100 protein-coding genes and 24 pseudogenes (2 of these 124 running past the window's edge) are annotated in these 115343 nt (G+C 59.4%); 68 read left to right on the top strand and 56 right to left on the bottom strand.

All coding sequences use genetic code 11. The features are described 5' to 3' along the window. Positions 1-117: the 3' portion of a hypothetical protein gene (locus J3P73_RS37030; protein ID WP_080642907.1), read on the top strand. Its footprint begins 90 nt before the window's first position; 117 of the gene's 207 nt are visible here — the last part of the coding sequence; the start codon falls outside the window, past its left edge; its stop codon occupies positions 115-117. A 119-nt stretch (positions 118-236) separates the two neighbouring features. Here J3P73_RS37030 and J3P73_RS37025 read toward each other — a convergent pair. The 4 genes and pseudogenes from J3P73_RS37025 to J3P73_RS37010 all read right to left on the bottom strand — a co-directional run. Next, positions 237-389 (bottom strand): annotated as a pseudogene (locus tag J3P73_RS37025) (aminoglycoside phosphotransferase); the annotation flags it as partial. Positions 390-440: 51 nt separating this feature from the next. Continuing rightward, entirely contained in the window at positions 441-2402 is a 1962-nt protein-coding gene (locus J3P73_RS37020; protein WP_018483752.1) for an elongation factor G, read from the bottom strand. A 32-nt stretch (positions 2403-2434) separates the two neighbouring features. Beyond that, positions 2435-2605 carry a hypothetical protein gene (locus tag J3P73_RS37015; RefSeq protein WP_157633279.1) on the bottom strand — a complete coding sequence of 57 codons (171 nt, stop codon included), beginning with the start codon at positions 2603-2605 and terminating at the stop codon, positions 2435-2437. Positions 2606-3241: 636 nt separating this feature from the next. After that, positions 3242-3445: pseudogene (locus tag J3P73_RS37010) on the bottom strand (IS6 family transposase); the annotation flags it as partial. Positions 3446-3737: 292 nt separating this feature from the next. On the opposite strand from J3P73_RS37010, the gene J3P73_RS37005 reads away from it, so the two are divergent. Beyond that, a complete protein-coding gene (locus J3P73_RS37005; protein WP_245002790.1) occupies positions 3738-4208 on the top strand; it encodes an autoinducer binding domain-containing protein in 471 nt (156 codons plus the stop codon). 177 nt (positions 4209-4385) lie between these two features. On the opposite strand, the pseudogene J3P73_RS37000 reads toward J3P73_RS37005, so the two are convergent. From J3P73_RS37000 to tnpA (J3P73_RS36980), 5 genes and pseudogenes are all read right to left on the bottom strand, one after another. Next, a pseudogene (locus J3P73_RS37000) lies at positions 4386-4564 on the bottom strand (transposase domain-containing protein); the annotation flags it as partial. Positions 4565-4656: 92 nt separating this feature from the next. Further along, positions 4657-5010 (bottom strand): hypothetical protein, encoded by a 354-nt coding sequence (locus tag J3P73_RS36995; protein ID WP_207580326.1) that lies wholly within the window; start codon positions 5008-5010, stop codon positions 4657-4659. Between the two features lie 127 nt (positions 5011-5137). Continuing rightward, positions 5138-6721 (bottom strand): IS66 family transposase, encoded by a 1584-nt coding sequence (gene tnpC, locus J3P73_RS36990; protein ID WP_207580325.1) that lies wholly within the window; start codon positions 6719-6721, stop codon positions 5138-5140. Between the two features lie 53 nt (positions 6722-6774). Further along, positions 6775-7128: an IS66 family insertion sequence element accessory protein TnpB gene (gene tnpB, locus J3P73_RS36985; RefSeq protein WP_028743786.1), complete on the bottom strand. Its 354-nt coding sequence runs from the start codon at positions 7126-7128 to the stop codon at positions 6775-6777. Continuing rightward, positions 7109-7555 (bottom strand): IS66-like element accessory protein TnpA, encoded by a 447-nt coding sequence (gene tnpA / locus J3P73_RS36980; RefSeq protein WP_164563643.1) that lies wholly within the window; start codon positions 7553-7555, stop codon positions 7109-7111. The genes tnpB (J3P73_RS36985) and tnpA (J3P73_RS36980) overlap by 20 nt, the downstream gene beginning before the upstream one ends. A 113-nt stretch (positions 7556-7668) precedes the next feature. Between tnpA (J3P73_RS36980) and ltrA the strand changes: the two genes are divergently transcribed. Together ltrA and J3P73_RS36970 are read left to right on the top strand one after the other, a co-directional pair. After that, the gene (gene ltrA / locus J3P73_RS36975; protein ID WP_018482305.1) at positions 7669-9492 is read left to right on the top strand and encodes a group II intron reverse transcriptase/maturase; all 1824 of its coding nucleotides are present in this window, start codon (positions 7669-7671) and stop codon (positions 9490-9492) included. Between the two features lie 1021 nt (positions 9493-10513). Next, the gene (locus J3P73_RS36970; RefSeq protein ID WP_018483756.1) at positions 10514-10885 is read left to right on the top strand and encodes a hypothetical protein; all 372 of its coding nucleotides are present in this window, start codon (positions 10514-10516) and stop codon (positions 10883-10885) included. 95 nt (positions 10886-10980) lie between these two features. Here the strand turns inward: J3P73_RS36970 and J3P73_RS38425 are convergent. The 6 genes and pseudogenes from J3P73_RS38425 to J3P73_RS36950 form a co-directional block, all read right to left on the bottom strand. Next, positions 10981-11072: pseudogene (locus J3P73_RS38425) on the bottom strand (integrase); the annotation flags it as partial. A 33-nt stretch (positions 11073-11105) separates the two neighbouring features. Then, positions 11106-11361 (bottom strand): annotated as a pseudogene (locus J3P73_RS38030) (recombinase family protein); the annotation flags it as partial. Positions 11362-11553: 192 nt separating this feature from the next. Next, positions 11554-11880: a hypothetical protein gene (locus J3P73_RS36965; RefSeq protein ID WP_003551659.1), complete on the bottom strand. Its 327-nt coding sequence runs from the start codon at positions 11878-11880 to the stop codon at positions 11554-11556. Positions 11881-12072: 192 nt separating this feature from the next. Beyond that, positions 12073-13005, bottom strand: a pseudogene (locus J3P73_RS36960) (site-specific integrase); the annotation flags it as partial. A gap of 47 nt (positions 13006-13052) precedes the next feature. After that, positions 13053-13364: pseudogene (locus tag J3P73_RS36955) on the bottom strand (TSUP family transporter); the annotation flags it as partial. Positions 13365-13514: 150 nt separating this feature from the next. Continuing rightward, positions 13515-13799, bottom strand: a pseudogene (locus tag J3P73_RS36950) (tyrosine-type recombinase/integrase); the annotation flags it as partial. A 50-nt stretch (positions 13800-13849) separates the two neighbouring features. Between J3P73_RS36950 and J3P73_RS36945 the strand changes: the two are divergent. From J3P73_RS36945 to J3P73_RS36910, 8 genes and pseudogenes are all read left to right on the top strand, one after another. Next, the gene (locus J3P73_RS36945) at positions 13850-14584 is read left to right on the top strand and encodes an ABC transporter permease (RefSeq protein WP_425328912.1); all 735 of its coding nucleotides are present in this window, start codon (positions 13850-13852) and stop codon (positions 14582-14584) included. Positions 14585-14666: 82 nt separating this feature from the next. Further along, a complete protein-coding gene (locus tag J3P73_RS36940) occupies positions 14667-14918 on the top strand; it encodes a DUF1344 domain-containing protein (protein ID WP_164022105.1) in 252 nt (83 codons plus the stop codon). Positions 14919-15177: 259 nt separating this feature from the next. After that, positions 15178-15567, top strand: coding sequence for a hypothetical protein (locus J3P73_RS36935; RefSeq protein WP_207580324.1), 390 nt, complete (start codon positions 15178-15180; stop codon positions 15565-15567). Between the two features lie 75 nt (positions 15568-15642). Next, a complete protein-coding gene (locus tag J3P73_RS36930; protein WP_207580323.1) occupies positions 15643-16482 on the top strand; it encodes a COG4705 family protein in 840 nt (279 codons plus the stop codon). A gap of 230 nt (positions 16483-16712) precedes the next feature. Next, positions 16713-17021, top strand: coding sequence for a type II toxin-antitoxin system RelB/DinJ family antitoxin (locus J3P73_RS36925; protein WP_164022108.1), 309 nt, complete (start codon positions 16713-16715; stop codon positions 17019-17021). Positions 17022-17266: 245 nt separating this feature from the next. Further along, positions 17267-17929, top strand: a complete 663-nt coding sequence (locus J3P73_RS36920) for an XRE family transcriptional regulator (RefSeq protein WP_164022109.1) — start codon at positions 17267-17269, stop codon at positions 17927-17929. Next, entirely contained in the window at positions 17930-18547 is a 618-nt protein-coding gene (locus tag J3P73_RS36915; protein ID WP_207580322.1) for an RES family NAD+ phosphorylase, read from the top strand. 404 nt (positions 18548-18951) lie between these two features. Beyond that, a pseudogene (locus J3P73_RS36910) lies at positions 18952-19287 on the top strand (SOS response-associated peptidase family protein); the annotation flags it as partial. Between the two features lie 172 nt (positions 19288-19459). Here J3P73_RS36910 and J3P73_RS36905 read toward each other — a convergent pair. After that, positions 19460-20515, bottom strand: a complete 1056-nt coding sequence (locus J3P73_RS36905) for an alpha/beta fold hydrolase (protein ID WP_164022112.1) — start codon at positions 20513-20515, stop codon at positions 19460-19462. A 350-nt stretch (positions 20516-20865) separates the two neighbouring features. Continuing rightward, a complete protein-coding gene (locus tag J3P73_RS36900; RefSeq protein ID WP_164598100.1) occupies positions 20866-21630 on the bottom strand; it encodes an NAD(P)H-binding protein in 765 nt (254 codons plus the stop codon). A 486-nt stretch (positions 21631-22116) separates the two neighbouring features. Between J3P73_RS36900 and J3P73_RS36895 the strand changes: the two genes are divergently transcribed. The 8 genes and pseudogenes from J3P73_RS36895 to J3P73_RS36865 all read left to right on the top strand — a co-directional run bounded on the left by J3P73_RS36895 (position 22117) and on the right by J3P73_RS36865 (position 29253). Further along, positions 22117-23955, top strand: coding sequence for a choice-of-anchor Q domain-containing protein (locus tag J3P73_RS36895; protein ID WP_207580321.1), 1839 nt, complete (start codon positions 22117-22119; stop codon positions 23953-23955). A gap of 295 nt (positions 23956-24250) precedes the next feature. Further along, positions 24251-25132, top strand: a complete 882-nt coding sequence (locus J3P73_RS36890) for a LysR family transcriptional regulator (protein WP_245002812.1) — start codon at positions 24251-24253, stop codon at positions 25130-25132. Further along, a pseudogene (locus J3P73_RS36885) lies at positions 25113-26275 on the top strand (IS110 family RNA-guided transposase). The gene J3P73_RS36890 and the pseudogene J3P73_RS36885 overlap by 20 nt, the downstream one beginning before the upstream one ends. A gap of 298 nt (positions 26276-26573) precedes the next feature. After that, positions 26574-26645: pseudogene (locus J3P73_RS38420) on the top strand (LysR substrate-binding domain-containing protein); the annotation flags it as partial. 270 nt (positions 26646-26915) lie between these two features. Then, a complete protein-coding gene (locus J3P73_RS36880) occupies positions 26916-27839 on the top strand; it encodes an ArdC family protein (RefSeq protein ID WP_207580320.1) in 924 nt (307 codons plus the stop codon). 55 nt (positions 27840-27894) lie between these two features. Beyond that, on the top strand, positions 27895-28206 hold the full coding sequence (locus J3P73_RS36875; protein WP_245002788.1) for a hypothetical protein: 312 nt from the start codon (positions 27895-27897) through the stop codon (positions 28204-28206). Positions 28207-28434: 228 nt separating this feature from the next. Continuing rightward, entirely contained in the window at positions 28435-28737 is a 303-nt protein-coding gene (locus J3P73_RS36870) for a type II toxin-antitoxin system TacA family antitoxin (protein ID WP_018483765.1), read from the top strand. A gap of 3 nt (positions 28738-28740) precedes the next feature. Continuing rightward, on the top strand, positions 28741-29253 hold the full coding sequence (locus tag J3P73_RS36865) for a GNAT family N-acetyltransferase (RefSeq protein ID WP_207580319.1): 513 nt from the start codon (positions 28741-28743) through the stop codon (positions 29251-29253). 436 nt (positions 29254-29689) lie between these two features. Here the strand turns inward: J3P73_RS36865 and J3P73_RS36860 are convergent, their stop codons facing one another. From J3P73_RS36860 to J3P73_RS36835, 6 genes are all read right to left on the bottom strand, one after another. Next, positions 29690-30181 (bottom strand): MarR family winged helix-turn-helix transcriptional regulator, encoded by a 492-nt coding sequence (locus J3P73_RS36860; protein WP_131614758.1) that lies wholly within the window; start codon positions 30179-30181, stop codon positions 29690-29692. Between the two features lie 128 nt (positions 30182-30309). Then, on the bottom strand, positions 30310-31344 hold the full coding sequence (locus tag J3P73_RS36855) for a 2,5-dihydroxypyridine 5,6-dioxygenase NicX family protein (RefSeq protein ID WP_018068297.1): 1035 nt from the start codon (positions 31342-31344) through the stop codon (positions 30310-30312). A gap of 45 nt (positions 31345-31389) precedes the next feature. Next, positions 31390-32031 (bottom strand): N-carbamoylsarcosine amidohydrolase, encoded by a 642-nt coding sequence (locus tag J3P73_RS36850; protein ID WP_018068298.1) that lies wholly within the window; start codon positions 32029-32031, stop codon positions 31390-31392. 58 nt (positions 32032-32089) lie between these two features. Then, the gene (locus tag J3P73_RS36845; RefSeq protein ID WP_018483769.1) at positions 32090-32842 is read right to left on the bottom strand and encodes a maleate cis-trans isomerase family protein; all 753 of its coding nucleotides are present in this window, start codon (positions 32840-32842) and stop codon (positions 32090-32092) included. 90 nt (positions 32843-32932) lie between these two features. After that, on the bottom strand, positions 32933-33730 hold the full coding sequence (locus J3P73_RS36840; protein ID WP_207580318.1) for an alpha/beta fold hydrolase: 798 nt from the start codon (positions 33728-33730) through the stop codon (positions 32933-32935). Beyond that, on the bottom strand, positions 33727-34863 hold the full coding sequence (locus J3P73_RS36835) for an FAD-dependent monooxygenase (protein ID WP_018068300.1): 1137 nt from the start codon (positions 34861-34863) through the stop codon (positions 33727-33729). Before J3P73_RS36835 ends, J3P73_RS36840 begins: the two co-directional genes overlap by 4 nt. 350 nt (positions 34864-35213) lie before the next feature. Here J3P73_RS36835 and J3P73_RS36830 point away from each other — a divergent pair, with 350 nt between their 5' ends. The 14 genes from J3P73_RS36830 (at position 35214) to J3P73_RS36765 (ending at position 53760) form a co-directional block, all read left to right on the top strand. Next, complete coding sequence (locus tag J3P73_RS36830) at positions 35214-35738, top strand: (2Fe-2S)-binding protein (RefSeq protein WP_018483771.1); 525 nt, start codon at positions 35214-35216, stop codon at positions 35736-35738. Continuing rightward, positions 35735-39274 (top strand): molybdopterin cofactor-binding domain-containing protein, encoded by a 3540-nt coding sequence (locus tag J3P73_RS36825; protein ID WP_207580317.1) that lies wholly within the window; start codon positions 35735-35737, stop codon positions 39272-39274. The genes J3P73_RS36830 and J3P73_RS36825 overlap by 4 nt, the downstream gene beginning before the upstream one ends. Positions 39275-39285: 11 nt before the next feature. Beyond that, complete coding sequence (locus J3P73_RS36820; protein ID WP_207580316.1) at positions 39286-41970, top strand: carbohydrate-binding protein; 2685 nt, start codon at positions 39286-39288, stop codon at positions 41968-41970. Positions 41971-41987: 17 nt separating this feature from the next. Beyond that, positions 41988-44225 carry an amylo-alpha-1,6-glucosidase gene (locus J3P73_RS36815; RefSeq protein WP_131614754.1) on the top strand — a complete coding sequence of 746 codons (2238 nt, stop codon included), beginning with the start codon at positions 41988-41990 and terminating at the stop codon, positions 44223-44225. Between the two features lie 364 nt (positions 44226-44589). Then, positions 44590-45666 carry an ABC transporter substrate-binding protein gene (locus J3P73_RS36810; protein WP_018483775.1) on the top strand — a complete coding sequence of 359 codons (1077 nt, stop codon included), beginning with the start codon at positions 44590-44592 and terminating at the stop codon, positions 45664-45666. Beyond that, positions 45656-46570: an ABC transporter permease gene (locus J3P73_RS36805; protein ID WP_018068306.1), complete on the top strand. Its 915-nt coding sequence runs from the start codon at positions 45656-45658 to the stop codon at positions 46568-46570. Before J3P73_RS36810 ends, J3P73_RS36805 begins: the two co-directional genes overlap by 11 nt. 10 nt (positions 46571-46580) lie before the next feature. Then, entirely contained in the window at positions 46581-47360 is a 780-nt protein-coding gene (locus J3P73_RS36800; protein ID WP_003554934.1) for an ABC transporter permease, read from the top strand. Beyond that, a complete protein-coding gene (locus J3P73_RS36795) occupies positions 47347-48396 on the top strand; it encodes an ABC transporter ATP-binding protein (RefSeq protein WP_018068307.1) in 1050 nt (349 codons plus the stop codon). The genes J3P73_RS36800 and J3P73_RS36795 overlap by 14 nt, the downstream gene beginning before the upstream one ends. After that, positions 48396-48995 carry a cysteine hydrolase family protein gene (locus tag J3P73_RS36790; RefSeq protein WP_018068308.1) on the top strand — a complete coding sequence of 200 codons (600 nt, stop codon included), beginning with the start codon at positions 48396-48398 and terminating at the stop codon, positions 48993-48995. Before J3P73_RS36795 ends, J3P73_RS36790 begins: the two co-directional genes overlap by 1 nt. A 55-nt stretch (positions 48996-49050) precedes the next feature. Next, on the top strand, positions 49051-49530 hold the full coding sequence (locus tag J3P73_RS36785; protein WP_018068309.1) for a MarR family winged helix-turn-helix transcriptional regulator: 480 nt from the start codon (positions 49051-49053) through the stop codon (positions 49528-49530). A gap of 33 nt (positions 49531-49563) precedes the next feature. Next, complete coding sequence (locus tag J3P73_RS36780; RefSeq protein ID WP_018483777.1) at positions 49564-51906, top strand: glycoside hydrolase family 3 C-terminal domain-containing protein; 2343 nt, start codon at positions 49564-49566, stop codon at positions 51904-51906. A gap of 16 nt (positions 51907-51922) precedes the next feature. Further along, the gene (locus J3P73_RS36775) at positions 51923-52252 is read left to right on the top strand and encodes an XdhC family protein (protein ID WP_018068311.1); all 330 of its coding nucleotides are present in this window, start codon (positions 51923-51925) and stop codon (positions 52250-52252) included. After that, positions 52252-52947, top strand: a complete 696-nt coding sequence (locus tag J3P73_RS36770; RefSeq protein ID WP_018483778.1) for an XdhC family protein — start codon at positions 52252-52254, stop codon at positions 52945-52947. Before J3P73_RS36775 ends, J3P73_RS36770 begins: the two co-directional genes overlap by 1 nt. 189 nt (positions 52948-53136) lie before the next feature. Further along, positions 53137-53760, top strand: a complete 624-nt coding sequence (locus tag J3P73_RS36765) for a nucleotidyltransferase family protein (RefSeq protein ID WP_018483779.1) — start codon at positions 53137-53139, stop codon at positions 53758-53760. Positions 53761-54000: 240 nt separating this feature from the next. Here the strand turns inward: J3P73_RS36765 and J3P73_RS36760 are convergent, their stop codons facing one another. The 5 genes from J3P73_RS36760 to J3P73_RS36740 form a co-directional block, all read right to left on the bottom strand. Then, a complete protein-coding gene (locus J3P73_RS36760; protein ID WP_050566269.1) occupies positions 54001-54828 on the bottom strand; it encodes a carbohydrate ABC transporter permease in 828 nt (275 codons plus the stop codon). A 50-nt stretch (positions 54829-54878) separates the two neighbouring features. Then, complete coding sequence (locus J3P73_RS36755; protein ID WP_018483781.1) at positions 54879-55772, bottom strand: carbohydrate ABC transporter permease; 894 nt, start codon at positions 55770-55772, stop codon at positions 54879-54881. Between the two features lie 66 nt (positions 55773-55838). After that, a complete protein-coding gene (locus J3P73_RS36750; protein ID WP_018483782.1) occupies positions 55839-57098 on the bottom strand; it encodes an extracellular solute-binding protein in 1260 nt (419 codons plus the stop codon). A gap of 73 nt (positions 57099-57171) precedes the next feature. After that, positions 57172-58266, bottom strand: a complete 1095-nt coding sequence (locus tag J3P73_RS36745) for an ABC transporter ATP-binding protein (RefSeq protein ID WP_018068317.1) — start codon at positions 58264-58266, stop codon at positions 57172-57174. A 47-nt stretch (positions 58267-58313) separates the two neighbouring features. Continuing rightward, the gene (locus J3P73_RS36740) at positions 58314-61058 is read right to left on the bottom strand and encodes a glycoside hydrolase family 2 protein (RefSeq protein ID WP_207580315.1); all 2745 of its coding nucleotides are present in this window, start codon (positions 61056-61058) and stop codon (positions 58314-58316) included. A gap of 178 nt (positions 61059-61236) precedes the next feature. Here J3P73_RS36740 and J3P73_RS36735 point away from each other — a divergent pair, with 178 nt between their 5' ends. The 5 genes and pseudogenes from J3P73_RS36735 to J3P73_RS36715 form a co-directional block, all read left to right on the top strand. Further along, positions 61237-62253 (top strand): LacI family DNA-binding transcriptional regulator, encoded by a 1017-nt coding sequence (locus J3P73_RS36735; RefSeq protein WP_018483784.1) that lies wholly within the window; start codon positions 61237-61239, stop codon positions 62251-62253. 183 nt (positions 62254-62436) lie between these two features. After that, positions 62437-62748: a helix-turn-helix domain-containing protein gene (locus J3P73_RS36730; RefSeq protein ID WP_024323610.1), complete on the top strand. Its 312-nt coding sequence runs from the start codon at positions 62437-62439 to the stop codon at positions 62746-62748. Continuing rightward, a complete protein-coding gene (locus J3P73_RS36725) occupies positions 62741-63994 on the top strand; it encodes a type II toxin-antitoxin system HipA family toxin (RefSeq protein ID WP_020397306.1) in 1254 nt (417 codons plus the stop codon). The genes J3P73_RS36730 and J3P73_RS36725 overlap by 8 nt, the downstream gene beginning before the upstream one ends. A gap of 237 nt (positions 63995-64231) precedes the next feature. Beyond that, on the top strand, positions 64232-65143 hold the full coding sequence (locus J3P73_RS36720) for an HNH endonuclease (protein WP_018483787.1): 912 nt from the start codon (positions 64232-64234) through the stop codon (positions 65141-65143). Between the two features lie 63 nt (positions 65144-65206). Continuing rightward, positions 65207-65416 (top strand): annotated as a pseudogene (locus J3P73_RS36715) (WYL domain-containing protein); the annotation flags it as partial. 37 nt (positions 65417-65453) lie between these two features. Here the strand turns inward: J3P73_RS36715 and J3P73_RS36710 are convergent. The 3 genes from J3P73_RS36710 to J3P73_RS36700 form a co-directional block, all read right to left on the bottom strand. After that, entirely contained in the window at positions 65454-66395 is a 942-nt protein-coding gene (locus J3P73_RS36710) for an IS630 family transposase (protein WP_027689416.1), read from the bottom strand. 398 nt (positions 66396-66793) lie between these two features. Beyond that, positions 66794-67960 (bottom strand): IS91 family transposase, encoded by a 1167-nt coding sequence (locus tag J3P73_RS36705; RefSeq protein WP_130771603.1) that lies wholly within the window; start codon positions 67958-67960, stop codon positions 66794-66796. A 13-nt stretch (positions 67961-67973) separates the two neighbouring features. Then, entirely contained in the window at positions 67974-68834 is an 861-nt protein-coding gene (locus J3P73_RS36700) for a tyrosine-type recombinase/integrase (RefSeq protein WP_130658199.1), read from the bottom strand. A gap of 407 nt (positions 68835-69241) precedes the next feature. Between J3P73_RS36700 and tnpA (J3P73_RS36695) the strand changes: the two genes are divergently transcribed. From tnpA (J3P73_RS36695) to J3P73_RS36650, 10 genes and pseudogenes are all read left to right on the top strand, one after another. Beyond that, complete coding sequence (gene tnpA / locus J3P73_RS36695; RefSeq protein ID WP_018483788.1) at positions 69242-69610, top strand: IS66-like element accessory protein TnpA; 369 nt, start codon at positions 69242-69244, stop codon at positions 69608-69610. Then, positions 69607-69939: pseudogene (tnpB, locus tag J3P73_RS36690) on the top strand (IS66 family insertion sequence element accessory protein TnpB). The gene tnpA (J3P73_RS36695) and the pseudogene tnpB (J3P73_RS36690) overlap by 4 nt, the downstream one beginning before the upstream one ends. A 63-nt stretch (positions 69940-70002) precedes the next feature. Beyond that, positions 70003-70710 (top strand): annotated as a pseudogene (locus J3P73_RS36685) (transposase); the annotation flags it as partial. 514 nt (positions 70711-71224) lie between these two features. Beyond that, complete coding sequence (locus tag J3P73_RS36680; protein WP_018483790.1) at positions 71225-72355, top strand: DUF3734 domain-containing protein; 1131 nt, start codon at positions 71225-71227, stop codon at positions 72353-72355. Then, positions 72352-73092, top strand: a complete 741-nt coding sequence (locus tag J3P73_RS36675) for an acetoacetate decarboxylase (RefSeq protein ID WP_018068219.1) — start codon at positions 72352-72354, stop codon at positions 73090-73092. The genes J3P73_RS36680 and J3P73_RS36675 overlap by 4 nt, the downstream gene beginning before the upstream one ends. 12 nt (positions 73093-73104) lie before the next feature. After that, positions 73105-73887 (top strand): 3-hydroxybutyrate dehydrogenase, encoded by a 783-nt coding sequence (locus tag J3P73_RS36670; protein ID WP_018495023.1) that lies wholly within the window; start codon positions 73105-73107, stop codon positions 73885-73887. Between the two features lie 174 nt (positions 73888-74061). After that, a pseudogene (locus J3P73_RS36665) lies at positions 74062-74769 on the top strand (IS6 family transposase). A gap of 137 nt (positions 74770-74906) precedes the next feature. Next, positions 74907-75084, top strand: a pseudogene (locus J3P73_RS36660) (L,D-transpeptidase); the annotation flags it as partial. A gap of 135 nt (positions 75085-75219) precedes the next feature. Next, the gene (locus J3P73_RS36655) at positions 75220-75339 is read left to right on the top strand and encodes a hypothetical protein (protein WP_024324033.1); all 120 of its coding nucleotides are present in this window, start codon (positions 75220-75222) and stop codon (positions 75337-75339) included. A gap of 143 nt (positions 75340-75482) precedes the next feature. Beyond that, a complete protein-coding gene (locus J3P73_RS36650; protein WP_018068222.1) occupies positions 75483-76067 on the top strand; it encodes a hypothetical protein in 585 nt (194 codons plus the stop codon). A 459-nt stretch (positions 76068-76526) separates the two neighbouring features. Here the strand turns inward: J3P73_RS36650 and J3P73_RS38020 are convergent. After that, positions 76527-76765, bottom strand: a pseudogene (locus tag J3P73_RS38020) (glutathione S-transferase C-terminal domain-containing protein); the annotation flags it as partial. Between the two features lie 53 nt (positions 76766-76818). Continuing rightward, a pseudogene (locus J3P73_RS36645) lies at positions 76819-77598 on the bottom strand (IS5 family transposase); the annotation flags it as partial. A 296-nt stretch (positions 77599-77894) separates the two neighbouring features. On the opposite strand from J3P73_RS36645, the gene J3P73_RS36640 reads away from it, so the two are divergent. Beyond that, positions 77895-78203, top strand: a complete 309-nt coding sequence (locus J3P73_RS36640) for a type II toxin-antitoxin system RelB/DinJ family antitoxin (protein WP_018483794.1) — start codon at positions 77895-77897, stop codon at positions 78201-78203. 163 nt (positions 78204-78366) lie between these two features. Here J3P73_RS36640 and J3P73_RS36635 read toward each other — a convergent pair whose 3' ends face one another. The 6 genes and pseudogenes from J3P73_RS36635 to J3P73_RS36615 form a co-directional block, all read right to left on the bottom strand. Then, positions 78367-79575, bottom strand: coding sequence for an MFS transporter (locus J3P73_RS36635; protein ID WP_018483795.1), 1209 nt, complete (start codon positions 79573-79575; stop codon positions 78367-78369). A gap of 57 nt (positions 79576-79632) precedes the next feature. Then, entirely contained in the window at positions 79633-80622 is a 990-nt protein-coding gene (locus J3P73_RS36630; RefSeq protein ID WP_024323972.1) for an AraC family transcriptional regulator, read from the bottom strand. Positions 80623-80981: 359 nt separating this feature from the next. Then, positions 80982-81317: pseudogene (locus J3P73_RS36625) on the bottom strand (NADP-dependent oxidoreductase); the annotation flags it as partial. A 129-nt stretch (positions 81318-81446) separates the two neighbouring features. After that, positions 81447-81647 (bottom strand): hypothetical protein, encoded by a 201-nt coding sequence (locus J3P73_RS36620; protein ID WP_018068230.1) that lies wholly within the window; start codon positions 81645-81647, stop codon positions 81447-81449. A gap of 711 nt (positions 81648-82358) precedes the next feature. Continuing rightward, positions 82359-82563: pseudogene (locus J3P73_RS38005) on the bottom strand (SOS response-associated peptidase family protein); the annotation flags it as partial. Between the two features lie 233 nt (positions 82564-82796). Further along, positions 82797-83075 (bottom strand): HU family DNA-binding protein, encoded by a 279-nt coding sequence (locus J3P73_RS36615; RefSeq protein WP_018068233.1) that lies wholly within the window; start codon positions 83073-83075, stop codon positions 82797-82799. Positions 83076-83659: 584 nt separating this feature from the next. On the opposite strand from J3P73_RS36615, the gene htpG reads away from it, so the two are divergent. After that, complete coding sequence (gene htpG / locus J3P73_RS36610; protein WP_018483798.1) at positions 83660-85546, top strand: molecular chaperone HtpG; 1887 nt, start codon at positions 83660-83662, stop codon at positions 85544-85546. A gap of 599 nt (positions 85547-86145) precedes the next feature. On the opposite strand, the gene J3P73_RS36605 is transcribed toward htpG, so the two are convergent. Both J3P73_RS36605 and J3P73_RS38000 read right to left on the bottom strand, forming a co-directional pair. Further along, positions 86146-86601 carry a hypothetical protein gene (locus tag J3P73_RS36605; RefSeq protein ID WP_018483799.1) on the bottom strand — a complete coding sequence of 152 codons (456 nt, stop codon included), beginning with the start codon at positions 86599-86601 and terminating at the stop codon, positions 86146-86148. A gap of 55 nt (positions 86602-86656) precedes the next feature. Further along, positions 86657-86971 (bottom strand): YidB family protein, encoded by a 315-nt coding sequence (locus J3P73_RS38000; protein WP_245002811.1) that lies wholly within the window; start codon positions 86969-86971, stop codon positions 86657-86659. On the opposite strand from J3P73_RS38000, the gene J3P73_RS36600 reads away from it, so the two are divergent. Then, complete coding sequence (locus J3P73_RS36600) at positions 86864-87256, top strand: hypothetical protein (protein WP_024323971.1); 393 nt, start codon at positions 86864-86866, stop codon at positions 87254-87256. The two genes, J3P73_RS38000 and J3P73_RS36600, sit on opposite strands and share 108 nt — an antisense overlap. A gap of 146 nt (positions 87257-87402) precedes the next feature. On the opposite strand, the gene J3P73_RS36595 is transcribed toward J3P73_RS36600, so the two are convergent. Next, complete coding sequence (locus tag J3P73_RS36595; protein ID WP_075226169.1) at positions 87403-87915, bottom strand: hypothetical protein; 513 nt, start codon at positions 87913-87915, stop codon at positions 87403-87405. 465 nt (positions 87916-88380) lie between these two features. Here J3P73_RS36595 and J3P73_RS36590 point away from each other — a divergent pair, with 465 nt between their 5' ends. Further along, the gene (locus tag J3P73_RS36590) at positions 88381-89391 is read left to right on the top strand and encodes an Lnb N-terminal periplasmic domain-containing protein (protein ID WP_024323970.1); all 1011 of its coding nucleotides are present in this window, start codon (positions 88381-88383) and stop codon (positions 89389-89391) included. A gap of 448 nt (positions 89392-89839) precedes the next feature. Then, positions 89840-90184, top strand: coding sequence for a YkgJ family cysteine cluster protein (locus J3P73_RS36585; protein ID WP_018481345.1), 345 nt, complete (start codon positions 89840-89842; stop codon positions 90182-90184). A 334-nt stretch (positions 90185-90518) separates the two neighbouring features. Here J3P73_RS36585 and J3P73_RS36580 read toward each other — a convergent pair whose 3' ends face one another. Both J3P73_RS36580 and J3P73_RS36575 read right to left on the bottom strand, forming a co-directional pair. Then, complete coding sequence (locus J3P73_RS36580; protein WP_226307245.1) at positions 90519-91592, bottom strand: quinone oxidoreductase family protein; 1074 nt, start codon at positions 91590-91592, stop codon at positions 90519-90521. Positions 91593-91612: 20 nt separating this feature from the next. Further along, positions 91613-92299 carry a TetR/AcrR family transcriptional regulator gene (locus tag J3P73_RS36575; protein WP_018481347.1) on the bottom strand — a complete coding sequence of 229 codons (687 nt, stop codon included), beginning with the start codon at positions 92297-92299 and terminating at the stop codon, positions 91613-91615. A gap of 70 nt (positions 92300-92369) precedes the next feature. Between J3P73_RS36575 and J3P73_RS36570 the strand changes: the two genes are divergently transcribed. Both J3P73_RS36570 and J3P73_RS36565 read left to right on the top strand, forming a co-directional pair. After that, entirely contained in the window at positions 92370-93563 is a 1194-nt protein-coding gene (locus J3P73_RS36570) for an ImmA/IrrE family metallo-endopeptidase (RefSeq protein ID WP_207580314.1), read from the top strand. Positions 93564-93569: 6 nt separating this feature from the next. Next, positions 93570-94085 carry a DUF4411 family protein gene (locus tag J3P73_RS36565; protein ID WP_018481350.1) on the top strand — a complete coding sequence of 172 codons (516 nt, stop codon included), beginning with the start codon at positions 93570-93572 and terminating at the stop codon, positions 94083-94085. Positions 94086-94581: 496 nt separating this feature from the next. On the opposite strand, the gene J3P73_RS36560 is transcribed toward J3P73_RS36565, so the two are convergent. From J3P73_RS36560 to J3P73_RS36530, 7 genes and pseudogenes are all read right to left on the bottom strand, one after another. Beyond that, a complete protein-coding gene (locus tag J3P73_RS36560) occupies positions 94582-95613 on the bottom strand; it encodes an aldo/keto reductase (RefSeq protein ID WP_131589476.1) in 1032 nt (343 codons plus the stop codon). 90 nt (positions 95614-95703) lie between these two features. Next, positions 95704-96528, bottom strand: coding sequence for an aldo/keto reductase (locus J3P73_RS36555; protein ID WP_018068024.1), 825 nt, complete (start codon positions 96526-96528; stop codon positions 95704-95706). A gap of 73 nt (positions 96529-96601) precedes the next feature. Next, positions 96602-97570 (bottom strand): aldo/keto reductase, encoded by a 969-nt coding sequence (locus J3P73_RS36550; RefSeq protein WP_024323956.1) that lies wholly within the window; start codon positions 97568-97570, stop codon positions 96602-96604. Between the two features lie 52 nt (positions 97571-97622). Next, positions 97623-98313, bottom strand: a pseudogene (locus J3P73_RS36545) (NAD-dependent epimerase/dehydratase family protein). Between the two features lie 120 nt (positions 98314-98433). After that, positions 98434-99336, bottom strand: a complete 903-nt coding sequence (locus J3P73_RS36540) for a LysR family transcriptional regulator (protein WP_018068021.1) — start codon at positions 99334-99336, stop codon at positions 98434-98436. A 775-nt stretch (positions 99337-100111) separates the two neighbouring features. Next, positions 100112-100414, bottom strand: a complete 303-nt coding sequence (locus J3P73_RS36535) for a hypothetical protein (protein WP_018068020.1) — start codon at positions 100412-100414, stop codon at positions 100112-100114. Positions 100415-100427: 13 nt separating this feature from the next. Next, positions 100428-100754: a hypothetical protein gene (locus J3P73_RS36530; RefSeq protein WP_075225945.1), complete on the bottom strand. Its 327-nt coding sequence runs from the start codon at positions 100752-100754 to the stop codon at positions 100428-100430. A gap of 243 nt (positions 100755-100997) precedes the next feature. Here J3P73_RS36530 and J3P73_RS36525 point away from each other — a divergent pair, with 243 nt between their 5' ends. Further along, the gene (locus J3P73_RS36525) at positions 100998-101468 is read left to right on the top strand and encodes an Hsp20 family protein (protein WP_018068018.1); all 471 of its coding nucleotides are present in this window, start codon (positions 100998-101000) and stop codon (positions 101466-101468) included. A 379-nt stretch (positions 101469-101847) separates the two neighbouring features. Here J3P73_RS36525 and J3P73_RS37995 read toward each other — a convergent pair whose 3' ends face one another. Next, the gene (locus J3P73_RS37995) at positions 101848-102075 is read right to left on the bottom strand and encodes an EamA family transporter (RefSeq protein ID WP_245002787.1); all 228 of its coding nucleotides are present in this window, start codon (positions 102073-102075) and stop codon (positions 101848-101850) included. Positions 102076-102140: 65 nt separating this feature from the next. Here J3P73_RS37995 and J3P73_RS37990 point away from each other — a divergent pair. Next, positions 102141-102265: pseudogene (locus J3P73_RS37990) on the top strand (blue-light-activated histidine kinase); the annotation flags it as partial. A 78-nt stretch (positions 102266-102343) separates the two neighbouring features. Here J3P73_RS37990 and J3P73_RS36515 read toward each other — a convergent pair. Next, a pseudogene (locus tag J3P73_RS36515) lies at positions 102344-102621 on the bottom strand (YciE/YciF ferroxidase family protein); the annotation flags it as partial. Between the two features lie 35 nt (positions 102622-102656). Here J3P73_RS36515 and J3P73_RS36510 point away from each other — a divergent pair. The 4 genes from J3P73_RS36510 (at position 102657) to J3P73_RS36495 (ending at position 105360) form a co-directional block, all read left to right on the top strand. Then, positions 102657-103232, top strand: a complete 576-nt coding sequence (locus tag J3P73_RS36510; RefSeq protein ID WP_024323960.1) for a cysteine hydrolase family protein — start codon at positions 102657-102659, stop codon at positions 103230-103232. Between the two features lie 51 nt (positions 103233-103283). Continuing rightward, positions 103284-103652 carry a low affinity iron permease family protein gene (locus tag J3P73_RS36505; RefSeq protein WP_207580415.1) on the top strand — a complete coding sequence of 123 codons (369 nt, stop codon included), beginning with the start codon at positions 103284-103286 and terminating at the stop codon, positions 103650-103652. A gap of 362 nt (positions 103653-104014) precedes the next feature. Further along, complete coding sequence (locus J3P73_RS36500; RefSeq protein ID WP_164580004.1) at positions 104015-105094, top strand: IS630 family transposase; 1080 nt, start codon at positions 104015-104017, stop codon at positions 105092-105094. Between the two features lie 26 nt (positions 105095-105120). Next, entirely contained in the window at positions 105121-105360 is a 240-nt protein-coding gene (locus J3P73_RS36495; RefSeq protein ID WP_018068013.1) for a hypothetical protein, read from the top strand. A 256-nt stretch (positions 105361-105616) separates the two neighbouring features. Here J3P73_RS36495 and J3P73_RS36490 read toward each other — a convergent pair whose 3' ends face one another. Together J3P73_RS36490 and J3P73_RS36485 are read right to left on the bottom strand one after the other, a co-directional pair. Next, positions 105617-105850, bottom strand: a complete 234-nt coding sequence (locus tag J3P73_RS36490) for a hypothetical protein (RefSeq protein WP_018068012.1) — start codon at positions 105848-105850, stop codon at positions 105617-105619. A gap of 328 nt (positions 105851-106178) precedes the next feature. Then, complete coding sequence (locus tag J3P73_RS36485) at positions 106179-107204, bottom strand: sensor histidine kinase (protein ID WP_018485837.1); 1026 nt, start codon at positions 107202-107204, stop codon at positions 106179-106181. Positions 107205-107414: 210 nt separating this feature from the next. Here J3P73_RS36485 and lov point away from each other — a divergent pair, with 210 nt between their 5' ends. After that, the gene (lov, locus tag J3P73_RS36480) at positions 107415-108452 is read left to right on the top strand and encodes a blue-light-activated histidine kinase (RefSeq protein WP_018485836.1); all 1038 of its coding nucleotides are present in this window, start codon (positions 107415-107417) and stop codon (positions 108450-108452) included. Between the two features lie 27 nt (positions 108453-108479). On the opposite strand, the pseudogene J3P73_RS36475 reads toward lov, so the two are convergent. Next, a pseudogene (locus tag J3P73_RS36475) lies at positions 108480-109019 on the bottom strand (DUF1206 domain-containing protein); the annotation flags it as partial. A gap of 111 nt (positions 109020-109130) precedes the next feature. Between J3P73_RS36475 and J3P73_RS36470 the strand changes: the two are divergent. The 5 genes from J3P73_RS36470 to J3P73_RS36450 all read left to right on the top strand — a co-directional run. Then, a complete protein-coding gene (locus J3P73_RS36470; RefSeq protein ID WP_018485835.1) occupies positions 109131-110438 on the top strand; it encodes an extracellular solute-binding protein in 1308 nt (435 codons plus the stop codon). Then, complete coding sequence (locus J3P73_RS36465) at positions 110438-111397, top strand: carbohydrate ABC transporter permease (RefSeq protein ID WP_018485834.1); 960 nt, start codon at positions 110438-110440, stop codon at positions 111395-111397. Before J3P73_RS36470 ends, J3P73_RS36465 begins: the two co-directional genes overlap by 1 nt. Next, a complete protein-coding gene (locus tag J3P73_RS36460) occupies positions 111394-112215 on the top strand; it encodes a carbohydrate ABC transporter permease (RefSeq protein WP_018485833.1) in 822 nt (273 codons plus the stop codon). Before J3P73_RS36465 ends, J3P73_RS36460 begins: the two co-directional genes overlap by 4 nt. A 4-nt stretch (positions 112216-112219) precedes the next feature. Next, positions 112220-114271: an alpha-amylase family protein gene (locus J3P73_RS36455; RefSeq protein ID WP_207580313.1), complete on the top strand. Its 2052-nt coding sequence runs from the start codon at positions 112220-112222 to the stop codon at positions 114269-114271. A 140-nt stretch (positions 114272-114411) separates the two neighbouring features. Further along, positions 114412-115343, top strand: partial view of a LacI family DNA-binding transcriptional regulator gene (locus tag J3P73_RS36450; RefSeq protein ID WP_207580312.1) — the 5' portion only. It continues 103 nt past the right edge of the window; the window shows 932 of its 1035 coding nt (coding positions 1-932); its start codon is at positions 114412-114414; the stop codon falls past the right edge of the window.

Here is a 115343-nt window from a genome sequence, read left to right as displayed (position 1 = left end):
CCACTGAGCGACGTCCTTGATGAGGGCGGCCCACTGGCGAATGCGCCGAAAACGTGGAGCTTCATCAAAGCCAGAGATTTTCTGGCACGGCATCTGCTGGCGAATGACTCCATTTAGAGTTTTCGGACAGACTCCGGGACCGGAAGAAAGCAAACGCTTGGCGTCGGCTAGCCAACGGGCAATAGCTGGCAGGCAATTTCCGATGTTTCGTGCGGCCGCCTCGTTGGTGCCGTTGCCTAGACCGCTCGAACTTCGGCAATCCGCTTGATCGCGTATTCGTCCTCCCAGCAGACAGCGGCTTCCCATGCGGCCGATGCTTGCGCGGCGATGTCATATGCGCCGCCTTCCAGACCGGCGGGATTGTAGGGCAGGATGAGGTCAAGGTCGGGACGTCGACATGAGCGCGGCTCTGTGAACGAGCATGAAGTTGCGCGAACGTTTCAGTGTGCGGTGCCTGGTTTCTCGTTTGCCCTCACGATGGCGTCCGCTTCCTTGCCGTATAGCTCCTCGAAGTGATCGAAGGTCTTGGAAAAATAACCAATGCCCTGCGTCGCCGAACGCAGAGCCCGCGCCAGATCGTTAAGTGCGCCACCCGGAACGAGCGCCCGGAAGATGTCCCATCCCTTGGTGGTTTCATCACGGTCGAAGCCGAGAACCTGACCGTTGAGAGCGGCGACGATCTGGACAAGGCTGCCTGAATAGACCGACGGGATGTGGAACTCGCTGCGGAAGACCGGCTGCATCAAGACCGTCGATCCTTCGGAAAGCGCCTGTCGCACCCCCATTTTCGACGCAGTCCGGAAGGCGTGTTCCGAACTGTCGACGGTATGGTGCTGACCATCTAACAGCGTTACGCCGACATCGATGACTTCGAAGCCTAGCGGTCCTTTCTCCATCGCTTCGCGCGCGCCCGCTTCGACGGCAGGGATGTAATTGCGCGGAACGGCGCCGCCCTTGATGGTTTCGCCAAAGGTGAAGCCCTGGCCGCGCTCGTTGGGGTGAATGCTCAACTTCACATCCGCGAATTGCCCGGCACCGCCGGTCTGTTTGCGATGGCGGTAATGAACCTCCGATGGTTTCGTGATCGTCTCGCGGTAGATTGGGCTGGGCGTTCGGTCGGTCACGGAGATGTGAAAGACATCGGACAGCGTTCGGCAGAGATCACGCAGATGCACCGGCCCCTGGGCGCGGACGAGTTGAGCGCCCGTGCCTTCCTCCTGCAAGACTTCCAGACCGCGATCCGTCTCGGAAAGTTTCGCCAGCGTTTCGGAAAGTTTGTTTTCATCGCGCTCGCTGCCCGGAATTAGGATTCTTTCAAGCATCGGCGTGGGTGGTTCCGTCCACTCAGGCGGGGCGACCACCGCGCCGGAGGTCAACAGCGAAGGGACGGGCAGGTGGTCGGACTTGACCGTCGCGAAGACATCCCCCGGCGCAGGCAGAACCGCCAAATTGGACCGCCCGTTTGCGAGATTTTGTACGGCGCCGAGGCTGGAGCCGCCCAGTGATGCGCCTTGCCGTAGTCCCTCGCCAAGTGCGCGCACGAGCACCGTCTTGCCGACATTCTGGCGATGATAGGCATGGAAGCTCACGGCCACCAGCTTGCCTTCATCGACAATTCCCGTAGGAGCGAGACGCTGCCGAAGAACCCCTACCGGCGGCGCCTCGTGGCGCAGCGCCTTCATCAGCCTCATCATGCCGTTGCCGTGACTTGCGGCACCGATCAGGACTGGAATAATCCTGTTTTCCCTGAGAACCCGTGATGAAATGGCATAGAGGGCATCACTGGATGGCTCGCGGTCCTCGATCAGTTCCTCGAGAAGCCAGTCATCAAATTCGGACAGGTGTTCCAGGAGCTCGGTGCGCGCTTCGTGCTCGCGTTCGGCAGTGCTTTCGGGGATTGCGATCAGCGCCGAAGGCTGGCCTTCCCGGTATCGCCACGCCCGTTCCGAAATCAGATCGCAACTGCCAATGACCCTATCCCCCTCGCGGATCGGGATCTGGCGAAGCAAAAGGGTGTGGTTGGTGTAGTCTTGAAGCGCGGCGATCACGTCCCTCAACCGCCCTCGCGGTTCGTCCATCCGGTTGACGTAGAGGATGCAAGGCGTCCCCGAGGCTTCGACTATCCGCAGATAGGGCGCGGCGAGCACAGCCTCCGCGGGTGCCGATGAAACGCACAGTATGCAGGCGTCGCTGGCAAGAAGCGCGTGCTGCGCATGCGCCAACGCTTCGTTGGGTCCTGGCGCATCCAGTGCACACCACGCCTCGTTTCCGAAGGTGAATTCTGTGAGGTTCAATCCATAAGGGGAGCTGGATTTTCTCGGCGTCCCCTCCAGGGAGCCGAGCTTTTCCACGACTGTCGATTTTCCGGTCTGCGAGGGTCCAAGCACGGTAAAGCAGCGCATCGGCCTTCCTCCAACTGCCATAAATACAATTTTCAGCCATCATAGGATGCCCTGAACCGCTGCAAGACGCCAGAGGTGTTCAGTGTCACAACGCTTGACCTGGACTTGCAATTGAGGCTGATCCCATTCTCGTAGAACTCGAACCATCGCCGGACAGCCTCGGAAACCACTGCCACCATCGGCTCGACCTGCCGTTCATCCATGTCGAACTCGCTCTCAGCGATGAGATCTAGGAGCGTGCTGAAATCCTTCAACGGGAAACGTTGGCTACACGTCGGACACGCCAGCAACGTGACGTGCGAAGCCGAATGTCCCCCGCGTCGATGTGAACCGTTTGCAGTTCAAAGCCATCGGAGGCCATTCGATCACCTTAGATTTGGGTGCGCGACGTCACCTTCCCGTGATTTCCCGAAAAAAGCCCCGCCGAGACGGGGCAAGTTCATGGATCGCAGGGGAGGAACAAACACCCGTGCTTTCCTGCAGGTACAACAAAAAAGGGACCGGTTAGGTTCCCGTCAGCGCTCGCCACGGATCAAAAAAGAAGCCGCCGAAACGGAGCAAATTTGTGGAAAGGACGGACCGCACAGGAAGGAAGGGAAGCGGACAACCCCAGTATGGGGCGCCTGTGCGATCCTTGTGGCCTAACTGAAGATAGTCGGAAAAGTTCCCAATGTTCCACTTCATCGAGAAGTCGCAGCACTGCGACATCGGCTGAAGATCAACTGCGACGGCCGCGTCGAAGGGGAACCCTTCCGCATCAAGCAGGTTAGACGTGCGCGGAGACGCAGGGGCGATGTCACGTTGTTTCATCAACGCCCGGACAAGGCTTTTGTCTGACCTCAGACTGTTGCGCCGGCCACAGCATTCCACTGCGCCATCGCGCGGATCCGATGAATGTGGATGGCGAGGGCTGACCGTTTCTGGTGCGGCGGGACGAAGAGATTTCGGACTGCTGAAAAGACTGAGATGAAACGTTGCAAGCCGCCGGCAGATCGAAATCCCTGTCTCATTTGTTCTCGTTTTCGAAGTGGCACGTGAGAATTCACAAAGGACGGTGCTGTACGCGGGCGCCGCAAGCTCGTCGCAGCCTGCTTGGCGCGCGAGACAGCGACATTATTAAGTTTTGTTGCTCGGGGCGCCAACAGGTTGCAGGACATTTGTGACACATCTAAACCGATCAGCGCAGTCGTCACGCAAACGCGTCCAGTTTGAGTTTGAAAATCACCAAGGAACATCCTCATTGCTGAACGGCCATCGCCGATGCCTCGCCCGGGCCGCCAGTCAGATTTCCAGGGAGCACGTGATCCCATGCATGGAAGTTCGCTTTTCGACAGATTGATCGACGCGACGGTCGCCGCCGCCAACGAACATTCCCTCAAGACGGCATTGAGCGACGTTGCTCGTGCGCATGGATTTGAGCGGTTTGCCTACCTTAATCTCCATACAGCAAAGAGCTTTGCCGTCTCCACCTACCAGAAGGAATGGCAATCGCTCTATTTCTCCCGTTCGTATATGGCCATCGATCCTGTGGTGACGGCAGCCAAGCGACTGAGGCGAGCGTTCAGGTGGTCAGTCGATGTTGAACGCCGGCGCGCGGACAACAGCATCAAGGAATTCTACGATGCCGCGGCTGAATTCGGGATCCGATCAGGTCTGTCGATTCCCATCTGGACGGGGTTTGGCCAGTTTGCCATCTTGACGCTGGCGTCAGCCAGGCATCTGGAGATGTTGATGCCTAGAGGGACCGAACTTCAGTCGGGGTGTGCGGCACCCGCCAAACAGAAGAGGTCCCAGGAAGGCCGGTAATGGCGCTTGCGGGTGTGGGTGCTGTAGGCCGTCTCGCCGGGGAGAGATGGACGGGTGGGGGTGCCTATCGTCGCCTCGTTTTGCCTCCTCTATCCGTAAGCGCGATTTTCCATGCGCATTGACGGCTGCGGCACCGCTGAAGCGCACTCGTACCGGGAGAGATACGCGGCTCTGTCGGGCCGCAGAGGTTTTGGAGAAGTTGAACGGTAGCAAGTCGCCGACGTCGGCCTCTTCGCCTCGCTGTGGCAACCCGGTGAGCACATGGCGCAGCCAAGTGAGTGGATCGACGCCACAGGCGCGGCAAGTCGGCATCAAACTATAGATCACTGGCTCGCCTTGGCTCCGTCAGCGGTGTCGGGCACACATATTACTGACCGGCGAATATCTCTGGCTGAAGGGAGCAAAGGCTTAGAGTGTCATTTCCGCCCCCAGCCGGAACCAACCCCTTTTATCGGATCGACATGCGGTAGCAGTGCTCTATCATCCGTCCCCTAAGGTTAAGATCGGTCATGCCAAATCTATCGACGTAGCCCAGCCCCAGGGCGAGTATTCCCTGCCCGGCGACGTTGCCCGGGTTATGGCTGTAGTGAGCTACGGCCATTTCCACTTCCTTCGTATAAGTGGCAGGGCCTTGCAGCAGAGAGACAATCGACTGGCCTCGGGCATTCAGCAATCCGGCTTCGCTTGCCAATCCGAGTTCAACCAATTTGGCTTTTGTCTCTTTGAAGGTTGACGGCGTCGTCTTTTGAAAATGTTCAAGCACGGCCTTAACTTCTTCGTCGGTGAAATTGGCATGCTCCATGGAATGATCCTCTCAAAACAGGAAATCCGTAAAACCCTGTATAGAACCAGCGATATACCCGCGTCTCCTCCGAAAGCCAGACCCTGGCTACCCAGCTCGAGGCACTCCAACAACGTGACCTGTTGGCTTAGGCCGCAGAGGTTTTGAGGTTGAACGGCAGCAGGTCGCCGATGTCGGCCGCTTCTTCGCGCTGCGGCAACTCAGTGAGCACGTGGCGCAGCCAGGTGAGCGGGTCGACGCCACAGGCGCGGCAGGTCAGCATCAAACTGTAGATCACGGCGCTGGCCTTGGCTCCGTCAACGGTATCACTGAACAGCCAACTTTTTCTGCCGGTAGCAAAGACCCTGATGTCGCGCTCCAGAATGTTGTTATCGATCGGCATCCTGCCATCCGTGATATAGTGCGTCAGATAATCCCATTGGTTTAGAGTGTAGGACACGGCATCGCCGAGCTTGGTATCCGGCACGACCATCGGCGCGATGTTGTCGAGCCACGACTTGAGCGCGTTCAGGACAGGCAAGCTGTGCTGTTGGCGAAAGCCGCGAATGCAGTCGGCCTTCGTCTCTCCGGCGTCTGGGGTTTTGTCTCTGGCCTGCTTTTCGATCCGGTAGAGCTGTTCGAAGAACCGGAGCGCCTGTTCCGGCGGTCCGCCCCCGCTCTTCCTCGTTTTGAGGGCCTCGACAAAGCGCCGCCGGGAATGGGCCATGCATCCGACATGGGTGGCACCATCCAATGTGCGCCAGGCTGTGTAACCGTCACTCATCAGTATGCCGCGGTAGTCACCGAGAAAGGTCTGGGGGTGAATCTGACCTTGGCCGGGCTGATAATCAAGCAGTACGATCGGCTCGCTACTGTCCTCGCCACTCCGGTATGCCCACATATACGATGTGCTTGTGGCTTCCTTGTCCTTTTCCTTTAGGACCTGAACGGTCGTCTCATCACCATGAATGAGAGGCTGCGACCGAAGCCGTAATCTCAGCGCATCATAGATGCGGTGAAGATGCCTCTCACTCGAGCCGATCACCCAGTGAGCGAGAGCGCCACGGCTGACCGGAACGCCGGCACGCTCGAATGTCTGAGCCACGCGGTAGAGCGGCGTGCCATCGACGTATTTGTGGACGAGCGCGAAGGCCACCGTCGAGGCGGTGGCGATGCTGCCCGGCAAGGGCTGCGTCGGCATCGGTGCAATCACGACGGGCGTATTGATCCCGGTGCGGTCGCAATGGCGGCAGGCATACTTGAACCGCACGTTCTGCAGGACCTTTGCCTTGACCTCGATATGGAGCTGCTCGGTAACCGCCTCGCCCATGCGATGCATTTGGCCGTGGCAGCACGGGCAGGCCTTCTGATCGTCGGGAAGGTCATATTCGACACGCTCGCGCGGCAAATCTTCCGGCAAAGGTCTGCGGCCGCGCTTCTTTCCCGCCGCGCTCTCGAAAGGCGGCAGGCCTGTTTCTGGAAGATCGACGACGTCGCCGTCGTCACTATCATCTTCACCCGCCGCCTCTTCGGCTTCGTTGAAGATGCGATCGATGTGCTTTTCGCTACGTGGGGCAAAACGATGGAGCCTTGCGAGCGCCAGTTCTTCTTCCAGCTTGACGACCCGCTGCGAGGGGGCTTCCTTCTCGGCTTTGAGCGCAGCGATTTCGGCGGCGTTGGCCGCCAACTGCGCCATCAGCTCTGCAACGCTCGGTTCGCCGGTTCGATTCATCGTAGTTTTGAATCTGAACCGCCCCTTTGCGTCAACAGCTCAATTCGCCACCTTCAACCGGCGATCTGATACTGCCGCACGGGATGGCGGATCATCGCATCGATATCGATCCCGTCGAGAATCCAGTGCAGTTGCTCGGTCGTCAGCGTGACCACCGGCACCTCTCGGCGCGGCCATCGGAACTTGTCTTCAGTCAACCGCTTCAGGATCAGCACAAAGCCCGAGCGATCGAAGAATAACAGCTTCACGCGGTCACGCCTGCGATTACAAAAGGCAAAAACTGCCGGGGCAAACGGATCGATCGCCATCGTCTCCTGGACCAGAACCGCAAGGCTGTTGATGCCGGCTCTGAAGTCGATCGGTTCGCGATGCAGATAGACTTGAAGATCAGCGCCCAGCTTGAACATGACCCAAGGCTCCGATTACGGCCGTCAATGCGTCCAGATCGCCGCATTCCAGCGTCAATCTCACACCATTCGGCAATGACGCGCTCATCTTCGCTGGAGGAGACAGCGGGCCGTTCCTCTCCACTTTTGGCGGCAGCTCCTCACGATCCGTCGCAAGCATCTCAATGTCAAACTTGCTGCTCGCGGCGGCGACCTGAACCGGAATAAAGACTGATGGCGAAGACGGCGGCAATGGATGGGCCTGGGTGTGTTTCCTGATCCATTTCCAAACGAGGTTCGCGTTGACCCCGTGTAGGCGCGCAAGTTTCGATACCGATGCGCCAGGTTCAAGGCAGGCCGCAACAAGGCGATCTTTCGAACGTTGATCGAAACGGCGTCTCCCATTCCGACCAACCAGCCGCACGGCAAGTTTTTGACATTCATCCATAACTTGGTGTCCACCTCTTTTAGGTGGACACCTCATGCCAAAGCTCACTCAATTACTGAAGGTGCGGAGAAAATCGCGCTTAGTGCGGCTGCAAAGCCGATGAAAGATAGTTGATGAAAGTTCAATACGGAGAAGAAGTGGCGAATCACTCTGACCCCGAGTCATGCGGGGCACATCGCGAGGTGTGCGTCGAAGCGTTGACAGGGGAAACCGGCAGGCCGGCCATTGAGCCGCGAAATGATCAGTTCGGGATGCCGACGCTGTTAAGCGAAGCGGAAGGCAACACGGTGCATGGCGTCAATCGCAAGCCATGCCCCGATCCCGCGCGGTCGGAGACCCTGTGCATGCCGGGAAGTCTTTCATACGGAAGCAGCGAGATCTCATCAGTGTCCAGTGCAAATGGACTGGACGGGACTGGGAAGATCGTTGATCACAATCCAGTCGTCAACGCTGATGAGAAGTCGGATACGCCCATAGTACTGCAGAAGTTGCCGAACAAGGGAGATGATCCTGCGGAGGCGATGGAGGGAAGGGGTGTAATCGGAGGGAACGCCTTCGAAACTCCAGCGTGCCGGACACAGAGCCGGATAAGACACGCTTCGATGGGGATTGAAGGTGTACGGGAAGCCGCCAAGCGGAACCCGAAGATGCGTTTCACGGCGCTGATGCACCACGTCACTCCGACGCTGTTGGTGAAGAGCTTCCATGCGCTTCGCAAGCAGGCGGCGAGTGGAGTGGACGGCGTGACGTGGTACGATTATGAGAAGACCCTCGAAGGGCGCGTGCACGAATTACATCTGGAGATTCAGTCCGGTGCGTATCGTGCACAACCGTCCCGACGGGTCTACATTCCGAAGAATGACGGAAGACTCCGTCCCCTCGGTATTGCAGCACTGGAAGAAAAAGTCGTGCAGATGGCCGTGTCCACGGTTCTGAACGCGATTTATGAGCAAGACTTCCTGGGCTTCTCATACGGGTTCCGACAAGGAAGGGGGCAGCATGACGCGCTGGACGCCTTGTGGGTTGGGATCGACAAGCGGAAGATCAACTGGATACTGGACGCGGATATTCGCTCGTTTTACGATGAAATCGATCACGAGTGGATGCTTCGTTTCCTGTCGCATCGAGTGGGTGACCGCCGGCTGATACGTCTGATCTACAAATGGTTGAAAGCGGGCACGATTGAGGATGGCCGCCGCGTCGCATCAACGCGAGGAACTCCTCAAGGCTCTGTAATTAGCCCCGTGCTATCGAATATCTATCTGCATTACGCATTGGATTTATGGGTCCAGCAATGGCGTATCCGAAACGCTAAAGGCGACGTGATCATTGTACGTTATGCCGACGACAGCGTGATTGGGTTCCAGTACGAAGGAGAGGCGCAGCGCTTCCTGCAAGCATTGCGGGAGCGTCTCGCTCAGTTTGGCTTGCAACTACACCCGGAAAAGACGCGGCTAATACGCTTTGGGCGGTATGCTGCGCGAAACTGCCGGGAGCGTGGGATCCGCAAGCCAGAGACCTTCGACTTTCTGGGATTCACACACTGCTGTGGTAGGCGGCGCAATGATGGGGGCTTCAAGATTGTCCGTCTGACAATCAAGAAGCGCATGCGCACGACGCTGATGGCCATTCGGGAAACGCTAATGCGAAGACGCCATGAACCGATCGCAGTAGTAGGTCGATGGCTACGGCAAGTGTTACAGGGGTATTTGAACTACCATGCGGTGCCAGACAATCTAAGACGATTGGGAGGGTTCCGCTGGGAAGTTGGTCGAGCTTGGCGACACGCTTTGATGCGTCGAAGCCAACGAAACCGGCTGTCTTGGGATCGTTTCCAAAGGCTGCTTCGCAAATACCTGCCGCCATGTCGCTTGTTGCACCCGCATCCAGATGCTCGGTTCACCGTCACAACATCCGATAGGAGCCGTATGCGGTAGTGCCGCACGTACGGATCTGGCCGGGGGGCGATGGGTAACCATCGTCCCTACCGGGACCCTCTATCCGACGTAAGCTGCTTATCCACGGACGGAGAGGGCCGGGCAGGGTCCAGTCGACAACCCCGTTTGGCCGGGACATCAACTGAATGTTTTTATCGCTCGCGTTGGGCGAAACCACGCGATTTCAATACGAGGGACTCAAAAGGTAACAGCTGTTACCTTTTGAGTGCAGACAAGGATGTGACCCTTCTCCTACCTCAAAAAGCTCACTCACTAAAAGCGACACAGCTTCCGGGAACTTCGGACGTGACCGGTAGGTGCCGAGCGGTCTGACGTTCAAAGTGTGACGGATGCGCCGATCCCTTCCCCCGAGGACAGAAGGAATCGGCTTTCGGGTGGTTCAAGCAGCGTATGAACATAGATGAAATGCGGCCAGCCTTCCTACGTCCAGTTCCACTTCATGAGTTATAGGCGCCCCTTAGCGTATGGCCTGAGGAGGCGCGTCCGTCTGGCCGAAGAGATCGTGGCAAGCCCGGAGTGGCAACAGGTTTGCAACATGACAAGTCGTTCGCGCGATAGGCGGCTCGGCCGTCTAATGAACCAGGCGCTTAAGAGCGAACGAACCAGAGATGACAAAGCTCAACTACACGGGAGCCGCTCATGGGTCTCTGCGCAACGGCGGGGCTCGAATCGATCAACTCAATCAGTTTTGTAGATATTCGACGTTCAATCATCCTTGCATTTGTGGAGGATAGTTCCGCAATTGCAAGGATACACGTTGATGTTTGGGCTGCGTCAGTTGGCGCGTCGCGCGGCGTTCACATTGCTGTGCGCCTAACGGCTCGCCCTGCCGGTCGTTCGGAACGCCATCTTTAACCCACGGCCGATGGCGTGGGGCCTTAACTCCAACGGTCGATGAACGACAGCGAAACGCAACATTCACAGCCTGTTCAGCGCGCTAATGTCATCAAGTCACCAGAAAGAGCCTTACCTCCCAACACAGGCTTTGATGGAGTAGCCGATGAAAAAGATCATTCTCTCGACACTTGCCACACTGGTCGCGACCGGCAGCATCTTCACGTCCTATGGCTCCGCGAGCGCACATGACTATCGCGAGCACCGGCACGGCGACAGGGGTGCTGCCATCGTTGGTGGGCTGGCGGCTGGGCTCATTGGCGGACTGGTTGCCGGTGCTCTCATCGAGGACAGGGATCGTCCGCGGTATGATGATGGTGCAGATTATCGCTACAGCGGCCGCCCGCGCTATGAAGGTAATGTCGGTTATCGCGGTGACCCGGGCTACCGTTATAGCGGTGGTCCGCGTTATGAGGACAACTCCGGCTATCGCGATTTTGAGGGCTCAGGCTATCGTTATTACAGTGGCTGGCGTTGATGTAGACCAGGTAGGCTTCCAGCGTTCCACGAGGGCGACCTGAATTGCCCTCGCAGCACTTTTGCGCCAACCGAGCGATTTGAGGGTCAGTTCCTTCAAATTACCAGCCTTGCGGCCCGCCCGTTCGTCTGTTCTGCGTTGTTGTAGTAGCTTGCAGCCTGCGCACCGATTTATGAGGGGACTGCTGCTTTCGCAGAGCTGCGACCCAAAACCATCACCATTGGCGAGGCGACCGGGCCAGGAGTTCTTTTTCCGCGAGCTTTTCGCGGACCATAAGATGAACGGCGCTCGACGGTCCAATCATGGCCGCGGCGCTTGAGGATCCGAACCACACTGTCCCAACTGTGTTGAGGCCGGAATTGTCACACCATCGGCAGCCACGTCTGCGCCGACGCAATGAGCTCACCTAGATAGAGTTTCTCGCGCGCTTGCGGCACCGCTTTAATTGCTTCCGGTCGCCGTTCTGGAAGACCTGGGCGTGAGAAAATGACCCTTTCCGCTCGTGTTTTGTGATCAAGATAGGGAGAGCATGTCGTGCATTTCATGGCCGCTGACGAGCAGCCTACTTCGCGACGGGGAGGGGCAGCGGCCCAGGGGGAAATGCTCGGTCGGGCCCTATCGCTTCAAGTGGATCCATCTTGCGGTCGCATGGGGTCACGCAGGGCAATTCAGGTAAATAGGGCAATACAGACGGCCATCCAGATTAACGCCGTCCCCAGTACCATCGCTCGCCTGGCGACGACGACTTTGTCTGCATCCTCCTCCGCTACAGGTGTAGTCACAATCCAAGGCACGGAACCAAGTGCTGCAAATCCGATGATAGCCAGAACCATCACAAAATAGTCGAATGAATGCCAGGCCCCATGTTCATACACCCCCCAGTAACCCAGAAAGGCCATTCCGACTGCAAACATTGTGGCGGACGCCGAGCAGAGCCCTGTGACGGACCCGGTAGGTGCGCGCATGTTCCTCTTTTCACGTGTTTCCAAGTTCATGACGCGATATCCATGACGGTTGGCTGTCTCTCTGCAAATATGTCAGGAATTGAGCGCGGCGTGAAGCGCTGGTGACTGCCTGGGACGGCCGCGAAATTCTCCGCCTCGGCATGGGATGCTGGGCGATCAGTGGCCACTTTCCTCCGTGACAGAAGAGCGTTGCATCCGCGCGTCGCATACGAACATCATATATCACACCATTTGAGCTGCCCGCCCGCTTCGACGTGTCGCGCTGTTGTAGTAACTTGACGCTTGTTGAATCGAGCGGTGGCGGGACTGCTCCATCGCCTCAGGCAGGGGGATGCCACGGTTTGCCGCCTCGGTCAGATATCCAGATCGTAGCCCGTGCGCGGAAAACTCCCCACGCTCTAATCCAGCCAGTTCCACCCGCTGCTTGATGATCGCATTGACCGACTGCGGATCGATCGCCCGTCGCGAAACAGTCCCCCATCGCCCGATCGCCCGAAACACGCTGCCGCTGTCGATCTTGGCGGCCACCATCCAGGCATTCAGCGCATCCACCGGCCGACCGGTCAGGTAGACAACGTCGTCCTCGTCGCCGCTGGTCGTCTTGGTGCGGCCGAGATGGATGGCGAGAGAGGGGAGGGGGCTCCCGCCTTCGACCGGAATGGGCGGCTCGACGGTCAACTGTTCGCGGCGCAGCCCGGCGATCTCGCTGCGCCGGCGACCGCCGGAGGCAAAGGCGACCATCAGGATCGCCCGGTCCCGGAGATCGCGCAGACTGTCGGTCGCGCAGGTCGCCAGCAGTCTTGCCAGGACGTCGCCGGTGACCGCCTTGGCGCTCTTGCGAAGACGTTGTCTTGGCGCGGCTCGGATCGCCAGCCGAATGGCTGATTTGAGGGCAGGGGAGGCGAACGCGCCGTCGAGGCCCCGCCACTTGGTCAGCGTCGACCAGTTTGCCAGCCGCCGCCGCACCGTGGCTGGCGCGTGTGGACCGACGGATTTCAGAAACCCTTGGCTCCTGAGGCTTTCGTCGACGTCGGCCGGCATACCGTGATCGGGTGCGTAAGCCCGCTTTTCCGGATCCCAGAGGTGATGAGCGACGAATTTTAAGAGCAGCGCTTCGGGCGCCGGCCAGGGCAGCGACTTTTTGGTGGCGGCCACCAGGCAATGACTCTATACAATGTTTCCGACTTCAGACGTATAGCTCAGCCAGCGCCAAACCATGCACCAAGCAGGCTTCCGGCAAGCAGGTTGACGACAATTGCCCAATTGTCGGCAATCGCGGCGAAGGAGATAGTTCCTGCTCGGAATGGCAAGGCGGTTGCGACCACCACAAGGCTCATGGACTTGTTGAGGATTATCGCTTCCAAGGCGGCAAAGTTAAAAACCCCGATCAATATTGGCAGACGGAACTCCGCCCCTCCGAGGCCGATCAGGCCTCCGAGAGCGCCAATAATTGCTCCAGCGCCGAAAGTGGCAGGAGGACTGCGGGTGGTGGATGTGTTGGCAGCGTCACTCATGGCCGATATGTATGCACAAATATCTCGAACCGCACAGAGAGATGATGGGGTCGAGCGTTCTACCTGCGAGAACAGCGCATAGCCCGGCGGCTGGGTGTGAACCGAGGCGCGACAGCAAATACCCAATCTGCGGGGCAGGGAGGGGCCATTTCACAGCCCGGATGCCTTGGTGAGATTGACGCGGAAGCGGTCGCGCCGGCGTTGGTACTTGCGGGTCATTTCAGCGCTGGCATGACCAAGCTGCTTCTGGACGTAGCGCTCGTCGACCTCGGCCGAGGAGGCAAGGCCAGCACGCAGCGAATGGCCCGAGAATTTCTCCCCGCGTTCGCTCTCGGAAAGATCGCCGCGAACACCGGCGGCAAGCGCCGCCGACTTGACTAGGCGGGCGACCTCCCTGTCGTTGAGACGATCTGGCCCAACGTCTTTGCCTTCGCCTTACCGACCTCGCGCAGACGCCCGATGGCGTGCTGGTCTCGAAGGAAACCGTGAACGACTATCAACTCAGCCGCGGCGACAGCATCAATCTCCGCCTGCAAAACGCGGCCGATCATCAATATCACGTCGTGCCGTTTCACATTGTCGGCGTGGTGCGCGAATTCCCGACTGCACCCAAGGATTCATTTCTGGTCGCCAACGCCACGTACATTGCGCAGCAGACAGGTTCCGCGGCAAGCGAGATCGTTCTCATCCGATCGAATGGCGATCCGGCCCGCGTCGCACGGGCCGCCCAAAGCGTGGCTGCGGGTCTTCCTGGGCTCAAGGTCAGTCAGATCGGTGATGTGGTCGCCCTGATCGGGTCGAGCCTCACCGCAGTTGACCTCGCCGGTTTGACGCGGCTTGAGCTGATCTTCGCCTTGGTCATGCTGGCCGCCTCGGGCGGACTGGTGCTTGGCCTCGGCTTTGCCGACCGCGAGCGCTCCTTTGCAATCCTCGTCGCGCTCGGGGCCAAACCACGACAACTCGGCGCTTTCGTCTGGAGCGAAGCCGCATTGGTCACCGGCAGTGGCATGTTCCTCGGTCTCCTGGCCGGAACCCTGGTCGCCTATGTGCTCGTCAAGCTGCTGACCGGCGTGTTCGACCCGCCGCCCGAGGTACTTTCCGTGCCTTGGTTCTATCTCGCCGCTCTCATCGTCACGGCGGCCGGCGCTGCTTTGCTGGCCGCGACTGGCGAGGCAATGCGCAGCCGGACGCACATCACCGAGAAGCTCAGAGGTGAATGAGGACGAGCGTTACTTAGCAAGACCATGCTGCCGTTGTGAAAGTTTGCAGAGATGGGGCTGAAACCGTGAAAGGAGAACGAGAATGAAAACGCAAATGATGGTGGCCACAATGCTGGTGCTGGCGCCGATCAGTGCCGCATTCGCTGCCCAGACATCCGGCACGATCACCGCAATCAGCAAGAATGCCGATACGATCACGCTGTCGGACGGCAAGACTTACGTCCTGCCCGAAGGGATCGAAGACACCAAACTCCGCGTCGGCGAGAAGGTCCAGCTAACCTATGCGGACAAGGGCGGTAAGGCGGTCGTCTCGCATCTGGTTCCGCAGAAGTAAAGATTGCGGCGGCCGGTGCCATTACCGGCCGCTGCTTTCGGGCACGGTTGGCACGCTGTTGATTGTGTGCGGTGCCACGCCGACGTCCGTTCTAATTCTCAGCTAATTGAACCCCCGTAGTCATAGCAGGCCAGCCGAACGCCGCTGGCAAAGCAGCGAGCGTATTGCGCTACCACCGCAGGCGCGCCATTCAACCGGCGAGGGACGATCCGGAAGTGATGCCTTCCTCGCATTGCCAGAATTCAGGGGAAATCCGCTGATGAAACAGATTTTTCTTGCCATCGCGCTCATTGCCGCGCCGGTGGCGGCGTTTACCAGTTTTGAACTCTACGCCGGTACCGCGCCCGCCAAAACGGCGAGCCTCGGCGATCTGTCGTCGTTCAAGACCATCATAGTTGACGTCCAGACCTTCGCTTCCAAGGGCGACCTCGCCCCCGCCGCAAAGCGCATCACCGATTATGAAACAGCGTGGGACCAGGCCGAGACCGCGATCCGCCCGCTCAATCAGAACGATTGGGGCAACATCGATGAGGCCTCCGACGCTGCACTGAAGGCCCTGCGCCAATCGAGCCCGTCGGCGGACAAGGTCAACAAAACCCTCGCCGCCCTGATGGCGGTTCTCAACAATCCTGCTCAGCCCGCTCAATAGGCGGACGAGGAACAGCGTCACCCCGCGCCCGGACTGCCCTTCGAGTGGTTCGACGCCTATGCAAGGATACTCGCTATGTCTGCATCGACCAGCAAAGCTGCTGTTTATAATCGCGTTCCCCGTGTCACGGCCGCCTTCTGGCTCATCAAATTGATGGCTGTCACTATGGGGGAAACGGCGGCCGACTATCTCAATCTGCAAATGGGTCTAGGGCTGACCGCGACATCGCTGATTATGTCCGCAATTCTGGCGGTTGCATTGATCTGGCAGTTTGCGCAGAAGAAATATGTTCCCGCCTCCTACTGGCTTTCCGTGCTGCTGATCAGCATCGTTGGCACGTTGATTACCGACAATTTGGTCGACAACTTTCATGTACCGCTGCTGGATACGACGATTGTTTTCTCAATCGCCCTGGCGCTGACTTTCCTGCTGTGGTTCCAAACGGAGCGGACGCTTTCGATCCACTCGATATTCACCGGGCGGCGCGAGGCCTTCTATTGGCTCACCATTCTGTTCACCTTTGCGCTCGGCACGGCGGCCGGCGACCTGGTGGCTGAAAAATTTGCGCTAGGATATCTGGCTACCGGCGTTCTATTTGGGATGATCATCATCTCGCTCAGTGTCGGCTACTTCTTCCTCGGTCTCGACGCGATACTCGGCTTCTGGCTGGTCTACATCCTGACCAGGCCTCTTGGCGCTTCGTTCGGCGATCTAATGTCTCAACCTGCGCAATATGGCGGGCTCGGTCTCGGCACGATCATAACCAGCGCAATCTTTCTCGCTGCAATCGTCGTGATCGTCATCTTCATGAGCGTGCGGCATGAAGGCGAGGAACTGGCTGCGATCGATGAGGATGACAAGTTGGCAAAGGCCAGCCGAAGCCAGCGGTTAACGGTTGCCGAAGAAGAGCTCTGAGCGCGCCAGCGATCCATTGTCACCGCTGCGGCATTCCGCGCTTCCCGGCCTTTGCGAGCATCCGCACTGAAAATGATCAGCTCAGATCTCTTATGCGGCCGCCGGTGACGGTTTTTCATTGAAATCGTTAGTGAAAAATCGGTCCACATTCAGCGCTAAGCCTATGGGGCTTATGACATTTCGCGTTTGGAAATGACAAAGTAAAAGCCACACTAACAGAGGAATCGATTATGGCCGCCAATGCTCTTGTCCAAACCCGCATCGATGCCGAGGTACGGGATCGTGCGTCCGCCGTGCTCGAAAGCATGGGGCTGACGGTGTCCGATGCCGTGCGGATCCTGCTGACCCGAACTGCCAGCGAAGGTTCTCTACCGCTTGAGCTGGTGACCAACAGCGAGGGACATGATGCCTGGTTCCGGTCGAAGGTGTTCGAGGCCCTGAACGACACGCGGCCCGACATCCCGGACAATGAGGCCGAGGCGCATTTTGCGGAGCGCCGAGCAGCGGCCCGGCGCAGAGCACGCGACCTGAAAACGTGAAGCTCTTCTGGTCTGGTCCGCCTTCGCGCTCTCTGATCGCGACGGTAGCTGATTTCTAAATCGCTGAAACCAAATCATGAACTTCGGCGCAAGAAATGAGGTGCCGATGGTACCGATCCGTTCAAGGCGGTAGGCTCTGTGTGAAACACACTGGTCTGGATACGTCGGTTGATTGTCTTTACCAACTTAACGAACTTGACGAGCTGACAACGACTGGCTACATTGCTTTCGAAAGGTGGATTGTCATGCCAGTCACGAAAACGACAGCAACCGAAACTCCAAACATCGCGCTATCGATGAAGCTGCCTCGCAAGGCCGATTTCGAAAAAGCGTTGCTCAATCAATATACCAAGGCGGTGCAACTGAGCCAGAAGGCTGGCCATCAGGTGAGTTTCCGTGTCATCGTGGATCCGCGCGCCGGAGCGCAGACGATTTCGATCGTCGAGGAAGATCCGCTGGTTGGCGACGGTGCGTTTCCGGCCGAGGAGGCTGGCGAGCCGGATGACGAACTGAAGGCAGCCTTGTCCGCCGCCCGAGAGCGCGGCCATCGCCGCGTTGCAGAGATTCTAAGCGAGGGCGACATGCTGAGCGCCGACGCCTTTTCCGGTCTTCTTGGCGTTTCGCGGGTCACGGTCAATACAAAGCGTCAAAACGGCCAGGTGCTCGGCCTGGATGGCGCCAAGCGAGGGTTCCGTTTCCCGGCCTGGCAGCTCGACCAGGACGGCCGGCCCTATGCGGCGCTTCCGAAACTGCACGAGATCCTGGCGGGTGCCTGGACCGTTTACCGCTTTCTTGTTTCACCCCATGGCGCTCTTGACGGTCGCACCGGGCTCGACGCCCTGAAGCGGGGCCAGGATAGCGACGTGATCGCCGCAGCGGAGGGCATTGCCCGCGGTGACTTCCGCTAAATGGCTGGTATCAAACCGCCCGCCGGTTTCGAGCGTCAACCGCTCGATATCGAAACGATTCCTTCAGGGCGTCGGTTTGGCCGGATCTACGCAAGCGCCTTTCCGGACCCGTTGGGATTTGGAAGGACGGCGAGCCGTTTTAGCGACCCGCGCCGACGTGATGCAACGAAGCGCTTCGGCGTTCTTTATCTGGGTGAAACACTCAAGGTCTGCTTCCTGGAGGCGGTTCTGCGTGATCGCTGCGACGGGCTTATCGGCGATCTTCCGCTTGAGGAAAAAGAGATCTATGCGCGGTGCTACGCTGAGGTCGAGACGATCGCAGACCTCAGCCTTGTTGACCTGCGCGACGATCACGCCATCAGGATGGGGGTTCCAACGGACGTGGCGAAATCATCGCGTCAGAGCCTGGCGCGCTCCTGGGCGCTGGCTTTCCACGAGCACCAGGCGCTTCCCGACGGCATCATCTATCCATCTCGCCTGAACGGCCACACGAATATCGCTGTCTTCGAGCGTGCCGTCTCCAAGCTGGCGCCGTCCCGGGTCGTGCCGCTGATCGGCGCTCCGGGGCTCGCCGCGGTCATCAATGACCTGCGGGTGAGCCTGGTCAATTTCCCTTGAAACATTGCCGGTTTGAGTGCTGCTCGTTCATCCCGGCTCGGTTGAGGAGCCTGCGTTTGTCAAACACTGACGCCTCATTTTTGAGTGTGTTTCTCGTCGGTAAATGACAAATTTAGCGTTTCCAGCAGCGTGCCCAGCGTTCCGTCCTTTCGAAACCGAATTCCCGGAATTGCCAGTCGCGGGCGTTGGCCGCCCGAGATGGCTGGGGGAATTGATGGGCGTGAAAGCATGCGAGTGTGCTGAGTTCGAATTAGGAGCCTGTGATGCCAAGGGTCGTTTGTGTCTACTTCCCCTATCTGTCAACAGACCGGATACGTCGGCATGGAGAGGCAACCGTGCCAGTTGACCAGCCTCTTGTCGTTATTTCAAAATTGGGTCCGAAGCGCTGCGGTCACAGGATTTGCGAAGCCGAGGGTGAAAAAGACAGGATGACCCGCACCTGGTTTGCCCTAAAGAACCAGCCGGTCTTCGCATGGGCAGGGCTGTGGCGCATCAGCGACGAGTGGGGTCCGGTCTACTCCGGTGTCATGACGGACGCCAATGAGGCGACCCGACCCGTGCACAATCGGATGCCTGTCTTGTTACATCCCGACGAGTACGAACAATGGCTTCACGGCAGCTTCGATGATGCACTGGCATTTCAGAAGCGGACATTTCCGCCCGAGTTGGTGACGATGGAGCGGACAACCAAGCTATGGGCGAAAAAGAAGGCTGCACCCGAGGCGCCTCTGCTGCTTTAACGCCGGTCTACGTTCTATCGCTGGAGTACCACTCGGCATAGGTCGTGTTTTTTGCCATGTGCCGGTTATAATCCAGCGCGCCGTCATCCCACCAGGGCGCACCGCGCTCGCCGAGAGCAACCTTGGCATGATCAACCAGATGTCGGGCTTTTGCCGTTGCCCCCGTTCGCAGCTAAAGATTTTTGGTCTTGAGCCAGGTACTAATGGTTTGGCTAAGCTCTGCTTTGCGTTCCAGCGGTAGCCAATGGCCCCCCTGCAGGCTCGCTATAGTGAGGTCTGCACAGGCCGCGCGCATTGGATCTCCTTGACGATTTCCGGTGATGCTACAAATCTGATCAAAGTCGCCATTGATAAAAAGCACCGGCTGCGACAAGCGGCCGCCGTTGGCTGATTCGTGGGCATAGGCGACGTCAGCGTCATCGTTCGTGTACCAAGCGCAAGGGCCGCGGAAGCCATGGGGCTTGAACGCTTGGACAAGTGTTGTGAAGTCGGCCAGGGGCCAAAGGTCTGGGTTAGGTTGCGTCGGCGGGGCGCGATGTGCGGCGCCGAAGCGCCCTCCGTTACGCGTAACCATTGCCATCGGCGAAACCTTCCCAACTAGGGTCGGATTGCCAGGTTGATAGGCCGAGGCGAGATATGCTTCACGGTCTGTATCAAGGTCAGCGACCGCCCCGTCGAAGTTGGTATTATAGTAGCGGGCGTAGCCCCACTGGCCATCCGGAAACTGCTCAGCTGGATAAATGGTCCGGTCAACTAGCGGGACAAGAACATTTAGGGCGTTGCCATCAGGGAAATATGCCCAAGAAGCCAGGACAACTCCTCGGGTTCGCCCAGGCTCATGCGCGGCCACCGCCCCTGTCACGATACTGCCCCAGTCGTGACCAACCCAGATCGCTGGCTTACCCCCTAGGTGATCATGAAGTTCCACCATGTCCGCGACGATTTCCTTCATGGCGTATGCGTCTTTGTCGGAAGGCGCAGAAGAGCCGCCATAGCCCCGCAAATCAGGAGCGATGCAGTGCCAGCCGTCAGCGGCGAAGGCATCCATCTGAGTGCGCCATATCAAACTGAGACTAGGAAACCCATGGAGGAAAATGATCAAAGGTCCGTCGACGGGACCCGACTCGAGGTAGTGGGTTGTATGACGAGGCGAGCTAAATACGCTTGAAACCAACGTCGAGGAAGCTACTTCCCCCCACGCCGTTCCGGACAGTGTAGCGCCGCCCATCCCGAGCAGGACCGTACGGCGGTTAAGCGTCAGTTCTAGAGCAGATCTCATTGTTTGAAGTTGGGCGGTCATGGTCGAATACTCCGTTCGAAACAGTGATCTGATTGTGAAAAGCAATTTTGCAGGGCGCCTTCATGACGCTGGCCTGGAAATTTTAAATGGGCACGCAGGCACCACCGCTATGCGATCCCCCGAGACAAACGTATTTGAGCTCCAGGAATTCCTCGATCCGACGTTTGAGCTCAGCCCAGGGCGCAGACGCCTGTCGTTATGCCGGGCCAGGTGAGATCAAATGAGGAGACCTTTTTAGTGAAAATTCGCTATGTGACATCACCTGAAGCCTACCCGGATTAAATTCCCAAAGCTGTTGCGACGAGGTTTTGCATCGGTGTGGTCGGGCGACCAATCAGCAGGCGCAGCGCGCCCCCGTCATCGAATAGCGCACCGCGTGAGGCCGCGGCATCGGCATCGGCAAGTAGAGCGGCGAGGTCAGCCGGCAACCCTGCGCCGGTCAAGACACTTTCGTAATCGGCCCCGGAGAGATCGTTGTAGACGACGGTCTTGCCAGAGAGCTGCGAGACCTCTGCCGCAAGCTCAGAAAGTGTGAATGCATGGTCGGAAGCCAATTCATACGTGCGTCCAGCATGACCATCGCTCGTCAACACCACCGCTGCGGCCGCAGCATAGTCCTTGCGCGCTGCAGACGAGAAGCGGCCGCCTTTTGCGGCACCGACGAAGGCGCCGTGCTCAAGCGCTGCTGGAAGCGCGAGGAGATGGTTTACAGTGTACCAGCCGTTGCGCAAGATGACGGCGGGAATTCCGGAAGCCTCAATGATCTCTTCCGTCTGGCGGTGCTCGACAGCCAGCCTCGCGGGGGACGTATCGGCGTGGAGCATGCTCGTGTAAGCGAGGAAGGGCACCCCGGCCTGGCCAGCAGCATCGATCACGGCCCGATGCTGCGGCAGCCGTCCGCTCACCTCTGTCGACGAAATGAGCAAGATCTTTTCGACACCTTCGAGTGCCGGAGCCAGCGTGTGGGGACGACTATAGTCCCCTTCTCTCACGGTTATGCCGCGATCAGCCAGATCTTGGGCCTTTGCGGGATTGCGAACCACCGCGCATGCGCGATGATCTGGGCGGGAAAGCGGTGGCGCTTGAAATGCTGGGCAACGGGTTTGGTCGAATCTTTACGGTCGACCTTCCATTACCATCTCGATCAGCACCAATCGTTAGGGCGAGGCCGCCCGAAATTGCCAAATTCAGAAAAAAATGTCGATTCCGCATTTGGCGAGAGCAATGTGGCCACGCCCACTAGGTTTTTCTAAAGTTTTCAATGCACGCATGTCGCTTTGGTTGCAGAAAGAATAACTCGCGGTAAACGAGATTTTAATACTGCCACATTTTGGGCGACTCGAAATTCACCAAATATTTCAAAACGTAACTTTGGATCGATTTGGATATTGTGGCAGTAATAAGGCTATGCTTCTCAAGCACTTACTGTTGCGTTGCTGTTGCACCCTCAAAAATGTCGCCCTATAACCTGCCGCCGTAACGCTGGATTAACCACAAATGTTAACGGGCGGGGGTTGAGGAACAAGACCATGACAACATACTACGTAGCGACGACCAGCAGCGGCGGCGGTAACGGCAGTGCCTCGTCTCCTTTTCACACGATCAACGAGGCAATGGCGGCAAACCTTAAGCCCGGCGACGAGGTCGTGGTGAAGCCAGGGACGTACAACGAGAGCATCAATATCGACAAGGACGGCTCGGCGGCAGGCGACATCACGCTGCGCTCGGAAGTGCCTGGCGCAGCACTGATCCGGCCGCCCGCAGGCTCGTATACCGGGATCAGTGTCAACGCCAACTACGTGACAATCGACGGCTTCGACATCAAGGGCGGCAACGGTGACGGCATCGAAGCGAACAACGTCCATCACGTCTCAATTCTCAACAACAAGGTCCACGACAGCGGGGAGTCGGGCATTCAGTTCAACTATTCTGACTTCGTCAAGATCGTAGGGAACGAGACCTACAATAACGCGTCGTCAGGCTGGTTCTCGGGCATCTCGATCTACGAGAACCGGAACATCACCGGCGATACCTCGACGACCGGCTACCGGAATATCGTACAAAACAACATCTCGCACGACAACGTCACGAAGACGGGTGCGCACACCGATGGCAACGGCATCATCATTGACGATTTTCAGAGCACACAGACGGATGGTCATCCGAACTATACGTTTAAGACCCTTGTCGACAACAACCTGGTCTACGAGAACGGCGGCAAAGGCATCCAGGTTGCCTGGAGCGACTCCATCACGGTGCAGAACAACACAGCATACCACAACAATCAGGACCCGCTGAACGACGGCACCTGGCGCGGCGAACTCAGCAACGCGCAGTCGAGCAACAACACCTGGGTCAACAACGTCGCCGTCGCCGACCCATCGGTGAACAAGAACAACACCGCGGTCGATAACACGTCGTACGGCGGCTATACCAACGCCAACGTCGTCTGGGCCAACAACAACACCTACAACGGCACGGCCGGCCAGGCCTCGGTCAGGACCGACGGCGGCAACGCTATGCCGAGCACGGCGAACGGCAACAAGCTCGGCATCGACCCGCATTTCGTGGGGGCAGCGAGCGACAACTTCCACCTCGCCTCGGGCTCGGCAGCGATCGACGGTGGAACCACCAAGTACGGCGTCGGCTCGACCGATCTGGACGGCCACGCTCGCGTCGTTGGAACTGTCGATATGGGTGCCTACGAATCGGGCTCCAGCGCGGGACCAACCACGCCGACGCAGCCGGGAACGCCGACCACGCCGACAGAGCCAACCACGCCGACGCAGCCGAGCTCCGGCTCGGGAACGCCGACCACGCCGACGCAACCGACAGAGCCGACAACGCCGACCACATCGACGAAGGTATATACCGGCACCGAGGGTAACGACTACCTGCCACACACCGGTCAGTCCAACGGCGGCAACGAAACCTACGAGGGTCTCGGCGGCAATGACGTGTTGAAGGGCGGCGCCGGCTCGGACGTCATCATTGGTGGTGCCGGAAGGGACATCATGAGCGGTGGCACCAGCTCGGATACGTTTACCTTCAAGACAGCGACGGAGACCGGGTCCGGCTTGAACCGCGACGTCATCACCGACTTCCAGCATGGCATCGATAAGATCAACCTCTCGGCGATCGATGCGAATGGCTCTGCACAGGGCGATGCAGCCTTCCATTTCCAGGCGCAAGAGAATGCCTTGTTCGATAAGAAGGCTGGCGCGCTCGCTTGGCACTATCAAGATAATGCTGGATCCGATCACGATATTACCGTTGTCCAGGCCGACCTCAACGGCGACGGCGTTCATGACTTCGAGATTCAGCTGCAGGGCCTCGTCCACCTTGGGGCTGGCGATTTTCTTCTGTAACTATACCCGTTGCGGCGGTCGTCCGATCGCCGCAACAATCGTCCCAACAGTTCGAAGCCGACGAGCAGTTCGGTCACAATGAGCAGCGGTCATCTCCAGGCTTCTCCTGGTCTCTTCTAGGGACACGCCATGTAGTTCCATAAATTTGGGTTATCCAACTCGAACCGATGATGAGGTCTTCGGGTCGCATCCTTTCAAGGCGCTCGACTGGGGCGTACGCTTATTTAAGAGCGCTTACCTTAGCTGCTTCGTTATTTAAGCGAAGGCCTACTTGCTTAAATAGCAGCTGAAAATCATAATCAGCCCACTGCACTTCGGCCGGGCGGCAGCCAAGGTACGCATCGCCCAGCCAGCGCTCAGCAATCATGTGCAGGCGCTGGAGCGCGAACTCGGCTGCCCGCTGTTCATCCGCTCGACCAGACGGGTGGAGCTGACGCGGGCAGGGGAGATCTTCCATGAGCGCTGCGTCGGGATCCTGAGCGAGGTCGATCTTTCCGCCGAGATCACCAGGGCGGTGGCCGGCAAGACGATCCGGCAGATCAGAATCGGCACCGTCTATCCGGCGACCACCGGCGTGCTGCCGGCGTTTCTTGCAAAGATCGCCCGCAAGTATCCGGATATCCGTATCCATATATCAAGCGGCAACACCGGCGACATCATCCGTGGTCTGGAGAACGGCCAGATCAATCTCGGCCTCATCCGGCCGGTGGAAAACATCGGCTCCTTGCGCTTCGCCTCGATCGCCCATGAGCGGTATCTCTTGGCGGTGGCCCGTACCAACCGGCTGGCGGAGCAGGCGGAGATTTCCATCGACGACCTGCGCTCGGAAAGGATCATCGCCTTCAATCGCAAGAACCTCTCCTATACAGAGCGGTACTTCAACGAGAAGTTCGAGGAATACGATCTGACCCGCAACATCGCCTATAGCTGCGACGACACCTATTCGCTGGTGTCGCTGGTCTCGGCCGGGCTTGGCATCGGCTTTGCGCCGGAATGGACCGAGGGCCTGCCGAACCGGGCCTTCGAGCTGAAGGCGGTCAGGGGCATCGATTTCAGGATCGGACTGGGTGTTGCCTGGAACAAGATCCTATGGGGAGTGGATAGCGGCCTGCACCGTGGCAGAGTGGGTTCGCTAAAAATCTCTCTGGAGGCTCATCATGCTTACGACAGCCGATAAACCCGATGCACCTGCCGCCATCCGCGTCGATCTTGGCGCAATCTTCGTTTCATTGGAACTCAGTAAATCGACCTGGCTGGTCACATCGCTTTCGCCAGGAAGCGAGAAGATGTCTCGTCATACGGTCGCCGGCGGCGATATCGCCAGCCTGCTCGCCTGCTTTGCCGAGATGCGTCAAAAGGTACTGACACGCGAGGGCAAGCTTTACTCATTGGTGGTGATCCAGGAAGTGGGCCTGGATGGCTTCTGGATCGGGCGGACGCTGAACAAGGTCGGTTGGATCGAGAACCACTTTGTCGAGGCAGCATCGATCTCGGTGCCGCGTCGTCGACGTCGCGTCAAGACCGACCGCATTGATGGTGAAACGCTGGTGCGCACGTTGCTGGCCTGGAAGCGAGGTGAGCCACGCGTCGGTTCTATGGTCAAGATGCCGACGCCTGAGGACGAGGATCGCCGCCGTATTGGCCGCGAGCGAAAAGTGCTGGTTGCTGAGCGCGTTCTCCACGTCAACCGCATCAAGGGACTCCTCTTCTGCCAGGGCATCCGGGATTATGCACCTTTGCGCCGTGATCGCCGAGTGCGTCTGGAAGAACTTCGCACTGGGGATGACCGTGCGCTCCCCAAGCACATAAAGGCACAAATCTCCCGTGAGCTCGATCGTCTTGAGCTGTTGCTCGAGCAGATCAAGACTGTGGAAGCTGAACGAGATGCGCTTATTGCTGAGCAGACGACGAGCGCATCGCCAGCGGCGGTGCTGCTTGGCATCAGGGGCGTTGGTTCGGAGTTCGCGGCAATCCTTCACTCTGAAGGCCTGTTCCGGCACTTCGACAACCGCCGTCAAGTTGCCGCCTATGCCGGGCTGGCGCCGTCGCCTTGGCAAAGCGGCTCGATCAATCGTGAGCAGGGCGTATCGAAAGCGGGCATCCACGGCTGCGAACTACGATGGTGGAGCTTGCTTGGTTATGGCTGCGCTACCAGCCGAGCTCCAGGCTGTCCTGCTGGTTCAAGGACCGCGTTACACAGAATGGCGGTCGCTTCAAAAAGTCGATGATCGTGGCGCTGGCCCGCAAGCTGCTGGTGGCCTTATGGAAGTATGTCAGCGCCGGCGTTGTCATCGAGGGGGCGGTCATGAAATCCGCCTGACCGATGCCAGCTTACCTGCAAGCTCTTTCAATCCCCAGGGCCGGATCAGCCCTGACGGATCCAGGTGAACAGACCGTGGGTCTTCATGGCTTTATCAGCCGGGAACAAGGTTGGTCCTGTTCTCCTGAGCTCTTGCCCGTCGCAAGCGGGATGGTGGTGCAGCCGCCGGAGCGGCGACCGTATGTGAGGTTGTACAGGCTCGCAGGTCGAGCCGGTAAAGTATCGGGCTCAGACTTGGATCCGAAATAGGAACGCCAACATGCCACCTTGATAGCCGTTGACGCCAAACTCCTCATGTGAGGAGGATCCGACCGCCTCGCGCGACGACATCGTCGATATCGCAAGGTCGTTGGCGCGGCCGGTGAGGTAGGCGATCTTCGCTGCTGTTCATCTGTGACGCGAGCGGCATGACGCCGCCTCGCGGATCAGCCATGTCCGCCTCCGTCCAAACCTCCCCCTGTAGATTGCGGCCACCGCGTCCTGCCCCGGCTTTGGGTCCTGCCAGGCTCGCGCCGCCGGCAACGGCTTTGCCGTCCTCCACTTCGTTGCGGCCCTGCGGGTGCAGGCGCCGCTTGCCGCCCGGCTTTCGGACCGCCGTAGCAGGTCGCGATGGCCGCGACCTCGAAACCGAGGTTCCAACATGTGCAGGCAGCAATCCAATCAACGATCCGATATTTACAGCCGCATCACCAACACGATCATCGCCGATCTCGAACGGGGTGTGCGGCCATGGACCAGACCCTGGACGACGGGACATGCGACGGGCGAGGTCGGCCGGCCACTGCGCCACAACGGCCAACCCTATTCCGGCATCAACGTCCTGCTGCTGTGGTCGCAAGCCATCGCCCGCGGCTTTGCCGCATCACGCTGGATGACGTTTCGCCAGGCAATCGAACTCGGCGGCGCCGTCCGCAAGGGCGAAACCGGCACGACCATAGTCTTTGCCAGTTCGTTCAGCCGCACCGAGACGACCGAGACAGGCACCGAGATCGAACAGGATATTCCATTCCTCAAGACCTACACGGTGTTCAACACCGATCAGATCACCGGTCTTAACGGCCGCTTTGACGAGATCGCATCTGGTGAGGATCCGATGAGGCGGATCGGCAATGCCGGTCGCTTCTTTGCCAATACCGGCGCACTGATCCGGCATGGAGGTACGGCTGCCTATTATGCCCCTCACCGGGATTACATCCAGATGCCATGCCTGGATGCCTTCCGGGACGATGCCGCTTATGTCGCCATCCTCAGCCACGAGATCACGCACTGGACCGGCGCACCGCGACGGCTGGATCGCGATCTCAGCCGCTACGCAAAAGACCGGAGCGACCGCGCCCGCGAGGAGCTGATTGCCGAACTCGGCAGCGCGTTTCTCTGCGCCGATCTTGGCATCGTCCCAGAGCTCGAACCACGCCCCGACCACGCACGCTATCTCGATAGCTGGCTGAAGGTTCTCCACCACGACAAGCGCGCCATCTTCTCGGCGGCAGCCCATGCGCAGCGGGCGGTCGATTACCTGCATTCCTTGCAGCCGGAAGCCAACGAGGAGGAGGCGGCGGCGTGAGCCGTCTCTTCCTTCCTCAGCCGTCTTTTCCTTCACTTGAGCATGAGAGATGCGGATGCCGATCACTGCAGCGGAAGGTAGCCTCGCGACCGCTTCTTGCGCAAAAGGGAGCAGGAGATCGACGGCGGAGGAGGCGGCCAAACAGACTGCCGAGGACATGCAAGCAATCGGTGAGGACGACGCCACGCCAGTTCTGCAATATTTTGCAAGTGTCGTTCATCAACGAATGTATTGCCTAATCTGTGGTGCGGACCCGGACACTCTTGAAGGAGGCAATCCGGATATCGCCTACCATGTCATCCGCAACAGCCCGAACATCGCCAAGCACTACTGGTCTGCGGATATCGAGCCCTACCCACCCAGGTAGTAGTGGGCTGTCTCGTACCAGCTCGGCGGCGGATGGGAACGATTGGAGCAGTGACTGCTATCGGCCGTCTTGCGAGCGCGCGGCCCCGCCAGGTACAGGCGGCGGTCGCGGGGGAGAGATGGCCGAAACCATCTCTCCCCTGACGGTGCAGCAGGTTGTTGCACAACTGGTCGTTCTACTTGATTTTCCCGGCCAATGGCCGTACATCTGTTGAAAAGGAGAATGTCGATGGTCCAATCTGCAGTACATCCGCCTCGTGGACGGGTCCGTGGCGAGCGTCTTGAGACGCGCGTAACGGCTGACCAGAAAAGTCTTATTGAGCGCGCCGCAGCCCTCCAGGGCCGGACGGTGACTGATTTTGTGTTGTCCAGCGTCCAGGAGGCCGCCCGTCGGGCAATCGAAGAACATCAGCGTCTGGACCTCTCGGTCCGCGACAGCGAGACCTTCGTAGAAGCATTGCTCAACCCGCAGCCAGTCAATGATCGTCTGCGTGACACGGTGCGTCGCTATCGCAAAACGACCGGCGTCTGACGGGTGGCGGACGACATCGGAGAAGCCCCGCGGGTCGAGGTCCTCGGTGCTCACCACGACAGGTCTGCGTTCGAAAGTGGCGTGGAGCCGCTTGATCGGTATTTCCGGGTTCAGGCCGGTCAGGATGCCCGCAAGAACATGGCCGCGCCTTTCGTGCTGGTGCTGTCGGACGGTGCGGTCGCTGGCTACTACACCCTTTCGTCGACGGCGGTGAATCTCGGGGAGCTGCCCGAAAAGGCAGTGCGGAAACTGCCGCGCTATCCGGTCGTTCCAGCGACTCTTCTCGGTCGACTTGCGATCGACCGACGCCACCAAGGCAAGGGCGTTGGCCGGTTTCTGCTGGCGGATGCCCTCTTTCGGGCCGTCAGGAGCGAGATCGCGTCCTTCGCAGTGGTCGTAGATGCTAAGGATGAAAATGCGCGCCGCTTCTACGAGCGTGAAAGCTTTTTTCCGTTTCCCGACCAACCAATGAAGCTGTTCCGGCCGATGGCGGACATCGAACAGCTCTTCAAATAAGAAATGGGGGAAGGGAAATGAGGGGCGCGCGCAGCATGCCAGCCCGACCATCGGAATGTCGGCATGGCTCCGGCCGAGATTCGACGCCGCAGACGGCGCACGGGAAAGCCGGAGCGGACCGTCGGCGGGTGCCGGCGCCTTCCCGATTGTCCAAAGGCGCCAGTCACGCTGGGTGAACTGGGGAGCAACGGAGAGGACGAATGCTGCGAGTTGCCGGTTGGCATCGATATAAAAACCGCTTGCGGTCCATTTGCCGACCGATGGGAGCGTATCGCCCTGCAGAGCGAAACACCGCCGGTGATCGAATCTGACAGCTCCGACCGGTGAAGTAACGAAGACTTCTCAACTGCGAACGAAGGGGAATTATGATGCTTCCCCATGCGGGCGTAGGCTCGCTTCCTTTCGAAACCAGGGCCGGCATAGGCCCTGCGCTGAACTATTGCCGTGACGTATCTCCGGTCTCATCGTCCGCAATTTTACGAAGAAGATACAGCAGCGCAATTCTCTCCGCCGGATTGAGGGGAGAGACGGTTTTTTCGCTGATGAGATATGCGCGAGGATACATGTCCTGAAGCAGCGCCTCACCCTTCGGCAGGAGAGAAATGACGACCTTGCGGGCGTCGGCTTTGTCTTTGGACAGGTCGATCAATCCACGTGCTTTCAGACGCTCGACGATCCCGCGGATGGTCGCCTGATCGACCGAGGTGGCCTTCACCAATTCGACCTGAGAGCTCGGGCCGAGATCGTGTAGCGCGCAGAGCGTGACGAACTGGACGGATGTCAGGTCTGGGTCACTGGCGTTGGCCTGGAAGATCGAGAGATGCCGCTGATAGGCTTTTCGCAGCAAGTGACCCACCTGCTCGGTAACATCATAGGCGGTTTCAGACACCGCGGCTTCACGTGGGCGTTCGATGTCTTTGACAGTCATGTTAGCGGGTCCATCGGTTGCGGCGTCTAGTGCGTCCATGCAGGAAACACCACAGCATGTTTCACCGGTCAAGGCATACGAGGCTCGGGCTGCTTGGCGTGTCTTCACGCCAAGCAGGTTGGTTGCGATTACGATTTGACGGTGTGCTTCATTTCCTTGACGGCGATATCGCCGTTCAGGACCATCGGCTCATCGTCGAGAAAGAGCGAGCAATTGCGCATCGGGATATCGAGATGGCAGGCCGTGTCGTTCGGGCCGCCCAGTTCATTGTTCGGGCCGGTCGAGAACATGACATTGCCGTAGAACGAGCGGGCCTCCATGCCCATGCCGCCCGGAAATTCACCGGGCACCATGCGATGCCACTTGGCGTTCTGATTAAGACCCCAGCCGACATGGCTCATGCCCATGCCTCGCGGATCATTGAAACCGTCCATGTACGACTTGACCAGCTCGGCATCGAGGCCGCCGCGAATGTCGGTGATCCAACCGTTTTCAATGGTGTAGTAGATCGGATCGCGGACGTAGATGTTCTGCGGCAGCAGAATATCGCCCGGGGCAACGACGATCGTACCGTCGACGCCATCATCGTCACCACCCGTGAAGACAAAGCCGGACGGCCAATGATCCCAGCGGCCTGGCTCGTCGGTGCACGCATATTCCGTGATGGCCGGATAGGTGTTGAGTTTGTAGGTGACATCCGTGCCATGCGCCGAGGTGATCCGCATCACCTTCGCTTTGGAGAGCAGCTCTCCGGCAAATTCGACGCGCTCGCGCAGTTCCTTTGTCGGCAACATGCGGGCGAGAATCTCCGGCGGTTCGACGGCGGTCAGGATACGTGTTCCGGCCGCCTGGATCGCCATCTGCTCCGGGCTGAAGAGCAGGAAGATGCAATCGATCAGCATATCGGCGGCCTTTAGGGCTTCGACCGCGTCAGGCATGGCGGCAAGTCCGGTCTGGCCGACGGCCCATGCACCTGCCGGCGGCACCGGTGGCAAACGCATGTGATACATCTTGGCCCCAAGACGCATGCCCGCCGCCATGAAGGCGTCAGCGTAATCGAGGCGCTCGTTGCCCTGGGTCAGGACGATGAGTTTTTCGCCCTCGTGGACGCCCGACATCTTCAACTGATGTAGGCAGATTTCGGTGAAGCTGAATTGATCCATGCTCGTTCCCCTATCTTACGTGAAGGCTTGGCTGTTTTTCTAAAGTTACAGACAGTCGGACTTGATCTTGGCGATTTCGGCGATGGCATCCTCCCTTGAAACGACATCGCCGTATTTGCTGTCGATGTCGAAGAGGTTGGCATTGTGCGGATCGGGGTGCCGGTCGCCGACGCAATCGCGCACGACGATGGTCCGGAACCCGTGCTGGACGGCATCTACCGCACTTGCGCGAATGCAGCCGCTTGTCGAGCATCCGGCAAGAACGACGGTATCGATACCCTGCGTGTGAAGTAGAGAGGCGAGACTGGTGCCGAAAAAGGCGCTGGCATATTGCTTGACGATGACCAGTTCGCCCTTTTCCGGCTCGACGCCGTCGCAGAATTCGGCCAGCACGTTGCCCTCGACCATGGCCATCATGACCGGAGCCTTTTTCACCCACATGCCGCCATCGGCGCAGTTCTCGGCGAGATAGAGAATGCGGGTGTGGATGACGGGAATGCCTGCGGCGCGCGCGGCGACCAGAAGTGCCGGTGTTTGTGCGACGGCATCGACGACACCCGGCGCATAGAGCGGCGCGCCTTCCACCGTATAGGCTTTCAGGAAGTCGATCACCAGAAGGGCCGGCCGCTGGCCGAAACCGATGCGGTTGCCCCAAACGCCCTGATAGTTGGTTTCAGCACTCTGCATGGGGCACTCCTTGTTTTCCTCCGCCGCAATGCGGCCGGAAACGACAAAAACGTCAGGTTCAATAAGCACCGGACAGCAGCGCACCGGCACCCGGCACGACGGCTTCCAGTCCCAGTGATTTCAGCATGCAATAGGTGGTGGCCACGGCGGCGGTGAGCACCGGTTTGCCGGTCATGGCCTCGACCTTGGCGATGACGGGCAGCGACGGCATCTGCACGCAGGCCGAAAGAACGATGACATCGACATCGGAAAGATCGAGCGTCTGGACGATGGCCGGCAGGGTTTCCGGATCGTGGCGGGCAACATCCAGATTGTCGGGAATTTCAAGCGCCCGCCAATCCATCACTTCGAAGCCTTCCTCGCGAATATAGTTCACGACGAGTTCGGTCAGCGGCTTCATATAGGGCGCGACGACGGCGATCTTCTTCGCCTTCATCACCTTCAGGCCCTCGATCAGCGCGCCGGCGCTGGTGACGACCGGGATGTTCGTGTCGTTTTCCTGCGTGCGGCCGGTCAGGCGCTTTTCCGACTGGCGATGGTAGCCGAGGCCCATCGCCATGATGGCGACGAGGCAGGCATATCCCAGCACGTCGACGCGGGCATCGGACAGTTCGATGGCGCACCGATCGGATTCGGCGTCCATGGCGGCCAGTTCTTCCTTGACCACCTTCTTCATGCGCATGCGGCTGGAATGGAAGGTGAAGCGCTCCGGGCGGATAAGCTGGCGAGCCATCAGCATCGCCGGAATTTCCGTCTCCATCGTCGTGTTGGAACTCGGCACGATCTGGCCGATACGATAGGGTTTCTGCACGGACGGCTCCTTTGATGAGTGAGCGGGCGCACATTAGGGCGCTCTCGCTGCGGCAATAAAAATGGCGGGCCAAAGACCCGCCATTAGCGTTTATCGGGAGAGGAAATCTCCAAGCGCTTCGAAGAAGCCGTCGAGATCGTCCCAAGGGATCATGTGGCCGGCATTCGGGACGCGGCTGATCTCGATAGCGGGGTTGAGCCCACGGATTTCCGCTTCATCTTCCGGCGCGATCACGCCGCCACGTCCCGCGACCATCAGCATCGACGGCTGCTTCAGCGTGGCGAAATCCGGGAAGATGTCGTCCCGGTGGAAGTCCTCGAAGGCGGTGACGATGGCAGGCTCGAAGCAGGTGTGCAGCCATTCGGCGCGCAACCGCAGCTGGCTTTCCGACCATGTCGGGCAAAACGCCTTCATGCCCTCGGCATCAATGCCTGCCAGCGCGAGGCGAATGCTATCGACATACCAGGGCAACTTGCTCGGATAAGGCCGGCGGCCCGGCCCGGAGACCGGGGGATCGATAAGGGCGAGGCGGGAGAACTCGCCGCCGGTATTTGCCGCCCGCATGGCGATGCGCGCACCCATCGAATGGCCGAGCAGCGCAGGAGCGCCAACACCGAGCGCCTGGGCAAAGCCGATGACATCGGCGGCCATGGCATCGAGACCGTAGTCGAGATCCGGACCGGTCGAGGACAGGCCGCGGCCCCGGACATCGAGAACGTAGACGTCATGGCGTTCGGCAAGGCGCTCGGCAACGAAGCCCCAGGTGATCGCCGGGCTGGTGATGCCGGGAATGAGGATGACCGGCCGACCCTTGCCGCCATGGCGCAGATAATGCTGGCGAATGCCGTTGGCAGAGGCATTCGCGCCGTAGAGAAGGGCCGCGCTCATGCGACGCTCTTGTCGAGGATAGGCTCGGCATAGACGTCGTAGCCATAGACCCATGAAGGATCTTCCTGCGTCTGCAGGAACGTATTGGCGTTGGACACGGTCTGGACCTGCGTTGCGCGATCGCGTCGGCTGGCCTCATAGAGGCGGAAGGCGGTCGCGTAATCCTGCGATCCGGTTTCCTTCAGGCATCGCGCCAGCATGGCCGCATCCTCGATCGCCATGGCGGCACCCTGAGCCATATGCGGCTTCATCGGGTGGCAGGCATCGCCGAGCAGGACCATGCGGCCCTGGCTCCAGAGCGGTAGCGGGTTACGGTTGAACAGCGGCCACTTGGTGACGTCGTCGGTGGCTTCGATCAGCGCCTGGATGACCGGATGGTATTCGGCAAAGGCTTCCGACATTTCTTCGCGGCTGCTTTGCACGAAAGCGCCGTCGAATTCCCAGGCGGGGTGCGGGACGCCGGTCACGTAGTAATATTCGTCGCGGCGGCTGGTGGTGTAGTAGACCATCATGTGGCGATCCGGCCCCCACCACTTGACGCAATCCTCGAAGGTCAGGTCGAACTTTTTCAGCTTTTCCGCCGAGATCATCGCGCGATGACCGACCCAGCCGCTATAGTTCGGCTTTTCGGCACCCAGCAATGTTTCGCGAACGCGCGAGTTGATGCCGTCGGCACCGATCACGATCGAGGCGCGCGCCGAGGTGCCGTCCTGGAATTCGAGGTAGACATCCGAGCCATTGTCTTCGAGGCGGGTCAATCGCTTGTTGAACTGGACGGTGCCGGGAGTCATGGTGTCCATCTGCAAGGCAGAGAGATCGCCGCGATGGACGGTACAATAGGTCGCGCCATATCCTTCGAGCGGAATGCGGGAGAGATAGTCTCCCGTCAGGCCATCCCGGCTGAACCAATAGGCCGGCGTGCTGCTGATATCGACCAGCTTCTTGTCCATGCCGATGCGCTGGAAGATCTTCAGGACATTCGGTCCCATGTGGATACCGGCGCCGAGGCGGGAAAAGCTCGGGGCCTGTTCAAAGATCTGGACGTTGAAGCCGGCATGCTGGAGCAGCGCCCCCGCTGCCGCGCCGCCGAGGCCGGCACCGATGATCGCGATTCTTTCATTTCCGGTGGACATGGCGACCCCTTTTTCCGTTTTTCGCCGTATCGCGCTGGCGATAGGCGAATTGGCTTACTTATAGCGTATACGCTTTAAAATGCAATAGCGAGACAAGCATTCGTGGCGGCTGGTTTCGTTGGATATCCCAGCGTACCGCGTTTTTCGACGTTTGCAACAACGAAATTCGACTTGCCAGCGCTCCATATGAAGCGTATACACTATTTATATAAAAATAAGGGGCAGTAGATGCGTGATGTCGGGGACAGTCGCATCGTTATGATGCGCACGCGCCGCCAGGGCGCCCGCCGTATAGCGATCCGTCCAGTAGCAAAAGGCCTGGCTATTTGCGCGATGCTGGAGGAGCTCCCGTGAAGCCTCCCGTTTCCGTTTCACTGAATGTCAACGACGCTCTTTGGCGCGTTAGCGCGAAACCGGAAACACCGCTTCTTTACATATTGCGTAACGACCTGTGCCTGAATGGACCGAAATATGGCTGTGGCCTGGGTGAATGCGGCGCCTGCGCGGTTCTGGTCGACGGCCGTCCGGTGCGGTCTTGTACTGTGCCGCTTGGCGCGATCGGCAAACGACGCGTGATCACGCTCGAGGGGCTGGCGGTGGATGGGCTTCTGCACCCGGTACAGCAGGCTTTCATCGAAGAGGCGGCGGCGCAATGCGGGTATTGCCTCAACGGCATGATCATCGCCACGGTTGGACTGCTTCAGCGAAATACGGATCCCGACGAGGGCGATATTCGCGATGCTCTGCGGCACCATCTCTGCCGGTGCGGAACGCATGTTGAGATACTGGCCGCTGTGCACCGCGCCGTAACCCTTACCAAAGCCGGCCGGCCAGACGACTCGATGACCGACGACATGACGGAGGTTTCGCGATGAACCACCGCGAAGCACCCAAGTCCGCCTACATGGCAGCCGCCAGCACGCTTCTCATTGTCAATGACGCGTCGATGGGCGACGCCGCCGAGCTTTATATCGCGGTGGGGGCCGATAGCCGGGTGACAGCGTTCAACGGCCACGTCGATCTCGGGACAGGCATCCGCACCTCGCTGGCGCAAATCGTCGCCGAGGAGCTCAGCGTGCCGTTCGAACAGGTGGACATGGTTCTCGGCACGACGACCGCCGCGCCCAACCAGGGGGCGACCATCGCAAGCGAAACCATCCAGATCACCGCAGTGCCGCTGCGCCAGGCCGCCGCGACCGCCCGCCGCCATCTTCTCGCCAAGGCCGCCGAGAAGGTAGGCGTGCCGATTGAGCGGCTGCGGCTGGAGGACGGCACTATCCGTACCGACGGCGGCGAGAACTGGCAGCTGAACTTCGGCGATGTTGTCGTCGGCAGCCATGTCAGGCTGTCGATCGACAGCAATGCGGCGCTGAAGCCGCCGTCGGACTATAAACTGGTTGGCTCGTCGCGCCCGCGCGTCGATATTCCCGAGAAGGCAACCGGGCGCTGGACCTATGTCCACGATGTGCGCGTGCCTGGCATGCTGCACGGCCGCGTTATTCGCCCGCCCTATGCCGGATTCGATCACGGCGAGCATGTCGGAAACAGCCTGATCTCGATCGACGAGACCTCGGTCGCGCATATCGACGGGCTGGTCGGCGTCGTCGCCATCGGTGATTTCGTCGGTGTTGTCGCGACCCGTGAGGAAATCGCCATCGAGGCGTCCGGAAGCCTGAAGGTCGTGTGGCGCGCGCCGCCCGAGTGGCCGGATCTGAACATGCCGGAGAAGGCACTGCGTGCCAATCCGTCGACGCCACGCAAGCTTGCCGATCGCGGCAATGTCGACATGGCGTTGGCTGGCAGCGCCCAGCCGATGAACCGCACCTATGTCTGGCCTTACCAGATGCACGGTTCGATCGGCCCGTCCTGCGCGGTGGCCGATTACAATGACGCCGGGCTGACCGTCTGGTCGGGAACCCAGAACCCTTATCCCATGCGCCGCGATCTGGCGCTGCTGCTCGACATGCCGGAAGAGCAGATTAGGGTCGAGCGGCTGGAGGCGGCCGGCTGCTACGGCCGCAACTGCGCCGATGACGTAACAGCCGACGCGGCGCTGCTGTCGCGGGCCGTCAAGGCACCCGTCCGGGTCCAGCTAACGCGCGAACAGGAACATGCCTGGGAGCCGAAGGGCGCCGCCCAGATCATGGATGTGCGCGGCGGTCTCGACCTGGAGGGAGGTCCGTGCGCCTATGATTTCGAAACGCGCTATCCCTCCAATCTGGCGCCAACCCTTCCCCTGATCCTCACCGGCAAGCTGCCGCCCGTTTCCGGCGTCGTGCAGATGGGCGATCGTACTGCCATCCCGCCCTATGCCTACGGCAACCTGCGCGTAACCGTGCACGACATGCCGCCGATCGCACGCGCCTCCTGGTTCCGTGGCGTGTCGGCGATGCCGAATACATTCGCCCACGAATGCTACGTCGACGAGCTGGCCGCCGCCGCCGGCGTCGATCCGGTCGAGTACCGGCTCCGTTATCTCCACGACCCACGCGCCGTCGACCTGGTGCACGCGCTGGCCGAACGGGCGAAGTGGGTGCCGCATACGACATGGGGCACGCTCGGCGGCGAAGGTGATCTGCTCTACGGCCGTGGATTTGCCTATGCCGTCTACGTCCACGGGCCGTTTCCGGGTAAGGCCGCCGCCTGGGCGGCATGGGTTGCCGATGTCGCCGTCAACAAGAAGACCGGCGAGATCGCGGTCACCAAGGTGACCTGCGCGCAGGACTCGGGAATGATGATCAATCCCGACGGCGTGCGCCACCAGATCCACGGCAACATCATTCAGTCCACCAGCCGGGTTCTGAAGGAAAAGGTCGAATTTTCCTCGACCGCCGTGCAGTCGAAGGAATGGGGCGGCTACCCGCTGATCACCTTCCCCGAGGTGCCTGATATCGACGTGCTGATGGTGCCGCGGCAGGACGAGCCGCCGCTCGGCGTCGGAGAGTCCGCCTCCGTTCCCAGCGCCGCGGCCATCGCCAATGCCGTCTACGATGCCACCGGCATTCGTTTCCGCGAACTGCCGCTGACGCCGGAACTGGTTCTCGCAACTCTGAACGGCAAGACGAACGAAACGCCGGTCACTCCGGTCGCGAAGAGGCGGAAGTGGTGGACCATGGGTCTGTCAGCCGTCGGTGCCGTCGCGGCTCTGTCCGGTATCGTGACCATGGCATCGCCATGGCGCCCGGCGATCGGCACCATCCAGCGCCCGGACGCCAATGTCTACAGCGCCGCCACCATCGAGCGCGGCCGGCTGGCGGCGGCGGCCGGCGCCTGCAATGTCTGTCATGTCGGAAACGACGGAACACCCTTTGCCGGTGGCCGGCGCTTCGACACGCCGTTCGGCGCAGTTTATGCCACCAACATCACGCCCGATGTCCGAAACGGCATCGGCGCCTGGTCCTACCCGGCCCTCGAACGTGCCATGCGCGAGGGCATCAGCCGCGACGGCCATCACCTCTATCCCGCGCACCCCTACACCTCGTTCGCGGGCGCCGAGGATGCCGATCTTCAGGCCCTCTACGCCTACATGATGACGCAGGCGCCGGTCGCCGAAAAAGCGCCGGAGACGAAGCTCAAATTCCCCTACAGCATCCGCGCAATGATGGCGGGCTGGAACGCGCTGTTCCTGAAGGCGCAGCCGTTCAAATATGTCGAGACCCGCGATGCGCAGTGGAACAGGGGGGCCTATCTCGTCGAGACCCTGGGCCACTGTTCGGCCTGCCACACCGAGCGCAATGTGCTCGGCGCGGAAAAGAGCGGCAGCGCCCGGCTTGCCGGCGGCTTTGCCGATGGCTGGGAGGCGCCGGCCCTGAATGCGTTCGCCAAGGGCCCGGTCGGCTGGACGGCAGACGCCTTCTATGACTACCTGCGCACCGGACATTCGCGCGATCACGGCAGTGCCGCCGGCCCGATGGCGCATGTCGTCGAGGTCATGCAGCCGCTGCCGGATAGCGATATCCGCGCCATGGCCACATATCTCGCAAGTCTCAACGAGGCTCCCGCCGATAGCAAGGCGCAGAGCCAGGCCGCCCTTGCCGCGAGCGAAGCGGCCAAGGCTTCCGCCGCGCGCATATCGCCGAAGGGCGAGCGCCTGTTCAATGGCGCCTGCGCCACATGCCACACTGGAAACACGATCCTGTCGTCGTTGGCGCTCAACAGCAACGTTCATGCGGCGACCCCGGACAATCTTATCCAGGCAATCCTGAAGGGTGTCGAGGCGCCGGCAATCCTGGCGCAGACCACCGGCCGCCAAGCCCCTGAGGTGATGTCGATGCCGGCTTTCCGCCAGACGCTGAACGACGGCCAGATCAAGGATCTCGCCGATTATCTGAGAGCGCGCTTCGCCCCCGACAAGCCGGCCTGGACGGAAACGACCAAAGCCATGCAACGCGTGACGGCAGCAAGCCACTAGGGAGAGACGAGTTGGAGCAGATCCGAACCGAGCAGGATATCGGCCGCCGCGACTTGTTCGAGAACCCGACAGCTGCGTTTCGCCCGTCGGCCTACTGGTTCTGGCATTCGATCCCGGCAGAGGACGTTTGCCACGCGCAGCTCGCCGATTTCAAACAGAAGGGGATCGGCACGATCCTGATCCAGGCCCGTCTCGCAATGTCGCGCGATGACTACCTGTCGCCGCCCTTTCTGGACGCCTATCGTGTTGCGGCTGGGATTGCCGGCAAGCTGGGCCTGAAGCTCGGAATCTACGACGATTACAACTGGATCAGCGGTCACGCCGGCGGCCGGACGGTCGTGGACCGCGACGACCTGCGCGAGCGCCACCTGTTCTGGTCGTCCTCGGGAGAGGCGCGGGGCGAGATCAGCGGCATCCATCCGCCGTTCACCCGGACGATGGGCCCCGATATCGTCGCGTGGCAGTATGAGGGCAGCATCGTCGAGTGGTGCCAGTGGACCGTCGAGGCAGCGCTGCTGCATCCGTCGGTCGGCATCGACAGCCTCGACCAGGTGGTCGACGTCACGGCGCGGACATTCGTCGTCGAAAGCGACCGAACGTCGTGCAGCTACCTGTTCGAGGGCGTGCCCGATGGGGGGCAGGTGCTCACGGTGTTCGTCAGCGCCCGGTCGAGGACCTCGCGGCTCATCAATTATCTCCTGCCGGAGGCTGCGGAGCGGTTCATCGAAGTCGGACTCGATCCGCTGATCGAGGCGCTTGGCGATCTCGTGCCCGACCCCGTCGGCTTCGTGTTCTACGACCAGCCGGCGGCGGGTTTCTACAAGTGGAGCCAGATCTCCGGTGACCTCGGCAACAGCCTGCTCTATGCGCCGACCCTGCCGGACGCCGTGTCGCGCGGCACGGGAGAGACCTTCGCCAGGGCCCTGCTGGCGCTGGTGGGTGACGTCGGGCCTGAAACCCTGCGACTGCGCGCCCAATTCTACGCCGCCTATTCGGCCCTGATGAACGAGGCCTTCTCCGGCACGTTGCGCCGATGGGCCGAGGGCACGGGGATCGTCCTCACCGGGCACGAGATCCTGCCGCATGTCAGTTCCTGGTCGTTGAACGGCGGTTTTACCACTATCGACCCCAGGGTGGCGCTTGCAGTGGATTTCTTCGGCATCGATGCCTACCGGCACGAGACGGCCGTTGATTCCAACAATTTCGTGGCGCAGCTGGCGCCGAAGCTCGGCGATTCCGTTGCGCGTTCGAATGGTCGCAGCCGATGCGTCGTCGAAACCTATGCCAGCGCCGAGCGAACGCCCGTGCGTGCCGCCGGGCAATGGGAACTGACCCTGGAGACGATGCGGGCGCAGGCCATCCGGCTTCACTGCCTCGGGAGCCGACAGTTCCTCTGGCACGGCGTCTACCAGACGGATGGGCGCGACGGCGATCCGACGCCGTTTTCCAATCCACGTTTCGATTTCGGGCCGGGCATCAATTTCGAGCCGTGGTGGAGCTACCACGATCTGTTTGCCGAGGAGACGGCACGGATTTCCGCCTTCATCGAGGGGGCCACGCCCCGCACGCCGGTTGCTATCCTTTATCCTCTTCATACAGCCTTCGCAGAAGGGCCGCGCCACAGCCATGCAACCCATATCGGCGCCTGGTGCGAAGGGCTCTTAGCAGAAGGCTGCGACTTCATGTTCGTCAGCGAGGCCGATTTGGCGACCGCTACGATCGAGAACGGCCGCCTGCGCGCGTCCGGCCTTGTTTTCGATGCTGTCGTTCTGCCGTCCGTCACCGTGCTCGAGACGACGAAGACCTTGCAAACGCTCGCCGTCTTCAAGGCGGCGGGTGGTGTTGTCTGGTCTTCAGGCGATAGCCTGTCCGCTGTTTGCGACGGTATAACACGCGAGGCTGTCGAGGTTTCGATGCATATCGAGAGGATGCCCGGTGACGGTGATGTGGGCGCTCTGTTGCGGTCGCTTCGATCGACCGGTCCCGATGTGGCCTTCCATTCGGTTGATAAGCCTTGGCAATGGATCGGATACGAAACTGATGGTTGGTGGCGGATCGTGTTGTTCAACGATGGCTCGACGGAACGCGTCAGCGAGATTTCCTTCGGAGATGGCTTCGAGTGCGAGGTCTGGTCGGCGACAACAGGCACGGTAAACGAGGTATTCGCCTTTGAGCATTTGACGGTCGTTCTTGGCCCGCAGGACGTGCGTTGCCTTCGATTGCGGCAGGTGCCGGAGACGGTAGCGCGGGAAGGTCATCTCTCGGATCAGCCTGTCGTCGACGATGGTCGTGCCGTACCGCTTGTCGACGATTGGAGCTTCGCGCCGGGGCCTGATGCTGAATTCGTGCCGATCTCGGTCGAAACCGGTTGGGAAATGCAGGGCTTTGCCGATTTCTCCGGGACCGGCATCTACCGGTTGACGCTCGAAATCGGCGATGAGGCCGATTGGATCCTCGAACTGCCCGCCGTCGATACGGTGGTTACTGTCCGGCTGGATGACAGGCAGATCGGTCGCCGCGGCTGGCGGCCCTACAATTTTGCTCTCGGCAGGTTGACCCCTGGCGTCCACAGCCTTGAACTGCACGTCGCTAACACGGCTGCAAATCGGTACTACAAGAATACACCCTACCTCGGCGACAGCCTCGACAAGAGTGGATTGGCCGCAGCACCGAAACTCATCCCGCTGACAAACTGACCGGAAGTCATAGAGCCATGCCACAACATTCGACGATCCCCCTGATGCGTGCTTGGAACAGCTGGTCCACCCGGCCGGCCGAAATGGTCTTCCTGCCGCTCGGCGTGCGGATCACGCCGATCCTTTATTCGACCCGCAGCAAGACAACCTCCGCCATCGAGCCGCGCCGCGATACCGTTCGGCTGGGACGCCATACGATCGACGGCTCGTTGATCGAGCTGGAGACAGATCACAGCGGCACGACCGTAGCCTTCTCGACGACGAAGACCGACCCTTTCGCCATTCGCGGCAGCTGGGACGGCAAGGTGTCAGCCGAATGGGGGCTGCGTTTCTGGCTGACGCTGGCGATCTCTTGCGATGGAGGTGAGGTGGCGGTCCATGATGCAGGACGAAACGTCACGCTCTTGAAGATCGGTACACGGTTCGTGGCGGTCGCGACCACCGAGGTGCCGGTGCATGTGACTGGCCACGAGACGATCGACGCCTTGCGCGCGGATTTCGAGGAAAACGGCTACTTCTATACGGCGACCCGCAAGAACGAAGCGCCGGTCATAGGCTTGCGCTTCAATCTTGAGATGATGCGCCAGGGGGCCTATGCCGCAGGCGTCGCCGATAGTGCCGAACTGGCGATCTCCAAGGCGCAGGCCTGCCTTGCCGCCGGCGCGCCAGCTGCGATCGCCGATGCGCAGACCGGCGTGTTCGAGGGCGCACTCGACGCGATGCGTGACGTCGTCGCCTGGAACACCATCTGGGACGAAATCAACGCGCGTTCCTACACGGCGGTCACCCGGATCTGGAACCTCGGGAAATTCGCCGTCTGGTTCAACGACCAGATTTTCGCTGCCCTTCTTGCGGGCGTGTTCGACGCCGATCTGGCGCGCGAGAACATGGCGACCGCGATGGCCGGCGCGACCCCGCAGGGCAATATCGCCTGCATCGTCACGTCCAACGATGCCTGGGTCGATCGCACCCAGCTGCCGTTCGGCGCGTTGGTCGTCTGGCAGCTCTACCAGCGGACGGGCGAACGATCGATAATTCAGGCAAGTTACGAGGCGCTGGTACGCAATCGGCGCTGGTGGCAGGACAACCGTGATCCTGATGGTACCGGCCTTTTGTCCTGCGGAACCTCCGACGTGGGCGAGGGCCTCTACAAGGGGACGGCCTTTGCCGCGCGCAATGAAACCGGCATGGACAATTCCGCGACCCATGACGAGGCCGTCTACGATCCCGTCACCCGGACGCTGTCGACCTTCGATCTCGGCGTCAACTGCGCGGCCGCTCTCGACGCCGAAATGCTTTCGAAAATGGCCGCCGTGCTCGGCAAGCATGACGATGCCCGCGAATTCGCCGCCTTGGCCGAACGTCAGCGGACGCTGATCTCGCAGACGCTCTGGGACGAGAGCCGCGGCATCTTCGCCAATCGCCAGCGGCGCGGCGGTTTCGTGCGCTCGCTGTCGCCGACCAGCTTCTACCCGCTGCTGTGCGGCGCCGCGACGCCGGCGCAGGCGGCACGTCTGCTCGAGCATCTGAGCGATGAGACGACCTTCGGCGGCGATTTCGTGCTGCCGAACGCAACGCGAGACGATCCGGCCTTCACCGACAACGTCTACTGGCGCGGGCGCATCTGGCCGAACGTCAACTACATGGTCTGGCTTGGCCTGCGGCGCTACGGTTTCGTGGCGGAGGCGAGCAAGCTGGCAAGCCAGAGCTACGACCTGTTCATGAAGAACTGGCGTTACGATCGCATCGCCGCTGAAAATTACAACGCGGTGACCGGCGAGGCAATGGATCAGGGCGATACCGATCCGTTCTACATCTGGGCCGCCATGTTGCCGCTGATGGCTGCCAGTGAGATCGTTGACTTCGATCCGTGGACCGGATGGACGATGCGCCATGCCGGCCGGGATGTGGTGCTCGGACCTATGGTCTCGCCGTCGGGAACGCTCGAGCTGGTCGTCAAATCCGGAACCCTGGTGATGACGTTGAACGGTAACGCAGCGCTGAAGACGGATCTGCGCACCACGCTGTCGCGCATCGTCTTTGCCAACGGGCGGGTGGCCTGCACGATTGCTCCGGTCTCCGAGGCTGGTTACATCGACTTGCCAGGCTTGGCATTGGGCGATGTTCTTGCCGCCCGTATCAACGGGCAGGACATCAACTATGTGTCGGGCGGCGACGGATTACGCGTCATGATTGCTGGACACGCAGAGGATCGCCGGCTGGACGTCTATTTTTCATCGTCAAGCGCTCACTAAAGCAAGGCAGTGCTTGACAGGTCTCGATTCCTCACCGATAGTTTGTGTACATATAAAATAAAAGACTGATGCTAAAGTCAGAGGGTTGAACGAACAGCTTGCAGGAGATCCGTGGATTCATGCCGGCCGCTCAATGAAGTGTTGTGCTTTTCTTACAAAGTGGTGTGCCGCTGCGTCGCAGCGCGCGCTTCATTTCGCCGAGACGTCAGCGCCCCACGGACAACGCTCATCTGCTTTTAGTATGTATACAAACGATTAAGCGCGCTTTGGCACGTCGTTTGTTTTCAAGCTAGCCGATCCGTTGAGGTCGATGACCGCGGGTCATGATGGTCCATAACTGTGTATCTTCAAGAGGGGTGCCACAATGACTGAACTCACCAGACGCAACACAATGAAGTTGATGTCCGCAGCACTGATTGCTGGCGTCAGCATCTCCACCTTGCCGCGCAAAGCCTTTTCGGCCGGATCCATCACGGTCCTCAACTGGCAGGGCTACGGAACCGACGAAGCCTGGTCGCTGAAGGCTTTCACCGAAAAGACGGGCATCACAGTCGTCCACGACTACTACAGCTCGGAATCGGAAATGCTGACCAAGATGCGCACGAATCCGGGCGCCTATGATCTGGTTATCCTCAACGCTGCGCGTTGCGCCCAGGCGGTCGCCGAAGACCTGCTGCAGCCGATCGATTTCAGCAAGGTTCCAAACGCGTCAACAGTCGACGAGACCCTGCGCGCCAACCCGAACTTCAGCAAGGACGGCAAGGGTTATGCCGTTCCGTGGGTCTGGGGCATGACCTCGCTTGCCATCCGTGAAGGCATGACCGTTCCCGACAGTTACGCGGTGCTCGCCGACCCGGCCTATAAGGGCCGTGTTGCCATGGACGACGACGCCATCATCAATGTCGGCGTTGGCGCGCTGATGAGCGGGCAGGACATCAACGATCCCAAGGATCTGGCTGCTGTTACGGCCGCGCTGAAATCGATCAAGCCGAACGTCAAGTTGCTGTGGTCGACGGAAGATCAGTGGAACAAGTCGTTCGCCGCCAAGGAATTCGACCTGTCGCTGTTCTGGTCGGGCGGCTCGGTGCGATCCAAGCGCGTTTCTAAACTTCCGGTTCAGTTCGTAGTGCCTAAGGAAGGCGGCGTCGGTTGGGTCGATGGTCTCGGTGTTCCGACATCGGCTCCGAATCCAGAAGGTGCTCTTGCATTCGTCAACTGGATGATCGATCCGACATTCTATGTCGAATGGGCAACCAAGATCGGGGCCCCTGCTTCTTCAAATTCGGCAGCCCTGTCAGCACTTCCTGCCGACGATCTCACCCGCTTGGTCCACAAGACCGAATATTTGAAGACGACGTCCTTTGTCTCGGGCATTCCCGACGACCGGCGCGAAGCCTTCAACAATATCTGGCAGGAAGTGAAAGCCTTCTATGCAGAATGATCGTCTGACATCAGCGTCAGAGCGCGGACCTTCGGGTCCGCGCAGCCGGCGCCCACTCCCGCCATGGGTTTCGACGACGGCGTTGCTGCTGCCGACCTATGGTTGGCTGACACTTGCCGTCTTTCTGCCGCTGCTGACCATGTTCGTGTTTAGCTTCATGTCGGCGACACCGATGGGCAAGGCCCCGATCATCTTTACGCTGAAGCAGTACCGCGCGTTCATCGATCAACCCTATCTGGTCGGGATCGGCATCACGTCGCTGCTGATCGGCTTCTGGACGACGCTGTTCTGCGCGGTGCTTGGTTTCCTGGCGGCCGTGGCACTGGTCCGCTCGACCTTCGGCAAGACGCGAGAGATGTTGTTGATCCTCATTCTCCTGCCATTCTGGACCAACGGTCTTGTGCGCGTCTTTTCGTGGACCATGGTGCTGCGCGAAAACGGCTTTCTCGACAGTCTGCTGCATATGATTGCTCCGGACGCGGGTTCCATCGGCTTTCTCTACACGCGCTATGCCGTGGTGGTTGGTCTTGTTCACGGCTACCTGCCGTACATGATCCTGACCTGCTACATAGCGCTGGTGGCCATCGACGACGCGATCATTGAGGCCGCTTCAAGCCTCGGCGCGCGCTGGTGGACCATCCTGTTCAAGATTTTGATGCCGCTTGCGGCTCCCGGGCTGATCTCCGGCGCCGTTTTGATCTTCATTCCGGTCATCGGTTCCTTCATGGAACCGCGCATTCTGGGCGGTCGTGTCGGCGTGACCATGGGAACGGTGATCGAGGATCAGTTCACCCAGGCCTTCAACTGGCCCTTGGGCGCATCCTTGTCCTTTACGCTGCTGGCTGTCGTGCTCGCAATATTCGCAACCTTCTCCGGTGTCCTGCGCCGCGGAACGGTCGCTTGAGGAAGGGATCATGAAAACGCTCGGTCCAATCTATCTCATCGCCATCCTCATCTTCCTCTACACGCCCATTCTCGTGATGATGGCGATGGGGTTCAACGCTTCGCCACTTTACGAACTGCCATTCCATTTCTCGCTGCAATGGTACGACGCGCTCTGGGACAACAGCATCCTTCTGACGGCGGGCCTGAACAGCCTGGTGATCGCGAGTATCACCGCGGTTCTGGCGACGGCTTTGGGTACCATGGCGTCCGTTGCGCTGTCGCGCCGGACCTTTCGCGGCAGAAGTCTCCTGCAACTGATGCTGCTGCCGCCGATTGCCATTCCCTGGCTGATCACCGGCACGGCCATGCTGATCTTCTTTTATTGGACCGGTATCGGGCGCGGCATGCACGCCCTGTTGATCGGCCACGTGGCGCTCGCCATCCCCTACGTTGTTCTGGTCGTCGGCACGGGCTTCAAGACAATCCGCGCCGACCTTGAGGAAGCCGCGATGAGCCTTGGTTCGACACCGGTTCACGCCTTCTTCTCGGTGACGCTACCGCTGCTTTATCCGAGCATCCTTGGCGCCGCGCTCTTCGCCTTCGCCGTGTCGCTCGACCAGTTCGTGATTTCCTACTTCCTCGCAACGCCCGGATACACCACCCTGCCGGTGCAGATCTACTCCTCGATCCGCAAGGGCTTCACCCCTGAAATCAACGCGATCTCCACCGTGCTTCTGCTCGGCTCGATGACGATCATCCTGATTTTTGCGCGCTTCGCCAAGCCCGGAGACACAAGTGACAAACGTTAAAGTCAATTCCGTTGCCAAGACCTACGGCACCACACCGGTCCTGTCCGATATCACCACCGAGTTCCCTGAAGGCTCTTTCACCAGCCTTCTCGGCCCATCCGGCTCCGGCAAGACCACACTGCTTCGCATCATCGCGGGCTTTATCAAGCCCGACCAGGGCGTCGTCACGATCGGCAACAATGATGTCACCGACATTCCGGTCTGGGGCCGTAACATCGGCATGATGTTCCAGTCTTACGCGCTGTTTCCGCATATGACGATTGCCCAGAACGTCGCCTTCGGTCTCGAACGCCGGGGCATCAAGGGCGCCGCCGCCCGCAAGGAAGTCGACCGTGCGCTGGAAATGGTGCATCTGCCTGGCTTTGCCGATCGCATGCCCAAGCAGTTGTCCGGGGGCCAGCAGCAGCGCGTTGCGCTTGCCCGCGCCATGGTCATCAAGCCGAGCGTGCTGCTCCTCGACGAGCCGCTGTCGGCGCTCGATCGGCGCCTGCGCCAGGAAATGCAGGTCGAACTGCTGCGCATCCAGCGCGAAAGCGGCCTGACGACGATCTTCGTCACCCACGACCAGGAAGAGGCGCTGACGCTGTCCGATAAGGTAGCGATCCTCGACAAGGGCCGCATCGTCCAGATCGGCGAGCCGGAAACCGTCTATGAGCGACCGCTGACGCGCTTTGCCGCCGAATTCCTCGGCGACTCCAACTTCCTCACAGGCACCGTGGAGAACGGCGCGGTGCGTCTCGCCGATGGGACGGTCGTTCAGACCACCGCCACGTTGCCCGCAAGCGGTTCGAACGTCACGCTCGCCGTGCGCCCGGAGAAGATGTCGATCGCATCGGGTCCGACGGATGGCAACGGCCTGACGGCACGCATTACCACCGTCATCTATGCAGGTCCCGTGCTGTCCTATCTGCTGGAAACCGCAGACGGTCTGCCGCTGAAGCTGTTTGCACAGAACCGCGATGGCAAAGTCCTGAGTGATGGCGACACCATCACCCTGACCTGGGCCGCGGAACACACCGTCCCGGTGGCCGACTGATGATGGCACCCGCGCCACTCTCCAGGAATGCGTTGCATGTCGTCATCGACATGCAACGCCTCTTCGCTGAGCAAACGGCGTGGTATACGCCAGCGATCGAAGGCATCCTTCCCAATGTGGTGGCGCTCAGCAAAGCGCGGCCCGCTGAGACTGTCTTTGCTCGCTTCATGGTGCCACAAAGTGCCGAAGATGCTACGGGTCGCTGGAAGACCTACTATCGTCGCTGGCCATCGGTGACGCTGGATGAGCTCGATGTCGCCATGCTGGATCTGGTGGCGCCGCTTACAGCGATCGCCGCTCCAGGCTCCATCGTCGACAAGGAGACCTACTCGGTCTTTGGCTCGCCCGGGTTTACTGCGCGTTTGCAAGGATCGGCAACGGACACGCTGATTTTCTCTGGCGTCGAGACCGACGTCTGCGTCTACGCCAGCGTTCTAGATGCGGTCGACGCCGGCTACCGGGTCATTCTGGCCAAGGATGCGGTGGCAAGCGGCGACATGAAGGCACATGCCATGGTCATCGAGATCCTGGCGCCAAGGCTTTCGGAGCAGATTGAAATTCTAACGACAGAAGCCATTCTGAATTTATGGCGAGAGTGAATTCGGCAGCGCCATTGCCGGTCATCACGAGGAACAGGCAGATTTGAGAGATCCGATGGACGTTCCGTTCAAAGAAAAAGACGGCCGACAAAAGACCGCAGCGACCGAGGCGCAGGGCCAGCAGGCCCAGTATACACTTGGCGAGCAGATCGGCTTCTACCTGCGCCAGGCCAACCAGCGGCACGTGGCGATCTTTGCGAGCCTGATGGCGGAGAAGCTGACCACCACCCAATGGGCGGCGCTCGTCAGGCTGAAGGACCTGCAGCCCTGCTCGCAGGGCAACCTCGGCCGCGAGACCGCCATGGATATGGCGACGATCAAGGGCGTCGTCGATCGACTGGTGAAGCGTGGCCTCGTTCACACCGCCCCCGACGCGACCGACGCGCGCCGGCTGGTGCTGACGCTGACGCCGGAAGGCGAGGTGACAGTCGCCCGCAACCTGTCGGTCGCGCTGCAGATCTCGCAGGAAACGCTGAGCACGCTGACGCTTGCCGAGCGGATGATGCTGATGGAACTCCTTCAAAAGATCTGTTGACACACGCCTGATCTGCAGTACCGGAGACCAATCATGTTCCAGCCGAGCGACGCCGACATTCGAACGCTTGTCGATCAGATGACGGTGACCGAAAAGGTCGAACTTCTGAGCGGACGTGGCCTGTGGAAGACGGCATCGATCAAAAGGCTCGATGTTCCTTCGATCGTCATGACCGATGGGGCCTATGGGGTGCGCTATTCGACCACCCAGATCGACGCCGGCGACAACGACGAAGACAGTCTGCGGGCGTTCCTCGATCTCGTCGGGCAACAGGGCGACGGATCGGGCGGCATGTTCGGTGCCACCCGTCCAGCCACGTGCTTTCCCAACGGCAATCTGCTGGGCTGTTCCTGGGATATTGATCTTGCCTATCGCATGGGCGCTGCGCTGGCGGCGGAGTGCCAGGATTTCGGGGTTCATCTGCTTTTGGGCCCCGGCATCAACATAAGGCGCACGCCGCTGGCCGGGCGGGCCTACGAGTATTATTCCGAGGATCCTGTCATTAGCGGCGACATGGCATCAGCCGTCATCTGCGGATTGCAGGATAACGGCGTCGGGGCGTCGCTCAAGCATTTCGCCTGCAATAATTCCGAAATCGAGCGAACCACGACCAGTTCCGATGTCGATGAGCGCGCCCTGCGCGAAATATACTTGGCAGGCTTCGAGCGGGCCATCGAAAAGAGCGCGCCGTGGACCGTGATGAGCGCTTATAATCCGCTGAACGGCATCCAGGCCGCCGAACATCATTGGCTGCTGCGCACGGTGCTGCGCGAGGAATGGGGCTTTGACGGGCTTGTCGTGTCCGATTGGCATGCGATTAAGGATCGTGGCGCAGCACTCGATGCCGGCACCGAACTGGACATGCCGGAAAGCAAGCCCCGCAAGGCGCGTCTCCATGCATCGATCAACGCCGGAGACGTGGCGCCCGAGGTGATCGATGCCGCCTGCGCGAGAGTTCTGGCGTTCGTGCGCAAGTGCAAGTTGGGCGAGCGGCGCGGCACGCCGGCGGGTCTCGAGGCGCATCATGCGCTGGCGCGCGACATAGCGGCGGAATCGATCGTGCTGCTGCGCAACCAAGACCAGGCGCTGCCGCTCGATCCCGACCGGGCGGGTGAGCTTCTCATTGTCGGCGACGGCGCCGTCACCCCTGTTATCCAGGGCTCCGGTTCGGCGACTACCAATCCCTATCGCGTCGACAGTCCATTCGTTCGGATCGCTGCGCGGGCAGGAGACAGCCTGAAAGTCCGGCATCTGCCCTTCTCGCCGGTCGCGCAGCCCGACGTGACGGCGTCGATCGAGGTGATCGTCGAAGCCGCGGAGCGTGCCGATGTAGTTGTCGTGTTTGCGGAAAACGAGAAGAGCCGTCACGGCGAGGGCAACGACCGCGACACACTGAAACTCGCCGCCAGCCACGATGCGCTCATCACGGCGTTGGCGGCGACAGGTCGCAAGCTCGTCGTCGTGCTCTCGATGCCAGACACGGTCGAGATGCCATGGATTGGGGATGTCGACGCCGTCCTGGCCAGTTTCTATGCCGGGCAGGGCGGTGGCGAAGCACTGGCCCGCATCCTGTTTGGCGAGCAGAACCCGTGCGGCAAGCTCTCCGCCAGCATGCCGGTTCGCATGCAGGATATTCCGGGCTGGCACACCTATCCGGGCGAGCATGGCCGGCATGTCTACAGCGAGGGCATTTTCGTCGGTTACCGGTTCTACGATCTGAAGGCGATGACGCCAGCCTTTCCGTTCGGACATGGGCTCAGCTACACCACGTTCGCCTATGAGGATCTCAGGCTCGATACGCAGGAGATCACGCCCGGCGCCGGCTGCACCGCCGCCCTTACCATCCGCAACACAGGTACGGTTGCCGGCAAGGAAATCGTGCAACTCTATGTCCGGCCGATTAAGCCGGGTCTCAAACGACCCCTCCGTGAGCTTAAGTCCTTCACCAAGCTTCATCTGGCGCCAGGAGAAGCGAAGACGCTAACGCTTGGGCTGGCGCAGCGCGATTTCCAGTATTTCGACACGTCGCGTTCGGCTTGGGTTCTCGATGCCGAGGCTTTTGTCATCGAAGCGGCTGCATCCTCCAGAGACATCCGCTTGTCGATCACCTTGCCATGCAGGTCGGAGGCTCCGGCCCTGCCGACGATTTCGGCCAACTCTCCGACAGCGCTTGTATTTGCCCACCCGAACACCGAGCCCGCTCTCGTTCGTTTCTTCGTCAGCAGGCTTTCGATCTCCGCTGCCGAAGCCATGGCCCTTCTTGCCAAGACAAAGGGCTCCTTTCTCGGCTTCTACGACACTTTGAGCTGGTATGTCGGAGACAGCGTCAAAGAGGCGGATATTGCCGAAGTCTTTTCAGAACTGAACCAACACTAGATTGAGGCCCGCGGGAATGACCATCCAGACGAACCTGACCGACCCGCTGCTGACGGCCGAGCTTTGGATGGAAGCGGGCCGAGCTGTTGCGATTGCGACGGTGATCGAGACGTGGGGTTCGGCGCCGCGTCCGGTTGGGAGTCATCTGGTGGTCGATGGTGATGGGAACTTCGAGGGTTCGGTTTCCGGTGGCTGCGTCGAGGGTGCGGTGGTTACCGCCGCTGCCGAGGTGATTGCCGCCGGCAAGGCGCAGATGCTGGAATTTGGCGTTGCGGACGAGACCGCCTGGCGCGCCGGGCTGTCGTGCGGCGGGCGCATCCGTGTCTTTGTCGAGAGGCTCGGCTGATGCGCCGCGACAGCCTGCAGCGTTTAAACGCCGCGCGCCGGAAACGTCTCGCCGTCGTGCTGCTGACAGATTTTCGGGGAAAAGAGCATGTCTTCCTGGAAGGGGATCCAGTCGAGCCGCCATTTGCCGCGCTCGTCGAAGGCGCCTTTCGGTCTGGCCGCTCGATGGCTTTCGACACGATAGATGCCAGCGGCTTCCTCAATGTCTACATACCTGCCCCGCGCATCGCCGTCATCGGCGCCGTCCATATCAGCCAGTATCTGACGCCGATGGCAAGGTTGGCCGGCTTCGATGTGCGCATCATCGATCCGCGCACAGCCTTTGCGACGCGTGATCGCTTTCCCGATGTGCAGATGTGCACCGATTGGCCCGTCGATGCATTGATGGCGGATCCACTCGACCGCTATACCGCCTTAGTCGCACTCACCCACGATCCCAAGATCGATGATTTTCCCCTGGCCGAGGCATTGCGCACCGGCTGCTTCTATATCGGCGCGCTCGGCAGCCGAAAGACCCACGCAGCGCGGAGGGGCCGCCTTGCCGCATACGGCTTCGGTGCCGATGCGCTTTCAACGATCCACGCGCCGATCGGGCTCGACATCGGCGCATCCAATCCAGCTGAGATCTCCGTAGCGATCCTTGCTCAGGTCATCAAAGCGCTTCGCACGAGCAGCCGCCAGACGATGCCTGCGTAGCGCCTACGGAGAGGCTCACCCTCCGACGATGACGCAGATGGAAAATAGCTTGCCCAGACGCTAAGCTGCTGCAAGGCGTTGTTTCGAAAACGCATTGCTGCCGAGGTAAAAGCCGCTGCACGTTCGCGACCTCGCAACCGGGAGCTTGTCGACGGAGGACGCTGCGGCGTTGGTGGGATCGGGAAAGAGATGGGAGCAAAGCCGAATGTATCAATCGTCGTGCTGGCGGCTGGCTTGGCAACGCGCATGGGCTCGAATGGCGGGCACAAGCTGTTGGCCATGTTTGACGGAATGCCGCTCGTGCGTCGCTCGGCTTTGGTCGCCAACGCCAGTGCCGCCCTTTCCATCATCGTCGTCCTCGGCCATCGGCAGGACGATATCCGCGACGTTCTCACCGGCCTGCCCGTGCATATTATTGTCAATCCAGACTACCGAGCGGGCATGTCGAGTTCACTGGCGGCCGGATTTGCCGCTGCTGTAGCCGACGGCGCCGATGGTGTTCTGATTTTGCTTGCCGATATGCCAGGCATTTCCACGGACAATCTGAATCAACTGATTGACGCGTTCCAAGTCGCGGACGGCGCCGCAATCGTTTGCGCCGCTTCTGAGGGTATGCGAGGCAACCCGGTAATCTTGCCACGGTCCCTTCACGACAGCGTTCTCCGCTTGAGGGGCGATATCGGTGCCCGCGACCTGATCAGAACATCGGGGCTGCAGGTCATTGAGGTCGAGATAGGAACCGCGGCGCTAACCGATGTCGATACCGCCGAGGCGATCGTCGCTGCCGGTGGCATTCCTGTTGAGGACTGCTAAGCGATGCCGCCGCTCGACCCAGCGGGTTCTCACGGCGTTTGGACGCCTACGCTCATTGCAGCCAGCCTGCTTCTGAACAGCTCATCGAACCCCGTCTGGGACGGGTAGAAGCCTTTGCTCGCCGACGAATTGCCTTTATTGCGGACGGCGGCTACCAAGGACACATCGCGGATGATGGCTCGGATCGCTGAAGAGTCATTCCCTCAAAGCCCGCGATCCATTCTTGATCTTTTTGAGCGATTATCCCTTTATCCCGGCGGAGAGCATGATGGCGCGCGTGATCTGCTTCTGGAAGAGGAGGTAGAGTATGGCGACGGGAAGGCCTGCCAATACCGCCGCAGCCATGTCCTTGGCAAAGCGCACGCCGAAAACGTCCTTCACCTGGGTGATGCCGACGGGAATGGTGATCGTGGCGTCCGAAGTCGCGACCAGGAACGGCCATAGGAAATTGTTCCATGCCGCGATAAAGGTCGTGATACCAAGCGCGATGATCACGCCCCAATTCATCGGCACATAGATCTTCCAGAGCGTTCGCAAATGGCCCGCATTGTCGAGCATCGCCGCCTCGCGGAATTCCTTCGGGATCTGGTCGAAGAACTGTTTGAGGATGATAATGACCGATGGCACGACGAGTTGCGGCATGATGATGCCGCCCCAGCTATTGATCAGCCCGAATGAGTTCATCAGCACGAAATGGTTGATGATAAGCGCCTCCGCGGGGACCATCACCGAGGCAATCAGTGCGCCGTAGATCAGGCGGCGGCCGGGAAACTGAATTTGGCTCAAGGCATAGGCACAGCAGACGCTGGCTGCCAGCACCACCAACGCAATGATCGTCGATGTGCTGACCGAGTTGATATACCATTGCACGATACTGGAGCGCTCGATCACGTAAAGATAGGGCTCGATCGTCGGTTCTTTAGGCAAGAACCCGGATGCCGGGCTCGCCACCTCAGTGTCGGATTTGAGCGAAGTCACGATCGCCCAGTAGAGCGGGAAGAACCAGATCAGCGCCCCGAGCACAGTCAGTGCGGTCAGCGCGCGGCTACTCCGACTGCTTGCGGCAATGCTACCGCTTGTCCGCGCCAGAGCCGCTTGTTGATCGGTTGCCAGTACGCTCACTTTTCACCTCGCGCGCGCAGGAATTGATATTGGAAGACGGACGCAATCAGGATGATGATGAACAGTATGGTAGCGACGGCCGCACCTTCTCCACCCTTGTTCTGCTTGAAGGCGAGATCGTAGATGACGGTCATGACTACGGATTGCGCGTCAGCCGGCGTGTGGGCGAAATAGCCGAGCAGATACGGCTGCGAAAAGATCTTGAACTGCGCAATCAGCTGCAGCGTCAGTACCAATGCCGTGACCGGCCAGATCAGCGGCCAGGTTATTTTTGAGAACACGCGCCAGCGGCTAGCATTGTCGAGCGCCGCCGCTTCGTAGATGTCGGGCGAAATGCTGCGCAAGGCGGCAAGAAACAGAAGAATGTTGAAACCGATCGTCCACCAGATCGTGACGACGGCGACAGAGGGCATGAAATAGGTCGGCGAACGCAGCACCGGCAGCGGGCGGCCACCGGTAAACAGCCCGATGACATTCTGGATGACGCCATATTGCATGTTTGCGATCCAGGTCCAGATCTGGGTCACCACCGAAACCGGCAGAATGGAAGGCAGAAAAAAGCACGCCAGGACTAACATCTGTATGCGCCCGGTCAGACGATTGACCCCCATAGCAACGAACAGCGCCAGAGACGTGCCGGGAATGACGGTCAGAACGATGAAGTACAGCGTGTTCAGAAGCGCCTTCTGAAATTGAGGCGAAAAGAGTTGGCGCGCGTAATTGTCGACGCCGACCCACTCGCCGGGACCGATCAGCGGCGCATTGGTGAAGCTCATCGCCACCATGCGCCACGTCGGATAGGCAAAGATCACCAGAAACGCGATGACGGCCGGTGCGACCAGCAGCGCTGCGATCAGGCTGTCCTGCTTCTTGTTGCTGACTGCAGCCATCTATCACCTGCCTCGGTTATGCGGTCCCGGGGCAGGAGCTGCCCCGGGTACTGTTGAAGGAAAACGTCACTGCGAGTTCATGTGATCGCGGAACGTCTCCAGTGTCTCCTTCAGTTCGCCGTCGCCGTTCAGCGGTCCGGACGCCATGTTCTGCCAGTCGTCGTCGAACTTGGACGCAGCGCCGGTGAGCGGCGTCTTCGGCATATAGAAGGCGTTGAGCGCCATGGCGGCATAGTCCGCTTGCGGCTTGAGTGCCTTATAGGCATCAGACGTGCTGACCGGCAAATAAGCCGGGATATGGCCGGCGCCGGCCCATTCCAGTGAGTTCACATTCATCCATCTGATGACTTCGAGAACTGCGGCACGCTTTTCCGGCGTCATGGTCACGCCGACATTGTTGGGCATGACAAACGAGTGCGAGTCCGCCCAGTTGGCAGGCTTGCCCATCCAGGCCGGAATGTTCACCATGCCGTAATCGAAGCCGCTGCCCTTGGCCACTTCGGTTTCCATGGTCGGCAGCTCCCAGTTGCCGTTCAGGAAGAAGGCGGATTGTCCGGCCAGGAAGGTCGGAGTGATGGTTTCAGGGTCGATATAGGGCTGCGCCCAGCCTTGCTTCACCCAATCGGTGACCTCGCCATAGGCTTTTTGCATCTTGTCGAAATTGTCGCCCTGCAAGAATTTGCCCTCGGTGGTCAATTGACCGCCCAACTGGCCGAACAAGGTATAGATGTCGCGCAAATCGCCGCTGGACGACGCGATGACGACGCCGTTCTTGCCGGCTTCCTTGGCCTTGGCCAACAGCGCACGCCAGCCTTCCAGCGTATCGATGCCGGTCGGCTTGCCGTCCTTGCCCAGTGCTCCAAGTTCCTTCAGCACATTCTTGTTGTAGTAGAGCACCTCACCGTGCACGTCGAACGGTACGGCGTAGCGCAAGTTGTCGACCGTCGAGGCGGCAATTGCATTCGGCGGATAGTCGCTGTCCTTCAAACCGACAGCTTCAAGCTCCTTCGGATCGATTGGCGACACGGTCTTGGCCGAAACCGCACCGGCAAGGCGCGACAGGTGGTAGGTGGCGATGTCAGGTCCCTGGCCGACAGCAGTTGATGTCTGCAGCTTGGTGTAATACGGGATGCCCCATTCGAGGGTGGTGCCCTTGATTTGGATCTTGTCCTTATGTTCGTCGTTGAAGCGCTGGATCAGCGCCTTCATTCGCACGCCGTCGCCTCCCGACAGAAAGTCCCACCAGACGACATTTTCGGCTGCGAATGCCGGGAAGGCAATCATGACGGCGAGCGCCGCAATCGATGTTCTCAACAGGTTAGGCATTCTCACTCCTCCAGAATGATCAGTTTTCCTGCCGGGACCTCCTTCGGAGGGCGGCCTTACTGTTTTCCGCAGCCTAGCCGGCCGCGTGATACCCTTTGCCCATTTCATCAAATAGCATCGCCTTCGCTCCTTCGACGGCAAACGCGATTTCGGAACCACCACGGGCCGTGGTGATTGGGGCGTCAACGCCGATGACCTGCGTCCCGTCGGCGAGTTCGGCGTGGACGAGAGAGCGGTCGCCCATCTGCTCCACTGTGACGACTTTGCCCCTCAGCGTGCCGTGCGGCGAGACCGTCAGATTCTCCGGCCGCAAGCCAAGCGTGAGGTTGGCACCGGGTAACCTGTCGGACGGAACCGAGGTTTGAAGCCCGACGCCGCTGCCGGTTGTGACAATCGCGCCGTCCGGACCGCTCTCAATCCGTGCCACTGGCAGGAAATTCATCGGCGGCGAGCCGACGAACTGGGCGACGTAGCGTGTGCTTGGGCGGGCATAAATATCCATTGGCGCGCCGACCTGCTCGATCCGTCCTTTGTTCAGAAGAACAATCCGGGTCGCCAGCGTCATCGCCTCGATCTGATCATGGGTTACGAAAACCATCGTGGCGCCAAGACGATCATGCAGCTGTGACAGTTCGAAACGGGTGCGTGTACGCAGGCCGGCGTCCAGGTTCGACAGGGGTTCGTCAAAGAGGAAGACTTTTGGCTCGCGCACGATGGCGCGGCCAATCGCGACGCGTTGACGCTGGCCGCCGGACAGCTGCGCTGGCTTGCGGTCGAGGAGATGGTCCATCTCCAGCATCCTGGCCGCCGTCGCAACGCGGGTCGCAATCTCGGCTTTCGGCGTACCGACATTGACCAGTCCAAAGGCAAGATTTTCTCGCACGCTCATATGCGGATAGAGCGCATAGGACTGGAACACCATGGAAACGTCACGCTGGCCGGGGGCAAGCTGGTCGACACGGCGCCCGCCGATCCAGATTTCTCCGCCCGAAACCGTCTCCAGTCCGGCGATCATGCGCAGGAGGGTGGACTTGCCAGAGCCGGAAGCGCCCAGGAAGACGATGAACTCGCCGCTGTCTATCCCGAGCGAGATGTCGTTGAGCACTTCCACCGTCCCAAAGCTCTTGGCAACGTTGCGGATGCTCACGCCTGCGTCTGTCTTGGCCACTTAAACCTCCTCCCGGTCATGTGCGGCGGTTCAATTCTACAAACGGCCTATCCCGCGGCCGCCGTCTCGATGATGCAATCAAGCAAGGTCGCTGCGACCGGATCGGCGCCCGCGGGTTCGCGCATCACGCCGAAGGTCGTGGCCACGATACGACCTGAGCCGACCCGCCGTTCGGCAATGGTCGCGCAGGGCTTGTGAATCCAGCCCGCCATCGTGCCGGCATGGACCAGCCCGTCGAAATGGATCGGCCGGAAGCCGGTGATGACGCGGTTGGGGTTGACGCCGACAAAGGATAGGTCGGTGAGCGGGCCGCCCGGCAGACGTTCAAATACCCCGGAACGCTTCACCCAGCTGAAGCCGGTGACCCAGTTGCCCTTCCAGATGGTGCCGTTGCGTTCGGTGACGCGCATCTGCGGCATGGGCTGCCCGCGATCGCCTCCTGTCGGATAATTCCAGTTTGGCTGGTCGTTGCGCAGATTGCCAAATGGCAGGGGCGCAACATCGGCCAGCGACACGTAATGGGCGCCATGCTCCATGGCATCGATATCGGCCTGGCTCAATGTCGACACAACCCGCACATGCGCCTTGTCGGCGTTTACGACCTCATAGCCGAGCGCGGCCAGATAACCTGCGATCTCAGGCTCTGCGGACGAAACCGAAAGCACAGGCTTGGGCCGGCGGGCATAGACGCTGATATCGAGGCTGTTGCGTGCCAGCTCCTTATCGCCGGCGGTCAGCGTGAACTGGACACTGACCCGATTGCCGGCTTTTTCTGCGGCGAGGGATAGTTCAATTGCCGGCAGGCGGCACACTGACGTTGCATCCACCGCTTCGACCGCCATCTTGCCGGCGGCTGTACCATCGACATTCCAGCTCAACTCGGCCGCTGGCAGCGCCTTGCCGCCCGTCGAGATTTCGAGCTCGATGCTGGCTGTGTCGCCCGCCCAGACCGCATAGCGCTGCATGCGCGGCACGATGACCACGTCGGTGTTAATCTCGTGGAAACGGTTGTGATAGGCGCGCGTATTGCGCTCCATGTCCATGAGGCCATTGGCTTCCCAGTGCAGATCGGTCAGCTCGGTGATGACATAGCCCTGGATCGAGGCATGGCGGCGCATTTCTTCGATCTCGAATTTGAGGGCATTGAACTGATGCCATTGCGTGTCCTCGATGAAGGAGCCGAAGGACGGAAAGACCTTGTCGAACTGAAAGGTGCGGAAGCGCTGCCCGACACCATGCGGATAGGTCGCACCTTCGCTGTCCCACTCCAGCCCGTTGATGAACCAGAACGGCTCCTTGCCGTCCTGCAGCAGCTTGTCTGGATGCGGCAGGCCCCAGACGCCGAACTCGGAGACGACGAGCGGCTCGTCGCCGCGCCGTTTTGCATCGCCGTTCGGCGAATAGGACCAGTCGGGCCGCTTGGCGAAGGCCGAAACCCAATCGGCCCACTCGCGCGCCATTTCCGGAACCGAGGCGTAATAGTGGTAATCGTCGATGTCGGAGACGACATGGAAGTTCGGAATGCAGGCGGAATTGTCCACCACCAGCCGTGTCGGATCCTTCTTTTTCAGCCAATGATAGGCGTTGTCCAGCCAGCTGCGCTGATCGGCACTTTCGACAAGACGCGTCCCCCAGTCTTCGTTGATGATGGTCCAGATCACGATAGAGGGATGGTTGCCGTCGCGGCGCAGGATCCCTTCCATCGTATCGAGCAGGCGCTGCGCCGACTTCTCGGTGAACGTCTGGACGTTGGGGATTTCCGTCCAGACCAGCAGGCCAAAGCGGTCAGCCACATCATAGTAGCGCGGATCAGGAACCTTGATATGGCAGCGCAGGAGGTTGAGGCCAAGCTCCTTCGATTTACGCGCCTGGTCTTCCAGAAATTCCAGTGACGGCGGGGTGTAAATGCCCTCGGGATAGTAATCCTGATCCAGCGCGCCGCGCATATAGAATGGCTGGCCGTTCAGGAAAAACTTTCCATCTCGCGCTTCAAACGTCCGAAAGCCGAAATCCTGGACGTCGGCATCGATGACGACGTCGCCCTGACACAGTTCGACGACAGCCCGGTAAAGCGTAGGATCATCGAGCGACCAGGCCTCGACCTTGGCGACCTTGAGCGCGACCGAGGCGTGTGCCGCGCCGTTGAGAGCAAGCTCGGCGGACGCCGCCACCGCGCCATTGCGGTCGAGAAGCCTAATGTTCAACGCACCAGTGAAGGCCGCGGCCAGTTCGACATCAACCGTCACGCCGCCGGTGGCGAGGTCGGCGCGAATGCCCTGGTGAGCGATATGGGCCTCAGAGCGGCACTCCAGCCAGACCGACTGCCAGATGCCGCCCAACATACCGTACCAGCTCTGCTTGCCGTGCGGGATTTCATCGAATGGAAAGTCGGGGAAAGCCCGTCCGTCAGAACTCGGCAGCGCGACCCGTACGTCAAGACGCATTTCACCGCCCAGCAGATCGGCGGGGATGACAAATTCAAACGGCAGATAGCCGCCTTCGTGAGAGCCGAGGCGCCTGCCATTGACCGACACTTCGGCGAAATAGTTCACCGCGCCGAAATGTACGATCACCTGTCGATCTTGCCACTTCTGCGGCACGGTAAGCGTGCGCGAATAAGTTGCCACGCCCGCGGCGGCGCGTAGATCCGGAAAGTGCGCCTGCCAAGGAGCGGGCACGGCAATCGTCGCGGGCTCGTGTCCCTCCAGCTGAAAGTCCCAGGTCCCGTCGAGAGACAGGCGCGCACGCGGCCCGGAATGGGTGTCGGCGAAACGGCGGGAGGCGATGGTCATGAGCCGCAAGCTTTCCAGTTGGATGTAGTCACAAAATAAGTTACAGATAGGTTTCGTAACTTAAAAATGTAACTCCCGCAAGCCCGCCGCTTCACATTATCCGTTAGATTTTCTAACGTGCATGCCAACTGTTTGAGAGAGAAACTGCGTGAACGACAAAATAACGAAACGACCGACAATGTCCGACATCGCTGCAAAGGTCGGCGTTTCGCACGCGACGGTTTCACTGGTGCTGAACGAGGCGCCCGGCAAGCGCGTTTCCCAGAAGATGCGCACTCATGTGCTGGCTGTGGCCGAGGAGCTTGGCTATCAGAAGACCACGCCCGTCAATGGCCCGATCGGCGGCGTCATCGTGCTTTTGATCGACGATCTGATGGCTTCGCATCACGCCGCGCCGCTGATTGAAGGCGTGCGTGAGGCAGCAGAAGAACGGGGCTTGGCGGCGATCACCGTCGTTACCGGCGGACAGGTCGAATTCGCAGAGGTCATTCTCGACTATCTGGGTCGGCGCCAGATCATCGGAGTGGTCTACGCCACCCTCATCACCCAGTTGGCGCCGGTGCTGCCCTCCAAACTTGCCAACTACCCGACCGTGCTCTTGAACTGCCATCAGCAAAGGGCCGAGTTCTCGTCGATCATTCCTGGCGATCTTGCCGGCGGTTTTGCGGCGACGGAGACACTGATCAAGGCCGGACATCGTCGCATAGCCATGATCGACGCAGGCAAGGAGCGGCTTGAAGCGTCCCGAGATCGTTTAAGCGGCTATCGCCAGGCGCTTACCACCTACGATATCGCTGTGGATCCGGAGCTGATTGTGTCCGGCGCATGGTCGCTCGATCTTGGGCGTGAGAAAATGTTGCAGCTGCTCGACCTGCCGTCCCCGCCGACAGGAGTGTTCTGTTTTTCAGACCGGGTGGCGATGGGCGCCTATGATGCAATCAGACTGCGTGGCTTGAAAATCCCCGAAGACATTTCTGTCGTTGGCTTCGATGATGACAGCCTTGCCCGAAAAATCCTGCCGCCACTCACCACGTTGAAACTGCCGCACGAGGACATGGGCCAATGGGCCGTGGCTGAGCTTCTAGAAAAGGTGGCGCAGCCGAAGAAGCCGCCAGTACGGTTAAAGATGGAATGCCCGTTAATCTTGCGCGCTTCCGTCGCCCGACTCGTGAAGGCACGTGGGGATTCTTCGTGATTTGATACCTCTAAAGTTGTCCCGTCGAAGTTAACTGGGGCGACCCGCAGTGCTCTAAAAAGGTATGTAAACAGATCATAATTCATAATATGATCTGTAAATAGATCAATTGCCTTGACTACTTGAAGGAGTAGAGATATGTAAACGTAACATTCAATGGGCGATGATAGGTTTAGAGATCAAATGATTGCTGAGTCAGAGGCTTTGCTTGCGATCGGCCGGCTGTTGAAAACGGCACGTAAAAACTTGGGGCTCACTCAAGAGCAGGTTGCCGACTTGGCAGGCATATCGCGTCCTCGCTATCGCGAGATCGAGGCTGGAAGCGCCGCTGCTCGCACAACGACCTTGATCAACATTTCTCGGGCGCTCGGTCTTGAACTGATGCTCATCCCGCAGGCTATGATCCCGGCGGTTGATGCCCTGCTGCAGCCCGATGGTGCTGAAGACGACCTTCCGGCGTTCGTGGCCAGCGCCGATGGTGATGCAAATGCCTGAGGCTCCTCTCTATCCAAGATCCATATCGTTACTTGAAGTGCTGCTGAATGACCTGAAGGTTGGCACGATTGTCAGAACGCCCGGCGACTTCAACGCGTTCAGCTTCGAGGATAGCTATCGCGCAACGGGCGGCTTTCCGGTGCTCAGCCTGTCTTTCCGCGCAGCCACCGGCGGTCTGCGCAAAGACCCCAAGCCTGTTGCCAGAGCGTTGCCGGCGTTCTTTGCCAATCTTCTTCCCGAGGACAAGCTGCGTGAGGCGATGGAAAAGCACCACGCTGGCAGTGTTCGCGCCGGAAACGACTTTGATCTGCTGGTTGCACTCGGGTCGGATCTGCCGGGTGCCGTCCGCGTTGTGCCAAGCGAAGGAACGGTTGCTCGCGTCGACGATCCGTCACCTCTCAAATCAAAGGCCCGCTTTTCGCTCGCCGGCGTGCAGATGAAACTTTCCGTCATCAAGAACACGGGCAAGGGCGGCGGTCTGACGCTGCCACTGGGCGATGAGCAGGGATCCTATATTGCCAAATTTCCGTCGACGTCGTTTCCCGGCGTCTCGGAAAATGAATATGCCAATCTCGCTCTGGCTGAAGCGATCGGCATGGAAGTGCCGGAACGTGAACTCGTCGAGCAAGCAGAGTTCGAGGGCATCCCGGAGGAGTTCGAGACGTTGTCGGATGGAAAAGTCCTGCTCGTCAAACGTTTCGATCGTGGCGCTCGTGCCGAACGAATTCATATCGAGGATTTCGCTCAGGTGTTTGGCATCTATCCCTCACGCAAATACGAGGGCGCAGCCTATCACGATATTGCTGCTGCTCTCGGCATCGCCGTATCGTCGGCGGCGCCGATTGAATTTGTCCGTCGACTGGCGTTGGCCGCCATCACCGGCAATGGCGACATGCATCTCAAGAACTGGTCTCTGATCTATCCTGGCGCGTGCGATAAACCCGAGCTCGCTCCAATTTATGATGTGCTGTCGACCATTCCCTACATCCCCGCGGATGCCATGGCGCTGTCGCTCGCCGGCGAGCGTTCCTTCAAGGCGATGAATGCACAGCGATGGAAAGTCTTCGCCAATCGTGCACGTTTGCCGGAAGCGGCGGTGCTCAAAGCGGTGGTCGATACCGTTGAACGTGTCAACGAGCTTTGGTGGTTGCTGCCGGAGCGTGAGGTCGTTCCGGCAAAAGTACTTGAGCGGATCGATGCTCATGTGAAGTTGATGATACCAATCCTCAGCACGTGCGCGGATTAGCCTAACGGCGTCGTCTGTCCGAACGGCACAGGGCCCGCACTAGCCGGCACGCAAATTTTCCTGGCGCATTTTCACCCGTTGCCAAAGGGCATCGTCGATGATCCTGAGCGACCGGACTTTCCTGGATGACATGCAGCGCGGCGGCATTCTCTCGCGATAAGGCACGACGCGCTTGAAGGCGTGCATTGTGACCGATCTCCCTGTTTTGAATGGCGGTCACCATGGTAGAGATTGCACATGGGATTCGGGGTTTTCATTCACCGCACAGATTCGATCTACGACGACAGCCCGGCTGAACAATATCAGTTCCCGAGCCAATATCTCGGTCGCGTCCAAGCCTGTCTTAGCGACTGGGTCATCTACTACGAGCCCCGAAAAGTTGCAGCAACGAGAGGATATTTCGCGGTCGCTAAGGTCGCGCAGGTCATTTCAGACCCCAAGACACCTGGAATGTATTTGGCGTTGATCGAACCCGGCAGCTATCTCGATTTCGTCAATGCCGTTCCGTTCAATGGGCCAGACGGCGTCATCGAGCGAGGTGTGTTGAACGAGGAGGGTCGGATTTCAGGGCGGGCACAGGCGGCAGTGCGACCGGTATCGGCGGCAGATTTCAATCGCATCCTATCGCTAGGTCTGGCGGAAGATCAGCCTGAGTTACCCCGATCGGGCGAGCCGATAGAGACGCTATTGCCGAGTGGTTTCTCGGATAGAGTTCAGGTCCCCCTCATGGTCGAGCAGGAGAGGGATCGGGTTATGCAGCTTTCGTCGCGCATAGTTCGTAATCGTCTGTTTCGTCGTCTCGTCCTGCAAGCCTACGACAAGAGATGCGCGATTACGGGATTAAAGCTGATCAATGGTGGCGGTCGTGCTGAGGTGGATGCGGCCCATATCCGCCCAGTCGAGGCAAATGGCCCTGATATTCTCTCCAACGGGATAGCGTTGTCCGGGACCGCCCATTGGATGTTTGATCGAGGCCTCATCGGCCTGTCGGATGATCTCGAAATCCTGGTTTCGCGCCATGCAAACGATCGTAACAGCATACAGGGTCTTATCAACAAGACAGGAAGGGCGATCGTGCCGAGTGGAATTGTTGAGCGGCCGCATCCCCAGTTCATTCATTGGCATCGCGAGAATACCTTCAAGCACTGAAACGAGCGACAGGTTGTAATCGGCCTAAGGAATTGTCTCATGTCGCTCTCCAAGGCTTAGGATCTGATCAGGCTGGCGCGGCTAGCCACCACGCGGCGCACAGGGGTCAGCCTGGATGAAATCTGTGAGGAATTTGCGGTCTCGCATCGAACAGCACAGCGCATGACAGAAGCGCTGGAGACCGTTTTCACGAATGTCGAGGCGGTAGATGGTCCGGACCGCCGACGGCGCTGGCGCGTCGCCGACCCAATGCTCGACCGGCTGCAGATCCGTTAGGAAGCCGCGATCGCGGCCCTAGAGCGTGCTGTTTTTAGACGGCAGCATATCCTGAGTTTCTAAGATAGTTTGCGCATTCGTCAGGCGCGAATGCGTCGAGCATGTGACCGGCGGTGCGCCACGTTGTTTCGACGCTTCGTGGCTCGGCCTTTCTGATGAGATGCTTGAGCTTGGCGAAGACCTGCTCAATGGGATTGAGGTCTGGACTGTAAGGCGGCAGGAAGATGAGATGCGCGCCGGCAGCCCTGATTGCACGTCGGATAGCCTGCCCCTTGTGGCTGCCGAGATTGTCGAGGATGACGACGTCGCCTTTGGCAAGTGTTGGCACAAGGATTTTCCTGACATAGACGTTAAAGAGCTCGCCATTGATCGGCCCGTCGATAACCCAGGGCGCGTCGATACGGTCGCTGCGCAGGGCCGCGATGAAGGTCAGGGTTTTCCAGTGGCCGTGCGGGACTGAAGCGGCGAGCCGCTGGCCACGTGGTGCCCAGCCCCTGAGCGGCGCCATGTTGGTTTTGATCCAGGTCTCGTCAAGGAAGACCAGTCGATGAGCCTCGATCCGGTGCTGGTGGTTCTTCCAGCGTTGCCGTTTGCGGGCGATGTCCGGTCTCGTCTGCTCGGCTGGCAGCACCGTTTTTTTGAAACTCAAGCCTTCAGCCCGGACAAACACCCAGACAGCACGGCGGTCGGTCTTGATGCCACGCTCGGCAAGCTCCGCAACCAGCCCACGTGTCGTGAACGGGCCAGAGCAACAACGTTGGCGCAACCACTCGGCCCGCTCATCCGACAAAGTCCGTTTCTTGTGCCCGCCAATCCGGCCTGGCGTAAGAGCGCCTGTCTCGGCCAGGCGCCGCTTCCATTTTGAAACACACGAAGGGCTGATCGATAGTGCGGCCGCAATAGAGCGTATCGTCTCGCCGGCCGTTAGCCGCGCCATTGCACGCTCTCGAAGATCTTCAGAATAAGGCTGTGTCATCGCCGCTGGCCTGCCTTCCCCAGCAGCAATGTTGAATCACATTCAAACTGATTTGCGAATCTGGAGGGTTCTGTGAGGTCCGCGCGCCGTGCGTGCGGCATTCACTGATCGGACCTCATTGAAGCCGGATTGAGCGAAGGCGCGGGTTGTTTGGCACTATGGGGATTTAGCCGAAGTGGTAGATGGTGTCTGGCAGGGGTGAGCCTTGGCGGAGCACGTGGACAGGTCTGGAAGGGTTTTGAGGGTATTTGCGGTGTCTTTGACGTTCCTATCGGCTGGTTTGCGTCGGCCGAACTCTTGGTGGCGTTGCCGCTCAGGCACGATTGGCCAAAGCATTCGCCTCGCGGCCCCTCGGCATGCCGACGCTGATCGTTGCAATGATGCCGCGCATGATATGATCATGAACTGTCGTTCCATGCTGGCCGGCGTACCGGCTGGATCGGGGCCCACGCGGCAATGATCGTCATGGTTCCGCCGCAACAGGAGCAGCGGTGTCGCAAAGGTGGTGGCTTTGCGTCCGGTTCTTCGACCGGCGGCGGGACGTCGAGCAGGCTTCGGCACAGGTCCAGCTTCAGTTGCCGATGGCCATTGGCAAGCAGGCCGTAATGACGAATGCGGTGAAAGCCGTCCGGAACGGTGTGAAGCAGGAAGCGGCGGATGAACTCGTGGGCATCGAGCGTCATCACCTTTTGCCTGCCGCCCGTTCGATAATCCTTCCATCGGAATGTGACGCGATCGCCATCAATGCTGACGAGCCGTGAATTGGAGATGGCAATGCGATGGGTATAGCGGCCGAGATAGGCCAGCACCTGTTTGGGTCCGGCAAATGGCGGCTTGGCATAGACGACCCAGTCGATGCGACGCGCTGCTTTGATGGTTCGATTGAAGGCGAGCGGATCGGCCAGACCGGCGATATCGCCGAAGAATTGAAGTTGGCCCAGATCGTAGGCCTGCTTCAGCTCCTTGAGAAACAGCCGCCGGAACAGACGCGACAGGACCCGTACGGGCAGAAAGAAGCTTTGCCGGCAGGCAACCCAACGGGACTGGTCGAATGACAACCCACCGCCCGGCACGATGCAATGGATATGCGGGTGATAATGGAGGTTCTGTCCCCAGGAGTGCAGCACCGCGATGAAGCCGATCTCCGCACCCAGATGTCTGGGATCCGCAGCAAGCTTGCGCAGCGTCTCGGCGACGGCGCGAAACAGGATCGTGTAAACGGCATTCTTGTTCTGGAAGGCGATTGCGGCGATCTGCTGCGGTAGGGTGAAGACGACGTGGAAATAGCCGACCGGCAGAAGGTCGGCCTGCCGCGCGGCAAGCCAGTCACGGCTCGCCTGTCCCTGGCACTTCGGGCAATGCCGGTTGCGGCAGGAATTATAGGCGATGCGGAACGCCGCGCAGTCCTGACATTGCTGGACATGCCCGCCCAGGCGAGCGGTCCGGCACATCTCGACCGCACTCATGACCCGGCGTTCGACACGCCCGAGATGAGCGTCGTGTGTTTGACGATATCTTTCCCCGTGGCGGCGAAAAATGTCCGCCACCTCCAGTCCCGCCGCCATGGCGAAGCTATGCTCAGCCTGGCGGCACCACCTCTAACGTCAGCCGGTCGAGCGGGCTGGTCGTGCTGCGGATCAGGGTATTGGAAACCTTCGTGTAGCGTGCCGTGGTGGACAGATTGTTGTGGCCGAGCAAAACCTGGATGATGCGGATGTCGGTTCCGCTTTCCAGAAGATGGGTGGCAAAGCTGTGACGCAGCGTATGTACCGTCACCCTTTTGTCGATGCCGGCAGCAGTGCACGCCGAACGGCAGGCAGAATACAGAACCTGGACGTCGATGGGCTTGGTCTCGTCCCGGCCCGGGAACAGCCAGACCTCGGGTCTCGCCAGCCGCCAATAGACCCGCAGGATCGCGAGCAACTGCCCGGACAGCATGACGTTGCGATCCTTTCCGCCCTTGCCATGCTCGACGCGGATGATGCCGCGTTCGCCATCAACGTCGCGGACCTTGAGATGGACAGCTTCCGAGGCGCGCAGCCCCGCTGCATAAGCTGTCGTCAGTGCGGTGCGGGTCCTCAGGCTCGGAACCGCTTCCAGAAACCGCACGATCTCGTCGCCGTTTAGGATCGTCGGCAGCTTGGCGGGTGTCCGGGCATAGGCAATGCGTTCCGGTATCTCGGCATGACCGAGCGTGACGCCAAAGAAGAACCGCAGGGCACAAACTGTCTGGTTCAAGGCCGGCCACGATAGGCCCGAGGAGACCAGATGCACCTGAAACGCGCGCACGTCTTCCAGTCCAAGACGGTCTGGCGAACACCCGAAATAGCGCGAGAACTTCGTCACCGCATGCAAATACGATCGTTGCGTCGCTGGCGAAAGATTGCGGATCGTCATGTCATCGATCATGCGCCGGCGCAGCGGGCTTATCTCTGTCATCGTCATCTCCTGTTCAAAGGTTGGCTAAAACAGCCCAATCCTTCAAATCAGAAGCGCATCATGCAAATCCCGCACTCCAAGTGCCGCGCCAGCGGCTTCGTTCAATCCCAGATTCCGCTAAATCACAGCATGCTCTAGAGATCGCCAGCGGGACGGCGCGCGGCGATGACCGTTTGCGCCATGGTGCCGCGCTGGATGATCTGCGCGATGCTTTGTTGGCGCGCTTGACCCCTAAAGGTGCCTTGCTCACCGAGATCGATCTCGAAGCGGTCCTCTTGACGATGGGATCGGTCACGTGCGGCTTATCTGTAACCGCCCGATTGGCACCGCCTGCCGCCTAACGTCTTGATGGCCTAAGAGACGTGTTTAACGACGTCGTTAGCGACGTGTCTTAGGCGAGGATTGCGATGCGTGTTGAAATTCTTGGGCAGGAACGTCGACGGCGGTGGCGCGAAGAAGACAAGCTTGCGATTGTCATGTCGGTTGGGGTTGCTGGAGCCACGATCACAGAGGTTGCTCATCGTCACGATTTAACGCGGCAGCAGATATACGCCTGGCGTAGCGAGCTCAAAAAGAAGGGGCTTTTGTCGGCATCTGCGAATGCATTGTTCATTCCAGTCGATATGAATGCCGTGCAGACCGATGTCCCTGAACTCAGGGAGAGCTGCTGCGGGATGATCGAGCTACGATTGAGCTGCGGCCGCACACTTCGCTTCGAGAGTTCGGTGGCGCCCGACATCCTGACGCAGGTTATCCGAGCGGTGGAAGCAGCATGATTGGACCTGGGACCGGCGTTCGGGTGTATCTTGCGTGCGGCATCACGGACATGCGCAAGGGGGTGGAGGGCCTTGCCGCGCTCGCGCAGGATGTTTTGCGTCAGAAGCCGACTGGCGGCGCGGTCTTTGCCTTTCGCGGTAAACGTGGCGATCGTTTGAAGCTGCTCTATTTTGATGGCCAGGGCTTCTGCCTGTAGAAGGGGCGGTTTCCTTGGCCTTCGGCATCCGGCGGGACTGCCCGGCTGACGTCGGCCCAACTGGCGATGTTGTGGGAAGGGATCGATTGGCGTCGTCCTGATTGGGGTGCGCCACCGGCCCGTGTCGGGTGATTTTATCCCACTGAAACCACTGGTTTTTATGGAAATTTATCCTGGCTCGTGGTAGTCAGGATCATGTCTAGCGCGACGACAAATCTTCCGGACGATCCAGCCTTTCTCAAGGCAATGATTGCCGCTTTGCAGGCGGAAAACGCGAAGATGTCGGCCACATTGCAGGCGCATGACCAGTTAATCCAAACGCTGCGGCTGCGCATTGCCAGGCTGAAGAAACAGGTCTTCGGCAAGTCGTCTGAAAAGATTGAGCGTGAAATCGAGCAGTTGGAACTGGCGCTTGAGGATCTGTTGATCGCCGCCGCTGAAGGCAGTACGGCGCCAATCGATGAACCTGATGAGGCGGCGTCTGTTGTTCCCTTGGCGGATACGTCTGAAAAGATCATGCGCCGGCACCCACGCGTCTCGGACAAGGCGGTTCGCGAGCGCCGAGAGCTCGATCCTGGCTCCTGCTGCCCGGAATGCGGAGGTGAATTGCGTCTTGTCGGTGAGGACGTCAGCGAAATCCTCCACATGATCGCCGCGCAGATGAAAGTCATCGAGGTTGCTCGACTGAAGAAGTCCTGCCGCTGCTGCGAGAAAATGGTGCAGGTGGCAGCACCCAGCCGCCCGATACCGGGCAGCATGGCGGGCGCTGGCCTCTTGGCGTATATTCTGGTCTCGAAATTCGACGACCATTTGCCACTGTACCGGCTGAACGAGATCTTCGCCCGCATGGGCGCCGACATTCCCGACAGCACGATGGTTGATTGGTGTGGTCGCGCCATGCAGGTGCGTCGCAGCTGTCGCGGCCGGATCGGCCCAGAATTCGACCCATAACATCGCGGAGTAGTGCCAGAGCGGCGGCAGGATCAGAACGGCAGTCGCCCGAGGCGAACGCGAGAAGACAAAACCCTTCAGCATTTCCGGGCTCTTCAGGGGCAGACAATCCATCCGCTGCCGGTGCGAAAAGGTTTATTCGGGCCGGAGTACTGCTGTTGGTATGGACATGCGACAGTCTTGCATTTCTCCGCACTCCTGGCGTGGGTGAATTCGCAGTCTACATCTCCACACAGCCAGTGTTGTCACATTTTGTTGCATTGCAAGATGCCCTCAGCAGGACTACCAAAAGGCCTCAATGATTGCGAAGAATGCGCCGTTTTGACTAGCAAGCCATTGAAATAACGTAGAATAAGATTAGTGAGGAAGCCTTCCTGCATTACTAAAATTTAATTTGCCCTGTGCAGCTCGATGGCCTTCCCTGGGCTATTTGTTAGCAGCAGCAGCATTTAAGGAAAAGCGACCCGTGAGTACTATTCCGACAGAGAAAACCGTGCTGGTGTTTCAGGGCGGTGGTGCTCTGGGTGCTTATCAGGCGGGCGCCTACGAGGCTTTGCACGAGGCCGGCGTCCGGCCCGACTGGCTGGCCGGCATTTCCATCGGTTCGATCAATTCGGCGATCATCGCCGGCAGCCCGGTCGATCGGCGCGTCGACAATCTGCGTACCTTCTGGCACCGGGTCTCCTCCGGCCTGCCCGGACATTTCCTCGGCAACGGCGATGCGATGCGGAAGTGGTTCAACGAATCCGCCGCGGTGCTCGGTTCCCTGACCGGCGTTCCCGGCTTCTTCACGCCACGGGCCTTCGCACCCTGGAACATTCCCGGCGATCCGATGGCCGCGATCAGCCTCTATGATACGGCACCACTGCAGGAGACGCTGGCGGGCCTGATCGATTTCGACCTGATCAATTCCGGCGCTATCCGGCTCAGCCTCGGTACCGTCGATGTGATGAGCGGTAATTTCAATTATTTCGACAACCGGCATTGCGATTTTACCACCCGCCACGTCGCCGCCTCCGGGGCGCTGCCGCCGAGCTTCGCGCCGGTCGAGATCGATGGCCGCTATTACTGGGATGGTGGCATCGTCTCCAACACGCCGCTGCAGCGCATTCTCGGCGCGGAGGAACTGGAAAGCGACCTGTGCATCTTCCAGGTCGATCTGTTCAGCGCCACGGGACCTTTGCCCAAGGATTTCTTCGATGTAGAGGCCCGTGAAAAGGAAATCCGCTTCTCCAGCCGCACACGCCTGAACACCGACCAGTTCCGCAAGCTACAGACGATCCGCATGGCGGCCAAGCGGTTGATGGAGAAATTGCCGGATGAGCTGAAGGACGATCCGGACGCGCGGCTGCTGGAAAAGATCGGCAATGATTCCGCCGTCACGATGGTACATCTGATCTATCGCCATGCCGCCTATGAAAGCGGGTCGAAGGACTACGAGTTTTCCCGGCTGTCCGTCGAGGAACACTGGAAGGCCGGGCACGACGACGTGGTCCACACGCTCACCCATCCGGACTGGCAGAACCGCACCCGCCCGACAAACGGGATCCGTGTCTTCGACCTTGCTGAAAAACATGTGCGCGAGAAAAAATCATGAAAATAGATGATGTAAGACGCAACGCATTCGCCATGCCGCTGACGAGCCCGTCCTATCCGCCTGGGCCGTACCGCTTCGTCAACCGCGAATACATGATCATAACCTACCGGACCGATCCGGAAGCCCTGCGCCGCGTGGTGCCGGAGCCGCTGCAATTCGACGAACCGCTGGTGAAATACGAATTCATCCGCATGCCGGATTCCACCGGATTCGGAGATTACACCGAATCCGGCCAGGTCATCCCGGTCACCTATGAGGGCGTCCATGGCGGCTACGTGCATTCCATGTATCTCAACGACGACGCGCCGATCGCCGGCGGCCGCGAGATCTGGGGCTTTCCGAAGAAGCTGGCCGAGCCGTCGCTGACTTCGGTCAAGGATGCGCTGGTCGGCACGCTCGATTATGGCGGCCAGCGGGTCGCCACCGCGACGATGGGCTTCAAGCATCGCACGCTCGACAAGGACAAGGTGCTGGAAGGCCTGCAGCAGCCGAACTTCATGCTGAAGATCATCCCGCATGTCGATTGCACGCCGCGCATCTGCGAACTGGTGCGCTATTACCTGGAGGACCTGACCGTCAAGGGCGCTTGGGAAGGGCCGGGCGCGCTGGCGCTTTTTCCGCATGCGCTGGCGCCGGTTGCCGACCTGCCGGTGCTTGAAGTCAAATCCGCCGTCCATATTCTCTCGGACCTGACGCTGGGCCTCGGCGAAGTGGTCCATGATTATCTTGCAAAATAGGGAGTTAAAACCATGAAACTCAAGGACAAGGTCTGCATCGTCACCGGCTCGGCCAGCGGCATAGGCCTGGCGATCGCCAGGAAATACGTGTCGGAAGGCGCCAAGGTCGTCATCGCCGACCTGAAGCTCGACGCGGCTGAAGCGACGGCGAAGGACCTGACCGCCGCCGGCCCGGGCGAAGCGATCGGCATCGCCATGGACGTGACCATCGAGGAAGCCGTCAATGCCGGCGTCGCTGCTGTCGTCGAAAAGTGGGGCCGGGTCGACGTGCTCGTCTCCAATGCCGGCATCCAGATCGTCAACAAGATCGAGGACTACGCCTTTTCCGACTGGAAAAAGATGCTGGCCATCCATCTCGACGGTGCCTTCCTGACGACCAAGGCCTGCATCCCGCACATGAAGGCGCAGAAGGGCGGCGCGATCATCTATATGGGCTCGGTACATTCGCATGAGGCCTCGCCGCTGAAGTCGGCCTATGTCACCGCCAAGCACGGCCTGCTCGGCCTTGCCCGCGTCGTCGCCAAGGAAGGCGGACCGGATGGTGTGCGCGCCAACGTCATCTGCCCCGGCTTCGTCCGGACGCCGCTCGTCGACAAGCAAATTCCGGAACAGGCAAAGGAACTCGGAATTTCCGAAGACGAGGTCATCAAGAAGGTAATGCTCGGCGGCACGGTGGATGCACAGTTTACCACGGTTGACGATGTCGCCGAAGTGGCGCTGCTGTTTGCCGGTTTCGAGACCAATGCTCTCACCGGCCAGTCACTAGTCGTCAGCCATGGCTGGTACATGCAGTAACGGTCTCGCTGAGGCATCGCAGCGGCTACAAGCAAATGTGGCGAAAAGGCATGTTACGAAGCTGACGTATCGCGTGTCGTTGAAGCCTTAGCAAACAACGATCTTTCCCTTCGAACTGCCGCGGTGGCATCGTAACGTTAACCGAGCAGCGATCAAAATGTGGGATCTGGCGTCATGACCAGATTAGCTCGTTATCGTCGTCACCGATTTCCAGCTGGCGTGATTGCCCATGCGGTTTGGCTCTGTTTCCGGTTTCCGTTGAGCCTGCGTATGGTCGAAGATCTGTTGGCCGAACGCGGCATCATGGTGTCTCACCAGACTGTGAGACTTTGGGCGGAGAAATTCGGTCGGCATTTCGCCAATGAAATACGGAGGCGATCCGCCTGCAAGCTCGGCGACAAATAGCATCTCGACGAGGTCGTCATCACCATCCAAGGAAAGAAACACTGGCTCTGGCGTGCCGTCGATCAGGATGGTTTTGTTCTCGACGCCCTGGTGCAAAGTCGCCGCAATGCCAAGGCTGCAAAACGCCTGATGCGAAAGCTTCTTAAGGGTCAAGGCCATTTGCCACGTGTGATGATCACCGACAAGCTCCGATCCTATGGCGCCGCAAAACGCGATATCATGCCCAGCGTCGAGCATCGCTCGCACAAGAGCTTGAACAATCGAGCCGAGAATTCCCATCAGCCGATCCGACGGCGTGAGAGGATCATGAAGCGGTTCAAGTCAGCGGGGCACCTTCAACGCTTCGTTTCCATCCACGACCCAATCGCCAACCTCGTGCACATTCCCCGCCACGATATTCCATCCGCCCACCATCGAGAACTGCGAGCCACCGCCATACAATTATGGTCCGATATCGCTCGCCTTGACGCCAACTGAACGAAAGCGACACGCCCGCTTTAATGCCTGAGCGCGTTAACTTTACGATGCCCGCCTGGCATTTGAATCGATCTGGTTGTCTGGCAATTAATCTCAGGCATCCGGCCGCTCGAGCATCGGTCTTCTGGACCAGAAGGCTTGGGGCGGCTACATCCTACCAGGGTGGGCAAGATACCATGTTCCGGTTGCATGGCACGAACGCGCCTTGGTCCATCGGGCACGCGGTCTCGAACGGCTGCATCCGAATGACGAACGCCAATATCCTGGATCTTTTATAGCCGCGCGCCCGTGGGGACGCGGGCCTTGGTCATCTGATGCACGCTTACCAAGGGGGACAACGATCCGTTTGGTCTGTGACCTTTCTGCACTAGTTACTTATATAAGTAATCACTACTATCTGATTCGTCGCCGACCACAACGTGTGCGAATCTAAGGATAGGGGACTTCTTGATGAGCAGAATTCTAGTCTTGATCATTGCAATGTTCGCAGTCGCCAACCTGAGCGCCTGCGGGACGATCGGCAAGGGCAAGGGGAAAGCTCCGCCGCCAGCCGAGGCGGTCTACAAGTAACCACCAGTGTTTAGAATGTGGAGAAGGGCGATGCTGCCCTTCTCCACACATGCTTGGCTCGTTTTTCGACTTTCGACGCAAGACTGGCATATGAGCATTTTCAGGCCCGGCAACTGCCAGGGCTCGCAGTATGGAGCCTAGGAATGACGCTTGGAAGAGCCCGTCTGCCGCTCGTTATCCTGTCGGTATTTGCGATATCTTCGTGCCAGACGGAAGATAAAAGTCCCCAACCACATTTCACGACCAATAGCCGCGGCCAGAAAACCACCGGCACGGCTCAGGCCAATGCCGACACCCACTTCATCGAGTTTCGCTCGCGCTACGCACTGACCTATGGGCATACTTACGTCGTTTTCGGGCGTGTGGACGCGAACGGAAATATGATCGATCCCGAGGTTGCTGGCCTTGCCCCTGCCTCGCCGGATGCCGCGCCCTATGTCATGGGGCATTTCATACCGGTTCCGGCCACGACCGGGCAGACCGACGGCGATCTGGAAGAGCAGTACAGGTCGGCAAGCTGGCGGGTGATGCTCACGGACGACGAATACAGCGGCGTTGTCGCTTTTATCCGCGAGCAGCAAGCGAACTCCCATTTCTGGCAAGCGTCGGTCGACAATTGCAACAACTGGGTTGGCGAGATCGCGCGCCACATGGGCTACAAGACGCCCAGCATCTGGCTGAGGCCGCAGCAATTCATTACAGAACTTCGAGAAATGAACACAGTCTGAGTGCGTTTCGGCCTGCCTATTGGACGCCGTTTGGAGTGCGCCCTTGAGGGCGGACACTGATCAGGCCGCTGTTTTGCCAGTCTCCCGGATGTGTTAATCCTCGAACTGAAACGGGCTCAGGTAGCCGAGCGCTGAATGAAGTCTGCGTGTGTAAACCTTCCCCGTGAAGTGGGGAGGGTGTGGCTGGAGTGGCCATTTATCGGTCCCACGGGCGCTCTCGCCGCATCGCTCGTAACCGCCTCCTTCATCTTCCTTCTGTTTGCCGTCTTCGGCGCGTAGGCTGCTTGCGTCGGCCCACGTGCGATATCCTCATCAAGGATGATGATGATCAACGCTTTAGGATATTAAAGCGGCATTATGGAGCAAGTGCCGGCACTTGCTCCATAATGCCGCATATTTTCGGGGGCGCGTAGTCCTGTTTCTCTGACATCTTCATCTCCACTGTTCAGTCTGCCGTTGTCATGTCGTCGCCGGATAGTTCGATGGAAAGAGTGCGCGCTTGGTCTCCTCGTCGTTGACGCGCTTAAACGAATGATCCCTTCCGGCCTCCCGGGCGCGAACGACAGCGGGGCGCGCATCAATGGCCGCTTCACGTTGGGATACGCCGCAAGCGGATCTTCGGCCACTTTGAGGACGCGCGAGGCCCGATCCAGCCATCCCCAAGCCGATATGTCCGCAATTGTGTAGGTATCCCCGACGGCGTTGGTGCAGCGTTCAGAAACAGGTCATGATTCAGTCTTTGATAGACATTTCATTTTATTGCTCCCGCCGAGGCTTGGAAACGAACAGATTTCGGGCGTCCGCAGGCAAGCATTCGGTTGAGGATGGTGACGCCGATCGCGGCCTCTGTCTGCTGAGCAAGGCACGACAGAGCCCGCAAACGTGGTCCAATGATGCCTTCGTATCGACCCATCGCGGTTTCAACCAAAGCCCGTTTGCCATAGCCGGTTGATGTCTGCCATTTCAGCAGGCCGTCTATCTGCATGGAGGCTATGTGGCCGTCTCTCTGGCAGCATGTTTGGACGTTGGGCCGTTCAACCGCGTTCGAACGCGGTGGAATAACGACCCTCGCGCCTGAGCTGTGGCGCAGAACTGCGTGGTAGGTTGGAGTGCCATCATAGGCTCCATCGGCAGTGAATTGGCAGATCTCTTCGTCTATCTGGTCAAGCAACGGCTCCAGCTGCGAGACATCGCCGGTTCCCTGATTTGTCAAACTATGTGGCATGATCTCGCCACCGTCGGCGTCAACAGCCAGATGCAGCTTGCGCCAACCACGCCGAGACTTCGCTCCGTGCTTTTCTTCCAGCCATTGGCCCGCGCCATAAATCTTCAACCCGGTGCTGTCAATCAAGACGTGAATCGGCCCGTCCGCCACGGATTGGCGGTCATTGCTTTTGCTCGATGGCTTCCAGGTTCTGGCCCGCCGGCTCAGCGTGGTGTGATCGGGCACAGCCAAATCCAATGCCATCAATTCCAAAACAGAGTTCAAGAAACCCTCGCTCTGGCGCAACCGCAATCCGAATACCATGCCCATTGAACTTCATCTTGCCGATGCGATGACGGCGGGCAGCGTTATGTTTGTGCGGCATGCGGGATCAATCAAGCTATTTTCGATACCAGCCCCATAGATCCAAAACGTTGAAATTTGGTCCGTGCACCAATGCCTTCCATATATGGCTATTATCCCACACGATTGAGATTGGGCTCGTCGCTTCAGATACATTCAAGAGCAACTAGAGGAACGAGAACGGCCGAAGGCGGTCCTAAAAGCACTATGGCGTTTGTCATTCATTTGCATTATCATCTCGCTGAAAAGTGGAGATCGCTATGGCTGCAAATGCACTGGTACAAACTCGTATTGATGCCGAGGTTCGGGATCGTGCCTCCGCAGTGCTTGGAAATATGGGGCTGACCGTATCTGATGCGGTTCGTATCTTACTCACCCGAACGGCCAACGAAGGTGCGCTGCCGCTGGAGCTTCTTTCAGGCAGCGAGGCCCATGACGCTTGGTTTCGCACCAAGGTACTTGAAGCGCTGAACGATATTCGACCGGACGTCTCAGATGATGAAGTCGAGGCGCATTTCGCTGAACGTCGAGCGGCAGCCCGCCTTAGCGCGGGTGCGCGCAAATCGTGAAGCTTACCTGGTCTGCGTTTGCGTTATCGGATCGCGACGCCATTTTCACATACATAGAAGCAGAAAATCCGTCAGCCAAGGCGACGTATTAGACAAGTGTTCAGCTCTCGAGGACGTTTGCCAGTCAACGGTGGTCGCACTTGCTCAACCCGGAAGGTGAAGATCAGCTTCGAGGCTGCAGCAGCGCCAAGGCGATCGTCGATGCGGCTAGGACGGCGGTAACGGTCAAGGGACCGACAGCGCCGTAGTGATCGACGACATAGCCGCCGAGAACCGCGCCGATACTGATGGCGACCTGGAAGGAGACGACCATCAGGCTCCCCGCTGCCTCCAGAGCGTCGGGGGCTCCGCGGGACAGATTGGTCGGCAGCACTACCGGTGCCATGCCGAACGCGAAGCCCCAAAGTGAAACGAAGGTGAACGCAACGCCGATGTGAGCACCCGAAAGCACCAAGGCGAGCGCCGCAACGGCCATCAGCGCGGCAGTGACACCAAGCGCCAGGTGGATACTTGCGTCGGCCATTCGGCCACCGGCGACGTTGCCGATCACAGAGGCGATGCCAAACCCGAGCAGCGCTAAGGCAAGCCATTCGGTTTCAAGGTGCGTCACTTGTTCCAGGAACGGACGCAGGTAAACCGAGCCGGCAAAATGCCCTGTCATTAGCAGAAGGATGGCAAGCATTCCCAGTTGAACGCCACGCCGGGCTGTCAGCCGGAACACGTCGGCTAGGCTGTTGCTTGTGCTTGCCGGCAGCGTTGGCAAGCTGAGCGCCTGCAGCAGCATGGCAAGTGCGGCAAGTCCGGCGGTCATCGCCATGGCGATGCGCCATCCCAGCCAATCGCTGATCAAAGCGCCCATCGATGGCGCAGCTATGGTGGCGAGCGAGACGCCGAGGGTGACAACAGCCATGCCCCGACCTGTCGCATTGGCGCCAACCAATCTCGCTACGACCGCGACTGAAAGCGCCCAGAAGCCGCTGAGCGCGATGCCGAGCCCAGCCCGTCCCACCAACAATAGCCAAAAATCGGACGCTAGGGCTGCAAGAATATTGGATCCGATCGCCAACGCACTAAGACCGACCAGCACCCCCTTGCGGTTCAGTCTGCCGATGAAAACATTGCTCAATAGGGCCGTCACGGCGCCGACTGAAGCGGTAGCCGTGACGACCTGTCCGGCAGTTCCCTCGGTAATCCCGAGATCGCGCGCCATTGGCGTCAACAGGCCCGCCGGCAGGAACTCAGCCGATACAAGCGCAAAGCTTGTGGCGGCCATCGAAAGAACGGCAAACCAAGTGGCAACGCTCCAGGCGGCTGGCTTGCCGGTGTCAAAGTCTATCGCGGCGTTGTCGAGTTTCGATGTCGTGTCCGTCATAGAACTATCTCCACGTTCAGAGATTTCATAGACGAACTTCTCAGGATGATATGTGTCTTAAAATCCGAAATTCATGTCTAATCGTCCAGAACTTGTGCGGCGCACAATACCCGGTGACACGCTGGTGATGCGCTTGAACGCGCGAGCGAAGGATGCCTCCGACTCATAGCCCAAACGGGAAGCAACTTCGGCAACTGACATGCCGCTTTGGCCCAGCAACTCGCGGGCAAGCTGCATCCGCAGACGGCCAAGATAACGTGCCGCGCCTTCTCCTAAGATAGCGCTGAAGCGCTCGGCAAAGATCGAGCGCGACTGGCCTGCCACGGCCGCGAGGCTTTCGAGGGTCCAGTTATGGCCGGGGTCCCGGTGCATGGCTGCCAAAACACGACCTATATGGGGGTCGCGGATGGCGGCGAGCCAGCCGGTGGTCGAGGCTCCGCTGCAATTCACCCAGCAGCGGATAAGCCGCGCTGCGAGCAAGTCTGCCATACGAGATAGGACCGTCGCGCTGCCCATCTGGGGCTGTGAAGCCTCCGCCGACATCGCCGCCAGCAGGGGACGGACGATCGGGTCATTGCCGGCTACATCGCAGCCCTTGATGATTGGCGGCATCAAGGCGATCAATGGACTAATCGCATACGCGCTTAAAGCCATGGAGCCGCAGAAGAGGGTGCTGGTCGCACCCGTTCCTTCCCGCACCACTTCGCAGACGTTGCTGCCCAACCTTGTTATCTGACAGCTTTGGAGCGAGTCGCCCTCAACATCTGGCGCGCTGGCTAATCTATGCGCGATACCTTGGGGCAGCAACACGAGATCTCCATCGTTCAACTCCTGCCACCCTTGAGCTTCGGTATGGATCCAGCACGGACCCTGGCTCACGAAGTGAAAACGAAGTAGCTGTTGTGCGGGAAAGGCAATGCTCCATGGATGTCTGAGTTCGCAGCGCCCATAGTTGACGCCACTCAAGCGAAAGTCTTGCAGCACTTCGCTTAGCGCATCCATTGGGATATTTGACGGTGACAACGGTCGAGACGAATGGTCAAGCATTTAGCCAAATTAGGTCTCGAGCGTCCGGCATGCAAGCACGATTGTGTCGCGCGGTATTTTAATGTGAACTTCAGCGTGATCGCTGCCAGCAGCGGCCTCTCTGAAGCTGTCAGCCGATGGATTGAAGTCAAGTCCGAAACGGCGTGGGGTATGTCGGTTCGACTCTCACGAGGCGAATTTCTATCATGACTTCTGTGACGCGATGCTGCGGACCGACAGTGTGCCAGCGCACCGAGCCCTTCTGGTAAACGCGGGGTGGTCAACTCTTTGTTGCTTGCGCGTTCAAAAGGTCCGCAGGATGCATCCCGCACAACGTCGGGAAAGAACCGCACCGGGAATAGATAACGCCAAGGCTATATTCAGGGCGCGACGCGCACGATCAGCTTTCCGAAATTCTTCCCTTCCAGGAGGCCAAGGAAAACCTCCGGAGCGTTTTCAAGTCCGTCAATGATATCTTCCTTGTACTTGAGCCGCCCTTCAGAGATCCACGCTCCGGTCTGATGATAGAAGTCAGGACGCTGTTCGGCAAATTCGCGCTGTATGAAGCCTCGTATGGTGAGGCTTTTCCGCAGGATGGCACGCGTCACGGCAGGAAGCTAATCCGGTCCGCTCGAGGCAGAGGATGAATCGTGGTAATGCGCGATGAGCCCGCAGACCGGTATGCGCGCGAAGTCATTCAGCAATGGAAACACCGCGCACACGCGACTGACGCCTACCCAACTAGATTCGATCTATCAAACCGGATGCCCGATGAGGACCTCAGAGGGGCGCCGGGGACGGGCGAAGCCGAAACAACCCCTCCCTAGGAGCGGGCCCATGTTACCCTACGATGGCCGGACGTTCTCGTGGTAACATTTCTCTATGGCCTCAGCGGCAGTCCCGCCAAAACCCATCACCTTGTTCTCGTCGGCCGGATCGCAGATCCAGCGGTCCTCCTCATAGACGGTGACCTTGAAGCCGAGCCGCTTTGACGCCTCCTCGGAGAGTATTTGTTCCGTGCTGGTAAGCTTGTGCGCGCGTGACATCTTTCGTCTCCAATAGTTTTCACTGCCCTACTTATAGAAGTAATTCATGTAGGAGCGGGGAGGGGTGCTATCGAGGTAGAACGTCTTTGACGTCCTCGCCGTGATCGCATTCGCTGCTTGGCGTCGGACATCCCGGCGGTGCGGTCATCGCCCCCAAACTCGATGTCAGAAGCGTGAGATGAAGACCTACGCTTCATGCCGTTTTTCTTGCACCCGTTTGCAATGCCCAACTGCTTGAGACGGTGTTCTACAGCAAAGGTGGAGATAGTCCTCAGAATGCTGCTATCCGTCACAGCAGCGTCCGAGAGTACAAGCACGGATACGCGTACGGTCTTTTTACTTGTAACCTTCTGGAAGCGCTTAACGGTAAAGTCGTAGAGTTCTTTCTCAGACAGGCCCGCTGTTGCTCCCTCTAGGGCCGCTTCGTATATTCGCTTCCGTCCTTTACCCATAACGGGCGTCCTCCTGATCCCTCTGCAACAGATAGCGCGCAGTCAGGAAATTGCATTGACCCATATCAAAGAAAGCGTCTCCTCGGGCCAATGATAACGGTTCAGCGCCCGCGCCAACCAGGTGAGCGGCGCATCGCGTACCTTCGTCGTGTGTGAGGAGGCCAACCGCGTCATTGCCTACTACGCGCTCGCTTCCGGCCGTGTTCGGTGCGGAACAGACCGCGTTCTTGCAGGATCGGCACCACCGCCTCTGCGAAGGGGGCTTGATCAGCGACTTTTCAGAGATTGTGGGATCGAGCCAATCAGCCCTACGCACATCGCGCCCAGGATGACGACCTGCCGGTCGTGATATTGCGCGATGTCCGGCCTCGGTTCCATCGTCAACATGGTGAAGGCTTGTCCGACCACGGCGTTTCGCGCCAGATACCGGTTACGCAGAAGAGCGATCTGTCCTTGCGCTTCTTTTCGGTCATTGGGGCCGGTACCTCCGGCGGCAGGCCGGCGCGTAGCAAGCGTCTTGGCCGAAAGGAGCGCGTAAATAATCAGCAGAAGGCAGTCGAGATATTCGATGAACTCAAGGCCGAACTGCGAAACTCAAACTGCGGCTGGCCGCACGCGAGATTTTCATGGCCGACAGGAAGGTCGCATCGAGCCTGGCGTACCGGATCGACCGGCGGGCCAGGCTCGATGCTTCGCTTCACTTATTCAACGCGTCTTTCAAAGCCTTGGCCGGCGTAAACGCCAGCTTCTTGGCCGCTGCGACCTTGATGGTCGCGCCAGTTGCCGGATTGCGCGCCTCGCGCTCCGGGGTTGCTTTCACTTTAAACTTCCCAAATCCTGGCAGCGAGGTTTCGTTACCGTCCATCGCAGCTTGAGTGATCGAGGCAATCACGGCCTCGACGATCGCCTTGCCCTGTGCCTTCGTCAGGCTGTGTTCGCCTGCAATCTTGTCGGCGATTTCATTCGTGGTGGTCATTGTGCTTCTCCGCATCATTGTTCATGCGCAATCCCTGACAGCGGATTGCGCTGCTGTCATTGAGGCACTGCGGCATCGTATGTCGAATTGTCCGGATTTCCACAGTTTCCGACCGGGCGACAGCCCCTGGTGCGCGATCGCGTAATCGGACGCAGAGATGAGCCATGATATCAGTTTTGTGTGCTAAGGAGAAAAGGCCGTCCGCGACTTGATCGTCGAGGAACTCGTCGACGCTGGCTGGTTCCAGAGTAGCAACCCGAGGGTCTCTCGTCGGCTCACTGTAAAGCATCGCCCAACGCGGCGACGAAACCATCGCTGCCCGATCTGGCGGCGGGGCGCCCAACGCAACTAATGGATCCTTCCAACGATGCAGCCTTCGCGCTTGATTTTGAACGGCGCCCGCACATCGCTCCTTGCCCGGCTGAATCTCAAACATCTTGATGGCCTTAAAACACAAAGAGACGTTGAAGAGGAATGCTTGCTCGTGTTTCCATCATGATCAGATCTTTTTCCCACCTTGAATTTTCAAACCTGTTTCGCCATTTGTTCGGCGCAAATTTCGCTTTCTTGGAGAACACAAGCACATGACAACGACTGCAGAACAGACCGCTGAAAGCCACGTTTTTGAGGCTGACGTTGCCCGCCTTCTGCATATGATGGTCCACTCCGTCTACTCGGACAGGAACGTTTTTCTGCGCGAACTGATTTCGAATGCGGCCGATGCCTGCGAGAAGCTGCGCTATGAAGCAATCGAGAAACCGTCGCTCCTGGGAGCCGATGCCGAAAGCCGGATCACGCTGACGCTGGACGAAGAGAACCGTCAGCTTGTTGTCGAGGACAATGGCATCGGCATGAGCCGCGACGAGATGATAGAGGCGCTCGGGACGATCGCGAGGTCGGGGACACGGGCGTTCATGGAGCGAATTGAAGCAAGCAAAGCCGCTGAAGGCGCTCAACTGATCGGGCAGTTCGGCGTCGGTTTCTACTCCTGTTTCATGGTTGCGGAGCGCGTCGATGTGATCTCCCATCGTGCCGGATCGCAGGAAGCGTGGATGTGGGCCTCCGACGGCAAGGGAAGTTACAGTGTCAGCCCTGCAAACCTCGCCGAAGTTCCATCCTGCGGTACACGGGTTGTCCTGCATCTGATGGAGGATGCGAAGCAATACACTTCCCGTTGGACGGTCGAGCGTATCGTCAAGGAACAATCCGGCCACGTGCCGGTCGCGATCCGCGTTGTCGAGAAGCCCGGCAGTGAGCCAGTTCAGATAACGGACGGCAGCGCGCTGTGGACCAAATCGAAGAGCGAAGTCACCAAAGAAGAGTATACGGACTTCTATCGTGGGGTCTCCGGGCAGTACGACGAACCGGCGCTGACCGTCCATTTTCGTGCTGAAGGCCGGCATGAATATACGGCTCTGGCGTTCATACCCGGAACGCAGCCTTTCGACATGCTTGATCCCGAAGGCAAAGGCAGGATGAAGCTTTACGCAAAGCGGGTCTTCATCACCGACGATGCGGAACTCCTACCGAGGTACCTTCGCTTCGTCCGCGGGTTGATCGACACCGCCGATTTACCCCTCAACGTCTCTCGTGAGATGATTCAGGAAAGTCCGATCCTGATGGCGATCCGCAGAGGCGTCACCAGCAGGATCATCACCGCGATCGAGAAATTGAGCGAAAGTGACGCCGAGGCCTTCCTCAAATTTTGGGAAAACTTCGGAGCCGTCCTTAAGGAGGGCATCTACGAGGACTTCGAGCGTCGTGCTCAGCTTATGGCGCTTGCCCGGTTTCGGACGTCCACATCGGGCGAGGGCTACCGTTCGCTGGCTGAGTACGTCAAAGATATCAAGGAAGGCCAGAACGCCATCTACTATCTTGCGGGCAGCAGCTTGGACCAGCTCAAGCCATCACCTCAACTGGAAGGTTTCCTGGCGCGTGGGATCGAAGTGCTGTTCTTGACAGACTCTGTCGACAGCTTCTGGGCGATGAATGCACCGGAATTCGAGGGCAAAGCGTTTAAGTCCATCACTCAGGGTGCCGCGGATCTCGCACAATTTGCAAAGCTCGATCGTCAGGCAACGCAGGAACCAGAGACCGCCACCATGGCGAAATTCCTTGCGTTCACCAAGCAGACGCTTGCTGACCATATTGCCGATGTCAGGGCATCCGATCGTCTGACGGAAAGCGCGGTCTGCCTCGTTGCACCGGAAGATGGCTATGACAGGCAGATGGAAAAAATCCTGCGAAACGCCGGTCGCCTTGAAGATGCAGCCAAGCCGATCCTGGAGATCAATTTGGTGCACCCTTTGATCAAGGCGATTGCGAGCGTGGAGGGTGATGCCCTGTATCAGGAGGACGCCGCGTTCTTGTTGCTGGACCAAGCACGCATTTTAGATGGCGATCGGCCTACAAATCCACGCCGATTTGCCGAGCGGCTCGCACGGGTCTTTCAGAGGTCGGTGCAGCCGTAGCAACAAGGAGCAAGGTGGGGGTGGGCCCAACCTCCACCATATATCCTCCGAATATTCCTGCCCTCATCGACCGTGGATGCCGACGTTCAGTTGTCTAGGCAGGGTTTGCGCGTTAGCGGCGTTTTGTGGCTTGAGCCTTTCGGCTGCTGCCATCGCAGAACGGTGGAGCAAGGATCGACGGTACTGATTCCTTGCTGCTCTTCAAGGACTCCGACGAAATTGCCATGATAAGCTCGTTCCGCCGCGACAACTTTGTCGGCATCTCGACGCAGTGAGGGTGAAGACGCCAAAGTCTAAAATGGGAGGGGGAGGCCGCTGTTTCGAACTCAAGGCGAAAGGTGCGGGGCCATTGCGATGTTGAAATACGGGCCAAACCTAGTTTTGCGCCCGGTCTCAAACTGACCAGGAAGTCTGGTCCCGCGTGCTTCCATCAGAGCCTTCAGCGAAAATGAACCGTTTTGATCCACCGGTTTGCTCCCCGACCATCTCGCCCGGATCGCAGATCATCGTGCAAATAGGATCAGTGCGTTGTTGCCGCGGCAGCGGAAAGACCGCTCGTGGCGGTCTTTCCTGTATCTGCAGACCGATTAAAGCTTCGATCAACCGGCGGCCTTGATGCTGGTATTGCACAGGCTCCAATAGCCGCCGCCCTTCTGGATCCACTTGAGATCGCCGAGCGTGCCGGCATCTTTGGCCGCATGGTAGGAGTCGACGCAAGTGTGCAGGCGGGCCTTGCCAGGCGTTTCGCTCGAATACTTCTTGTCGATCGCCTTCGGGAACTTGACGCTCTTCGGCGCCGCGGTCGTCGGCTTTGCCGGTTCCTTCTCGCTCGTGGCGGTAACATCCGCCTCGTCAGCCTTGTCGGCAGCAGCAGCGTCGGCGCCACAGAACTTTGCGCGGAAATCGTTCCACTTCACGTCCTTGGCGGAACCGTCGGCCTTGGCGGCCTGATACTTTGTGCTGCACTCCTTCATCGTCAAGGCATGCGCCGGCGACGACATGATAAAAGCAGCGACCAGCGAGCCGGCAGCGGAGAGAAGCAGTTTGTGTGACATATGATTGGCCTCCGTCGATGATGTTGACGTTTCAGTCTACGCTTCCGCCTCGGCGCTAAGACGCTGACAACGGTAGGATTCCATTCGGGCTTGCCTGATCTACGGCCGTCGGAAGGTGCTCCGCGAGAAGCTCGGGTACCTTGCTGATATCGATGCCGAGATTGGAGGCAAGGGCCTGTAGCTGCTCTGACGAGAGCGCTGCGCGAATTTGGTCCGCGGTGATCGGGATATTGTCTCCCGTGCCTATCCAGGAGGCTACCTGATGGCCAAGCCCGCTTTGATTGAGTTGCGTGAGAACGCCATCGAGCCCGCCGGCATTCTGGAAAACATCTTCGGCGACAGCCAGAAGATTGACTGGCCTGCCATTCAAGACGTCGCTGACGACACTGCCCAAACCATCGAAAAGCCCCATGACACTCCCCTTGGTTCATTCGCCGTACACCACAAACGCTTACACCTGCTGAATGAACCTCAGATGAACAAGGGCGACCACTGCTTCCGGGTAGCACTGGATACAGCGCAGCGCATGCCTGTTTCAGATGCGATCGTCATCGTTACCTCAGTGCTAGCGGATGATGTTTCCGAGCCGCCAGAATACCGCTCAATAGGGCCCCGTTCGTTCGGCAATCGCGCAGGCCCAGGGGCGCAGACCTGACCCGCCGGTCTTGCGCGTCGTCACAGCGTCGGCGGCTTCATACAGATAGGTTCTTGCCATCTTATCGCCTCGCCTCGAGACGAGGCCATTCTAGCTGACCTCGCCGGAATCGAGGACGACCGGGATGGCGCGGTTTGGACGCTGGCTCACAACTTCCCGAACGCCACGCCTCTCCAGCCCCAGCCAGCCCGATGAGCGGCCTCAATGAGGGGCGTCTTTATTTCAGCGGTATTGAAGCGATATTCGTAAACCTTGCCGTAGGACAGGTCTTCCTTGAAGGCAAAGGCCATCTCGAAGCTTTTTTCCCACTTCCGACCGCGGAACGCATTAGCGCTCAACGCAAGCGTGGGCACGCCGGCGCGCCATTCGACGGACCATTCCTGATCGACGACGCGGACTTCGCAATTGGAAGGATCGAATTTCATCAGCACCTTGAACACCTTTTGCAGGCCGGCTTTGGCGAATAGTTCGTACCAGCGGGCATCAACGATCTTCCATTCAGCGACAAGATCGACGCCTTCCGGCTTGCCGTCACGAACGACGAACGGCGCAGTCTTTCTATTGATAGCGAGAAGATCATTGCGAAGCGTTGCCGTCGATTGGCGGTCCGCGCCCTTCGGCGCCGGTTTATATCCTATCAGCCAGTCGAACAATTTCACGGCAGGTTTCCTCAATCAGGGGCACTGTGGACAATCTCTACGGTGAAACACATTAAAAAATCGAGATCGTATCCCATCGAGTTCTCTAATCGCTATTGTCAAGCGTGGCTCTCCAGTTTTGTGATGCGTGTCGGGTCCTATGTCGAGCCGCCAACTCCGCCGATATGGGCTCGTCTCTGATGCAGACATCCGCGACTGAAAACTCAGCTGCGAGAAATCGTCGTGTTGGAGGACTTCCCCTTCGTCCCCTGACGCTCTGGAGGGAGAGGGGAGATTTCGCAGAGGATTATGCCTGGTCTTGTCATGCCTGTTGGCACCGTCGGTCGCGCCAGCGGAATGCAAGCCATATCAAAAATGGAGGATCCGTAGCCCCCGTCGCTTCGGATCGGTTCTGGGCTTCGAGCCCGGAAACCGATAGGGTCCAACGATCAGGACGGACGCTTCAAACTCGTTTGGAAAATCAAAATGGTTCGACCGGTCCGTGCGATCGTCATTGCAGTGCTTGTGCTGCTTGTTGCCTTCGTATCGGCCTGGTCGTCGCTCGCGCTTTGGTACCGCTTGCCGTTGCCCGAGGTCGGCAGGCAAGCCAGCGCCATCTTGTTCGGGCTTTTTGGCGCATGGGTCATCGTGGCGCTCTTTGGCAGGAGGCGCTTTCGTGCGGTCCTCGGGTTTGCGGCCGCGTTCGTCCTTGTCCTCGTCTGGTGGAGCACGATCGAGCCGCCGGCAAATGGCGCGTGGGCTCCGGACGTCGCTCGTCAGGTCACCGGCGAATTCGACGGTGATCTGTTGACGCTGACAAATGTCCGCGATTTCGAGTGGCGCAGCGCCACCGACTTCACGGAACGATGGACGACGCGCAGTTACGACCTGAACAAGCTGAAGAGCGTCGACATGTTCATGTCGTACTGGTCAGGTCCGACCATCGCGCATGTCATGATGAGCTTCGGCTTCGACGACGGCCGCTATCTGGCGTGGTCTATCGAGGTGCGTCGCCTTTCCGGAGGTTCGTTCTCACCGCTGGCGGACCTTTTCAAAAACAGTCCTCTGGTCATCCTCGCCGCAGACGAGAGAGATGTGATCGGTCTCCGCTCCAATTTTCGCGGTGAGGACGTCCAGATCTACCGTCTGAGGGCGTCGCCGGCGGCTGCGAGGCTTCTTCTGCGCGAGTACGTCTCCGACGCAAACGCGCTCGCGGCGACGCCCGCCTTCTACAATTCGCTGACGACCAACTGCACGACGACGATCGTCAAGATGATGCGCGTTGCAGGCGACGCCGTGCCGACGGACTGGCGCCTCGTCGTCAATGGATACCTGCCGGAATACGCCTATGACCGGGGCGCGCTGGATACCTCGGTTCCCTTGTCGCAACTGCGGTCGGCCGCACACATCGCTGCAAGGGCGCGCGATGACGGTGTTTCTCCGAATTTTTCGCAGGCCATTCGCGTCGGCGTCCCGTCGCCGCAGGACGCGTTGTGACCTCCGCCGGAGGGTTGATCAAGCAAAACGACTAAGCAGGCAACATAATGTCTCCCTAGATTGACGACGATGATGCGCATCGCCTTCTGGGGCTTTTCGTATTCGGCCCAGCACCAATTCGGAGCCGAAGGTTGACCCCTCGTAGGCAAAGCTCTTCCTATTGATTTTCAAATGTAATCCGACGCCAGGGCAGAGGTCATGGCCAGCGCCGATCATGACCGTGAAGCGCTAAGGCCTCCTTCTGGAATCCTCGGCGAATTTCGAATCCGTAGCGGAATGGTACCCAGTGCGATGTCGCGTTCCCAGTAGGGCCGGCCGCCCTCATCCCAACGTGCGTTGGCGACGATCAATGCGACGGTGCCCGACTTCGAAGAACAGGACGAAGCTCGGCATAAATGATCTTCGCGGTCTCTCGATCGGTCAGCAGATTTTGTGGTAGGAGCGGCTCATGACATCACTGATCGATTTTGATTGCCGAAGCTGCGGAGCCTGCTGCTCCTTTTCGCCGACGTGGCCCAGATTTTCCACCGAAACAGAAGCTGCTCTCGATTTGCTGCCGGCGCACTTTGTAGCCGCGAACGAGCAGGGAATGCGCTGCGACGGTGCGCGTTGCTCCGCACTCGTCGGTCGCGTCGGTTCAGAGACATCCTGTCAAGTGTACGATCTTCGGCCTGACGTCTGCCGCGCCTGCGTTCCAGGGGATGGCGCCTGCTTGACCGCGCGCGAGTTCTTCGGGATCGGTCCGTCAAATTTGCCGCCCGGTCACATTGATGCGCGACAGCCTGTGAGCTGAGATGCGTGGCTCCGTCCGGGCCCTTCTTCGCCGCCTCCTCCGAGTGCGAGTAGACGCATCGCCCTTCAGTGATGTTGGACATGAAAATTTAAATTGGTCGTCTTTAGACTTTAAATTAGACGGAATAACAGGACGTTCCATTGCAAGCCGTTCATCTGCTGAGACATCTGGCCACCTTGGCACTTTGCCGATCGTTCCAGATAATCGCTGCCGCATTGGTCCTAGGTACCATGGCATGCGACGCGGAGCCGGTTTCGGTGGTTTCTTTGGGGCCGCTGCCGGGACGGAGCGGCCTCAAGTCGATAACCATAAGACGTGACGTCGGTCCTCGTGTTCAAATCGTTAGGATAATCCGCCCGAAGGGACGTTCCTCGATCAGATAACGCATCGCTTCAGCCGCGTTTTCCAAGGGAAACGTCCGCGCGACGATTGGCGTGATCTTGCCCGATGCAAGCAAACCCGAAATCGCCGACCAGGCTTCCTGGCGGACTGACACGCTTTCGGCGGAGAGTGTGAAGCCCTTGATGCTTGCCGTTTTCCAAATGAGGTCGGTTACGTTGATCGTTGATTCTCGTCCCGCGGAATAACCAAGGGTTGTCAGCGACCCACCCCGTGCCAGGACCTTGAGCGCTTCGCTCAGGATGTTGCCGCCGATGCCATCGATGACGATATCGGCACCATAGCCATCCGTGATGCGATTGACGCCGTCGGCCAGATTTTCGGCAGACATGTCGATGACATCCGTGAAACCTAACGCTTCTGCTTCTTTGGCCTTTGCGTGGCTTGCTGTAGAGGAGATGCTGTAGCGGGCGCCAAGCGTGCGCGCCAGCTGGGTCACGGCATTGCCGATCGACCCGCCGATTGCTGGAGCAAGGACGCTCTTGCCGGGCTTAAACCCTGCATTCATGAGCGCGATATAGGCGGTCAGGTAGGCAACCGGAATTCCGGCCGCGGCAATATCGTCGATAGTGTCGGGGATGCGATATAGCAGTTCCTTCGACGCCGAGACGTATTCGGCATAACTGCCATCCTCGAAGACACCAAAAGACCCGCAGAAGACGACTCTCGTCCCGTCGGGAAAATCGCCGTCGCCGCCTTCGACAATGCCGGCCCCCTCGTTTCCGAGGACCAGCGGCGCCTTCGCCGGCGGAAATTGTCCGCTCAGCACGGTATGGTCGAGCGGTGTAATGCCGGCCGCTGTCACGCGAACCAAAACCCGTCCTCCGGAGGGACTGGGCTTTGGGATTTCGGCGAGCCTCAAGTCGTCATAACCTCGAAAGTCATCTGCTCTCATTGCACGCATGTTCGATGTTCCTTTGCTACGAACGTTGGCAGTTAGGATTTTGCGCCGCGTGCGGGGTATCGCGTCGGGTGGCTGGCTTTCAGCTGAAGTAAAATGACCAGTCATCTTGTACCGGCTGAAATTTTCTATGATGTCGCTGTGGCTGAAGAAGCCAGGGAGGTGAAAGCGACCTTTTCGAAGTCCTCCAGCGGCGCATGGCTTTTATCCACCTTTGCCCGCATCATCGCCCCTTCCCAGCTGTTGAGAAGAAACGCAGCGAGCGACCGTGCATCGATATCCAACCTTACCGAGCCATCGGATTGCGCTTCGCGGACACAGGTCTCGATTGCTCCGCTCCAAACCTTCAGCAGGCCAGCGAGCTTATCGCGGATCGGCAGACTCTGATCGGACATTTCAGCGCTCATGTTCCCGACGAAACAACCCGTCTGGTACTGATTCTCGCGCGCAGTATCATTGAGATGCCGGAAATAGCGATTGAGCCGTGTCAAAGGTGGGGCGCCTGCCTCGGCGAGAAGTCGAAGCGAGTCCTCGACTTTTTCCCAATAGCGGTTCAAGGCATCTATTGCGAAATCTTCCTTGCTTTCAAAGTGGTTGTAGAAGGAACCTTTCGGGACTCTGGCCGCTTCGGTAATGTCCTGGATGCTGCAAGCGTTGTATCCCTTCTGATGAAGGGTCCGGAGGCCGGCAACGCCGATCTGTTCTTTTACACTGGCTCTTGGCATGAAATGAAAATGACCGGTCGTCTTGGAAATGTCAAGAGCAATCGTTGCCCGTAGAAAAACGACCGTTTGACGACCTCCCTTTTCATACATACCCATATTTCGGTAACGATTGCATGCTCAAATCAAACCGAGTATCGGCTTGTCCGAACTGAGGTAAGAAGTGCCCAAGGTCAACCCAGAGATCCTGCGTTGGGCTCGCGAGACGGCGGGTCTAAACGTGGAAGAAGCCGCTGAGAAAATCGGCCTTAACGCTGCTCGCGGAGTTGCGGGTAGCGATCGGTTGACCATGCTGGAAGCCGGAGAGGTTGAGCCTTCTCGACCTCTTCTCCTTAAAATGGCAGCCCTCTATCGTCGGCCTATATTGACATTCTACCTGGCCAACCCGCCCGCTGTTGCTGCGCGAGGGGAGGATTTTCGGACCCCTCCTGCCGACTTTGCGCAACGCGACGCTGCGTTGGTCGACACGCTCCTTCGGGAAGTGCGCGCGCGCCAGGACATGGTTCGTGCTGTCCTCGAGGCTGAAGAGGAGGCTGATCGACTGGGCTTCGTCGGGTCTCTTCAAGGGCAGAGGGATCCTGAGGCAATTGCCGCCGCAATCCGGCGCTCGCTCGACTTCGACCTGCAGATTTTCTGCCATGGAAGCGGCAGGGGAACTCCGAGGGGTTTCGCCTATCTTCGCGATCGCGTCGAAGCTGCCGGCATTTTCGTCCTGCTGATCGGGAACCTTAGCAGCCATCACAGCGCATTGAATGTCGAGCTATTCAGGGGTTTCGCCCTTGCCGATCCGGTCGCACCTTTTGTCGTGATCAACGACCAGGACAGCGAGCAAGCTTGGTCATTCACGCTCCTGCACGAGCTCGCACATATTTGGCTCGGGCAGACCGGCGTGAGCGGCGGTGGACCAAGCAATGCTGTCGAAACACTCTGCAATGATGTGGCGGGGAGCATTCTGCTGCCCACAGCCGAAATAGCCGCGGAAGACAACCTTGCCGGCGCTGCGCAGGAGCGTATCGCTGCCCGCATCTCTGCGATCGCGGAATCGCGGCAGGTGAGCCATTCCATGGTTGCCTACAAGCTTTACCGAGAAGGCATCATTGATCAACGTATGTGGTCTTCGGTAACGGCACTCTTCCGACAGCGGTGGCTGAGAAGCAAGGCCGCACAGCGCGATCGAGCGCGTGAGAGCGAAGGTGGCCCCAGTTACTATATTGTGCGTCGCCACAAGCTTGGAAACCGACTTGTCGAGTTGGCCAAACGGATGCTTGCGGATGGCGCGCTGTCGCCATCAAAGGCAGCCACTATTCTCGGGGTTAAGCCGAGCAATGTCTATCCTCTGACCAACAGTGCGGCCTGAGGACATATGGTGCGTCTTCTCGACGCAAACGTCCTGATCACGGCGCACAATCTCTATTATCCGATCAATCGGGTGCCTGAATTCTGGGAATGGCTTGTCCATATGGGTAACACCAATCGCCTGAAAATTCCTGTCGAAATCCTTGAAGAGATTACCGAGAAGTCTCCGATCGGCCAATGGCTGAAGGAGGCCGACAATGCTGCCAGCCTTCGGCTAGACGAGGATGCTGACCCAGGGCTGGTTCAAACTGTAATCGCGGCCTATGCTGCCGATCTGAACGACACAGAGTTTATCGAGATCGGTCGAGATCCCTTCCTGATCGCCTATGCGATGGCCAACCGGGCGGAGCGCACGATCGTCACAGTCGAAGCTTCCAAGCCGAAGACCCAGCGGGCAAACCGGCGTATATCCGATGTTTGCAATGATTTGCGCATTAACTGGTGCGACAGCTTCCAGATGCTGTCCGTTTTGAATTTCACGACAAGTTGGCGCTCTGCACTCGACGGAAACGGTCACGACTGATCTGGTGCCGGTTCGGTGTAATTGCGCGCAGTAATCGCCCTTAGACTTCACCTAATCAAACTCGGACTGGAAACACCGGCGTCGCGGGTCCGGCATCGGTCATTTGCCGTACGCGATGAGAGCGCCGCGCTAAGTGACTGCTGATTTGGGCCCAAAAGTTTCCGAGCGATTTCATGATCGTTTGGAACGACATAATCTATATCGGTCTAATTTTGAGGGCGCTGGCCTGCTTGCCGCTACAGCGATGCCAGCCACCTGAGTGGCCACCGTACCCGATGAGCGCGGCAATAGGGTTCTCCGCAGGGCGAGCTAAGAGCGCATCAAGTAAAAGAGCACCGCCACAATCGGAATAATGGAGGCTGATCGGCGAGTGCCCCTACCGGTCATGTCTCGCTTGTAGGGCATGACAGGTCAAGCCTCAGCGCGACGTCAATCGTTGCATGTCCCACTCAGCGGCGAACCGGACGGCGGCTCGGCCACCGTCCCATTCCACGAACTAGCGGCCGCCCTCGATCTTGCGGTGGCGCTGGTTGATACCGCCCGTGCCGTAAGGATAGTCGAAAGGCTGGGGCGCACTCACCTCGTTCAGCCGCGCCATGTCGTCGTCGGAGAGCTTGAGTTTCATGGCGCCGAGGTTGTCGGCGAGCTGTTCCGGCGTGCGGGCGCCGAGGATGACGGATGTGATCGCCGGCTGCGCCGCCGTCCAGCCGAGCGCCACCTGCGCCATGCTGACGCCGTGCGCCTTGGCGATCTCCTCGACGACAGCGATGATCGCCCAGGTTCGCTCCAGCGCATTACGCGGCGCATAGGATTCGCCGCCGCGATTGGGGTTTTCACCGAGGCGGGTGGCGCCGGTCGGCATCTCGTCGCGCTTGTACTTGCCGGTCAGCCAGCCGCCGCCGAGCGGCGACCACGGCAACAGGCCCATGCCGGCATCCTGGCAGGCCGCGACAATCTCAAGCTCGATGTCGCGCACCAGCAGGTTATATTGCGGCTGCAGCGTCACCGGACGCGTGTAACCCCGCGCCTTGGCGATCTCCGAGGCCTTGGCGATATGCCAGCCGACATAATTGGAGAAGCCGTAATAGCCGATCTTGCCGGAGGAAACCGCATCGTCGAGGAAGCGCAGCGTTTCCTCGATCGGCGTCAGCGCGTCCCAGGCATGCATCTGGTAGAGGTCGATCTGCTCGAGGCCGAGGCGGCGGAGCGAATCGTCGAGCGCCTGGCTAAGATGCCGGCGCGACAGGCCGATATCGTTGGGGCCGTTGCCCATCGGAAAACGCCCCTTGGTAGCGACGATCGCCTGGCGGGCCTCGGTCGGGCGCGCCTTCAGCCAACGCCCGATGATCTCTTCCGACTTGCCGGCGCTATAGACATCGGCGGTATCGATGAAATTGCCGCCCCAAGCGAAATAATCGTCGAGCAGCTTGTGCGAGGCGGCCTCATCGGCCTCCGCGCCGAAGGTCATGGTGCCGAGGCAATAGGCGGTGACGACGGTCCCGCTAGGACCGAGCTTGCGATAATCCATGTTTATCTCCTTTTTGAACACAACCGCGGCATTAACGGCGGCTGTCATTTCGATGTCGACGGCGGTGAAAGAAAGAGCAGCGAACTACCTTCACGCGTCCCAAACGGGGCACCAATCGCCGTTTACCAGTCGCATGCCCTTCTCGAGGCCTTCGATCCGTTTGATCTCGGCCGGCGTCAGCGTGATCTTGCGGGCTTCGAAATTCTGCATGATGCGGCCCCTCTTGCTGGAAGACGGGATGACGACATGCCCCTTGGCGATCAGGAAGGCGAGCGCGATCTGGTCGCTGGTGGCGCCGCGGGCTTTGCCGATCTCTTCGAGAACCGCGTCGCCGACGACGGCGCCGCGCGCGAGCGGTGAATAGGCCGTGACCGCGATACCGAGCTTTTGGCAATAATCGATGATCGGCCGGTTCTGCATATAGACATGGCACTCCACCTGGTTGGTGGTGATCGTGCGGCTGCCGAGCAGGCGGATGCTTTCGTCGATCAGCGCTTTGGTAAAGTTCGAAACGCCGATCTTCCTGGCAAGGCCCGCATCGAAAACCTCGGCGAACTGGCCGAGATAATCGGCAAGCGGATATTTATTATGCGGCGAGGGCCAGTGCAGGAGCAACAGATCGACCTGGTCGACGCGGAGCTTCTCCAGGCTTTCCCTGACCGAAGGCATGACGGCTCCGGGGCCGTAATTGTCGGGCTTCACCTTCGTGGTGATGAAGATTTCGTTGCGCGCCACGCCGGCGTCCTTGATGCCGCGGGCGACATCCTGCTCGTTGCCGTAGCCCTGGGCGGTGTCGATGTGGCGGCATCCGGCTTCGAGCGCCCAGATGACGCCCTGATGGGCTTCATCGGCCGAGCGGTTCCATGTGCCGTACCCCATCTGCGGGATGCCGGCGACGGTTGTTTCTTTCGTCATGATCTCTTCTTATGCCGCAATTCAAAATGCTACAGTGTCGCTTGCGCGTCTGAAAAGCCGCGCGGCGCTGTCGTCAGAAACCGGCGACGTGCAGCGATTTGTAGGGGGCTTCAAGCGCCTTGACGTCATCACCGGTGAGTTCGAAGTCGACCGCGGCGATCGCATCTTCGAGATGGCTCATCTTGCTGACGCCGATGATCGGCGAGGTCACGACCGGCTTCTGCAGCACCCAGGCCATCGCGACCTGCGCCATGGACGTCTTGCGCGCCTTGGCGACGGCTTCGACGGCCTCGACGACGTCCCGATCGCCGGTCTTCTCATACATGCTCTTGTTGTAGCGGTCGGTGGTGGCGCGCTTGGTCTCGGTGCCCCAGGGACGAGTCAGCTTGCCGCCGGCAAGCGGGCTCCACGGCAGGACGGCGATACCCTGATCGTCGCAAAGCGGCAGCATTTCGCGTTCTTCCTCGCGATAGGTGAGGCTGACCTGGTTCTGCATCGAGACGAACTTCGTCCAGCCGTTGACCTCGGCTGCATGCTGGAGCTTGGAAAACTGCCAGGCCCACATCGAGGATGCGCCGATATAGCGGGCCTTGCCGGCGCGCACGACGTCGTTCAGCGCCTGCATGGTTTCTTCGACCGGCGTGAACGGGTCGAAGCGGTGGATCTGGTAGAGGTCGACATAGTCAGTGCCGAGGCGGCGCAGGCTGTTGTCGATCTCGGTAAGGATCGCGGCGCGGGATAGACCCTGGCCGTTCGGGCCGGGACGCATGCGGCCGAAGACCTTGGTCGCCAGCACGATCTCCTGGCGGGGCGCCAGTTCCTTGAGCATGACGCCGGTGATCTCTTCGCTGGTGCCCTGCGCATAGACATTCGCCGTATCGAAGAAATTGATGCCGGCATCCCATGCGCGCTTGTAAAGTGGCCGCGCCTCTTCGAGCCCGAGAACCCACGGGCGTTCGTCGGTCTGCTTGCCAAAGGACATGCAGCCGAAGCAGATGCGGCTGACTTCAAGCCCTGTCTTGCCAAGTCTTGTGGTCTTCATGGTCTTTTCTCCAAGTTGTTGATCGGCGGTGCCGGAAATGCGCCTCGCGGCATCATGCGCCGGTAACGTATTTTCGCCAGTTGTGTTCTTCCTTGAAACCCAGAACCTCCCGGATCTTCCGGTTCGAGAGCGGCGCTTCGAATTCGCCGAGCTCCCGCAGGATCGGCGTGTTCGGCGCCCATTTGCCGAGGAAATCCCGCGTTGGCTCGTTTGCCGTGATCGTGTCGTTGACGGCATTGAAGACCTGGAAACCGAGGCCGTCAGCCTGCAGGCAAAGATCGACGATCTGCCCGAGATCGCGGGCATCAATGTAGCTCCAGGCGTTGCGCTTGCGCGATGGCGGATCGGCAAGGAAGCCTGGAAAACGCTCATATTCATGCGGTTCGATGACGTTGGCGATCCGCAGGGCGTAGATGTCGATGCCGCTGCGCATCGCAAAGGCGCGGGCCGTCTTCTCGTTGACGACCTTCGAGAGCCCATAGCTGTCCATCGGGTCGATGCACGACGGCATCGACCTTGGCCGGTCCGCCAGACGCCTGCAGACCCTCGCCGCTGAAATGCATCGACAGGGCGTTGAAGGTCTGGCCGCTGTCGGTGAGATCGGTGATCAGCGTCTGTACGCCGGGGCAGTTCAAGGCAACGAGATCGAGGTTGCGGACCCTGTATCCCTTCCGCACCAGATATGGAACCGCATGGCGGCCGGCCTTGCCGCTGCCACCGGTAAAGATGATCCGCTTGCTCATGTGGTGTGTCCGCTTCCTGATGAACGTTCGACACAAGCGGTACAACGCGGCAGAGCGATGAATCAATAGATTGGAAATCACTGAACCGGTGAGCCAAGCTCATCGATTGGGGGCTGCCCCCTACAAACCGTTCAGCCCGCGAATGAGCTTGATCAGCACGTCGACGCCGAAGGGAAGCTGCCGCCGGCTGGAATAATACATCGAAAACGGCGGGCCCATCGACGCCCACTTGGGAAGAACGACCTCCAGGCGCCCTGCGGAGACATAGGGGCTTGCCAGCCTTTCCAGGCAATAGCACAGCCCGGCGCCTTCCAGGGCCGCATTGATGGCAAGATCGGTTTCGCCCGAGATCAACGCTCCGGGAACGTCGATCTCGCGGCGGTCATCGCCGCGTTCGAATTCCCACTTGTAGATCTGGCCGCGGCCCGTCCGTATCCGGATGCAGCGGTGAGAATTGAGGTCCTCTGGCATGACAGGGCGACCATGGTTTCTGAGATAATCAGGGGCAGCGACCGCGATCCATTTTAATGGAGGAGTGAGGGGAACTGCGATCATATCTTCCGGGATGGTGCCGCTGTACCGGATACCGGCATCGAAGCCGTCCGCGGTGACATCGACGAACTGGTCATCCACGGCGACCTCAAGTTCGACATTCGGGAAGCGCTGCTGGAACACCGGGATGGCTGGCCGCAAAAGCAGAACGGCGGCATCTTTCAGAACATTGATGCGAATGCTGCCGGCGCCACCTTGATAGTGCCCGTTCAAGTCCTCCAATCCGGAGTTGATAAGCTCGAGCCCGGCAGAAATCTTCTCGGCGAGGGCTGTTCCGGCGGCGGTTGGCGCAACGCTGCGGCTGGTTCGATTAAGGAGGCGGACGCCCAGCCTTTGCTCAAGCGCCTTCATGCTGTGGCTGAGGGCAGAAGCCGTTACTTCTAAGTGATCCGCCGCTTTCCGAAAACTTCGGTACTGGACTATCGCGAGAAAGATAGACAGCTCGTGAATTTCATTGCGCTTGAACTGCATGTTGATCTCAGCAGGCTAGTTTGGCGATACTTCGCAACCGGTCTTAAAGGTTCTAGCTCGTTCGGTGCACTCGGATGCAGCTTTCCCGGCTCGGATTGTCCACTGCCGATCACAGAATTACCCCGTATCATAGGGCCTTTCAATCTCCGGCAATGGTACAGCAAATGTGAGGGTGCTTTACGACCTGGTGTCGGAGCGCCCTGAGCTACGTTGGCCAATGTCGCGTCTTTTCCGAGGCGCGGTCATTGTTGAGCACGATCCCGGCCACTTGCAGCAGGTCGGACCCTTTTGGCAATTTGGCATTTACCGGCTTTTAAACCGGGCAGCCTCACCTTGGAACGGTGGTTCTTGTGCGCACGATCAAATTACTGACGGGGATTGCACTGGGTGCTCGTCATTACGATTGGCTTTTTCCCCGCTCATATTGCGCTGGTCGCGGGGGCCTTCGCCCTTCGGGACGGCGAGCATCTAGGGGTCCTGTTCTGATCTTCGGTTGGGATTGTTTTCGCCATCTTCGCTTTCATTACCGGTTTATGGATCACTGGAGAGAACCGAGCCGGCGCATGGAGCCTGCTTGAGACCGCGCATCTCATATTCGCGGTTCACGGCGCAAGCGGGCCTGGCCCGTGTCAGCGCAATTCGTCGGCTCCAGGTCGCGCGGGAACGCGTTCGCCCGCAACAAGATCGCAACTACCCCGATTGTCTTTGCGACGATGAGAACGGGCGCAAGAACAGCCGGTATCCCTGGCGGCCGCGCGAGCCTAGACTCGATCTCCTAGTGAAGTACCGCGAGCTTCGCCTCCCGCTCGACAAGTCCTTCGACGGTACCGACAAGCTTCGCGGCACGCCGCAGGATGATGGCACTATATTCGCTGACCGCGATATCGTAGGACATCCGCTCTAGACATCCGGCCACTTCCACCAGCGCCGTGCCGAGCTCGCCGCGGCCCGTGCGATCCGCCAACCGCGAAAGCCGGCGAAGGTTTTCAACATACCGCGAAATAACCAGCAGCCGCTGCGTCACAGGCTCCTGGCTCGTGCGATGATACAGGTGGATTTTGCTCTGGTTGCCCTTCATGGCCGGCCTCCGCTCAACTCTGGAAAATCCGGCGCTGCGCGGGCTGCTTCTGCCAGTCCTCGTCCCACCGCTCGTCGAGCTTCTGGAGCGCGTCGAGGATGTCCTGGTATGGAACCGGCTTGGCGACGCCGGGCGGATGCCGCAACATCGGCAAGGATTCGACCGCAGGGAGGTCCGACATCCATGAGGCGAGGATGGCGCGCTTCTCGTCGGTCGAAAGAGGCCCCGACACGACCTCGTCCGGGTGGTCGAAGTGCCTGTGCGGATGGAGGATGTGCGACGCCGAGTCCGCGTCGACTGCGGCATTCGAAGGGGTCTGATCAGTGGCGTTCGTATTCATCTTGTGTCTCCCAAAAACTTCCAGCAAACGGAGTTGAAAATCTCCAGGTGAAAAAGAGATTGTTTCAACGAAAACAGCGTTCAAGGGGTTTGAAGCATCGGGTCCAATTTTTTTAATGTGCCTCTTGAACCAGACATCGGTCCAAACCAGATCATTTCCGTCGGCCGCCTGATGGGGCCGACAGAACCGGAGACGCCAAGTTTCCGCGTCTCCATTCCAACTCGCTTTACGGAGGTTTTGGCTATGAGAAATGACTTCGACTTCGCACCGCTTTATCGGTCCAGCATCGGCTTCGACCGCGTCTTCAATCTCCTGAACAACGCGCAGCGCCTGCAAGCCATCGACACCTGGCCGCCCTATGACATCGTCAAGACTGGCGAGAATGAATACCGGATCCAGATGGCGCTCGCCGGGTTTGCCGAAACGGATCTCGACATCAGCCAGGAGCGCAACGTGCTCATCGTGAAGGGTCAGAAGGCGGAAGAGAAGGACGGTGAATATCTGCACCGCGGCATCGCCGGGCGCGCCTTCGAACGCCGCTTCGAGCTCGCCGACCACGTCAGGGTTGAAAATGCGTCCCTGACGAATGGCCTTCTCAGCATCGAGCTGAAGCGGGAAATTCCCGAGGCGATGAAGCCCCGCAGGATCGCGATCGGGAGCAGCGCCGAAACGCAGGCTCCGCTGCAGATCGACGCGGAAAGGCAGGTCGCCTGATTTGGAGGGAGCGCCGTTTTAAACGGCGCTCCTGTCTGCGTGTCAAATAGGAAGCCCGGTCATGTAAGAAAGCCGGCGCCGTTTGGAGCTGGCGAACTCGCCTGTTGCCAGACGGTCTTCGAGAAAGTTGTTGCAGAAGACGGAAACGAGGAAAGAGCGGATCGCTACGACCACGTCAAGCGACAGGCATGCGCAGAAAATATTGAACGAGATGCTCAATAAGACTGATGCAAATGATGCGGACGGATTGGCAGCTCGCAGCAGCAACCGAATTTAGCCTTCGAGAGCGGTTGCTTCGGTTACCGTCGCTCCTGACATGGCGAGATAAGCGCCACTTAGCATGACGATGATGCCAACCACGTCGGCTGCGGTGACCCATTCAGCAGAAGGCAGCGCCAAGGACGACAGCGATCACGGGCGAAACGAAGGCATAGCTCCCGGCGCGGCATGCGCCGATGTCCCGCAGCAGGCGCATGAAGGTCGTGTAGCCTATCAACGAGCCGAAGATCACCAGGAAGAACCAACCGAGCCATGCGACCGTGCCCCAGTCGCCGGAGAGCGCGGAATCAGCCCCCGGTTCGAAAGCCAAGGCTGCAGTCAGTAGCACAATGCCTCCGACCAGGGTCGTCATACCTGAAACGAACAAGGCCGGATAACCCACCTCGTCGCCTCCAGATCGACGTCAGCGAATTCAGAAAGGTGCAGTCCCTCGAAGCGTCGGAGCGCCGTCTGCTGTTGGAGGTCGACCATCGTTCGAAAACGACCTCGCCGTCGTCGACAGCGTCGTCCGTCTGGCTGGCCAGCTGACCGGGCGAGACAGGCTGCCGTGTCCAGCAAACGGTGCAAGCATCGTCTATCCCACATGGCCTTCCCGTTATGATCTCCTCGCCTTGGGCAATGACGCCCTGGATGGCTACGCAGGTCTTGCCACGCGCGTGTTTTCCGACGACTTCGAAGACCGGTTCATGGCGCTCGAACCGGCCTGCATCTCGTCGCGGTGCTGCAGGAATCCTGCTTTGCCTGCTTCGGACTGGGCGGCGCGCCATATTCGGCCTGCCTTCAGGATCTGCCTTTCGGCGAAATAGATGTCCTCGAGCGCATCAAGGAAAAGGTCGTCGAGAGTCTTCGTGGTTGCCGTTAGGAACCTCTCCATGCGCACGAAGTTGAAATCGAGGGGGAGGAAAGCCGATGAACGAGAATTGGATCCATCTTTGCATCGACATGCAGCGGGTGTTCGCGGAGGACACGCCCTGGCACGTACCATGGATGCGGGAAGTGTCGCCTCAAATCGAGGAAGTAGCCAGTCGGTATGCCGAGCGGACGGTGTTCACTCGCTTCATCACGCCGGAAAAGCCGGAACAGATGTCGGGGATGTGGCGGGCCTACTACGAAAAATGGCGGACAATGACGCGCGAGCAACTCGATCCGGGTTTGCTCGACATCGTGCCAGCGCTGAAGCATCTTATCCCGCCGGCACGCATATTCGACAAGGTGACGTACTCGCCTTGGATAGGCGGTGAACTTCACCAAATCCTTTCATCGGAGGCAGTCGATGCACTCGTTCTCACCGGAGGGGAGACCGACGTCTGCGTTCTTGCTGCAGCGATGGGCGCGATCGATCTGGGATATCGCGTGATCGTGCTGCGCGATGCCGTGTGCAGCGGCGCCGACGAGACGCACGACGCATCACTTGAAGTGCTGGGCGACAGATTTTCTGTGCAGCTCGATCTGCTTACCACGGAAGAGTTCCTCAGTTCGCTCTAATGCGGCTGCGGAACCGCAACCTTGTTGTCGCGTTTTGCCAGCGCCGGAGGAATGTATGTCCAAGTTTTTTCAAAGTTCGTTACCAATATCGCCGACCTCTCGGGCAGGCCCGGAACCTTTGTTGTCGCCGTCACACTTGTAATCGGTTGGGCGGTGCTTGGGCCCTTCTTCGGTTATTCCGAGACTTGGCAGCTCGTGATCAACACGAGCACGACTATCATCACGTTCCTGATGGTCTTCGTTCTCCAGAACTCACAGAACCGCGATGGCAAGGCCCTGCAGGCGAAGCTTGACGAGCTCATCCTAACCTCGCAGGCTCAGAATAAATTCGTCGGGATCGAAAAGCTCGATGAGCAGGAGTTGCGCAGGAAGAGCAAGACGCTCGCCGAAAAAGCGGAAAGCAAACAGGCTCCGGCCTAATCGCCTCCAGGTGCGACGCAGCATTGCGCGATGAAAACTTGATTTCGATGAGGCGCCGAATGGCGCAGAACAGCGCGAACTCGTCATTGCTTCGAGCTGCATACAGTCTCTGGAAGGTCCGATTGCGCAACGAAGACCTCTTCCATTCGGGGTGCCATCGGATGGCCAGTCCTTGATCAGGATATACGCTGCGTCGCCGAGCGTGCGTACAATCTTACGCGCGGAGCCCGACCTTGCACCAAGGCGCCCGCGCCGTGCCTGCTTGGTGGTTGAAGGTTTTCGGCAGGGTCCTAGTGGATTGATTGAAACAAAGGAGTCCGAGTTGGGATTCCTTTTCGACTTTCGTTGTGCAACGATATCGTATGCGTACAGGTATCAGATTTGACGTGGCCGCGGCGGATCGAGCCCGCTTGGAAGCGATTGTTGCAGCTCCAACTTCTGCTCAGAAGCACGTGTGGCGAGCGAGGATCATCTTGATGAGCGGTGATGGCTCGGGAACGGTCGCAATCATGGAGGCAACCGGCAAATCCAAAACGTGTGTCTGGCGTTGGCAGGAGCGCTTCATGACTGAGGGCGTCGATGGCCTTTTGCACGACAAGAGCAGACCGCCCGGCATTGCGCCGCTTGATGGCGAACTCGTTGAGCGGGTCGTCGCACTGACGCTTGAGACGCCTCAACAGGAAGCAACGCATTGGACTGTTCGTGCGATGGCCAAGGCCGTTGGGATTGCAGCCTCTTCGGTTGTGAAGATCTGGCATGAGCATGGCCTTGCCCCGCATCGCTGGCGCTCCTTCAAACTATCGAACGACAAGGCCTTTGCCGAGAAGCTTCATGACGTCGTCGGGCTCTACGTCTCGCCACCGGCCCATGCCATTGTCCTGTCCGTCGATGAGAAGAGCCAGATCCAGGCACTCGACCGGACGCAGCCAGGACTTCCCCTGAAGAAAGGGCGCGCCGGCACGATGACTCACGATTACAAGCGCCATGGCACCACCACCCTGTTTGCCGCCCTCAATATCCTCGACGGCTCGGTGATCGGTCGAAACATGCAGCGTCACCGGCATCAGGAGTTCATCCGTTTTCTCAACGCCATAGAGGCGGAGTTGCCAAAGGATAAGGCCGTCCACGTCATTCTCGATAACTACGCGACCCATAAACAGCCGAAGGTCCGCGCTTGGCTAGCCAGGCATCCGCGCTGGACCTTCCACTTCGTCCCTACATCCTGTTCATGGCTGAACGCCGTCGAGGGCTTCTTTGCGAAGCTGACGCGCCGACGTCTGAAGTACGGCGTCTTCCAGTCCGTCGTCGACCTCCAGGCTACCATTAACCGCTTCGTCAAAGAGCATAACCAAAAACCAAAGCCCTTCATCTGGAGGGCAGATCCAGACGAGATCATTGCAGCGGTCAAACGTGGGCACCAAGCGTTGGAATCAATCCACTAGATCTCATCGCTGAACAAGGAGATCCCATGGCTGGACGCGATGTCGAGCCGGTGGCCGCGGTGGTATCCGAGGCTGTCCGGCGCTGGTACGAGTTCTACGAAGTCACGCCCGATAACAAGGCGTCGGACGTCCTTTGCAATGCGGCACTCAACTTCTACGGAGACGGCTATCGGACGATCGACGACATTGCCACGCTGCTGATCGGGACGTATCCCGGGCTGTCGGCCACGCGAATCAACGCGCCGACATCGCAAGCTGTCCACTAGGACCGATCGACACTAATTGTATCCAGATCATGACCGCAGCGAGATGAATGAATCCTGTAAGCACGTAGCCACGAAACGATCTGCTTGCCAAACACCAGGCCTTGACGGGCCATCGCGTCGATGCTCTTACGGCCGCAAGCAGGAGGGCGACATGATTGCCAGCGCTGAAAGGCCGTTTCTGCCGCGCTGCGAACGTCATCTGGCTTCCCCGGTACGTCCGCGGGAAGGTCGACGATAGGACTTTTGTTATCGATGTTTATTCAGCGGCCTGCTGCGGGTGAAGAATGAGGGCCTTCGGCATGGCGATCCGGACCAGAAACTCGTAGTCATCAACCATACGATGGACATCCGATCCGGTGCTGGCGACAGTCCAATAGTCGCGGGCGGCCCCGAAAACGGTCGAAATTTGCACAACTTCCCAGGCGCTTCCCACTTCCCGGCGTCTGGCCCAGTAGAAACACTCTGATTCAAGACTGGACAACTCAAGCATCCGCGAACTCCCAAATCGCCTAACTCGCATGCCACGCTGAACCGTTCGTTGGAGCGGGGTCCAACTTAAGACAGCCAATCCGACCGATGGTGACCCTACATGATCGTCCAGCGGCTGTCATCGGGCGTTGCAAGAATCCCCAAGCGATTGCGAAGCCGTCCTCGTCGACGTATTGCGACGCTCAGCCCAAAAACGAGTTTGCGGAACGCCGCTGGTACCGATTGAAGAGCGGTATCCACGATTCCATTCCAGCTACGGAAGGCCAACAGAACCAGCTGCATGCGGGCGACTTCGGTGTGGTTTCCCCAATGCCGGCCCAGCATTCAACCTATTCCTCGGCGTCGGAATAGGTCTTGTATTGCAGCTTCTGGAGCGACGCATCGAGCTTGAGGATGAACCCTGTCGGCGCGTAATCAAGAGCGACCTCTCCGAAAGCCGCGAGGCTGGAGTTGACGAGGCGTGTGCCGAACCCCTTGTTGCTCGGCGCCACCACTGCCGGCCCCCCGGCTTCTTGCCACCTGAAGTCCAGGCGCTTTTCGCCCGCCTCGCCGCGCACGGACCACTCGATTTCAATCGTCCCGGTATCGACCGACAGCGCGCCATACTTGTTGGCGTTGGTGACAAGTTCGTGCAGCACGAGGGAAAACGAAAGAGCCGCCTGTGGCCCCAGTTCAACCGCAGGACCGCGTGCCTTGAAACGTCCTGACGCCTCAAGTCCAAGATTGATCGCGGTCGCCTCGACGATCGTTGCCATGGTCGTGCCCAGCCAGTTCTGCTGAAGCAAAATGTCGTGCGCCTTCGAATAAGCATTGATGCGTGCCGAGATCGATTGCTCCGCATCCTCCATAGAGCTGGCGTTGCGGAAGGATTGGCTGGTGATAGCCTGAACGACGGCCAGCGTATTCTTCATGCGGTGAGAGAGCTCGTGCATCAGGACGCGCTGTCGCTCCTCATTCTCTCGCTGCTCGGTGCGATCTCTCAGAATCTTTACGAAGCCCTCGGCTTCCCCGTTGTCCGACGTCAACGCCATCATCTGCCCGGATGCCCAGAACAATGAGCCGTCCTTGCGAACGTGCCAGCGCTCATCACTGCCATGACCTTCCGTCAAAGCGGCGGCCATTTCCCGCTGGAGAATCCCGGCCTGCTGGTCTTCTTCGGTGAAGATCATGGCCGCGGGCTGGCCGATAATCTCGGTCTCATCCCATCCGAGGATCCGGCGCGCGCCCTCGTTCCACGTGGTTATCAGCCCATCCAGGTCCGTGGAGATGATTGCATACTCGATCGCGCTTTGCAGGATGGCTTCGAGAAAGCGCTCTCGGGAGCGGCTGGAACTGGAAAAGAGTTTCATGATCATATGGTGCGCCTGATCCTCCAGAGCTGCAAGGCTGATCGACCACATCCCGATTTTATAGCGGAGGCCATCGTGTCGGCCAAGATCGTGGGTGTGTGGCACTTCGTCCGGCAGCTGCCGGATGAGTGAATCGCGTACGTCAACAAGCGATCTTCTCGGAAACAAAGATACGCGAGCCACGTTATCAGCCGACGTCTTAGTGAGCGTGGAAGCATGACAGGCCATTCGAGAGAAAAACTGCACGGGGATTTGCCTTCCGCATCTTCAAAAGCAGCTTCCGCCGATCGGAAAGAGCTGGCAGCGATCGCATTTGAACGCACCAGGATGCCGATGGTGGTCACCGACGCGCGTAAGTCCGATCAGCCGATCGTCCTTGCAAACAAGGCATTCCTTGAACTGACAGAGTATGCTGCCGAAGAAGTGCTGGGCCGCAACTGTCGTTTCCTGCAAGGTCCTGCCACATCTCCGATCGCCGTCGCTGCAATTCGTGCCGCGATCGCCGACGAGCGTGAGATCAGCGTCGAGATCCTCAATTACAAGAGAAGCGGAGCGCAGTTCTGGAACCGCTTGCATCTAAGTCCCATTCATGGGGATGACGGAAGGATCCAGTATTTCTTTGGCTCTCAAATCGACATGACGGAGTATCGGCGGATCGAGGCACTGGAGGCCTCCGAGCATCGCCTGCTGATGGAAGTCGACCACCGATCCAAGAATGTCCTGGCAATCGTCGACAGCATCGTCCGTCTGAGCAATGCCGATGACCCCGCCCTTTACGCCGCCGCTATTCAACACCGCGTGCAGGCGCTCGCCCGTGCCCATACCTTGCTTGCTGCACGGGGATGGACAAGCATTTCTCTTGAGGAACTCATTCGCCAACAAGTGACGCCGTTCGCAGCCACCCGCGCTATTTTCAGTGGGCCTGACATCCGAATGCCTGCACCGGTCGTCCAGCCCCTTGCGCTCGTGCTCCATGAACTCGCTGTCAATGCGGCCCATCACGGTGCGCTTGCCGCTGCGCAAGGCAGGCTGTCAATCAGTTGGAAGCCCCGACCGTCCGGGGCCGGCTTTAACATCCGGTGGCAGGAGGTGGGCGCCCCCACTCCACCCAAATTGGCCAAGCGAGGTTTTGGTACGGTGATTGTCGGCGCAATGGTCGAAAAACAGCTTAAAGGACGTCTTGAGAAAACCTGGTCGGATGAAGGGCTGCTTATCGACATTGAGGTCCCGTCTGCCTGCTCGAGCTCCGTGTGACGGCGCTTTGTCAAAGGGAAAGCGATGTCAAGAACCCGTCATCGGGATCGCACGCTTGGCGTCGGCTATCGATGGGCTGCGAACGATACGATACCGTTCCTCTACGAGATTGTAGATTCCGAAAGCTGCCAATCCCATGGCGACGGCGACGTAGAGAAATGAGCCCAGTGGAAGCTGGTGGAGCCATTCCAAGGCGTCGCCCATGCTGCCGGCTTGTCCAGGATCTACCCGGAAACCTGCATAGGCGAACAGTAGGCCGGTCATCGCGAACACCACGCCGCGGGCGACGAGACCGTAGATGCAAATTAATGTCACGATTTCCTTCTGGCCAGGTAGCTGAAGATAGCGCTCGAACTTCCTGCTGATGCCCTTGGCGGCTGTGAGGACTCCGCCGAGGTGAAACCAGCCCCGACGGCGACCGCAAGGTAGGAACCGAAAGGCTGCGACATGCTCGCCAGAACCTTCACTACCTCCGCCCATGAAAAAGGCTTTTCCAAGTGCATATCCGGCAAGCCCTAGATAGGTGATGGCACTGCCGAGGAGAGCGGACCGGACCGCTAGGGGCCGATCCCCACTTCGACGCAAGGCAGAAAGCACTTGCCTCATGCAAATTAGATGATAACGTTTCAATTAAATTGCATGCCGGAGGGTAGCAGTAATCGTTTGGGAGGACGTGAGATGACCAGCAGCAGCAGATTTATGCCTCAATTCCATCGCCGTACTCTGCTCGCCGGGGCAGGAAGTGCCGCATTGGCGGCGTGGGCCGGCCGCGCCCGGGCGCAGGATGCGGTGAGTGGCGAGCTTGTCGTTCTCAACTGGATCGGTGGTTCCGAGGCTGAGATGATGAAGACGATTCAGGCGGAGTTTCTGAAGAAGTATCCCAGTGTGAGGATCCGCGAGGTCAACATCACCGGGCAGGGCGATATGCGTGGCGGCATCCGTACCGCGCTGCTGGGAGGTGAAGTGGTCGACGTTCTGATCAACACCTGGCCCGCCTTTCGCAAGGAACTGTCGGATGCCGGCATGCTGCGGCCGATCGACGATCAGTGGAAGAGCTTCGGCTGGGACAAGCTCATCAGCCAGTCATGGAAGGATCTGGGTTCGATCGACGGCGCGGCCTACGGGCTGACCTACACATTCGGCGACCGTTCCGGCATCTGGTACAAGAAGGAGCATCTGGTCAAGGCGGGGATCACGGCGCCGCCGAAGACGTGGGATGAGTTCCTGTCGACGTTTAGCAAGCTGACCAAGGCAGGCTACGCGGCGCCGGTTGCAATTCCCGGCAAATACTGGGCGCATGCCGAATGGTTTGAAAACCTGCTTCTGAGAACCGCAGGTGTCGAGACGGCTGCAAAGCTCGCGGCTCACGAAATTCCATGGACGGATCCGGCGGTGAAGACGGCGCTCAGCAAATATGCCGAGATGCTGTCGGCCGGCTGCTGCGGCGCGACGAACACAATGCTCGCCAATGACTGGGACGGCGAGGCCGATCAGATTTTCCAGGCCAATGCGAAGAACTATCTTCTGATCGGCATGTGGATGAACAACCGGGCCAAGAATGACTACAAGCTCGTCGAGGGCACCGATTACGACCTCTTCCAATTCCCATCGCTCGGCATGGGTCACGACGACACCTCGAGCGTCGATGCCAAAGAGTTCCTGGTGACGAGCAACGGCGCCAATCCCAAGGCGGCGGACGCTTTCCTCGACTACTGGACCAGTGCGGAGGCTGCCAACCTGCTTGCCAAGAACGGCTATGCATCGCCGAGCAGCCACGTCGACAGCACTCTTTATGGAGAGGCGCAGAAGACGGCAACGGCCGCGGTCGCCAGTTCGAAGTTGCAATTCGTGCTGGGCGACCTGTTACCTGGCGATCTCGTCGACGAATATCGCGTTCAGTTGCAGAAGTTCCTGCAGGATCCGTCCGAGGCCAATATCGACACGGTTCTTGGCTCCATCGAAACCAAGGCCCAGGGTTCCTACTAATGGCTGGTACCTCCGCCTCCTCGGTGCGGGAAGCGGCGGGCGTGATGCAGGGTTCTGCGCTGGCGGCTGGCATCGAAGGTCGCCGGCGTCTGCTCAGGGACACGCCCGCCGCGCTTATCCTGATTGCACCGGTCATCTTGCTGTTTGCGATCGCCGTGGTCTATCCGCTGGCCGAGACGATCCGGCTGAGCTTCTGGGATATCCAGGGGCTCAGAAAGCCGGGCTTTATCGGCTTCGGCAATTATGCGCGGCTGTTTTCGGACGCTGCCTTTCGCAACACGCTGCTGACGACGCTGATCTTTACCATCGGCACCACGGTGATTTCGGTGGCAATCGGCTGGGTTCTGGCAATGCTGTGCGCATTCGCGCCGCAACAGACGCTACCGTTCCGGGTGATGATCTTTGCCGCCTTCGGCATTTCGGAAGCCGTTTCCGGTTACATGTGGATTGGCATTTATAGACCGGATGCCGGCGGTCTGCTCAATTCGTTGATCCAGCTTGTCGGGTTTTCCGGCTTTGCGCATGCATGGCTCGGTGACGCCAGTACGGCGCTCTGGGCGCTGATCATTGCCGCGTCCTGGAGCGGCGTCGGCCTGCCGCTGATGCTGATCTTCGCCGCCATCCAGGCAATCCCGAAATCGGTGCTCGAAGCAGCCTATATGGATGGCGCCAAGCCGTTCTCGACGATGCGCCACATCATGATGCCGCTGTCGATGCCGGGCGTGCGTGTCGCGGTCTTCATCAATCTTCTGGGTGCGCTGCGCGCCTTCGACATCATCTACATCCTCACCGGCGGCGGGCCAGTGCGCGCCACCGAAACCGTCGGTTATTTCATGTACCGGGAATCAATGACCCAGTTCAAACTGGGCTACGGTGCGGCCGCAACCGTTATCTTGCTGCTTGCCGTGCTCATTGTCTCGATTCCCGCGATCGTCCAGCGAACGGCCGGTGCAAAATGATCGGCAAGGCTCCCCGCTGGATTATCGTCGTCGTCGGCATCGTCGCCTTCATCTGGATCGTCCCGATCGTCGGTATTGTCGTTACATCGCTGCGTCCACCGGAAGGCGTTTCGCTCGGGTGGTGGCGCTTCGATCATTTTGACTTGACGTTGAGTGCCTGGCGCCGCGTCTGGGACAAATATCCCCTCGCAGAGTCCATGGGGGTGACGATGAAGCTGGCGGGCATTGCAACCGCTTTGACGATGCTGCTGACGCCGGCTGCGGCCTATGCTTTCCACTTCCTGACGTTCCCCTTGCGCCGCGTGCTGCTGATCATCATCATCAATGCCTTCGTGCTGCCGCAGCAGGTCGTCATCATCCCGCTTTTCACGCTTTGGCGCGATCTCGGGCTGATCGACAACATTCTTTCCGTGCTCGTTCCCTATGTCGGGATGTCCTTTGCCTGGTCGATCTTCCTCGTCAAAAACTTCTTCGAGGATTTTCCGCGTGAACTCATCGAAGCCGCCAAGATCGATGGCTGCGGACCACTTGCGACCTTCCGCCACGTGGTGCTGCCGAACAGCCTGTCACCAATCTTCGCCGTTGGCATCCTGCAGTTCCTCTGGACATGGAATGCCCTGCTGCTGCCGATGCTCTTCCTGCGCAACAACGTACCTCTTCCCGTGCTGCTCGCCCGTATTTCCGGCAGTTACGAAATCAACTGGGATCTGAGATCGGTGGCGGCCATCATCACCACCATCGTTCCCCTGCTCGTTTTCCTTGTCTTCCAACGTCAGTTCGCCGCCGGATCGCAGACACGCGCCGGCGCAAAGGAATAGGACCATGCCCAAGATCACCAATAAGCCGCTGCGTTATCGCCAGATCCATCTCGATTTCCATACCTCCGAACATATCCCCGGCATTGGCGCAGATTTCGATCCGGACGCCTTCGTCTCGACGCTGAAGGCGGCGCACGTCGATTCCATCACCATATTCGCCAAGTGCCATCATGGCTGGTCCTACTATCCGACCAAGGTCGGCAAGCCGCATCCGCAGCTTGCCCGCCCGGATCTTCTCGGGGACATGGTGAAAGCGCTTGCTGCCGCCGATATCGACAGCCCGATCTATATTTCCGTGCAGTGGGACGAACTGACCGCGCGAGAGCACCCGGAATGGCGCGCCATGAGCGCCTCGAACCGCTACCATCATGACCGTCCTGCCGATCCCTCGGCAGGCAAGCAGCTCAGCCCCGCCTGGCATACGCTTTGCCTCAACCATGCGGGCCTGCGGCACTATATTCTCGATCAGGCACGGGAAGTCGCAGAAAGCTATCCGACACAGGGGCTGTTCTTCGATATCATTCTGACGCCTGATTGCGTCTGCCCGGCCTGCATCGAGCGCATGCAGTGCAATGGCCTCGACCCGGAAAATCCGGCAGACCGCCTGAAAAACGACGAAGCCGTCAACGAGCAGTTTCGCCGCGAAACCAGCGAGGCGCTGTGCGAAGAATTCCCCAACCTCAGGGTGTTCTACAATTGCGGTCATATCCACAAGCACGGGCCGGAGCGCTTCGCGACCTATTCTCACCTCGAACTCGAAAGTCTGCCGACCGGCGGCTGGGGCTACGATCACTTCCCATCCAGCGCCCGTTATGCGGCCACGCTCGGCATGGATTTCCTTGCCCATACCGGCAAGTTCCACACCTCCTGGGGCGAGTTCGGCGGTTTCAAGCATCCGGATGCGCTGGAATATGAATGCGCCCAGATGATTGCGCTCGGTTCCAAATGCCTGGTCGGCGATCAGCTTCATCCGAACGGGGCGATCAATCCCGATACCTATGCCTCGATTGCTCCGGCCTATCATCGCGTCGAGAAGCTCGAACCCTTCCTCGAGGGTGCAAAGCAGGTCTCCGAAATCGCAATCCTCTCGGCCGAACACATGAACCCGACAGGTGCACGCAACCATCCGAGCGATGATGGCGCGGCCCAGGTGCTGCAGGAGCTGAAACGTCCGTTCGACGTGCTCGATCTATCCGGCCGCTTCGAGCAATATCGGTTGCTGATCCTGCCGGACGAGATCCCCGTTGACGCGGCGCTCGCCGCGCGTCTGAAGTCTTATCTTGCCGGCGGCGGCAGGATTATCGCCTCCTGGCATTCGGGCCTCGACGAAGACGGCAGATTTGCAATCGACTTCGGTATCGAAAGGGGTCCTGGCCCCGTCGCTTTCAGGCCGAGCTATGTGAAGGCCGGCAAGGATCTCGATCCCTCTATGCCGCAAACGGCCTTTGTCTTTTATGAGGAGGCCGAAACGGTTCGCTCCGTCGGTGCAACGGTATTGGCAGGGATTTTCCCCTCCTACTTCAACCGCTCCTACAAGCATTTCTGCTCGCACCAGCACGCGCCCGACGATCCGGATGCCGATATGCTCGGCGCGGCCGTGACCGTGAACAAGGGTGCAGCGTATATTGCCTATCCCATCTTCCGGCTCTACCGGGCGATGGGTCAACCGCTCTACAAATATGTCGTTCGCGGGCTCCTCGATCGTCTCGTTCCCAATCCGGCCATGGTCACGGACCTGCCCTCTTCCGGCCGGGCAACGCTGACGCGCCAGATCGAGCACGACCGCCATATCCTGCACTTGCTTTACGGCCCACCGCAAATCCGGGGCAAGGACGTGCGCGGTGATGACGGCTCGACCCGTATCATGGAGATGATCGAGGACATACCGGCGATCGGCCCCGTCACGGCCACCGTCCGGCTTCCCGCAAAGCCGAAGCGTGTCTTTGACGCGATGACCGGTGAGGATGTGGCGTGGAATGCCGGCGACGACGGAGCGATCAGCATCACGCTACCGCGCCTGCGCATCCACAGCGCCGTCGTCTTCGAAGGCGCCTGATGCAGGTGCAAGCGATGGGACCGTTGGACGTTGCTCTTGCTGCCGGCGCTACTGGTGGGCAGCGGGGCGCTGGGCTATACGACGGAAAAGTGCCTGACCAGGCACCATTCCCCCTAAATGCGTGCAGGAGCCCACTCGACATGCGACAGACGGACCAAGCGGCCGGAAGGAGGCGGGGAGCCACGATTATCGATGTTGCCAGGGTGGCAAACGTCGCTGTTGGCACCGTATCCCGATATATCAACGGCCAGACCATTCGGCGCTCAAATCGTGAGCAGATCGAGCGGGCGATCCAGGATCTCGGCTATCGGCGCAATGCCGCTGCCGCCTCGATCCGCACCGACCTCACACATATAATCGGCTTCCTGGTACCGACTTTCGACGAATTCCACGCGCGTATGCTCGAGCACCTTGCCCATTCGGTGCGCCAGACCGGACGCGCACTTTTGACCTACTGCCACGGCGGAGATCCTCGCGTGGTTGCCGAGGCGCTGGATTTCTTCGCGGCGCAGCGCGTCGATGCGCTGGTCATGGATGGTACCGCGGAGGTTTATGATCGCGTCGACGACCTGATCAAGCACGACATTCCGATCATCTTCTACAACAATGACGTCCGCGGCCTGGCCGCCGACCGGGTGATGGTCGAGAACCAGCGCGCAAGCCATCGCATCGTCAGCCACCTGATCGACCTCGGCCATAGCCGCATCGGCATCCTGACCGGCGACCCGCGCAACTCTTCGGGTATAGAGCGGCTTGCTGGCTACGAGCAGGCGCTGCGCGACAGAGATATAACAATCGATCCGGCCCTTGCTGCGCGCGGCAACTGGCGCATGGACGGAGGCTATGAGGCCACCAAGCGGCTGATGTCACTCGAAACCCCGCCGACTGCAATCTTTTCCGCCAATTACGGCATGGCAGTCGGGGCGCTCAGCTGGCTGAAGGAAAACGGCCGGCATGTGCCCGAGGATATCTCGCTTGCAAGCTTCGACGACGTGGCCATCTTCCGCCTCTATGAAGCTGGCATCACCGCCGTTGCCCAGCCGGTGGCAAGCATTGCCGAAACGATCACTGA

It is taken from the genome of Rhizobium ruizarguesonis (genome assembly GCF_017357285.1).
Lineage (GTDB): Bacteria > Pseudomonadota > Alphaproteobacteria > Rhizobiales > Rhizobiaceae > Rhizobium > Rhizobium ruizarguesonis.
This window is presented reverse-complemented; position numbering and strand designations above follow the sequence as displayed.

What these genes read in the sequence shown, in the direction of transcription:
- J3P73_RS37020 (WP_018483752.1), bottom strand. Translation starts at nt 2,402, where the DNA reads ATGCGCTGCTTTACCGTGCTTGGACCCTCGCAGACCGGAAAATCGACA.
- J3P73_RS37015 (WP_157633279.1), bottom strand. Translation starts at nt 2,605, where the DNA reads ATGGATGAACGGCAGGTCGAGCCGATGGTGGCAGTGGTTTCCGAGGCT.
- J3P73_RS36995 (WP_207580326.1), bottom strand. Translation starts at nt 5,010, where the DNA reads ATGGAGCATGCCAATTTCACCGACGAAGAAGTTAAGGCCGTGCTTGAA.
- tnpC (WP_207580325.1), bottom strand. Translation starts at nt 6,721, where the DNA reads ATGAATCGAACCGGCGAACCGAGCGTTGCAGAGCTGATGGCGCAGTTG.
- tnpB (WP_028743786.1), bottom strand. Translation starts at nt 7,128, where the DNA reads ATGTTCAAGCTGGGCGCTGATCTTCAAGTCTATCTGCATCGCGAACCG.
- tnpA (WP_164563643.1), bottom strand. Translation starts at nt 7,555, where the DNA reads ATGGATGAATGTCAAAAACTTGCCGTGCGGCTGGTTGGTCGGAATGGG.
- ltrA (WP_018482305.1), top strand. Translation starts at nt 7,669, where the DNA reads ATGAAAGTTCAATACGGAGAAGAAGTGGCGAATCACTCTGACCCCGAG.
- J3P73_RS36970 (WP_018483756.1), top strand. Translation starts at nt 10,514, where the DNA reads ATGAAAAAGATCATTCTCTCGACACTTGCCACACTGGTCGCGACCGGC.
- J3P73_RS36965 (WP_003551659.1), bottom strand. Translation starts at nt 11,880, where the DNA reads ATGAACTTGGAAACACGTGAAAAGAGGAACATGCGCGCACCTACCGGG.
- J3P73_RS36940 (WP_164022105.1), top strand. Translation starts at nt 14,667, where the DNA reads ATGAAAACGCAAATGATGGTGGCCACAATGCTGGTGCTGGCGCCGATC.
- J3P73_RS36935 (WP_207580324.1), top strand. Translation starts at nt 15,178, where the DNA reads ATGAAACAGATTTTTCTTGCCATCGCGCTCATTGCCGCGCCGGTGGCG.
- J3P73_RS36930 (WP_207580323.1), top strand. Translation starts at nt 15,643, where the DNA reads ATGTCTGCATCGACCAGCAAAGCTGCTGTTTATAATCGCGTTCCCCGT.
- J3P73_RS36925 (WP_164022108.1), top strand. Translation starts at nt 16,713, where the DNA reads ATGGCCGCCAATGCTCTTGTCCAAACCCGCATCGATGCCGAGGTACGG.
- J3P73_RS36920 (WP_164022109.1), top strand. Translation starts at nt 17,267, where the DNA reads ATGCCAGTCACGAAAACGACAGCAACCGAAACTCCAAACATCGCGCTA.
- J3P73_RS36915 (WP_207580322.1), top strand. Translation starts at nt 17,930, where the DNA reads ATGGCTGGTATCAAACCGCCCGCCGGTTTCGAGCGTCAACCGCTCGAT.
- J3P73_RS36905 (WP_164022112.1), bottom strand. Translation starts at nt 20,515, where the DNA reads ATGGGCGGCGCTACACTGTCCGGAACGGCGTGGGGGGAAGTAGCTTCC.
- J3P73_RS36895 (WP_207580321.1), top strand. Translation starts at nt 22,117, where the DNA reads ATGACAACATACTACGTAGCGACGACCAGCAGCGGCGGCGGTAACGGC.
- J3P73_RS36880 (WP_207580320.1), top strand. Translation starts at nt 26,916, where the DNA reads ATGTGCAGGCAGCAATCCAATCAACGATCCGATATTTACAGCCGCATC.
- J3P73_RS36875 (WP_245002788.1), top strand. Translation starts at nt 27,895, where the DNA reads ATGCCGATCACTGCAGCGGAAGGTAGCCTCGCGACCGCTTCTTGCGCA.
- J3P73_RS36870 (WP_018483765.1), top strand. Translation starts at nt 28,435, where the DNA reads ATGGTCCAATCTGCAGTACATCCGCCTCGTGGACGGGTCCGTGGCGAG.
- J3P73_RS36860 (WP_131614758.1), bottom strand. Translation starts at nt 30,181, where the DNA reads ATGACTGTCAAAGACATCGAACGCCCACGTGAAGCCGCGGTGTCTGAA.
- J3P73_RS36855 (WP_018068297.1), bottom strand. Translation starts at nt 31,344, where the DNA reads ATGGATCAATTCAGCTTCACCGAAATCTGCCTACATCAGTTGAAGATG.
- J3P73_RS36850 (WP_018068298.1), bottom strand. Translation starts at nt 32,031, where the DNA reads ATGCAGAGTGCTGAAACCAACTATCAGGGCGTTTGGGGCAACCGCATC.
- J3P73_RS36840 (WP_207580318.1), bottom strand. Translation starts at nt 33,730, where the DNA reads ATGAGCGCGGCCCTTCTCTACGGCGCGAATGCCTCTGCCAACGGCATT.
- J3P73_RS36835 (WP_018068300.1), bottom strand. Translation starts at nt 34,863, where the DNA reads ATGTCCACCGGAAATGAAAGAATCGCGATCATCGGTGCCGGCCTCGGC.
- J3P73_RS36825 (WP_207580317.1), top strand. Translation starts at nt 35,735, where the DNA reads ATGAACCACCGCGAAGCACCCAAGTCCGCCTACATGGCAGCCGCCAGC.
- J3P73_RS36815 (WP_131614754.1), top strand. Translation starts at nt 41,988, where the DNA reads ATGCCACAACATTCGACGATCCCCCTGATGCGTGCTTGGAACAGCTGG.
- J3P73_RS36810 (WP_018483775.1), top strand. Translation starts at nt 44,590, where the DNA reads ATGACTGAACTCACCAGACGCAACACAATGAAGTTGATGTCCGCAGCA.
- J3P73_RS36805 (WP_018068306.1), top strand. Translation starts at nt 45,656, where the DNA reads ATGCAGAATGATCGTCTGACATCAGCGTCAGAGCGCGGACCTTCGGGT.
- J3P73_RS36800 (WP_003554934.1), top strand. Translation starts at nt 46,581, where the DNA reads ATGAAAACGCTCGGTCCAATCTATCTCATCGCCATCCTCATCTTCCTC.
- J3P73_RS36790 (WP_018068308.1), top strand. Translation starts at nt 48,396, where the DNA reads ATGATGGCACCCGCGCCACTCTCCAGGAATGCGTTGCATGTCGTCATC.
- J3P73_RS36785 (WP_018068309.1), top strand. Translation starts at nt 49,051, where the DNA reads ATGGACGTTCCGTTCAAAGAAAAAGACGGCCGACAAAAGACCGCAGCG.
- J3P73_RS36780 (WP_018483777.1), top strand. Translation starts at nt 49,564, where the DNA reads ATGTTCCAGCCGAGCGACGCCGACATTCGAACGCTTGTCGATCAGATG.
- J3P73_RS36775 (WP_018068311.1), top strand. Translation starts at nt 51,923, where the DNA reads ATGACCATCCAGACGAACCTGACCGACCCGCTGCTGACGGCCGAGCTT.
- J3P73_RS36770 (WP_018483778.1), top strand. Translation starts at nt 52,252, where the DNA reads ATGCGCCGCGACAGCCTGCAGCGTTTAAACGCCGCGCGCCGGAAACGT.
- J3P73_RS36765 (WP_018483779.1), top strand. Translation starts at nt 53,137, where the DNA reads ATGGGAGCAAAGCCGAATGTATCAATCGTCGTGCTGGCGGCTGGCTTG.
- J3P73_RS36755 (WP_018483781.1), bottom strand. Translation starts at nt 55,772, where the DNA reads ATGGCTGCAGTCAGCAACAAGAAGCAGGACAGCCTGATCGCAGCGCTG.
- J3P73_RS36750 (WP_018483782.1), bottom strand. Translation starts at nt 57,098, where the DNA reads ATGCCTAACCTGTTGAGAACATCGATTGCGGCGCTCGCCGTCATGATT.
- J3P73_RS36740 (WP_207580315.1), bottom strand. Translation starts at nt 61,058, where the DNA reads ATGACCATCGCCTCCCGCCGTTTCGCCGACACCCATTCCGGGCCGCGT.
- J3P73_RS36735 (WP_018483784.1), top strand. Translation starts at nt 61,237, where the DNA reads ATGTCCGACATCGCTGCAAAGGTCGGCGTTTCGCACGCGACGGTTTCA.
- J3P73_RS36730 (WP_024323610.1), top strand. Translation starts at nt 62,437, where the DNA reads ATGATTGCTGAGTCAGAGGCTTTGCTTGCGATCGGCCGGCTGTTGAAA.
- J3P73_RS36725 (WP_020397306.1), top strand. Translation starts at nt 62,741, where the DNA reads ATGCCTGAGGCTCCTCTCTATCCAAGATCCATATCGTTACTTGAAGTG.
- J3P73_RS36720 (WP_018483787.1), top strand. Translation starts at nt 64,232, where the DNA reads ATGGGATTCGGGGTTTTCATTCACCGCACAGATTCGATCTACGACGAC.
- J3P73_RS36710 (WP_027689416.1), bottom strand. Translation starts at nt 66,395, where the DNA reads ATGACACAGCCTTATTCTGAAGATCTTCGAGAGCGTGCAATGGCGCGG.
- J3P73_RS36705 (WP_130771603.1), bottom strand. Translation starts at nt 67,960, where the DNA reads ATGGCGGCGGGACTGGAGGTGGCGGACATTTTTCGCCGCCACGGGGAA.
- J3P73_RS36700 (WP_130658199.1), bottom strand. Translation starts at nt 68,834, where the DNA reads ATGACAGAGATAAGCCCGCTGCGCCGGCGCATGATCGATGACATGACG.
- tnpA (WP_018483788.1), top strand. Translation starts at nt 69,242, where the DNA reads ATGCGTGTTGAAATTCTTGGGCAGGAACGTCGACGGCGGTGGCGCGAA.
- J3P73_RS36675 (WP_018068219.1), top strand. Translation starts at nt 72,352, where the DNA reads ATGAAAATAGATGATGTAAGACGCAACGCATTCGCCATGCCGCTGACG.
- J3P73_RS36670 (WP_018495023.1), top strand. Translation starts at nt 73,105, where the DNA reads ATGAAACTCAAGGACAAGGTCTGCATCGTCACCGGCTCGGCCAGCGGC.
- J3P73_RS36655 (WP_024324033.1), top strand. Translation starts at nt 75,220, where the DNA reads ATGAGCAGAATTCTAGTCTTGATCATTGCAATGTTCGCAGTCGCCAAC.
- J3P73_RS36650 (WP_018068222.1), top strand. Translation starts at nt 75,483, where the DNA reads ATGACGCTTGGAAGAGCCCGTCTGCCGCTCGTTATCCTGTCGGTATTT.
- J3P73_RS36640 (WP_018483794.1), top strand. Translation starts at nt 77,895, where the DNA reads ATGGCTGCAAATGCACTGGTACAAACTCGTATTGATGCCGAGGTTCGG.
- J3P73_RS36635 (WP_018483795.1), bottom strand. Translation starts at nt 79,575, where the DNA reads ATGACGGACACGACATCGAAACTCGACAACGCCGCGATAGACTTTGAC.
- J3P73_RS36630 (WP_024323972.1), bottom strand. Translation starts at nt 80,622, where the DNA reads ATGCTTGACCATTCGTCTCGACCGTTGTCACCGTCAAATATCCCAATG.
- J3P73_RS36620 (WP_018068230.1), bottom strand. Translation starts at nt 81,647, where the DNA reads ATGTCACGCGCGCACAAGCTTACCAGCACGGAACAAATACTCTCCGAG.
- J3P73_RS36615 (WP_018068233.1), bottom strand. Translation starts at nt 83,075, where the DNA reads ATGACCACCACGAATGAAATCGCCGACAAGATTGCAGGCGAACACAGC.
- htpG (WP_018483798.1), top strand. Translation starts at nt 83,660, where the DNA reads ATGACAACGACTGCAGAACAGACCGCTGAAAGCCACGTTTTTGAGGCT.
- J3P73_RS36605 (WP_018483799.1), bottom strand. Translation starts at nt 86,601, where the DNA reads ATGTCACACAAACTGCTTCTCTCCGCTGCCGGCTCGCTGGTCGCTGCT.
- J3P73_RS36600 (WP_024323971.1), top strand. Translation starts at nt 86,864, where the DNA reads ATGGCCAAGCCCGCTTTGATTGAGTTGCGTGAGAACGCCATCGAGCCC.
- J3P73_RS36590 (WP_024323970.1), top strand. Translation starts at nt 88,381, where the DNA reads ATGGTTCGACCGGTCCGTGCGATCGTCATTGCAGTGCTTGTGCTGCTT.
- J3P73_RS36585 (WP_018481345.1), top strand. Translation starts at nt 89,840, where the DNA reads ATGACATCACTGATCGATTTTGATTGCCGAAGCTGCGGAGCCTGCTGC.
- J3P73_RS36580 (WP_226307245.1), bottom strand. Translation starts at nt 91,592, where the DNA reads ATGACTGGTCATTTTACTTCAGCTGAAAGCCAGCCACCCGACGCGATA.
- J3P73_RS36575 (WP_018481347.1), bottom strand. Translation starts at nt 92,299, where the DNA reads ATGTATGAAAAGGGAGGTCGTCAAACGGTCGTTTTTCTACGGGCAACG.
- J3P73_RS36565 (WP_018481350.1), top strand. Translation starts at nt 93,570, where the DNA reads ATGGTGCGTCTTCTCGACGCAAACGTCCTGATCACGGCGCACAATCTC.
- J3P73_RS36560 (WP_131589476.1), bottom strand. Translation starts at nt 95,613, where the DNA reads ATGGATTATCGCAAGCTCGGTCCTAGCGGGACCGTCGTCACCGCCTAT.
- J3P73_RS36555 (WP_018068024.1), bottom strand. Translation starts at nt 96,528, where the DNA reads ATGACGAAAGAAACAACCGTCGCCGGCATCCCGCAGATGGGGTACGGC.
- J3P73_RS36550 (WP_024323956.1), bottom strand. Translation starts at nt 97,570, where the DNA reads ATGAAGACCACAAGACTTGGCAAGACAGGGCTTGAAGTCAGCCGCATC.
- J3P73_RS36540 (WP_018068021.1), bottom strand. Translation starts at nt 99,336, where the DNA reads ATGCAGTTCAAGCGCAATGAAATTCACGAGCTGTCTATCTTTCTCGCG.
- J3P73_RS36535 (WP_018068020.1), bottom strand. Translation starts at nt 100,414, where the DNA reads ATGAAGGGCAACCAGAGCAAAATCCACCTGTATCATCGCACGAGCCAG.
- J3P73_RS36530 (WP_075225945.1), bottom strand. Translation starts at nt 100,754, where the DNA reads ATGAATACGAACGCCACTGATCAGACCCCTTCGAATGCCGCAGTCGAC.
- J3P73_RS36525 (WP_018068018.1), top strand. Translation starts at nt 100,998, where the DNA reads ATGAGAAATGACTTCGACTTCGCACCGCTTTATCGGTCCAGCATCGGC.
- J3P73_RS36510 (WP_024323960.1), top strand. Translation starts at nt 102,657, where the DNA reads ATGAACGAGAATTGGATCCATCTTTGCATCGACATGCAGCGGGTGTTC.
- J3P73_RS36505 (WP_207580415.1), top strand. Translation starts at nt 103,284, where the DNA reads ATGTATGTCCAAGTTTTTTCAAAGTTCGTTACCAATATCGCCGACCTC.
- J3P73_RS36500 (WP_164580004.1), top strand. Translation starts at nt 104,015, where the DNA reads ATGCGTACAGGTATCAGATTTGACGTGGCCGCGGCGGATCGAGCCCGC.
- J3P73_RS36495 (WP_018068013.1), top strand. Translation starts at nt 105,121, where the DNA reads ATGGCTGGACGCGATGTCGAGCCGGTGGCCGCGGTGGTATCCGAGGCT.
- J3P73_RS36490 (WP_018068012.1), bottom strand. Translation starts at nt 105,850, where the DNA reads ATGCTTGAGTTGTCCAGTCTTGAATCAGAGTGTTTCTACTGGGCCAGA.
- J3P73_RS36485 (WP_018485837.1), bottom strand. Translation starts at nt 107,204, where the DNA reads ATGATCATGAAACTCTTTTCCAGTTCCAGCCGCTCCCGAGAGCGCTTT.
- lov (WP_018485836.1), top strand. Translation starts at nt 107,415, where the DNA reads ATGACAGGCCATTCGAGAGAAAAACTGCACGGGGATTTGCCTTCCGCA.
- J3P73_RS36470 (WP_018485835.1), top strand. Translation starts at nt 109,131, where the DNA reads ATGACCAGCAGCAGCAGATTTATGCCTCAATTCCATCGCCGTACTCTG.
- J3P73_RS36465 (WP_018485834.1), top strand. Translation starts at nt 110,438, where the DNA reads ATGGCTGGTACCTCCGCCTCCTCGGTGCGGGAAGCGGCGGGCGTGATG.
- J3P73_RS36460 (WP_018485833.1), top strand. Translation starts at nt 111,394, where the DNA reads ATGATCGGCAAGGCTCCCCGCTGGATTATCGTCGTCGTCGGCATCGTC.
- J3P73_RS36455 (WP_207580313.1), top strand. Translation starts at nt 112,220, where the DNA reads ATGCCCAAGATCACCAATAAGCCGCTGCGTTATCGCCAGATCCATCTC.